General features: G+C 68.4%; 105 protein-coding genes and 1 pseudogene (2 of these 106 running past the window's edge). 48 read left to right on the forward strand and 58 right to left on the reverse strand.

What is annotated here, in order from left to right:
- A protein-coding gene (locus BJ964_RS45880; protein ID WP_188126531.1) for a type I restriction endonuclease subunit R crosses the window boundary here: on the forward strand, positions 1–2,643 show its 3' portion. The gene continues 396 nt to the left of window position 1, outside the view; 2,643 of the gene's 3,039 nt are visible here — the last part of the coding sequence; its start codon lies beyond the left edge, outside the window; its stop codon occupies positions 2,641–2,643.
- Between the two features lie 26 nt (positions 2,644–2,669).
- The gene (locus tag BJ964_RS45885) at positions 2,670–4,205 is read left to right on the forward strand and encodes a serine/threonine-protein kinase (RefSeq protein WP_188126532.1); all 1,536 of its coding nucleotides are present in this window, start codon (positions 2,670–2,672) and stop codon (positions 4,203–4,205) included.
- A gap of 31 nt (positions 4,206–4,236) precedes the next feature.
- On the opposite strand, the gene BJ964_RS45890 is transcribed toward BJ964_RS45885, so the two are convergent.
- The 3 genes from BJ964_RS45890 to BJ964_RS45900 are packed head-to-tail and all read right to left on the reverse strand — an operon-like array spanning position 4,237 to position 7,108.
- The gene (locus tag BJ964_RS45890; RefSeq protein WP_223150937.1) at positions 4,237–4,863 is read right to left on the reverse strand and encodes a GNAT family N-acetyltransferase; all 627 of its coding nucleotides are present in this window, start codon (positions 4,861–4,863) and stop codon (positions 4,237–4,239) included.
- A gap of 5 nt (positions 4,864–4,868) precedes the next feature.
- Positions 4,869–6,365 carry an APC family permease gene (locus tag BJ964_RS45895; RefSeq protein WP_188126534.1) on the reverse strand — a complete coding sequence of 499 codons (1,497 nt, stop codon included), beginning with the start codon at positions 6,363–6,365 and terminating at the stop codon, positions 4,869–4,871.
- Positions 6,366–6,397: 32 nt separating this feature from the next.
- Complete coding sequence (locus BJ964_RS45900; protein ID WP_188126535.1) at positions 6,398–7,108, reverse strand: GOLPH3/VPS74 family protein; 711 nt, start codon at positions 7,106–7,108, stop codon at positions 6,398–6,400.
- A 499-nt stretch (positions 7,109–7,607) separates the two neighbouring features.
- On the opposite strand from BJ964_RS45900, the gene BJ964_RS45905 reads away from it, so the two are divergent.
- Together BJ964_RS45905 and BJ964_RS45910 are read left to right on the forward strand one after the other, a co-directional pair.
- Positions 7,608–8,885, forward strand: a complete 1,278-nt coding sequence (locus BJ964_RS45905; protein WP_229807147.1) for a hypothetical protein — start codon at positions 7,608–7,610, stop codon at positions 8,883–8,885.
- A 39-nt stretch (positions 8,886–8,924) separates the two neighbouring features.
- Positions 8,925–9,800 (forward strand): phosphotransferase enzyme family protein, encoded by an 876-nt coding sequence (locus BJ964_RS45910; RefSeq protein WP_188126536.1) that lies wholly within the window; start codon positions 8,925–8,927, stop codon positions 9,798–9,800.
- A gap of 74 nt (positions 9,801–9,874) precedes the next feature.
- Here BJ964_RS45910 and BJ964_RS45915 read toward each other — a convergent pair whose 3' ends face one another.
- From BJ964_RS45915 to BJ964_RS45950, 8 genes are all read right to left on the reverse strand, one after another.
- On the reverse strand, positions 9,875–10,486 hold the full coding sequence (locus tag BJ964_RS45915; protein WP_188126537.1) for a hypothetical protein: 612 nt from the start codon (positions 10,484–10,486) through the stop codon (positions 9,875–9,877).
- Positions 10,483–11,142 carry a PD-(D/E)XK nuclease family protein gene (locus tag BJ964_RS45920; protein WP_188126538.1) on the reverse strand — a complete coding sequence of 220 codons (660 nt, stop codon included), beginning with the start codon at positions 11,140–11,142 and terminating at the stop codon, positions 10,483–10,485. The genes BJ964_RS45915 and BJ964_RS45920 overlap by 4 nt, the downstream gene beginning before the upstream one ends.
- 238 nt (positions 11,143–11,380) lie before the next feature.
- Positions 11,381–12,163, reverse strand: a complete 783-nt coding sequence (locus BJ964_RS45925; protein ID WP_188126539.1) for an aldo/keto reductase — start codon at positions 12,161–12,163, stop codon at positions 11,381–11,383.
- Between the two features lie 24 nt (positions 12,164–12,187).
- Complete coding sequence (locus tag BJ964_RS45930) at positions 12,188–12,823, reverse strand: 3'-5' exonuclease (RefSeq protein WP_188126540.1); 636 nt, start codon at positions 12,821–12,823, stop codon at positions 12,188–12,190.
- Between the two features lie 26 nt (positions 12,824–12,849).
- Positions 12,850–14,094 (reverse strand): radical SAM family protein, encoded by a 1,245-nt coding sequence (locus BJ964_RS45935; RefSeq protein WP_229807146.1) that lies wholly within the window; start codon positions 14,092–14,094, stop codon positions 12,850–12,852.
- Positions 14,091–14,606, reverse strand: coding sequence for a nucleoside-diphosphate kinase (locus tag BJ964_RS45940; RefSeq protein ID WP_229807145.1), 516 nt, complete (start codon positions 14,604–14,606; stop codon positions 14,091–14,093). The genes BJ964_RS45935 and BJ964_RS45940 overlap by 4 nt, the downstream gene beginning before the upstream one ends.
- A complete protein-coding gene (locus BJ964_RS45945; RefSeq protein ID WP_188126542.1) occupies positions 14,603–15,607 on the reverse strand; it encodes a thymidylate synthase in 1,005 nt (334 codons plus the stop codon). The genes BJ964_RS45940 and BJ964_RS45945 overlap by 4 nt, the downstream gene beginning before the upstream one ends.
- Positions 15,604–16,704, reverse strand: coding sequence for a CgeB family protein (locus BJ964_RS45950; protein WP_223149725.1), 1,101 nt, complete (start codon positions 16,702–16,704; stop codon positions 15,604–15,606). The genes BJ964_RS45945 and BJ964_RS45950 overlap by 4 nt, the downstream gene beginning before the upstream one ends.
- Before the next feature lie 185 nt (positions 16,705–16,889).
- Here BJ964_RS45950 and BJ964_RS48895 point away from each other — a divergent pair, with 185 nt between their 5' ends.
- The 4 genes from BJ964_RS48895 to BJ964_RS45965 are packed head-to-tail and all read left to right on the forward strand — an operon-like array spanning position 16,890 to position 18,120.
- A complete protein-coding gene (locus BJ964_RS48895; protein WP_229807144.1) occupies positions 16,890–17,108 on the forward strand; it encodes a hypothetical protein in 219 nt (72 codons plus the stop codon).
- Positions 17,109–17,110: 2 nt separating this feature from the next.
- The gene (locus tag BJ964_RS48900; protein WP_229807143.1) at positions 17,111–17,389 is read left to right on the forward strand and encodes a hypothetical protein; all 279 of its coding nucleotides are present in this window, start codon (positions 17,111–17,113) and stop codon (positions 17,387–17,389) included.
- Between the two features lie 44 nt (positions 17,390–17,433).
- Positions 17,434–17,607 carry a hypothetical protein gene (locus tag BJ964_RS45960; protein WP_188126543.1) on the forward strand — a complete coding sequence of 58 codons (174 nt, stop codon included), beginning with the start codon at positions 17,434–17,436 and terminating at the stop codon, positions 17,605–17,607.
- A 54-nt stretch (positions 17,608–17,661) separates the two neighbouring features.
- A complete protein-coding gene (locus BJ964_RS45965; RefSeq protein ID WP_188126544.1) occupies positions 17,662–18,120 on the forward strand; it encodes a hypothetical protein in 459 nt (152 codons plus the stop codon).
- Between the two features lie 124 nt (positions 18,121–18,244).
- Here the strand turns inward: BJ964_RS45965 and BJ964_RS45970 are convergent, their stop codons facing one another.
- Entirely contained in the window at positions 18,245–18,658 is a 414-nt protein-coding gene (locus BJ964_RS45970; RefSeq protein ID WP_188126545.1) for a hypothetical protein, read from the reverse strand.
- A 1,313-nt stretch (positions 18,659–19,971) separates the two neighbouring features.
- On the opposite strand from BJ964_RS45970, the gene BJ964_RS45975 reads away from it, so the two are divergent.
- Together BJ964_RS45975 and BJ964_RS47620 are read left to right on the forward strand one after the other, a co-directional pair.
- Positions 19,972–21,135, forward strand: a complete 1,164-nt coding sequence (locus BJ964_RS45975) for an IS110 family RNA-guided transposase (protein ID WP_188124140.1) — start codon at positions 19,972–19,974, stop codon at positions 21,133–21,135.
- A 308-nt stretch (positions 21,136–21,443) separates the two neighbouring features.
- A complete protein-coding gene (locus tag BJ964_RS47620) occupies positions 21,444–22,040 on the forward strand; it encodes a hypothetical protein (RefSeq protein WP_203832550.1) in 597 nt (198 codons plus the stop codon).
- Positions 22,041–22,448: 408 nt separating this feature from the next.
- Here the strand turns inward: BJ964_RS47620 and BJ964_RS45985 are convergent, their stop codons facing one another.
- On the reverse strand, positions 22,449–23,426 hold the full coding sequence (locus BJ964_RS45985) for an arabinan endo-1,5-alpha-L-arabinosidase (protein WP_188126546.1): 978 nt from the start codon (positions 23,424–23,426) through the stop codon (positions 22,449–22,451).
- A 95-nt stretch (positions 23,427–23,521) separates the two neighbouring features.
- Positions 23,522–24,514 (reverse strand): arabinan endo-1,5-alpha-L-arabinosidase, encoded by a 993-nt coding sequence (locus BJ964_RS45990; protein WP_188126547.1) that lies wholly within the window; start codon positions 24,512–24,514, stop codon positions 23,522–23,524.
- 210 nt (positions 24,515–24,724) lie between these two features.
- On the opposite strand from BJ964_RS45990, the gene BJ964_RS45995 reads away from it, so the two are divergent.
- Positions 24,725–24,946, forward strand: a complete 222-nt coding sequence (locus BJ964_RS45995) for a hypothetical protein (RefSeq protein ID WP_188126548.1) — start codon at positions 24,725–24,727, stop codon at positions 24,944–24,946.
- Between the two features lie 50 nt (positions 24,947–24,996).
- Here the strand turns inward: BJ964_RS45995 and BJ964_RS46000 are convergent, their stop codons facing one another.
- From BJ964_RS46000 to BJ964_RS46015, 4 genes are all read right to left on the reverse strand, one after another.
- On the reverse strand, positions 24,997–26,718 hold the full coding sequence (locus BJ964_RS46000; protein ID WP_188126549.1) for an AIPR family protein: 1,722 nt from the start codon (positions 26,716–26,718) through the stop codon (positions 24,997–24,999).
- Positions 26,719–26,728: 10 nt separating this feature from the next.
- Complete coding sequence (locus BJ964_RS49725; RefSeq protein ID WP_229807456.1) at positions 26,729–29,920, reverse strand: ATP-binding protein; 3,192 nt, start codon at positions 29,918–29,920, stop codon at positions 26,729–26,731.
- Entirely contained in the window at positions 29,917–30,549 is a 633-nt protein-coding gene (locus tag BJ964_RS46010; RefSeq protein ID WP_188126550.1) for a hypothetical protein, read from the reverse strand. The genes BJ964_RS49725 and BJ964_RS46010 overlap by 4 nt, the downstream gene beginning before the upstream one ends.
- Before the next feature lie 140 nt (positions 30,550–30,689).
- On the reverse strand, positions 30,690–31,937 hold the full coding sequence (locus tag BJ964_RS46015) for an alkaline phosphatase (protein WP_188126551.1): 1,248 nt from the start codon (positions 31,935–31,937) through the stop codon (positions 30,690–30,692).
- On the opposite strand from BJ964_RS46015, the gene BJ964_RS46020 reads away from it, so the two are divergent.
- Entirely contained in the window at positions 31,930–32,649 is a 720-nt protein-coding gene (locus BJ964_RS46020) for an AAA family ATPase (RefSeq protein ID WP_229807455.1), read from the forward strand. The genes BJ964_RS46015 and BJ964_RS46020 overlap by 8 nt on opposite strands.
- On the opposite strand, the gene BJ964_RS46025 is transcribed toward BJ964_RS46020, so the two are convergent.
- On the reverse strand, positions 32,639–35,470 hold the full coding sequence (locus BJ964_RS46025) for an FAD-binding and (Fe-S)-binding domain-containing protein (RefSeq protein WP_229807454.1): 2,832 nt from the start codon (positions 35,468–35,470) through the stop codon (positions 32,639–32,641). The two genes, BJ964_RS46020 and BJ964_RS46025, sit on opposite strands and share 11 nt — an antisense overlap.
- Positions 35,471–35,694: 224 nt before the next feature.
- On the opposite strand from BJ964_RS46025, the gene BJ964_RS46030 reads away from it, so the two are divergent.
- Complete coding sequence (locus tag BJ964_RS46030) at positions 35,695–36,228, forward strand: hypothetical protein (RefSeq protein WP_188126553.1); 534 nt, start codon at positions 35,695–35,697, stop codon at positions 36,226–36,228.
- Here the strand turns inward: BJ964_RS46030 and BJ964_RS46035 are convergent.
- The gene (locus BJ964_RS46035; protein WP_229807453.1) at positions 36,207–38,348 is read right to left on the reverse strand and encodes an ATP-binding protein; all 2,142 of its coding nucleotides are present in this window, start codon (positions 38,346–38,348) and stop codon (positions 36,207–36,209) included. The genes BJ964_RS46030 and BJ964_RS46035 overlap by 22 nt on opposite strands.
- Before the next feature lie 183 nt (positions 38,349–38,531).
- Between BJ964_RS46035 and BJ964_RS46040 the strand changes: the two genes are divergently transcribed.
- The 4 genes from BJ964_RS46040 (at position 38,532) to BJ964_RS46055 (ending at position 41,158) form a co-directional block, all read left to right on the forward strand.
- The gene (locus BJ964_RS46040; RefSeq protein ID WP_229807452.1) at positions 38,532–38,873 is read left to right on the forward strand and encodes a carboxymuconolactone decarboxylase family protein; all 342 of its coding nucleotides are present in this window, start codon (positions 38,532–38,534) and stop codon (positions 38,871–38,873) included.
- A gap of 1 nt (position 38,874) precedes the next feature.
- Positions 38,875–39,294 carry an iron chaperone gene (locus tag BJ964_RS46045; RefSeq protein ID WP_188126555.1) on the forward strand — a complete coding sequence of 140 codons (420 nt, stop codon included), beginning with the start codon at positions 38,875–38,877 and terminating at the stop codon, positions 39,292–39,294.
- A gap of 153 nt (positions 39,295–39,447) precedes the next feature.
- A complete protein-coding gene (locus tag BJ964_RS46050; RefSeq protein ID WP_188126556.1) occupies positions 39,448–40,710 on the forward strand; it encodes an ATP-binding protein in 1,263 nt (420 codons plus the stop codon).
- A 55-nt stretch (positions 40,711–40,765) separates the two neighbouring features.
- On the forward strand, positions 40,766–41,158 hold the full coding sequence (locus BJ964_RS46055; RefSeq protein ID WP_188126557.1) for a nucleoside triphosphate pyrophosphohydrolase family protein: 393 nt from the start codon (positions 40,766–40,768) through the stop codon (positions 41,156–41,158).
- A 4-nt stretch (positions 41,159–41,162) separates the two neighbouring features.
- On the opposite strand, the gene BJ964_RS46060 is transcribed toward BJ964_RS46055, so the two are convergent.
- The 3 genes from BJ964_RS46060 to BJ964_RS46070 all read right to left on the reverse strand — a co-directional run bounded on the left by BJ964_RS46060 (position 41,163) and on the right by BJ964_RS46070 (position 43,808).
- The gene (locus BJ964_RS46060) at positions 41,163–42,290 is read right to left on the reverse strand and encodes a cytochrome P450 family protein (RefSeq protein ID WP_188126558.1); all 1,128 of its coding nucleotides are present in this window, start codon (positions 42,288–42,290) and stop codon (positions 41,163–41,165) included.
- A 145-nt stretch (positions 42,291–42,435) separates the two neighbouring features.
- Complete coding sequence (locus BJ964_RS46065) at positions 42,436–43,056, reverse strand: vitamin K epoxide reductase family protein (RefSeq protein WP_203832548.1); 621 nt, start codon at positions 43,054–43,056, stop codon at positions 42,436–42,438.
- Positions 43,053–43,808, reverse strand: a complete 756-nt coding sequence (locus tag BJ964_RS46070) for a DsbA family protein (RefSeq protein ID WP_188126559.1) — start codon at positions 43,806–43,808, stop codon at positions 43,053–43,055. Before BJ964_RS46070 ends, BJ964_RS46065 begins: the two co-directional genes overlap by 4 nt.
- Positions 43,809–43,942: 134 nt before the next feature.
- Here BJ964_RS46070 and BJ964_RS46075 point away from each other — a divergent pair, with 134 nt between their 5' ends.
- Complete coding sequence (locus BJ964_RS46075) at positions 43,943–44,566, forward strand: hypothetical protein (protein ID WP_188126560.1); 624 nt, start codon at positions 43,943–43,945, stop codon at positions 44,564–44,566.
- 49 nt (positions 44,567–44,615) lie between these two features.
- Here BJ964_RS46075 and BJ964_RS46080 read toward each other — a convergent pair whose 3' ends face one another.
- Positions 44,616–45,758, reverse strand: coding sequence for a PQQ-binding-like beta-propeller repeat protein (locus BJ964_RS46080; RefSeq protein WP_188126561.1), 1,143 nt, complete (start codon positions 45,756–45,758; stop codon positions 44,616–44,618).
- A 169-nt stretch (positions 45,759–45,927) separates the two neighbouring features.
- Between BJ964_RS46080 and BJ964_RS46085 the strand changes: the two genes are divergently transcribed.
- Positions 45,928–47,724: a glycoside hydrolase family 5 protein gene (locus BJ964_RS46085; RefSeq protein ID WP_188126562.1), complete on the forward strand. Its 1,797-nt coding sequence runs from the start codon at positions 45,928–45,930 to the stop codon at positions 47,722–47,724.
- Between the two features lie 42 nt (positions 47,725–47,766).
- Here the strand turns inward: BJ964_RS46085 and BJ964_RS46090 are convergent, their stop codons facing one another.
- Positions 47,767–48,723 carry a TauD/TfdA dioxygenase family protein gene (locus tag BJ964_RS46090; protein ID WP_188126563.1) on the reverse strand — a complete coding sequence of 319 codons (957 nt, stop codon included), beginning with the start codon at positions 48,721–48,723 and terminating at the stop codon, positions 47,767–47,769.
- A gap of 477 nt (positions 48,724–49,200) precedes the next feature.
- Between BJ964_RS46090 and BJ964_RS46095 the strand changes: the two genes are divergently transcribed.
- A complete protein-coding gene (locus BJ964_RS46095; protein WP_239163857.1) occupies positions 49,201–50,814 on the forward strand; it encodes a methyl-accepting chemotaxis protein in 1,614 nt (537 codons plus the stop codon).
- A gap of 60 nt (positions 50,815–50,874) precedes the next feature.
- Here the strand turns inward: BJ964_RS46095 and BJ964_RS46100 are convergent, their stop codons facing one another.
- From BJ964_RS46100 to BJ964_RS46115, 4 genes are all read right to left on the reverse strand, one after another.
- Positions 50,875–51,651, reverse strand: coding sequence for an amino acid ABC transporter ATP-binding protein (locus tag BJ964_RS46100; protein ID WP_188126565.1), 777 nt, complete (start codon positions 51,649–51,651; stop codon positions 50,875–50,877).
- Positions 51,651–52,445, reverse strand: coding sequence for an amino acid ABC transporter permease (locus tag BJ964_RS46105; protein WP_188126566.1), 795 nt, complete (start codon positions 52,443–52,445; stop codon positions 51,651–51,653). Before BJ964_RS46105 ends, BJ964_RS46100 begins: the two co-directional genes overlap by 1 nt.
- Positions 52,442–53,257 (reverse strand): basic amino acid ABC transporter substrate-binding protein, encoded by an 816-nt coding sequence (locus BJ964_RS46110; RefSeq protein ID WP_188126567.1) that lies wholly within the window; start codon positions 53,255–53,257, stop codon positions 52,442–52,444. Before BJ964_RS46110 ends, BJ964_RS46105 begins: the two co-directional genes overlap by 4 nt.
- A 94-nt stretch (positions 53,258–53,351) precedes the next feature.
- Positions 53,352–54,140 (reverse strand): DUF2249 domain-containing protein, encoded by a 789-nt coding sequence (locus tag BJ964_RS46115; protein ID WP_188126568.1) that lies wholly within the window; start codon positions 54,138–54,140, stop codon positions 53,352–53,354.
- 56 nt (positions 54,141–54,196) lie between these two features.
- On the opposite strand from BJ964_RS46115, the gene BJ964_RS46120 reads away from it, so the two are divergent.
- From BJ964_RS46120 to BJ964_RS46140, 5 genes are all read left to right on the forward strand, one after another.
- Complete coding sequence (locus BJ964_RS46120) at positions 54,197–54,907, forward strand: helix-turn-helix transcriptional regulator (RefSeq protein ID WP_188126569.1); 711 nt, start codon at positions 54,197–54,199, stop codon at positions 54,905–54,907.
- 50 nt (positions 54,908–54,957) lie between these two features.
- Positions 54,958–55,113: a hypothetical protein gene (locus BJ964_RS46125; protein WP_188126570.1), complete on the forward strand. Its 156-nt coding sequence runs from the start codon at positions 54,958–54,960 to the stop codon at positions 55,111–55,113.
- On the forward strand, positions 55,077–55,694 hold the full coding sequence (locus tag BJ964_RS46130; protein ID WP_229807473.1) for an SbcC/MukB-like Walker B domain-containing protein: 618 nt from the start codon (positions 55,077–55,079) through the stop codon (positions 55,692–55,694). Before BJ964_RS46125 ends, BJ964_RS46130 begins: the two co-directional genes overlap by 37 nt.
- Positions 55,687–56,871: a TIGR02679 family protein gene (locus BJ964_RS46135; protein WP_188126571.1), complete on the forward strand. Its 1,185-nt coding sequence runs from the start codon at positions 55,687–55,689 to the stop codon at positions 56,869–56,871. The genes BJ964_RS46130 and BJ964_RS46135 overlap by 8 nt, the downstream gene beginning before the upstream one ends.
- A gap of 71 nt (positions 56,872–56,942) precedes the next feature.
- Positions 56,943–57,221, forward strand: coding sequence for a hypothetical protein (locus tag BJ964_RS46140; protein ID WP_188126572.1), 279 nt, complete (start codon positions 56,943–56,945; stop codon positions 57,219–57,221).
- Between the two features lie 264 nt (positions 57,222–57,485).
- Here the strand turns inward: BJ964_RS46140 and BJ964_RS46145 are convergent, their stop codons facing one another.
- A complete protein-coding gene (locus BJ964_RS46145; RefSeq protein ID WP_188126573.1) occupies positions 57,486–58,376 on the reverse strand; it encodes a replication-relaxation family protein in 891 nt (296 codons plus the stop codon).
- A 182-nt stretch (positions 58,377–58,558) separates the two neighbouring features.
- Positions 58,559–59,425, reverse strand: a complete 867-nt coding sequence (locus tag BJ964_RS46150; protein ID WP_188127553.1) for a DUF2637 domain-containing protein — start codon at positions 59,423–59,425, stop codon at positions 58,559–58,561.
- Positions 59,426–59,839: 414 nt separating this feature from the next.
- Here BJ964_RS46150 and BJ964_RS46155 point away from each other — a divergent pair, with 414 nt between their 5' ends.
- Positions 59,840–60,772: an RNA polymerase sigma factor gene (locus BJ964_RS46155; protein WP_188126574.1), complete on the forward strand. Its 933-nt coding sequence runs from the start codon at positions 59,840–59,842 to the stop codon at positions 60,770–60,772.
- 750 nt (positions 60,773–61,522) lie between these two features.
- On the opposite strand, the gene BJ964_RS46160 is transcribed toward BJ964_RS46155, so the two are convergent.
- The 5 genes from BJ964_RS46160 to BJ964_RS46180 all read right to left on the reverse strand — a co-directional run bounded on the left by BJ964_RS46160 (position 61,523) and on the right by BJ964_RS46180 (position 64,810).
- Positions 61,523–62,245 (reverse strand): LPXTG cell wall anchor domain-containing protein, encoded by a 723-nt coding sequence (locus tag BJ964_RS46160; RefSeq protein ID WP_188127554.1) that lies wholly within the window; start codon positions 62,243–62,245, stop codon positions 61,523–61,525.
- Between the two features lie 112 nt (positions 62,246–62,357).
- Entirely contained in the window at positions 62,358–62,846 is a 489-nt protein-coding gene (locus tag BJ964_RS46165; RefSeq protein WP_188126575.1) for an SRPBCC family protein, read from the reverse strand.
- 209 nt (positions 62,847–63,055) lie between these two features.
- Positions 63,056–63,649 (reverse strand): hypothetical protein, encoded by a 594-nt coding sequence (locus BJ964_RS46170; RefSeq protein WP_188126576.1) that lies wholly within the window; start codon positions 63,647–63,649, stop codon positions 63,056–63,058.
- Positions 63,650–63,774: 125 nt separating this feature from the next.
- Entirely contained in the window at positions 63,775–64,038 is a 264-nt protein-coding gene (locus tag BJ964_RS46175) for a hypothetical protein (protein WP_188126577.1), read from the reverse strand.
- Positions 64,031–64,810 (reverse strand): hypothetical protein, encoded by a 780-nt coding sequence (locus tag BJ964_RS46180; protein ID WP_188126578.1) that lies wholly within the window; start codon positions 64,808–64,810, stop codon positions 64,031–64,033. The genes BJ964_RS46175 and BJ964_RS46180 overlap by 8 nt, the downstream gene beginning before the upstream one ends.
- 1,328 nt (positions 64,811–66,138) lie before the next feature.
- Here BJ964_RS46180 and BJ964_RS46185 point away from each other — a divergent pair.
- From BJ964_RS46185 to BJ964_RS46195, 3 genes are all read left to right on the forward strand, one after another.
- Positions 66,139–66,984 carry a helix-turn-helix domain-containing protein gene (locus BJ964_RS46185; RefSeq protein WP_188126579.1) on the forward strand — a complete coding sequence of 282 codons (846 nt, stop codon included), beginning with the start codon at positions 66,139–66,141 and terminating at the stop codon, positions 66,982–66,984.
- A 93-nt stretch (positions 66,985–67,077) separates the two neighbouring features.
- On the forward strand, positions 67,078–68,289 hold the full coding sequence (locus BJ964_RS46190; RefSeq protein ID WP_407650867.1) for an ISAs1 family transposase: 1,212 nt from the start codon (positions 67,078–67,080) through the stop codon (positions 68,287–68,289).
- Positions 68,290–68,361: 72 nt separating this feature from the next.
- The gene (locus BJ964_RS46195; protein ID WP_188126580.1) at positions 68,362–68,577 is read left to right on the forward strand and encodes a DUF397 domain-containing protein; all 216 of its coding nucleotides are present in this window, start codon (positions 68,362–68,364) and stop codon (positions 68,575–68,577) included.
- A 32-nt stretch (positions 68,578–68,609) separates the two neighbouring features.
- Here the strand turns inward: BJ964_RS46195 and BJ964_RS46200 are convergent, their stop codons facing one another.
- On the reverse strand, positions 68,610–69,029 hold the full coding sequence (locus BJ964_RS46200) for a hypothetical protein (protein ID WP_188126581.1): 420 nt from the start codon (positions 69,027–69,029) through the stop codon (positions 68,610–68,612).
- A 380-nt stretch (positions 69,030–69,409) separates the two neighbouring features.
- On the opposite strand from BJ964_RS46200, the gene BJ964_RS46205 reads away from it, so the two are divergent.
- Genes BJ964_RS46205 through BJ964_RS46215 form a run of 3 tightly spaced genes read left to right on the forward strand, consistent with a single transcriptional unit; the run spans position 69,410 to position 72,744 of the window.
- Positions 69,410–69,694, forward strand: coding sequence for a hypothetical protein (locus BJ964_RS46205; protein WP_203832869.1), 285 nt, complete (start codon positions 69,410–69,412; stop codon positions 69,692–69,694).
- Positions 69,687–70,298 carry a DUF6879 family protein gene (locus tag BJ964_RS46210; RefSeq protein WP_188126582.1) on the forward strand — a complete coding sequence of 204 codons (612 nt, stop codon included), beginning with the start codon at positions 69,687–69,689 and terminating at the stop codon, positions 70,296–70,298. Before BJ964_RS46205 ends, BJ964_RS46210 begins: the two co-directional genes overlap by 8 nt.
- Positions 70,299–70,326: 28 nt before the next feature.
- A complete protein-coding gene (locus tag BJ964_RS46215; RefSeq protein WP_203832870.1) occupies positions 70,327–72,744 on the forward strand; it encodes an ATP-binding protein in 2,418 nt (805 codons plus the stop codon).
- On the opposite strand, the gene BJ964_RS46220 is transcribed toward BJ964_RS46215, so the two are convergent.
- Positions 72,731–73,597, reverse strand: a complete 867-nt coding sequence (locus tag BJ964_RS46220) for a methionyl-tRNA formyltransferase (protein WP_203832871.1) — start codon at positions 73,595–73,597, stop codon at positions 72,731–72,733. The genes BJ964_RS46215 and BJ964_RS46220 overlap by 14 nt on opposite strands.
- A gap of 463 nt (positions 73,598–74,060) precedes the next feature.
- On the opposite strand from BJ964_RS46220, the gene BJ964_RS46225 reads away from it, so the two are divergent.
- Positions 74,061–75,728 (forward strand): alpha/beta hydrolase, encoded by a 1,668-nt coding sequence (locus BJ964_RS46225; RefSeq protein WP_188126583.1) that lies wholly within the window; start codon positions 74,061–74,063, stop codon positions 75,726–75,728.
- A 337-nt stretch (positions 75,729–76,065) separates the two neighbouring features.
- Here BJ964_RS46225 and BJ964_RS46230 read toward each other — a convergent pair whose 3' ends face one another.
- Genes BJ964_RS46230 through BJ964_RS46240 form a run of 3 tightly spaced genes read right to left on the reverse strand, consistent with a single transcriptional unit; the run spans position 76,066 to position 79,618 of the window.
- Positions 76,066–76,815, reverse strand: coding sequence for a DUF7669 domain-containing protein (locus BJ964_RS46230; protein ID WP_188126584.1), 750 nt, complete (start codon positions 76,813–76,815; stop codon positions 76,066–76,068).
- Positions 76,812–77,189 (reverse strand): hypothetical protein, encoded by a 378-nt coding sequence (locus tag BJ964_RS46235; protein ID WP_229807423.1) that lies wholly within the window; start codon positions 77,187–77,189, stop codon positions 76,812–76,814. Before BJ964_RS46235 ends, BJ964_RS46230 begins: the two co-directional genes overlap by 4 nt.
- Positions 77,186–79,618: an ATP-binding protein gene (locus BJ964_RS46240; RefSeq protein ID WP_188126585.1), complete on the reverse strand. Its 2,433-nt coding sequence runs from the start codon at positions 79,616–79,618 to the stop codon at positions 77,186–77,188. The genes BJ964_RS46235 and BJ964_RS46240 overlap by 4 nt, the downstream gene beginning before the upstream one ends.
- A gap of 103 nt (positions 79,619–79,721) precedes the next feature.
- Between BJ964_RS46240 and BJ964_RS46245 the strand changes: the two genes are divergently transcribed.
- The 8 genes from BJ964_RS46245 (at position 79,722) to BJ964_RS46280 (ending at position 92,678) form a co-directional block, all read left to right on the forward strand.
- Positions 79,722–80,516, forward strand: coding sequence for a hypothetical protein (locus BJ964_RS46245; RefSeq protein WP_188126586.1), 795 nt, complete (start codon positions 79,722–79,724; stop codon positions 80,514–80,516).
- A gap of 47 nt (positions 80,517–80,563) precedes the next feature.
- Entirely contained in the window at positions 80,564–81,631 is a 1,068-nt protein-coding gene (locus BJ964_RS46250; protein ID WP_188126587.1) for a hypothetical protein, read from the forward strand.
- Positions 81,628–83,094, forward strand: a complete 1,467-nt coding sequence (locus tag BJ964_RS46255; protein WP_188126588.1) for a hypothetical protein — start codon at positions 81,628–81,630, stop codon at positions 83,092–83,094. The genes BJ964_RS46250 and BJ964_RS46255 overlap by 4 nt, the downstream gene beginning before the upstream one ends.
- Entirely contained in the window at positions 83,091–84,401 is a 1,311-nt protein-coding gene (locus BJ964_RS46260) for an AAA family ATPase (RefSeq protein WP_229807422.1), read from the forward strand. The genes BJ964_RS46255 and BJ964_RS46260 overlap by 4 nt, the downstream gene beginning before the upstream one ends.
- A gap of 61 nt (positions 84,402–84,462) precedes the next feature.
- Positions 84,463–86,427: a GmrSD restriction endonuclease domain-containing protein gene (locus BJ964_RS46265; protein ID WP_188126589.1), complete on the forward strand. Its 1,965-nt coding sequence runs from the start codon at positions 84,463–84,465 to the stop codon at positions 86,425–86,427.
- 154 nt (positions 86,428–86,581) lie between these two features.
- On the forward strand, positions 86,582–88,327 hold the full coding sequence (locus BJ964_RS46270; RefSeq protein WP_188126590.1) for a type I restriction-modification system subunit M: 1,746 nt from the start codon (positions 86,582–86,584) through the stop codon (positions 88,325–88,327).
- Positions 88,324–89,544: a restriction endonuclease subunit S gene (locus tag BJ964_RS49435; RefSeq protein WP_188126591.1), complete on the forward strand. Its 1,221-nt coding sequence runs from the start codon at positions 88,324–88,326 to the stop codon at positions 89,542–89,544. The genes BJ964_RS46270 and BJ964_RS49435 overlap by 4 nt, the downstream gene beginning before the upstream one ends.
- The gene (locus BJ964_RS46280; protein ID WP_188126592.1) at positions 89,544–92,678 is read left to right on the forward strand and encodes a type I restriction endonuclease subunit R; all 3,135 of its coding nucleotides are present in this window, start codon (positions 89,544–89,546) and stop codon (positions 92,676–92,678) included. Before BJ964_RS49435 ends, BJ964_RS46280 begins: the two co-directional genes overlap by 1 nt.
- Before the next feature lie 165 nt (positions 92,679–92,843).
- Here BJ964_RS46280 and BJ964_RS46285 read toward each other — a convergent pair whose 3' ends face one another.
- The 10 genes from BJ964_RS46285 to BJ964_RS46330 all read right to left on the reverse strand — a co-directional run bounded on the left by BJ964_RS46285 (position 92,844) and on the right by BJ964_RS46330 (position 104,023).
- Positions 92,844–93,281: a hypothetical protein gene (locus BJ964_RS46285; RefSeq protein WP_188126593.1), complete on the reverse strand. Its 438-nt coding sequence runs from the start codon at positions 93,279–93,281 to the stop codon at positions 92,844–92,846.
- Positions 93,278–93,991, reverse strand: a complete 714-nt coding sequence (locus tag BJ964_RS46290; RefSeq protein ID WP_188126594.1) for a WXG100 family type VII secretion target — start codon at positions 93,989–93,991, stop codon at positions 93,278–93,280. Before BJ964_RS46290 ends, BJ964_RS46285 begins: the two co-directional genes overlap by 4 nt.
- Positions 93,984–94,301 (reverse strand): hypothetical protein, encoded by a 318-nt coding sequence (locus tag BJ964_RS46295; protein WP_188126595.1) that lies wholly within the window; start codon positions 94,299–94,301, stop codon positions 93,984–93,986. Before BJ964_RS46295 ends, BJ964_RS46290 begins: the two co-directional genes overlap by 8 nt.
- Positions 94,298–95,035 (reverse strand): hypothetical protein, encoded by a 738-nt coding sequence (locus tag BJ964_RS46300; RefSeq protein WP_188126596.1) that lies wholly within the window; start codon positions 95,033–95,035, stop codon positions 94,298–94,300. The genes BJ964_RS46295 and BJ964_RS46300 overlap by 4 nt, the downstream gene beginning before the upstream one ends.
- A gap of 89 nt (positions 95,036–95,124) precedes the next feature.
- Positions 95,125–96,219: a hypothetical protein gene (locus BJ964_RS46305; RefSeq protein WP_188126597.1), complete on the reverse strand. Its 1,095-nt coding sequence runs from the start codon at positions 96,217–96,219 to the stop codon at positions 95,125–95,127.
- Between the two features lie 50 nt (positions 96,220–96,269).
- Positions 96,270–99,203 (reverse strand): DEAD/DEAH box helicase, encoded by a 2,934-nt coding sequence (locus tag BJ964_RS46310; RefSeq protein WP_188126598.1) that lies wholly within the window; start codon positions 99,201–99,203, stop codon positions 96,270–96,272.
- Entirely contained in the window at positions 99,197–100,759 is a 1,563-nt protein-coding gene (locus BJ964_RS46315; RefSeq protein ID WP_188126599.1) for a protein kinase family protein, read from the reverse strand. The genes BJ964_RS46310 and BJ964_RS46315 overlap by 7 nt, the downstream gene beginning before the upstream one ends.
- Positions 100,760–100,820: 61 nt before the next feature.
- Positions 100,821–101,672, reverse strand: a complete 852-nt coding sequence (gene pdxY, locus BJ964_RS46320) for a pyridoxal kinase PdxY (RefSeq protein ID WP_188126600.1) — start codon at positions 101,670–101,672, stop codon at positions 100,821–100,823.
- Between the two features lie 351 nt (positions 101,673–102,023).
- Positions 102,024–103,454, reverse strand: a complete 1,431-nt coding sequence (locus tag BJ964_RS46325; protein ID WP_188126601.1) for an MFS transporter — start codon at positions 103,452–103,454, stop codon at positions 102,024–102,026.
- Complete coding sequence (locus BJ964_RS46330) at positions 103,451–104,023, reverse strand: TetR/AcrR family transcriptional regulator (protein WP_188126602.1); 573 nt, start codon at positions 104,021–104,023, stop codon at positions 103,451–103,453. The genes BJ964_RS46325 and BJ964_RS46330 overlap by 4 nt, the downstream gene beginning before the upstream one ends.
- A 214-nt stretch (positions 104,024–104,237) precedes the next feature.
- Between BJ964_RS46330 and BJ964_RS46335 the strand changes: the two genes are divergently transcribed.
- Positions 104,238–105,281 carry a hypothetical protein gene (locus BJ964_RS46335; protein ID WP_188126603.1) on the forward strand — a complete coding sequence of 348 codons (1,044 nt, stop codon included), beginning with the start codon at positions 104,238–104,240 and terminating at the stop codon, positions 105,279–105,281.
- A 25-nt stretch (positions 105,282–105,306) separates the two neighbouring features.
- Entirely contained in the window at positions 105,307–107,085 is a 1,779-nt protein-coding gene (locus BJ964_RS46340) for an ABC transporter ATP-binding protein (protein ID WP_188126604.1), read from the forward strand.
- Between the two features lie 257 nt (positions 107,086–107,342).
- Here BJ964_RS46340 and BJ964_RS46345 read toward each other — a convergent pair whose 3' ends face one another.
- Positions 107,343–107,546, reverse strand: a complete 204-nt coding sequence (locus tag BJ964_RS46345; RefSeq protein ID WP_188126605.1) for a cold-shock protein — start codon at positions 107,544–107,546, stop codon at positions 107,343–107,345.
- Between the two features lie 271 nt (positions 107,547–107,817).
- Between BJ964_RS46345 and BJ964_RS49440 the strand changes: the two are divergent.
- The 4 genes and pseudogenes from BJ964_RS49440 to BJ964_RS46360 form a co-directional block, all read left to right on the forward strand.
- A pseudogene (locus tag BJ964_RS49440) lies at positions 107,818–108,207 on the forward strand (cation:proton antiporter domain-containing protein); the annotation flags it as partial.
- 14 nt (positions 108,208–108,221) lie between these two features.
- Complete coding sequence (locus tag BJ964_RS49445; RefSeq protein ID WP_229807424.1) at positions 108,222–108,359, forward strand: hypothetical protein; 138 nt, start codon at positions 108,222–108,224, stop codon at positions 108,357–108,359.
- Between the two features lie 632 nt (positions 108,360–108,991).
- Complete coding sequence (locus BJ964_RS46355; RefSeq protein ID WP_188126606.1) at positions 108,992–109,201, forward strand: cold-shock protein; 210 nt, start codon at positions 108,992–108,994, stop codon at positions 109,199–109,201.
- Positions 109,202–109,309: 108 nt separating this feature from the next.
- Positions 109,310–109,543, forward strand: a complete 234-nt coding sequence (locus BJ964_RS46360) for a hypothetical protein (protein WP_188126607.1) — start codon at positions 109,310–109,312, stop codon at positions 109,541–109,543.
- Between the two features lie 15 nt (positions 109,544–109,558).
- On the opposite strand, the gene BJ964_RS48920 is transcribed toward BJ964_RS46360, so the two are convergent.
- On the reverse strand, positions 109,559–109,681 hold the full coding sequence (locus BJ964_RS48920; RefSeq protein WP_262479442.1) for a hypothetical protein: 123 nt from the start codon (positions 109,679–109,681) through the stop codon (positions 109,559–109,561).
- Between the two features lie 96 nt (positions 109,682–109,777).
- Between BJ964_RS48920 and BJ964_RS49450 the strand changes: the two genes are divergently transcribed.
- Positions 109,778–110,161 carry a CsbD family protein gene (locus BJ964_RS49450; RefSeq protein ID WP_307838060.1) on the forward strand — a complete coding sequence of 128 codons (384 nt, stop codon included), beginning with the start codon at positions 109,778–109,780 and terminating at the stop codon, positions 110,159–110,161.
- Positions 110,162–110,374: 213 nt separating this feature from the next.
- On the opposite strand, the gene BJ964_RS46370 is transcribed toward BJ964_RS49450, so the two are convergent.
- The 5 genes from BJ964_RS46370 to BJ964_RS46390 all read right to left on the reverse strand — a co-directional run.
- Entirely contained in the window at positions 110,375–111,406 is a 1,032-nt protein-coding gene (locus BJ964_RS46370; RefSeq protein WP_188126608.1) for a YeiH family protein, read from the reverse strand.
- Positions 111,403–112,953, reverse strand: coding sequence for a long-chain-fatty-acid--CoA ligase (locus BJ964_RS46375; RefSeq protein ID WP_188127562.1), 1,551 nt, complete (start codon positions 112,951–112,953; stop codon positions 111,403–111,405). The genes BJ964_RS46370 and BJ964_RS46375 overlap by 4 nt, the downstream gene beginning before the upstream one ends.
- Positions 112,953–113,540, reverse strand: a complete 588-nt coding sequence (locus tag BJ964_RS46380; protein ID WP_188126609.1) for an RBBP9/YdeN family alpha/beta hydrolase — start codon at positions 113,538–113,540, stop codon at positions 112,953–112,955. The genes BJ964_RS46375 and BJ964_RS46380 overlap by 1 nt, the downstream gene beginning before the upstream one ends.
- Positions 113,537–114,871, reverse strand: coding sequence for an MFS transporter (locus BJ964_RS46385; RefSeq protein ID WP_188126610.1), 1,335 nt, complete (start codon positions 114,869–114,871; stop codon positions 113,537–113,539). Before BJ964_RS46385 ends, BJ964_RS46380 begins: the two co-directional genes overlap by 4 nt.
- 112 nt (positions 114,872–114,983) lie before the next feature.
- Positions 114,984–115,343, reverse strand: the 3' portion of a protein-coding gene (locus BJ964_RS46390) for a BKACE family enzyme (RefSeq protein ID WP_188126611.1). Its footprint extends 693 nt past the window's final position; only the last 360 of its 1,053 coding nucleotides appear in the window; its start codon lies off the right edge, out of view; it ends in the stop codon at positions 114,984–114,986.

A 115,343-nucleotide genomic window follows, 5' to 3' on the forward strand; every position in this document is an offset into this window, starting at 1 on the left:
GAGAGCGACGAGAAGAGCCTCGACCTCGCCCTCTTCGTGAACGGCATCCCCCTCGCCACCGCGGAACTCAAGAATCCGCTGACCGGCCAGACTGTCGAGGACGCCAAGAAGCAGTACCGCGAGAAGCGTGACCCGAAGGAACTGCTGTTCTCCCAGCGTACCCTCGTGCATTTTGCTGTTGATCCTGATCTGGCCTTTGTGACCACAAAGCTGGCTGGGGAGAAGACCCGGTTTCTGCCGTTCAACACCGGGTCGGACGGGCCTGGGGTGTCCGGCGGCGCGGGCAACGCGGCGGCCGAGGGGTACCGGACCGCCTATCTGTGGGAACAGATCTGGCATCCGGACACCTGGATGGACCTGATGCGGCGGTTCCTGCACACCGACAAGGAGTCGCGGGCGCTGATCTTCCCGCGCTACCACCAGTGGCACGCGGTCACCGCGCTCACCGACCATGCCGCCGCGCACGGGTCCGGCGACAACTACCTGGTCATGCACTCGGCCGGGTCGGGTAAGTCGAACACCATCGCTTGGCTGGCGCACCGGCTGTCCAGCCTGCACACCAGCCAGGCGATCCCGGAGAAGGACATCAAAGCCAACGAACCGGTGTTCGACAAGGTCATCATCATCACCGACCGAGTGGTGCTGGACCGGCAGTTGCAGGACACCGTGTTCCAGTTCGAGCACGTGCCGGGTGTGGTGCAGCGCATCGACAAGGACTCCAACCAGCTTGCCGCCGCGCTGACCGGGGAGACTGCCAAGGTCGTCATCAGCACGATGCAGAAGTTCGGCTTCATCCTGGACAAGGTGGAGGGACTGCGTGGCAAGCGGTTCGCGGTGATCGTCGACGAGGCGCACTCATCGCAGTCCGGGGACAACGCGGCCTCGATGAAGAAGGTGCTGCTGCGCAAGGGCAGCGACGACATCGACGACGACGGTGACCTGCTCACCGCGTCGGCGCTGGCCCGCGGCCGGCACGAGACGCTGTCCTACTTCGCGTTCACCGCGACGCCGAAGCCGAAGACCCTGGAACTGTTCGGGACACTGGGCGGCGACGGGAACATGCACCCGTTCCACACGTACTCGATGCGGCAGGCGATCGAGGAGGGATTCATCCTCGACGTGCTCCGGCAGTACATGGACTACGACGTGTACTGGAAGCTGGCCAACGCCAACCCGGAGGATCCCGAGGTCGACCCGAAGAAGGCGTCGTCGCAGCTGGCCCGGTTCGCGGTGCTGCACCCGACGATGATGGCGCAGAAGGCCGAGATCATCGTCGAGCACTTCCGCAAACACACCGCGCCGCTGCTGGGCGGCCGGGCCAAGGCGATGGTGGTGACCGGAGGCCGAGAGGCGGCGGTCAAGCTCTACACCGCGATCAAGAAGTACATCGAGACCAACGGGTACGTCGGCTCCACTCCCCTGGTCGCCTTCTCCGGTGAACTCAGGATCGGTGACGAGGCGGAGGTGACCGAGGCGCGGCTCAACGGCTTCGGCGAGAGCGAGTTGCCGGAACGGTTCGCCTACACCGCGGCCGACGACAAGCACGCCGGTACGCCGAAGGCCAAGCAGCCGGTCGAGTTCAAGATCCTGGTGGTGGCGGAGAAGTACCAGACCGGCTTCGACCAGCCGCTGCTCACCACGATGTACGTGGACAAGCCGCTCAAGGGCGTGGCCGCGGTGCAGACGCTGTCCCGGCTCAACCGGATCCACCCGCTCAAAGCGCAGGGTGACGTGTTCGTGCTGGACTTCGTCAACAAGGCCGACGACATTGCCGACCAGTTCAAGCCATACTTCGAAACCGCCGCGACGGTGCCGACCGACCCGAACCTGCTCTACCGGGCCGAGGGCGCGGTCATGTCGTACCCGTTGCTGGTGGAATCGGAGATGCAGGCATACGCCGATGCCCTGCTCGAAGCCGAAGGCAAGGCGAAGAACGACGCCGCGCTGGCGAAGGCGCATCAGGCGCTCTACCGCTTCACCGACCCGGCGCGGGACCGCTACATCGCGCTCGCCGCCGACGATCCGGAGGCCGCCGACGGTTTCCGCGCCGCGCTACGCGACTACGTCCGGATGTACGCGTTCCTCTCCCAGGTCGTGCCCTACCAGGACCAGGACCTCGAACGGCTCTATCTGTACGGCCGGGCGCTGCTGAACCGGCTGCCACGCCGGCAGGACCCTTCGGTCGACATCGGCGAGGTGCAGCTGACCCACCTGCGGCTGACCGCGGGCACCGCGCAGGACAAGGCGCTTGAGGCCGAAGGGGAGCAGATGCTGCCCGGCTTCACCGGTGGCGGCGCCGGGCCGCAGAACGACCCCGACAAGGTCGCCCTGTCCGAGCTGATCGACGAACTCAACGACCGGTTCGGGATGGGCCTCGGCGAAGGCGACAAGGTGTGGTTCGAACAGCAGGTCGTCGCGCTCGCCGACGACGGTGCCGTCGAAGCCGCCGCGCTCGTCAACGACGAAAGCAACTTCGGCGTGGTGTGCGAGAAACGCATCGAAGATGTGATCCTGTCTCGGCACGACGACAACGGGAAGCTGATGCAGCGTTACCTGGACGATCCGACGCTGCGCAGCCACATGAACGAGTTCGCGCGTAGCCAGGCGTACCGGCTGATCCGCCGGAGGCACGGCATCACGTGAGCTGACGGCCATCACGGGGGTTACCAGTGCGCACGGGAATGCGGATCGCCGACCGGTACGAGGTGACCGAGGCGATCGGCAGCGGCGGCATGGGTCAGGTCTGGGCCGGCTACGACGAGCGGCTCGACCGGCCCGTCGCCGTCAAGTTCCTCAAGCCCGGCCTGGCCGCCGACGCGGACAACCAGGCCGTGGTGGAACGGTTCAAACGCGAGGCCAAGGTCACCGCCCGCCTCGACCACCCGGGCGTCCCGGCCGTGTACGACGCCGGGATGATCGGTGAACACCTCTACATCGTCATGCAGCTGGTGCCCGGCACCGAACTGTCCGATCTGATCGCTGAGCAGGGGCCGCTGCCGGTCCCGTGGGTGGCTGCGATCGGGGCGCAGATCTGCTCGGTGCTCGCCGCCGCCCACGCCGCCTCACTCGTCCATCGTGACCTCAAGCCGGGCAACCTGATGCTCACTCCGACCGGGGTCGTGAAGGTTCTCGACTTCGGTGTCGCCGCGATTCTCGACGTCGACCTGCCGAGGCTGACGATCACCGGCGACTACCTCGGCACACCGACCTACATGGCACCGGAGCAGGCGCTCGGCCCCACCACGGTCGGGCCTCGCGCCGATCTCTACGCCCTCGGCTGTGTGCTGTTCGAACTGCTGGCAGGCCACCCGCCGTATCAGGCGGACAATCCGCTCGGGATGCTGCATCAGCACCTTGAGGCGGCGATTCCCGACGTCGGCGACTTCCGGGATGACGTACCGGCAGCCTTGAAGGACCTGATCGTCGCCCTGCTCGCAAAGGAACCACAGAACCGGCCCGAGTCGGCGGCGGCCGTCTACACCCGGCTGCTAGGACTGGCCACCACGGAACTGCCGGAGCTGCCGCGTACACCGCAGGACCGCAGCGCCGCCGACCCCACCTCGCCGTATCGTTTCCCGTTCGGCCCGCTGCCGCGGGACAGCGTCGCGGGGACACGCCTCGTGGCGGCGCAGGCGTCACCGAGGAGTATCCCCAGCTTCGATGAAGTGCAGGAGGTCCGTTCGAGGGCGATAGACCTGATCGAGGAACAGCGGTTCGGGCAGGCTGCCGACGCTCTCCAGAGCCTCATCCGACGTGCCGCGCCGATTTACGGATCCCGATCCCCGGAAATCCTGGAAACCCGCCTGGACTACGGTGCCGCTCTGATGCTGGCCGGTGACTACCGTGCCGCGCTCACGGTCTTCGAAGAACTCATCACCGATCTGACTGCCAAGTATGGGCCCGACCACGACTGGGTCCGGGAGTGCCGCCAGCAGGTGGCGACCTGTCAGGCGGAACTCGGTGAGGGAACCGAGGCGCTGCGGACGCTGCGTGACCTCCTCGATGCGGGCACGGGGCCGGAGCGGCTCGCTCTCCGGTACCAGATTGCGGTGATCACCGCCGGTATCGGACAGGTGGCCGACGCACTCGGCCACCTGGAGTCACTCTTGCCGGACATGCGATCGGTCCACGGCCCGGATTCCGCGCAGGTCGCGGAGATTCAGGCCCTGATCGAACACTTGCGACGGCTGTCGGGAGACAACTGAGCTTCCAGAAGATTCGGGCAGCGCAGCAACGTCAGCATCGGTGGCTATCTCCTCGTTCGCGCACCGATGGACGCCGCATCGGATACAACGGTGGTCCGTCGAGGACATGGAATGCTGGATGCGGCTGGTAGCCGGACCGCGCGTAGAGGCGTCGGTTTCGCGGTCCGGTGGCTTCGAGGTAGGCCGCCGTCGCGGTGGCGTCGAGTTGATCGTGACGATGACGCAGCAGGGTGCTGCCGACTCCACGTCGCTGTTGGTCCGGGTGTACGGCCAGGAGGGCCAGGTAGCAGTGTGGTTGGTCGTACGGGTGATGGTCGTGTATGGCCTGTTCAAGCGCGGAGAACCGAGGGTGGAATCGGCCGGTCATGTCTGTGAGTCGCTGCGGATAGTTGGCCAGGTCCGGGAGCGGCTCGCCGTCGATGGGGTACCAGATGGCTGCGGCTGCGGCGTCCGTGGTCATGTCGATTTGTCCGTGGGTGAGGGCGTGTTCGATGTGCAGGGCGAAGTAGTGCGGGTAGATGCGGGCGCGGGCGTCGAGGTGCGGGATGAGCCAGTCGGCGAGATCGCCGTGGAGGAATGCCTCGGCCAGCAGTTCGCTGATCGTCTGCTGGTGGGCAGGAGTCGCGGTGCGGATGGTCGGCTGCGATCGGATGGTCATGGCGGTCACCGCCTGGCCCGTGTCGGCGGCCGGAGGTCGAGGGTGGCGCTGTTGGCGCCGCGTCCAATCGCCGCGTACGCCTGTGGCCTGGTGTTCTTGAGGATGAGCGCCCACCCCATCCCGGCCGCTGCGGCGACGGCGTAGCTGGCAGGCAGTTGCCAGCGCAGGCTGGAGGTGGGGTCGACGCCGAGCAGGGTGGCGAACTCGTCGAGCGTCACGAGCAGCACCAGGGCGAGTCCGACGGCGGCGGTGAGGGGTGCGATCAGGGTGCGTCCGGCGCCGAGGTGGTTGCGGTTGCCGGGTGCGGTGAAGTAGGCGGCAACCGCGGCGGAGGTGGCGGTCATGAGGATTAGTACGCCCAGACCGCCGAGGACGGTGAGCCAGAAGAACAACCGGACGATCGGGTCCCAGCCGGCGATGGCGTAGACGGCGAGCACGATCGCCGCGAGGCCGGTCTGCACGAGTGAGCCGGTCAGCGGCGCCCGCGAGCGAGGGCTGGTGCGGCCGAGGATCGCGGGTAGGACGCCTTCGCGGCCGAGAGCGAAGAAGTAGCGGGCGGCGGTGTTGTGGAAAGCCAGCAGCGCGGCGAACAGGCTGGTCACGAACAGCAGATGCCCGAGATCCACGACCGTTTGCCCGAGGACAGGCCCCACGAGGGTGAAGATCAGTTCGGTGCCCTGGGCGCGGGCCTGGTCGACGATGTGGGTGGGTCCGGTGGCCACGGACATGGCCCAGGAGCAGAAGGCGTAGAGCAGGCCGATGATGGTCAGGGCCAGGTAGGTGGCGCGGGCGACGGTGGTGTGCGGGTCTTTGGATTCCTCGCTGAACACGGCGGTGCCTTCGAAGCCGACGAATCCCGCGATGGCCACCGCGAGGGCGGCACCGATCCCGGCGGTGAGCACGTTGCCCGGATCGAGGGTGGCGAACGAGATGCCTCCGGGTGCCGGGTGGGTGATGTGCACGGCGGCGAAGATGACCGCGACGGCGATCTCGGCGATCAGCAGGGTGGCCAGGATACGGCTGTTGAGGTCGATGCGGCGCACGCCGAGCAGCCCGACGATCGCCCACGCCGCGTAGGCGCATAGCCACCACGGCGGGTCCAGGCCAGCACGGTCGTCGAGGAACTGGGCGAGGACAGCACCGAAGCCGCCGTAGAGGCCGATCTGCATGGTGTTGTAGGCCAGCACGGCGACGAACGCGGCACCGACACCGGCGGGTTTGCCCAGGCCGTGGGTGATGTAGGTGTAGAATGCGCCGGCGTTGACCACGCGCCGGGACATGGTCACGTAGCCGATCGAGAAGACGGCGAGCAGCAGGGCGACGAGCACGTACGCGATCGGAATGCTGGTGATCCCGGTGACGGCAAAGCCGGTGGTGGCGCCGCCCGCGACGACGGTGAGCGGGGCGGCGGCCGCCATCACGGTGAACACCAGCGGCCACACGCCCAGGCGGCTACGCGCGAGGGTGGCGCTGACCGTGTCGGCGGAATGCTGAGCAGGCATGCAGAAACTCCCCTTCAAGCGGGTCGGCTGGGTCAGCGGCGGGTGATGATCGCGTCGCCGACGGCGGCCTCGGTGTGCGCCAGCAGCTCCCGGACCGGGGCCGGCGTGTTGACGACGGCGGCACGGAGCCCAGTCTCGAGGTCGGCGGCGTGACCGAGCAGCACCGTCCGGTACAGGTCGGTGGCCAGGATCAGGCCGCCGAGGACGGTGTCGAACCCGTCCAAGGTTTGGCCCTTCTGTAGGCAGCCGGAGAGGCGGGCCCAGGGCCAGGCAGCGGTGTTCATGTCGCTGGGCACATAGCGCACCCGCCGCCCGAGCAGTCGTCGCTCGGTCGTCTGGCGAAGATGTCCAGCCCGGGTCAGCCGGTCGGCGACATCGTGGTGAGCGTTCCGGGCGAAATAGGCCAGCCAGGTCCGGACCGGCAGGGCGACTCGTTCGGCGGCCAGCCGGTCCAGGGTTGAGTGCGCGAGCGCGTCGATCGGCGGCGCCGTGTCCACGATGATCACCTGGCCGCCCGGTAGCGCGAGCCGTCGTGCCAGCACCAGCTCGGCCAGCAAGGCGGCGGCCAGACCCAGACCAGTGACGTGCTCGTCGAGCAACGGCCGCCCGTCGTGGTCACGGTGAGCGAGGCGGAACAGGTCGTCAGCGACCAGAGGCCAGGTCGGCCGTCGCGGACCGGTTTGCCACGATGCGGCCACGGCATGCCGGCCTCGGGCCGTCGCGACATTGTCGATGTACGCCATGAGCGGATCCCGTCTACCGATGCGGGTGGCCGCTGGCGAGTTCCAGGTAGCTGGGTGTCGTGGTGTGCACGGTTGCCTCCTCGGGGGTCGCGATATCCGTGGGGTGCGGCCCCGAGACGCGTGGCGGGTAGCGGATGCCGGGCGTGGGCTGGGGGACCTACGCGGCATCGCCCGTCATGTGCGTCTCGGGGCCTTACCGGTGCGCCGCTGACCAGCCCGGACGTCTTCGGGTGACGTCGGCGATCACGGCGGCGCGCATCGACGATCCCGTGTCGTTGGTACGGCCGGAAGGACCATGCTGGGGGTGCACCGCGGACCCCACCACGCGGCCCTGGTCGGCGTCGGAACCGGTGGGTGCGGTGTCGCCCGATGGTGCGACCTCACCGTGGGTGCCCATGGTGGGTGAACCGCACCGGCATCGTTGAGATCACCAGATTTCGATGCCACGCTGGGTCGATGCCCTGGCCGTACAGGGCTGGTGGTGACGGGAGGTGTGCCGGTGCGCGTCGAGATCGACCCGAGCTGGTGGGTGTCGGGCTCCTGGGAAGGCCGGCCGATCCGCGACTTCCTGGAGCGCCGCGACGTCACGGCCATCTTCCGGTTCCTGCACGCCCGCGGCATCTCGTACGGCGCCATCGGCGGGCTGGTGGGTATCTCCCCGAACCGGGCCGCCGAGATCGCCAAGAACCGCCGGCAGGTCACCGCGTACGAGGTCCTCGAACGCGTCGCCGTCGGCCTGCGCATCCCCCGAGCCGTCATGGGGCTGGGATGTGAGCCCGCCCCGGCCGTTCCCGCCGAGCCTCACGCCTCTACCGTCGGCCTGGCAGCGCTGCGTGCCCAGCTGGACGAGGCGCTGGCATCCTCAACGGTGACCGCGAACCAGCTGGAGATGATCGAAGAGGCGACTCACGATCATGTCCGGAGCTATTTGTCCTCCCCACCGTTGACAGTGCTGCGGGACATTGCCACCGAGTGCGCTGAGGTGCTCACTCTGTCGCGGCGGCGGCAACCCGCCGCGGTCCAAGCCCGCCTGTCGGCCGCCGCAGCGTTGCTGGCCGCCCTGTCCGCCGACGCCCTGCTCCGGCTCGGCGACGCCACCCACGCCCGGCTCTGGTACCGCACGGCAGCCATGGCCTCCGACGACAGCGGCCGAACCCGGCTGCGCGTACTGGTCCGGGCGCATGCCGCGATGCTTCCCTACTACTTCGGCGACCCGCGGCAGACCGTTGCCCTGGCCGAACAGGCGCTCGCGCTGTCCACGACGCCATGCCCGCTGACTGCTCTGGCCGCGGCCTCCCGAGCCAGGGCGCTGGCCCGAATCGGCGCCACCGATCAGGCACGAACCGCGATGCTGCAGGCCCGCCATCTCTTCGACCAGGCGGGCGAGAGCGACACGAATGCGGCATTCGAGTTCCCGGAACGACGCCTGCTGTTCTACCTGTCCGGGACCGCCGCCTGGGCGGGCGACCTGCCCACCGCCTACCACCTGCAGGACGAGGCGCTCACGCTCTACCGGGCCAGCCCCGTGCCAGCGATCGATCCGGCACTTATCCAGATGGACCGATCGATGTGCCTGGCCCGTGAACACCGGACCAGCGAAGCCGCAGCGGTGGCCCGCGAGGCCGTCGCCTGCCTGCCCGAACCGCAACGGACCGAGATCGTCCTGTCCCGGGCACGAGACGTTGTCGCCACCGTCCCCGCCGACCAGCGGCAAGGCGCCGTTATCGAGTTGGACGACTACCTGCGCGAGTGCGGCCGGCGGGCAGCTCTAACCTGAGTCGGGTAAGGACACCGCACCCGGCCGTCAGGAGCGTCCATGTTCGTCGAGGAACGGACCCGACCGGTACTCGACGAGATCTGCCACCTCATCGACCGTTTCTCCCACGAGGCGGTTCTGCTCCGGCACCACACAAACGCGGTGTACGCCGTGGGCGACGTGGTGGTCAAGATCTCCCCGCAGGCAGTCCCGCTCGACCGGGTACACCGGGTCGTCGGTCTCGTGAGATGGCTGCAGGAGCAGGACTTTCCGACCGTCCCGCTGCACCCCGGAGTACCGCAACCGCTAGACGTCGACGGGCACGCCGTCACCGTGTGGCAGCGGCTCGACGCCTCCACCACACAGCCGATCACCACCGCCGAACTCGGTCACCTGCTTCGTCGCCTGCACGCCCTGCCCCTGCCCCCGACAGGGGTGCCCACCGTGCTCGACCCGATCACCGGGATCCGCCGCTCGATCGAGGCCTCCGCGATCCTTGCCGACGACGACCGTGAACTGCTCGCTCGCCGCCTTCACGATCTCGCACCGGTCTGGAACACGACCATGCCGTTCGGCAGCGGCCTCATCCAGTCCGACCCGCAGGTCCGCAACGCCCTGCGCCGCGACAACGGCACACCCGTGCTGGCCGACTGGGACAGCGCCTCCACCGGACCCCGCATGTGGGACATCGCCACCGTCGCCGTGCACTGCCGCCGCTTCGGAAGCCACGACTTCCCGGACTTCGTCACCGCATACGGACGCGACCCCCGAGACTGGGACCGCTTCGAGGACCTCTGCCTGCTCCGCGAACTCCAGATGATCGCCACCAACGCCCGCAAGTCAGCTCCCGGCAGTCCCGCTGCGGCCGAAGTTCACCACCGTATCGCCGGCCTCCGCGAAGACCTGCAGGAACTGACCGCCTGGAGCATCCTGTAGGACCGGTGACGGACGCCATTTAGTGAAGTCGGGCTCCGAGACCAACAGCGGCACCCGTGTGGTTACGTATCACCTCAGGCCCTGCCGAGCGCCTCGTCGATGTGATGCGAGGTGGCCTCCCAGCATGTCCAGGCCGCCCTTCGCGCTTCCTCGACGATGAACAACTCGTCGAGGCTGTCGCCCTGTGGCTGGATCCATCGCCAGACTGGAAACGCCTCGGCTTCCTTCTCCCACTCACTGCCCAGAGTCCGGCGCAGTGCGGGGGCCAAACTGCTCAAGTACTTCGCGACGCGGAGATCACGGCGACGGCGGTCTCCCATTCGGACACCGACATACATGTAAAGCTCGCCGCTCTTGTCAATGGGTGGCTGGTGCCACTCGATCGCCGTGGCGGCCGGAGTTACATCGTCAGAGCCGAACCAGTCGCGTTTCGCGATAAGAATTCGTGGCTTCTTAGGATTGGTGTCCTCGTCGACCCTTACGACGACGTCGTCGTAGCCACGGCTCTCCGCCTCAACGGTGAGCACCTCGGCCATGCCAAGGAACAGGTCGTGCAACTCTTGGTTCGCATCCGTCCGGACCCGCGCCCACTCCTCGATCATCTTGAAGTTTTCCAGGTAGAACCGGACGCGTTCGTCCTTGATACGGCCGATGGCCGGACCGCCTGATCGCTCCTGAATAGTCATTTCCATCTCCGTTTCGTCAGGCGGGACAGCGAACGGCGGTATTCCGCCACAGCGGTTACCTCCGGAGCCTCTTCCCCTGCGGCCTGCACTGCGTCATCGAGGACGCTCAGTACCCTCGACCACGACAAGCGGTGCCATGCAAGAGCAGCCTGCTCGGTAGTTGTTGTCACGGGCGCTCGGCCTGAGAGTGTGATGAAGAGCCATCGAACGCCGCGATCCATCCGCCAGTCTTCGTAGAGACGCTGACACTGCCGCTCTGACTCGATAGCGTCGATCTTCAACTCCATGACGAGCTTCCACCTGTCCCCGTAGACGACGAGGTCGGCGCGGGAGCGCTCGCGAGAGATCTCGGTTTCCGCAGTTGTGTCGCTGGAGACTTCGAGTGGTTCGCCGGTAGCCCTGATGAGGCCGACCAGGAAACGGTCGCCGAGGCCGTGGCTGCCCGTTGGATCGCAGAGCCAACGCAGCGCTGAGCCGTGCGCCAGTTCTTTGCGGTGAAATCCGCAGATACTCATCAAATCGGCGGGGCCATGGGTCCAGCGTCCTTGTAGTCGCAGTCGATCATGCTCGGCCTTCATCACCGCGAAGCGTGACCGCCACTCGACAACATCCACCGAACTCGTCGCTGGAAGGTTGCGCCACTTCTCGGCGAGCACGGAGAACGTCCTGGGCCAAGCGGCTGTCTCCAAAGCCATTTCTCCCTATTGCCGCCTCTGACGCACTTCAGCTGCCAGGTTGCGGCTTGAACTGGCGCGGTTACGTCATCGGCATGCTACGGGGCATCGACAGTTCCGTGTAGCCGGCAGTCTCGCCCTCGGGACAGGCATCGAAGCTGTCCTGAGTAGCCCGAAACGACGATGTCGCAAGGCACTTTATTGGTGCCGGCGCGCACGGTCATTCCGCAACCTCGACCTTGCTGTTCTCCTCCAGATGCAGGTAGGAAGAGGTGCCGGGGATGGTAAGCAATGCTGGAGACCGTCGAAGCAACAGGCGGAGAATGCTCTGGGCTCGTACGCCACGGTCGCGCGCTGAGGTTCGGACGAGTTCCGTACCGGACCGGAACGGTTGGTGGGCGACGTAGGAGAGTCCGTGCTGTTCGGCGTATCCGAGGACAGGGTCGTCGGTGTCGATGCTGTGCTGGTTCTGCACGGCCTCGATAGCCGTGTAGCCGCGGGCCTCTTCGATTTGGTCGATGGTGACCTTGGAGAGGCCGAGGTGGCGGATCTTGCCTTCTTTTCGGAGATCGTCGAGGGTGCCGAGCTGATCGGCCAGGGGGACGGCCGGGTCGATGCGGTGCAGGTAGTACAGGTCGATGCGGTCGACGGCGAGGCGGCGGAGGCTGAGTTCGACGCATTGGCGCAGGTATTCGGGCCGACCGCAGGGTGTCCATTGGTTGGGTCCGGGCCGCAGCATTCCGCCCTTGGTGGCGATGACGACGTGGTCCGGGTAGGGGTGCAGGGCTTGGCGGATGAGGTCTTCGACGGTGTGTGGTCCGTAGGCGTCGGCGGTGTCGAGGTGGTCGATGCCGAGGTCGTGGACGGCGTGGCGCAGGATCCGTATGGCGTTGCCGGTGTCGGTGGGTGGTCCCCAGTGTCCGGGGCCGGTGAGTTGCATGGTGCCGTAGCCGATGCGGCGTACGGGCATGTCGCCGCCGATGGTGACGGTGAGCGGTTCCATCGGGCGGTTTCCTCTCGGCGAGGTTCAGTCGAAGAGTGTCGCCTGCGCCGCCGGGGTGGTCTTCGGGCTGGGTGGGGCGGCGACAGCGAGCAGGTCGTCGAGGCTCGGATCGCCGGTCCAGTGCTGCTTGATGAGGGTGTCGAGCAGGAGGGCGGCGCCGATGGTGTCCCAGAGGGCGCGGTGTGGGCGGCTGGTTGGGGCGGCGGCGTTGACGGTGTCGGTGAGCCGGTGGCGGGTGAGCAGGTCGGTGAGGCTGTTCTTGCCGGTGGCGGGCAGGGTCTTGGCGAGGCGGTGGGTGTCGATGAGTCCGGCGATGCTGATCGAGGGGCAGCGGCGGTGCAGCAGTCGCCAGTCGACGCCGATGTTGTGTCCGATCAGGTAGGCGCCGTCGAGTCGGCGGGCCAGTTGCGGTTCGACGTCGTCGAGGGTGGGCGCACCGGACAGGGCGGTGCCGGCGAGGCCGGGTGAGATCCAGGGCCGTGCGGGGATGGGGCGGCCGGGATCGATGAGGGTGGCGTAGGCGGTGGCGACGTCGGGGCGGCCGGCGATGAGGCGGACGGCGGCGATCTCCAGGATGGCTTCGTGGTCGCCGTCCTGGGCGCCGCTGCCTTCGAGGTCGAGGGCGACCAGGTTGGTCGCCTCCCGCCAGGTCGTTGCCATGTCACCGCCTACGCCGTACGAATGGATCAGTCGTCGTTGAAACGGGCCGCATGCGCGAACCGTTCCCGCACCTGGTCGAACGCATCAGCCTGGCCGTCGGGTGTGCCGTGCCCGGTCAGTGATCGGCCGTGGGCGTGCAGGAAGTGCGGTTGGTCGAGTTCCCAGATCTGGAATTGCAGGGTGTGCTGCAGAGCGTAGCGGCGTTGTTCGCCGAGGCCGTGGGTCCAGACGTGGCCGTCCTCGATGAGGAAGTCGCTGTCGTACCCGAACCGGTCGAGGACCTCGCGCATGTCCTGCCCGGTCGGTGGGCGGTGGGCGTCGGCGCAGCGTTTCTGCTGGTCGAGGGGGCAGATGTCGCAGATTTCCCGTACGCCCCAGTGGCCGTTGTAGTCGGCGGTCTGGTGGGCGTAGGCGACGCCGCAGGAGGTCTTGCGGAACAGCGGGGTGGTGATGCCGGAGGCGCGCCAGGCGGCGACGACGTGGGCGTCCAAGCTGTACGGCATGGTCTTGCGGCGGTGGAACTCGTCCTCGCCGTATGGAACGGTGACGCCTTGTTCTTGCAGATATGCGGCGTTCTCTGCCTTGTGGTAAAGGCCGGTGAAGTCGATCGCATCAACGTCGCGGCCGATGTCGAGGACGTGGGCCATGGTCTGATCGCTGTCGTTCCAGCCGGGGGTAATCGGCCGCCAGTAGAGAATCACGCCGGTGCGCTCGCGGTGCTGGGCAGCGGTGCGGATCGAGGTGACGGTGGTGGCGGTCTTGGCGATCGGCTCGATCCGCGGGTCGGTGATCCCGGAGTACGTGAACAGCAGCGTGACCCGCAGATGGCCCAGTTGTTCGAGGGCAGCCATGTCGTCGGCAGTGACCTTGAACCGGGTAATGATCAGGACGTGATTGGTGTAGCCGCGCTCGTCGAGACTGCGCAGCACCTGGAACAGGTGTGGTTTGACGCCGGGCAGGAACGGGTCGGTGGCCTTGTTGAACAGCTGGATCGGGGTGACGTGCGGCTGGAACGCCTCGTGGCCGATCAGGTCTTCGATCGCCTGCTCGGTCGGGACGAGTAGCTGTGGTTGTTTGACGTCGAAGTTGCCCCAGAAGTGGCGTACGCAGTATCCGCAGTCCAGCGGGCAGCCGATGATGTGGTTGAGCGACAGGCCGCTCTTGCGGTAGCCGACGTACGCCGCCATGTAGGGATCCAGGCCGGCTTTCAGATCGTCCGGCATGAAGCGCAGTGTCCTCGGGCCGACGTCGAGGTCCGGGATGATGGTCATCGAGGGTCTCCGTTCGAGGGATGTGGGGCCCGGAGCAGGTGTTTCTTGGCCGGGCCGTACCAGATGCCGAAGTCACGGGGCACGACCTCGGTGCTGTCGGAGCTGTGGATGAGGTTGTCGACCAGGCGGCCTTCGGCCATCGCCTTGTCGAGGCTGTCAGCGGCGAACCGGCCGCGAATGGTGTCCAGCCCGGCGGCGGCCGGGTCGGTCGGGCCGAGCAGTCGCCTCAGCCGTGGCGCGGCGTCGGGGCCGTAGCCGAGGGCGACGGCGGCCTGCCGGCCGACATAGATACGGCGAAGTTCGGCGGGCACATCCCGGCCGAGTTGCGCGGACAGCGCCAAGATATCGGCGTAGTGCGTGAAGATCTGTTCCTCGGTGGGAAAGACGTAACAGACGTCGACCACCTGAAGTTCCTGCTCGACGGCGGTCAGGACCGGGCCGAGCAGGTCACGGGCGAGGCAGTCGGGTTTGAGCAGGATCACCGTCCACCAGCGCCAGCCGTCGAGGTTCACGGCATGCCGATCCGGTCGGGCCAGCGTGCGGCCATCAGCCACCGGTTGCCCGCGGTCAGGGCGGCCGTGATGTTGACGGTGACCGGGTCGCCGGTCTGCCGAATCTGCCGGTAGGCCTCGAACAGCAGCAGCACCTGCCGCCAGTAGCCGGACACCGGGATCCGGGCAACCGCATCGACGGTCAACGTGGTGCCGCCCAGACGGAGAGCCTGCTCCCACCACAACACGGTGTCCAACTCCTCCGGCGAGGTGTCCGGCATCTCCGAGCAGGGGAACATCGGAGCTGGTGCCCGGTCGGTTTCGGCCAGGATCGCCTCGACCTTGGCGACGTCGAGGACGTTGATGTGCATCGACCCGACGTGGTGGGTGTATGTGCCGACCTCAACGCTGAGACGACGGGCGGCCAGCTCCTGGATCATGGTGAACGAGAACGTGTCGCACAGCAGGCCGATGAATGCGTCGTTGCCACGCATGGATGCGGTCGCGTGCAACCGGCCGCCGCGCAGCAGGAACTGCAGCGCGAGAGTGCAGGCCACATCCGGGTTATCGGGATCGATCAGCTCATCGGGCCGCATGACGAGCATGGCGGCGCGCTTGCTGTCCGGGTCGTGCCGCAGCAGGTCGATGACCCGGTCGAACTGTGACCGGCCGTCGCTGTCGTCAACGGCGAACAGGCGCGGTCCGTAGGCAGTGCCGGTCAGCCGGATGCCGTCGGCGGAGAGCTTCTCCAGGCGCGGAGCGTAGTAGCCGATCATGGCGAGGTCGTCGCAGCCGGAGAGATACCACAGCGCCTCGGCGTGGTTGAAGACGATGTTCGCCCGCCGAGCTACCAGGTACGGCGACCGGCGGACCGGGTCGGTGAGCCGGAAGCTGACGTTCGGGACCTCCACGGCGCCCTTGCCGCGGCCCCGGGTGTCGTACTCCGGTTGATCGTGGATGCGTCGCAGCACCGCCACGTACGCGTCGCCGAAGGTGTCGAAGGTAGCCGGGGTGAGCGTCATCGCGGTCTCCCCGCCGTCGGCATGCCGAGTGTGTGCAAGGTGTCGAGCAGGACCGCGACCTGGGTGCTGAGCCGGTACGGCTCCAACAAGCGCAGGCACGTGCGGATCAGATCCCGGTGGGCCGGCGTCCCGGCGATCGACTGCAGCCGGCGCAGCTTCTCGATGACCTCGCGGCCGTCGCGGACGTGCAGCTCCGGTGGCGTGAACCGGTCGGCGGCCACGGTGTCGGCCGGGGTCAGCGGCAGGCATCCCTGGGTGACGGCCTCGAACAGCCGCGACGTCTGATGCCCGACCGTGCGGTAGCGCTCCGGCAACAGCAACACCGTCGCCAGCGCCTCGCGGTGGATGTCGGCGACCTCGTCGAAGCCGCAGCGGCCGGTGAAGTTCACGTGCGGCCACGGCTCGGTGTCGGTCCACTTCCCGGCCACTCGGTGAGTCACCTGGGCGGCGGCCGGCGCGAAGAACCTGTCGAACGCGTCGTCGCGGCCGTACTGGTTACCGACGTACACCAGCGGCATCGGCCGGTCCGCTGCCGCGAGCCGATACGGGTCGGCGTGGTCGAGCAGCGTGTCAGGGACCGGGCAGGCCAGCGTGAACGCGCCCGGCGTGGGATGCAGCGCGTACTCCCCGACGCGTACGTTCGCCCTCGCCCGCAGCGGGTCATCGGCTGGTAGCCGCCGGTCCATGTCCCAGATCACCGTCGGCGTGGCCAGGCCGATCGTGTAGTGCTCAATCAGCGCCTGCTGCCGGTGCAGGTCGCAGGTGTGACCCGGCGTCCCGCACACGGTGGTGTTGCGGCCCGGCAGCGGCCACCGCCATTCGAACACCACCGCGTCCAGCTCCGGCAACCCGGCAGCAAACCGGTACCGGTCGTCCAGATCGATGCCTGCCTCCAACCGGTCCCGGTCGGCCTGCATCAGCACGACCTCGTTCCCGGCGGCTTGGAGCGTGTCGATCACCGCGCGGCAGTAGGCGCGTGACCCATCGGGAGTGTCCAGGATCCCCGGAGTCAGGAAACCCCATGCGCTGTAGCCGATTCGCCTCCCGGCCGGAGGCGACACCACTTGTCGGCGAATCGTGGAAGAAGAGATGGTCATCGGCGCCTCCTGCCGGAGCGGGCGGTTACGTAGCCCGACAATCACGCGCCGCTCAACTCGGCCGAAAGAACGCGGTGAGGCCCCATCGGGTACCCCCACCGTGGGTGTGCTCCTCCGACAGCCGCCCCAGCAGCAGGTTCGGGTGAACGGGAGAAACTGTCGTAGTCGGCCCCTATCCTCCGGGCATGATCGAGAGACCCACCGTGGGCTGGCAGAACGAGGTCACCACGCAGGAAGCCGCCGTCGCTGCCGGCACCCTGGCGCGAGACGACGCGTACGCGATTCGCTTGTGGCCGGCGGCGTTCACCGCTGCGGTCGACATCGTCCTGTCCGCCTCCGAACGGGATGTCGCCGCTGTCGACACGGCGTCGGACGAGGTGTCTAGGCTGCGGTCGAGAGGGTAGTGGTGGGGCTCAACATCGCTGACGGGCCGTACGGTGCCATCGAAACCGGCGAGCGCAAGGAGCTCGCCGAGTACATCGACGCGGTCCTGACCACCGCCGGGGTGGACGTGGCGGCACTGACCGCCCGCCGCGGTCGTCATCGCGGCGAGTTGACCGACTCGTCGCGATGGCTGGTGACCGGCCGAGCACGGAACGGGACCAGCACACCTATCCTTTGCGGATCGCGGCTACTTGAGGGCGTCGTCGCTACACTAGGCAACCAGCATCGGCCGTTCGGTTAGTAGCACTTGCGCTGCCCCATTGTTTATAGACCATGCTCAAACACGTGATGGCTTATGAGCAGAGCGAGCGGCAGCTCCAGGAGATGATCGATCAGCTTCGCCGGATGCGTAACGAGTGCGAGCCCAAGTCGAACCAGAATCCTCGGTACCTGAGGTACTCCCACGCGGTCACTGCACTCCGCTGGATCATCGACGACCTGGCCAGAGAGCGGGGCTGAGCCTCTCGTCCTATCTGTGGCAAATGAGATCGTCGGAAGCGTGATCGTCACCAGATGCTGATTCGCGCGACCCGGGCGGTTCTGGCTTCGATGCTCGACGAGGCCGGGGTAAGCTCTCGTGCGATTTCCACGGCCGACGTTCGGACGACTGCCTCAACGTTTCGGCAGTTCGCCCCGCTCCCCACCGAGGACGCTGCGCCGCCCGAGGAAGACGGTGACGGGATCCTCGCCGAGTTCGGGAGCCACGACTTCCGTGGCGAGCGTGAATTCTCGACTAGTCTCACGCGGCAGTTCACCGAGATAGGTGACAAAGACGCGATGTGGCAGTTGGGCTGCGCTTTCTACTGGGCGCCGCAAGCGGCAACCGACGTTCTCGAGTCTGGACACATGTGGCCCCTCGGTAGGGCGCTCGACGAATTCTTCGACAAACTCGTCAGCCTTCCCGGCTGGGCTTGGGCGTTGGGCGACGTGCAGGTTCCCCATGGCCTCGTGATCACCCTCGACCGGACATGAGCAATGCGGCCGAGCACCGACAGATGACCTGACGTAGAGCTATGCAGCATGCCAGCGGTTCCCAGCCGATATGGACCTATCTGCGGCAGATGGGCGTATTGAAATTGAGCCGATTGTCCGAACATCAGGCGCCCCTGCGCCCGGCAGAGTAAAAGGCATACAGCGCGTTGAGCTGTCCGATCCAGAAAGCTTGCTTCGCCGTTGCTGATGACCGACGCGGCAGCATCCCCAACTCGACTGCCAACGCATAGAAGCCGGGACCGGCATCGTTGGTATTCAAATACTGAACCAGAGCCGATATCAGCAGGTTTGTCGTTGGACGATTGCGCTCCACGATCAAACCGAGCAAGTGACCCATCGCCGCACGTTCGCTGTCCTGATCGAAGTCGAATCCACGTAAGCCGGTCCGCCGACGTAGGGTGGCGTCGAGTTCCGTATATGTCGTGGTCTTCTCAAGGCGTGCCCGTTCGACGAGGAATGCCAAGCCGACGGAGGTCAACTGGCCCCACTCCTCGTCGCTGCGTCCGTAGCCAGCCATCGTTGTCCCCACTCAGTCGTGTCGAGTTGCTGCTTCAGACGAGAGCATCAGCGCCAAACCACTCTGACGCCCTGGAGCCAGGCACACCATCGCCAAACCAGACGTTACGGTCAGCGAACGCGGGGCCGCTCGGTCGACAGCCACCGGGTGCGGACATGCGCCAGGCTGAGATAGCGCGACCGTACGTCCGCTGTTTGTTCAGCTAGGGCACGGCTTGGTGCAATGCCACTTAGCCTAAGTTGATCAAGGTTTCGACCTGCAAGTATTCGGCGATCCCCGCCGATGTCCGGCGCGTCGGCAATTCGTCAGGCGGCCGCATACGGTGCAGGTCAGGCGACTGCGGCCCGATGTACTCGAAAAACAAGATCAACTTAAGCTGAGCGGCATTGCGGCTTGGTGTGCCACAGCACGTCCTGCCACCAGTGGACGTTGTCGCCGGGCTGAATTTCTTGTTTACAGTGCGGGCATACGGACGGCTCCGGGTTCTCGACCAACCACGGTTTCATATACTCGAAGCTACTGGGCGCCATTACTCTCTCCATGGTGTCCACGACTGTCAACGTCAGCGAACCTCTTTGGTGCGGCCAATTACTAGTCACCTAGGCCGTCTGTGTTCAGCAAGTGGAGGTTTTCCCTCAGAAACCTCCGCGTTCGATCCTCGTCCGCGACGGTACCAGTATCGTAGCGGCTGTCGGCCCACGAGGTTTTGCCGACCGAGCGAACGTGCAACTCGCCATTCACGATCTCATAGTAATTATCGTATGAGCTGTTTCTGCTCGTGAAAGACGTCGTATGCTTGAATCCTTCGTTTTGGTTAAGCAGTTGCTGGATTACTTGCTTTGTTAGACGCATATAGCACATCCCTTCGACGGTCGTGTCACTGACTTCCGGCGATGAGTGACTAGGGAGCGCCGGCCAGTGGTCGGAAGTATAGACGTGCCGCGCCATCAGTTCGGATGTGTAAACGCCTGCCGTGCACCCGGCGGACCAGTTCGGCCGTCCAGAGCCCGCCCATATGGGGGCAGAATGCTTCTAAACGACAATGCAGAGTCTAGGTGCCGGGCCGAGCCGGGAATGCACTCAACTCGGCTACTTATCTACTGGTGGCACGACCGCTGCCCGGCCAGGCATGGTCGAGGTGACCGGCGGAGACGCTCTCAATTCGGCTGTCCACCTGCATCTTGGGTGTGGCTCAGATTTGGCATGCGCCCTGCCGGTCACCGCGGCGCGGAGAGGCTCCAGAGGGGTTTGCCCAGCTCAAAGTAGCGCTGCCCTCCCGCCGACACCAGGTCGGAGCAGGGAGGACGAGACAGATGCCCAATGTCGTCATCGGAGTGGACCCGCACAAACGATCAGCCACCATCGAGGTCATCGACCCGCGCGAACGTGTCCTCGGCAAGGGCCGGTTCGGCACTGATCACGACGGCTACAAGGCGATGCTCGCCGCCGGCCGCAAACACGGCGAACGGATCTGGGCTGTCGAGGGCTGCAACGGCATCGGCCGGCATGTCGCCCAGCGCCTGGTCGCTGACGGTGAGACGGTCGTCGACGTGCCGACGAAGTTGTCGGCGCGAGCACGGGTGTTCGCTACCGGTCAGGGCCGTAAGACCGACCCGGTCGACGCTCACAGCGTCGCCGTGGCCGCGTTGCGCACGGCAGGTCTGCGGCAGGTGCAGGCCGATGACACCACGGTGGCGTTGCGACTGCTGGTCGACCGCCGTGACCAGCTCGGCCGGACCCGCACCGAAGTCGTGTCCCGGCTGCATCACCTGCTGCTCGAACTCATTCCAGGTGGGGCGAAGAAGTTCCTGTCCGCCCAGCAGGCCCGCGCCCTGCTCAATACCGTCCGGCCGCGAGACCTGGTCGGCAAGACCCGCCGCTGGCTGGCGTCCGAGTTGATCCACGAGCTCGTCACGATCGACAAGAAAATCAAGCTCGCCAACGCCGAACTCACCGACCTGGTCGCCTCCACCGGCAGCACCCTGCAGGAACTCACCGGGATCGGCCCGTCCGGTGCCGCCCGGCTGATCGGCGACATCGGTGACATCGCCCGGTTCGCCAGCCGCGGCCACTTCGCGTCCTGGAACGGCACCGCACCCATCGACGCGTCCTCCGGCGACCAGAACCGCCACCGTCTGTCGCGTGCCGGGAACCGGCGCATCAACCGGGCCCTGCACATCATGGCGGTGGTCCAGCTCCGTCGTGACACCGAAGGCCGCCGCTACTACCGGCGCAAACTCGCCGACGGCAAGACCCCGATGGAAGCGATGCGAGCGTTGAAACGTCGCCTGTCCGACATCGTCTACAAGCGGATGGTCGCCGACGCGAAACGGATCGAGACGGGCCCGGGAGGACATATGGGGGCGACTCTGCAATCCAGCGCGGCCGACCTCAACCCCATGATCGACACTTCGGAGAAGTCACTTCCCGGACCCGCCGAAACCCACCATAGAACAGACCTCGCAGCCGCCTCTTGACACAGAGGGGTGCCATGTCCGGACTCCGCGAGGCAACCCATCGTCACTCTATGTCACTAGAAGTACGATATGAAGTCCGCGCCGCATCTCTGGCGGACAGAATTCGATGGCAAGAACCTGGCCCGGAACATGATCCGATGACGCGGACAACTTCATTGGCAACGGACAACACCATCGGCGTCGAGGAACATGATCGGGCTGGTTCCGGTCGTGGGAATGGGCCTCTGGCGCTCAGAACCATCGGGCAGTCGGTCACGCGCATAGCCGATCGACGGTGGGCTGACACGGGCGTGGGACTCGGAAGAGCCGTGCCCGCCCGCAATGCGAATCGTGCGGACGCCCCCAACAATCGTGAAGCCATTCAGCGCGCGGTGATCCACGATGGGTGGATGGAACGCGATACCGCTCTCGTCCGGATGCAGGAGGCCGCCGCGCTGTGGAGCGTCGGCCAGGTCACCGCGGCCGACCTCGTCAGCCTTGCCTGCGAACTGCTGGTCACCGGCTTCGACGGGAAGAACCTTGCCATGCTCGCCGGTGTACACGCGCGCAACGCGGACGAGGAGGTTCCCGACCTGCTGCAAGCCGCGTTAGAAGGCCTGGGGCTCAGCTACTATCCAGCGGGCAGCAATGCCGGGCTCGAGGCCACCGTCAGGATCTTGGCCTCGCGTGTCTTGGCTGGCCGGATGTCACCGCTGGACCTCGCCACCTGGGCGCACTCGAATATCGGCCACGATCGGTTACCCATTGCCGAACGCCTCGTGGACCTCGATGACATGTACGACATTCTCGATTACATCGACATGACTGAACAGGACCTCGACAACGAGATCCGCGCGGAAGCCCGCCGGATCACTGCGACTACCGGAGACAGCGCCAGTTCCGTCCTCCCGCCCGCGAGTTCCTGATGCTGCAGCCAGTCAGCCGTCCCGCGGTCCGACCGCTACCCAGTTCGGGCGGATGCTGGCAGGCTTGGCAAGGTGAGCGCCACGCCAAACTCCGGCAGCGGGTCCCGTTCCGGGTGACGTCCCGGCAGACGCGGAAACCGCCACGTCCACCGGTGACGCCAGCGAACCGGATCCGGTTCGCACGATGCTTCACTTGGTGGGCCGCCAGGGACTCGAACCCTGAGCCTATGGAGAGCGGGCAACGGTTTCGCGTTCGACATGGCGGGCCTGCCGGGGGCACCACGTTCCCGGGCTCCCCGGGCCGGGGTCTACCGCTTCTTCCTGGTCACGGCCGCGCGGACGGCGTACCCCGGAAAAGGGAAGAAGGCGCCGCGGTGAGCCGGCGCCTTCTTCGTGAGGGTGACCGGGTCAGTAGACCGTGGGCCAGCCCGACGAGCTCCAGGAGAGCAGGTTGATGCCGAGCTTCGCGGCGCCCGACGAGTTGTAGTAGTGGTAGATCAGCACGTCGGCGTCCGAGTCGGTCATGACGGCCGGGTGGCCGGGGCCGTAGATGCTGTCGTGCGTGGCGAGGATCTCGGTGCCGCCGCCCGCTGTGGTCAGGGTGCCGGCACGGTCCTTGTACGGGCCGGTGATGCTGGTGGAGCGGGCCACCATGGTCCGGTAGGTGCTGGACGCGCCCTGGCAGCAGAAGTCGAACGACATGAACAGGTAGTAGTAGCCGTTGCGGTAGTGGATGAACGGCGCCTCGACCGACTTGCTGTTGGTGAACCGCTCGGCGATGTTGTACATGGTGCTGTCGGCGCGCAGGCCGGTGCTGGAGCTGAGTTTCACCATCTTGATGCCGGTCCAGAACGAGCCGAAGGTCAGGTACCACTCGCCGGACGTGGTGACGCTGAGGTTCGGGTCGATGGCGTTCCAGCCGCTGCTGGTGGTGGACTCGATGACCTTGCCGACGTGGGTCCAGCTGCCGGCCGCGCCGGTGGTGCTGGTGGCCAGGAAGATCGCCGACTTGCTGGAGCCGAACGTGGAGGCCGAGTAGTACAGCCAGTACTTGCCGTTGCGGTAGGACAGGTCGGGCGCCCACAGGTTGGCGCTGCCGCCGGTGTAGGTCGACGCCCAGGACGTGCCGTTGGGGAAGGCCTTGCCGGCGTCGGCGAACGCGGTCCGGTCGCTGGACGTCTTCAGGGTGATGCCGTCGCCTGTGGTGGCGAGCAGGTAGCCGCCGGTCGGTCGTTTGATCAGCGACGGGTCGTGGGCGCCGGTCGAGCCGGTCACCACGCCCGGGTTGGGGTAGGTGGCGGCGCTGGCCGACTGGATGCCGTAGAGGCCGGCGGCGGCGGCGAGCATGCCGGTCACGCCGGTGAGGAGCAGCTTGCGGATTCTCATGGGGATGTCACCTTCGGTTTCGCTTCGGGGAAAGCGGTTCGCAAAGGGGGTCGCCGCGCGCCGGCGCTGGGGGTGGGCCCCGCCGCGCGGGTGGTTCAGTGGACGAACGGCCAGCCGGCCGCGTCGTAGCCGATCGGGTTGATGCCGAGGTGTGGCGAGCCCGAGTCGGCGTAGTAGTGGTAGACGAGGTACTCGCCATCGGTGTCGGCGAGGACCGCCGGGTGGCCGGGACCGTGGACACTGCCGTGCCCGGCCAGGATCTCGGTTCCGCCGCCGGCCGTCATCGGGGTGCCGTTGACGTCGGCGAACGGACCGTCGGGGCTGGTGGAGCGGCCCACCATGGTCCGGTAGGTGCTGGCCGCTCCTTTGCAGCAGGCGTCGAACGACACCCACAGGTAGTAGTAGTCACCGTGTTTGACGAGGTAGGGGGCCTCGATCGCGGTGTCGCCCCGGGTGGCGAGGCCGGTCATGGTGTCGCCGCGGCGCAGGCCGGTGGTGGGGTCCAGCTCGATCTGCTTGATGCCGGTCCAGAACGACCCGAAGGTGAGCCGCCAATTTCCGGCGTCGTCGACGTACAGGTTGGGGTCGATGGCGTTGAAGTCGCCGCCGCTGCGACTCTCGACGACCAGGCCGCGGTGCTTCCAGCTGCCGGACGCGCCGGTCGGGCTGGTGGCCAGGAAGATCGCCGAGTGGTTGGAGCCGAAGGTGGAGGCCGAGTAGTACAGGTGGTACTCACCGTTGTGGAACGACAGGTCCGGCGCCCACAGGTCGGCGCTGCCCTTGGTGTAGGCGGTGGTCCAGGGTGCGCCGCCGGGGAAGACGGCGCCCGCCTGGGTGAAGGTGTTGCGGTCGGTGGAGGTGCGGAGCTGGAGGCCGGCCCCGGTGTGGGCGAGCAGGTAGCCGCCGTCCGGCTTCTTGACCAGGGTGGGGTCGTGCACACCGGCGTCGCCGAGAAGGAACGCCGGATCGGGTGGGGTGGCCGGGGCCGCCGGGGCGGCGGCGGGTTCGGCCGTGGCGCAGCCGCCGGCCGCCGCGAGGATCAGCGCGGCGGCGACCGCCACGGCGCGACGGGTGGTGCTCGGCGACATCCTGCTCCCTGCCATGACAGACTTTCATCGCAGTCAATTCGATTGCCGATATGTTAACGATCACAAGAATCCTGTCAAGTCCGGCTCATGATCAGCGGACCAGCCGGATGGCACGCTCACAGGCCCTACACAGCGCAGACGCCTCCCCAAGATCAGCTAAGCTTCCGCCCCGACCCGAAGATCTACTTCGGATCGACGTTTGGAGGAAGAGTGGCAGTCACCGCCGACCTGGAGAAGATCGTCGACAAGGCCTACCAGGACAAGTCCCTGCAGGAGATCCTCGACGCTCCGGTGGAAGCCCTGGCCGGCGTCAGCGAGAACGGCGCCAAGCTGATCCGCGAGGCCCTCGGCATCAAGACCATCGGTGAGCTGGGCCGCAACAAGTACTTCCGCGCCGCCCAGGCCCTCGCCGCACTGGCCGACGCCAACTGACAGCCGGCCCGGTGGGGTGTCACCCTGGGTGACGCCCCACCGGGCCGTCGTCACATCGGCAGAACAGCCGCGCGTACGGCGTCCGCGAACCGCCGGTTCCGCACCATCTCCCCCAGCGGCACCCCGGCGGCCTCCTCGCGCTCGATGATCCGGTTCAGATCCGGGACGATCTTGAGGACGGCCTGCTCCGCCTTCCCCGGCTCCCAGACCAGGTCGAGCAGCCGGCGGCACTGCTCCACGGCACGGCGCGGGTGACTCGCGACCGGGGCCGCGCCGAGCACCCGCCAGCGCAGCGCCGTCATCAGGTGGTAACGCACCGGGCGCAGCCGCGGCAGGAGGCGGCGGGTCCGCAACAGCCACTCGACGCGGTAGTGCATGGCAGCCGCGGCGTAGTACAGCTCCGGCAGCTGGTCCGGCTGGAACAGGTCGTCGTGTCGCCGGGTCGTCAGATCACGGTAGTGCCCGACGGCGGCCGGCTCGCCCAGGAACAGTGCGGCGTACGCGCGGGTCAGCTGGGTGCGGTTGACGACCCGGGTCTTCTCGACATCCGGGCGGGACGCGTACTGCTTGGACCGTCGCTCGTAGAAGAGGCGCCGCTCCGGCGCCTGGGCGGCGAAGAAGTCCTCGAGTTTGAGGTGGAAGTCCTCACGGGTCGACAGGTCCTCCTCGCTCACCGCGGTCTGCCGGTTCGTGGCCGCGATGATGCCCGCGATGACGCTCTCCTCCTCGCTGTGCACCACCCGCACACTGACCTGCACGTCGTCGGTCAGCCGGTCCCGCTCGTCGAACAGCACATGGCACGTCTGGCAGCCGTTGACCACCTGGAAGTCGCGGACGTGCACCTCGTCGCCGACGACGTCCAGGTTCCGGGTGACGATGGTGATGCCGTTGTTCAGCACCGCGAACCGGCGGTGGCCGTCGTCGTCGCGGACGGTGTCACGGATCTGCGAATTGACCGGGTTGTAGCCCTGGAAGTCGCGGACGTTCTCGTGGAACAGCGCCTTGCGGATGTGGCCGGTCGGATCGGTCAGCACCTTCGTCACGAGTTCCCGGGCCGGCATCACACCGAGCAGCGACTCCTTGACCCCCGGCATGCGCGACAGCGAGATCTTCTTCGGCATCTCGAAGACGACCGACACCGCCTGCGTCGCCCGCCGGTAGAGATCGCGGAGGTCGTCGCGGGTGACGCACCGGAACTCGGCGGCCTCGAAGAGGCCGGTCGCCATCAGCCGCTTCTCCGCGGACACCGCCTTGCGCCGGATCAGGTCGGCGACCTGGCCGCCGGTCGTGGCGTACGCGACGTGCAGTTTCGGGCTCCCACCGGAGAACTTGGCGATGTTGGCGTAGATCGCGTCCAGGCAGGCGCGCAGATTCTCCACATCCGGCGAAGCGGGGTACGGCAGCTTCTCCTTGGAGACGACGACGTGCGCCAGGTTGTCGGCGAGGTCGGAGAGCACCTTCGCCTCGAATTTGGGGCTGGTCTTGGCCTGGACCAGGATGATCCGCACGTCGAGTTGCCGGGCCTGCTCGGTCGCCGCCCGTACGTCGACCTCGTCGCGCAGGAGCACACCGTTCACCAGCAGGCCGCAGACGTCGATGCCGAGGTCGTTGCCGCCGCCCATCCGGAACGTGTCCGGGTTGAAGGCCTCCTCGTGGAACGAGCTCAGCACGCAGTAGCCGGCGAACGCCTCGAACGCCTCGTCCTCGGCCAGCGCCAACAGGTCATGATCCGCCTGGAACTTCTTGACCAGGCTGTCGACGACTATGTCCAACCGATGCTCCTCAGTCGCGGGCCCGCTGCAAGACCTCTTCGGTGGTCAGCGCGCTCGGCGGGTGGTAGGTCAGGCACATGGCGGTGGACACCTTGCGGAACGGGCGGCCTTCGGTGACCGCGTAGAACTGGCCGGTGCGCAGCCGGGAGATGTCCAGGACCGCGCTGCCCTTGGCCTGCGCCACCTCCTTGGCCGCGGCGATCTGGGTGGGGCTGTTCAGGAAGCCGAAGAACTGGGTGGCCGCGTTGCCGACGATGCGGTTGTGGATGCCCTTCGGCGCCTGGGTCGCGAAGATCAGGCCGAGGCCGTACTTGCGGGCCTGGCTGGCCAGCGCGAGGGTGCTCTCGGTGCAGGCGGTGGTGCCGCCGGAGGGGGCGAAGGTCTGCGCCTCGTCCATCACGAAGAGCCCGCCGAGCGGCCGGTCCCCGGCCGGGTGGCGTTTGACCCAGGAGAAGAGCGCCATCTGTAACTGGTTGACGAAGCTCTGCCGCTGTTCGTCACCGGGCAGTCCGATCAGGCTGATCACCGACACCCGGGCGCGGCGGCCGGGAGCCGGGGTGAACAGCGCGCCCGGGTCGAGCGGGGTTCCGGAGCCGCCGAGCAGCGGGTCGTTGACCATGGCGGCCTTCAGCGTCTCCGCCATGTCCGCGGCGAGTTCCCTGGCCCGGCCCAGGCTGGTCACCTCGTCCGGCAGATCGGTGAGCAGGTCCACGAAGTCGGCGAGCCGCCCGCCGCCGGTGCGGCCGAAGTGTTCCAGGGCCTTGCGCAGCACCGCCCTTCCCCGGTCCGCCTTGGCGGTGTTCGCCGCCATCCGCGCACGTGGGGCGAGGGTCGCGACGGCCGCGTCGAGGGCGAGCGCGAACTCGTCCGGCTCGTCGAGGACCGCCCCGAAGTCGGGCAGCGGCCGTAGGACCAGCGGCCGCCCGGATTCGCGGCGCGGGGTCCAGACCACCACGTCGGTGCCGTCGAGGTAGGCCCGGGCCCGTTCGGCGTCGCCGTCACGCCAGGACTCCGGCTGCTCGGGCCACGCGTCGCCGAGCCGGGCCAGGTCGTTGTTGGGGTCCAGCACGATCGCCGAGACGCCGTGCAGGGCGCACTCCTCGACGAGCCGCCGGATCAGCACGGTCTTGCCGGAGCCGGAACCCGCGAAGATCACCGAATGCTTGCGCAGCGACTCGAGCGTGAGGCTCACCGGGGAGCCGCTCTCGGCGACCGTCCCGACCTGGATGCCGGGCCCTCCCGCCGGCTCATCGACCGGCACGGCGGTGGTCGGCGCGGCAGTGGTCGGCGCGGCAGTGGTCGGCGCGGCAGTGGTCGGCGCGGCAGTGGTCGGCGCGGCAGTGGTCGGCGCGGCAGTGGTCGGCGCGGCAGTGGTCGGCGGTCCGGTCGGTGCGGGCCCGGGCCTTCCGGCGCCGTCACCGGAGGGCGGGCCGAAGATCTCGGTGAGCAGGGTGGTGTTCCCGGCGGGCCGGCCGGCCCGGAGGAACTCGGGGAGCGCCGGGTCGTTCTCCTCCAGCAGGACGGCCAGTGCCGCGAAGGTGCGCAGGTCGTCCGGGGACACCCCGGTGATGATCCCGCCGAGGTCGAGGAACTCCTTCCGGACCTTGGCGCTGACCGGGCCGGTCGGCCAGGGTCCGTTGCGGATCAGGACGGCACGCCGTTTGCTGACCGCGGGGTTGAGTTCGGCGAGGCCGCGCAGCCGGGCGAGCCGGGCCTGGACAGCCCGGTGATGGGTGTGCGAGAGGCCGCGAAGGTACCAGTGCGCCTCGTCTTCGATCTCGGCGTCGAGGGTCTCGCACAGCCAGGCGTGCGCGGACGGATTTCCCTGCTCGACCGGCTGCACCGTGAACCGGCCGGAGCCGTCGCCCTGTTCCACCGCCCAGGTGCGCAACCCGGCCTCCAGCAGGCGGGACATCTCCGCGTCCTCGGTCTGCGGGGCCAGGGCCGCCGCGACGTCGGCGCCGGCCCGCAGCTGTGCGAGGCGCTCGCCGAGCCGGGCGAGGTCCCCGGCCGCCACCGGCGGGGCGAAGGTCTCGTACCGCTCGTCGAGGTCCGCCAGTGGGATGACCTCATCCATCGCGAGGCAGTGGCGGACGTGCTCGTCGGCCCGTTGGATCAGCGACCGTGGGGTGTGGTCCCGGGCGCGGTCGAAGGCCTCCGGCAGGATCGGCCAGGTGTAGTACGGCGGCTTGAACTCGACCACGTCGAAGAACGGTGCGAACCGGGCCGCGATCAGGCTCTCGGCCGTCTCCCGGGACGGGAGCCGTTCCAGGCTGGTCTCCCGCCGGAATCGTCCGCTGACCGAGACCAGTGCCCGTTGGGTGATGCGCTCCCAGGATGTCGGAAGGCAGGCCACCACGGTCACCGTCCGGGCCAGCTTCTCGCGCAGGTCCATGAGCCCGTTGCCGAGGTCGGCGGCGAGATCGGAGGCGGCCCCGGAAGCGCTCTGGGCGAAGATCACGTCGATCTGGTCGACGGCGAGCATGCTCGGCCCGGTGAGGGCGATCAGGCGGGAGATCTCGACGGCGGTGTCCTGCGCCGATTTGCCGGTCCGCGGCAGGCCCCAGGCCGACAGTTCGGCCGGTTCCAGATCCGGGAGTCCCAGCAGCCATGCCTCGCCGAGGTCGGCCAGGTCCGCGTCGGTGGAGGCCAGCAGGACGAGGGCACGCAGTGTGTGCCGGCACTCCCGGCCGGTCTCCGGATCGGTGGTCCGCAGCTTGGCCACGAACGCGTCGAGGGTGTCCGGGGTCAGCGGTTTGCGGCCGCCGACCTGCTGCCGCAGCGCCATCGGGATCTCGGCCCGCTCGCTGAGGCGTTCCAGGAACACCGACAGCTGCGAGTGGCGGTAGGCACCCGAGCGGCGTAGCCCGCGCAGGTATGTCTGCACGATGGTGGGCCAGAAGGTTCGGCCGTCGGCCATGCCCATCAGGAAGAAGTACCCACGCCGGAACTGCACCTTCTCCCGTGCCCAGCGCAGCAGATGGGTCTTGCCGGTGCCGTGCCGGCCCTCGATCACCAGGCCCAGCGGACTCGTGAGACGGCTGCTGTCGGCGTCGTCGAAGGCCTGGAGAACGGCCGCGCCGGCTTCCCCGTTCAGTTCGTCGAGGTGGATCTCCAGGGCGGTCCAGACGTCTTCCGGCGTGGGTGCCCAGTCGAGACGGCGCAGCGCGGTCAGCGCTCTCCGCTGAGCCGGCTCGATCACGCCCGGCCGATCCGGATCAGATGCAGATCCTCGCCTCCGATCCGGATGGCCGCGTCGCGCGCCTCCGGGGGCAGTTCGTTGCGGGCCGGATCCGACTCCAGATAGATCTCCCGGCGCCGGTCCATCTCCAGCAGGACCCGGTCCTGCTCGGCACGCTCCACACCGGTCAGGCGGTCACGGACCAGCACGAGCCGGATCAGGTCGCCCGGCTTCTCGGCGAGGTCCGCGTAGGCCCCGCGGATCCGCTCCTCGACGGTGCCGGCCGGCGGTGGTCCCGGGTCCGGCTCGGCGTAGAGGTCGGCGATCTGCTGGTCGCCGCGTTGCAGCAGGCTGTCCAGGTGGCGCAGGGTGGCGTAGTGCAGCAGCCAGGCGGCGGAGACCTTCTCCGGCGGCGGCGACCGGAACTCCTGCCGGGCCCGCGCCCAGCCCAGGTCGGTCAGCTCGTAGAAGATCGCGCGCCGCGCGCCCGTCTCCCAGGTGATCAGCTTCTGTGCGGTGAGTTCCTCGCGGGCCGGCTTGGTGATCTCGACCCGGTAGCGCTGTTTGAGGTCGGGGTTCGAGGTCCGCTCCGCGCGCACCATCAGGGCGATGAGGGCCTGCCGGGCGGGGGTGCTGAGGTCAGCAGTCATGGATGCGATCTCCGGATCTGAGTCTCGAACCACGCGAACGCGCCGTCCGAAGCATCATTACCGGAGGTGGGCACGGCGTTACCGTTCCCGACCCTGTCCGCTATCCGATAGCGACACCCACCGATACACCCATTGACGGCTCAACTGGTCAGGATCGGCGCCAGCACGTCGTACACATGGGTGTTGGGGTGTTTGCCGGTGAATTTCCCGGCCTGTGGGCCGACCGCGGTGACCGGGACGTCCTCGCCGGTGTGGGCGGTGGTCGTCCAGTCCATGGTGAAGCGGAGCTTCGTGCCCTTGACCGCGAAGGGGCCGTCCTCGGCGGACTTACCGGTGCCGGATTCGTCCTTCGGGTCGACGGCCTCGACGGACAGGCCGCCGGTCTCGTGGTCGCCGGCCACCACGACGAGCGTGTCCGGGTGGGCGTCGGCGTAGGCGCGGGCCACCGCGACCGTACGGTCCAGCTGCCACATGGCCTGGAGGACGCGTGTGGCGTTGTTCTGGTGGGCGAACTCGTCGACGGCCTCCTCCTCGACGAACAGGAAGAAGCCGTCCGGGTCGGCGGAGAGGACGTCCAGTGCCTTGCTGGTCATCGTCGGCAGGCTGACCACCGGCTGGTAGGCGTCGCCCTTGCCCTCGGCGCGCTGCTGGAACATCTCCTCGTTGGCGAAGAGGCCGAGCAGTTTGCCGGGGCCGGCCGCGGCCAGTTGGGCGGGCGTGGAGACGTACTGGTAGCCGGCCGAGCGGGCCCGCGAGATCAGGTTGCCCTCGGTGCCGCGGCTGGCCTCGGTGGGGTCGGCGGCGGGCTTGTCGGGGTAGGCGCCGGGGTTGCCCTTCGGCAGCCACCAGTCCTCGCCGCCGCCCAGGATGACGTCCGGTTTCGACTTCTCCAGGTACTGCCGGGCGATGTCGTCCTGCGCGTCGCGGTCGACGGCGTTGGCGTAGAACGCGGCGGGGCTGGCGTCGGTCACCTGGGCGGTGGTGACCAGCCCGGTGGCCCGGCCGGCGGCCTTGGCCTGGGCCCCGAGGGTCGGCAGCGGCCTACGGGCGGTGTCGACGCTGATCGCGCCGTTGTAGGTGCGCTGGCCGGTGGCCCACGCGGTGGCCCCGGCCGCCGAGTCGGTGATCTCCGAGGCGGGGTCCTTCGGGCTGGTGGTGAGCTGCCCGGAGTACGGCAGCCGGTCCATGGCGAGCCGCCCACCCTGGCCGAGGTGGTAGAGGCGGGCGGCCTCGCGGTGGGCGGCGCCCATGCCGTCGCCGTTGATGAAGATGACGTTGCGCGCGGCCGGCTCCTCCGCGGCGACGCCGGCCGCCGGGGCGCAGGCGGCCAGGGTTCCCGCGACCAGCAGCGCGGCGAGCCGGTGTGGCAGTCTCGCGAGGGTGTTCATCAGGGAAATTCTCCTCGAGATGACCGGGGCCGGTGGCTATCCGTTCGATCTGCCCGCGGTGCGGGCGTTACGCGACCGTCGCGGGTTGCGGCTGCGCACGCCGGTCACCCTTCTGGCGGGTGACAACGGTACGGGCAAGTCGACGCTGATCGAGGCGATAGCGGTGGCGGCCGGGTTCAACCCGGAGGGTGGCAGCACGTCGTTCAACTTCGCGACGCGGTCCTCGGAGTCGAGCCTCGGTGAGCATCTGGTGCTGTCGCGGGTGCCGGGCCGGCGTCCCCGTACCGGATATTTCCTGCGGGCCGAGTCGTTCTACAACGTGGCCACCGAGATCGAGCGGCTCGGGGTGCTCGACGGGTACGGCGGTGTCTCCCCGCACCAGCGCTCGCACGGGGAGTCGTTCCTGGATCTGGCCACCCACCGGTTCGGGCCGGCCGGGCTCTACCTGCTGGACGAGCCGGAGGCGGCCCTGTCGGTGCAGGGCTGCCTCGCATTGCTCGTCCGGATCGCCGAACTGGTGGCGCTGGGCAGTCAGTTCATCGTGGCGACGCACTCGCCGGTCCTGCTGGCCTGCCGGGACGCGACGATCTTCGAGATCGCGGCGGACGGCGGGATCAGCGAGATCGACTACGACCAGGCGGACGCGGTCGTGCTGACCCGCGCCTTCCTGGCGGACCCGGACCGGTTCATGAACCGGCTTCTCACTGATTGAGCTGATCGACCTGCCGTTTGGGCAGCGCGTCGGCGAGCAGCTGCACCAGGTGGACACCGGTCACCCCGGCCAGGTCGTCGGCCTGGGTGCGGCAGGAGAAGCCGTCGGCCAGGAAGATGTCACCCTCCTCGGCCTGTTCCAGGGCGGGCAGCAGCTGCTGTTCGGCGACCTGCACGGACACCTCGTAGTGGCCGCGTTCGACACCGAAGTTGCCGGCCAGCCCGCAGCAGCCGCCGAGCCGCTTGACCGTGGCGCCGGCGCTCTTGAGCAGCTTGGCGTCGGCCCCCCAGCCCATGACGGCGTGGTGGTGGCAGTGCGGCTGGGCGATCACCCGTACCCCTTCCAGGGAGGGCGGCTCCCAGCCGGGGGTGGCGGCAAGCAGCTCGGCCACCGTCTTGGTCGCCGCGGCCACCTCCTTGGCCGCCTCGTTGTCGACGAGTTCGACCGCGTCCTGGCGCAGCACGCCGGTGCAGGACGGCTCCAGGCCGACGATGGGGATGCCCTGCTTGACCGCTTCGTGCAGTTCGGCGACGGTGTTGCCGAGGATGCGGCGGGCCGCGTCGAGCTGGCCGGTGGAGATCCAGGTGAGGCCGCAGCAGGCTTTGCGGCTGGCGATCTGTGGGGCGTAGCCGGCGTCGACGAGCAGGTCGACGGCGGCGCGGGCGATCTCCGGCGAGAAGTGGTCGGTGAAGCTGTCGACGAACAGCACGACCGGTTTGCCGGTCTTCACCGGGGTGAAGCTGCCTCGGAACGTCTTGTCGGCGAACGTGGGGATCGATCGCCGGGAGTCGACGCCCGCCAGGTAGAGGGCGAGCCCTCGGATGCCGGGCAGGCCGGTCATCAGGTTGGCCAGGCGGGGCATCCTCGACGCGAGCCGCGACCAGCGTGGCAGCCAGCCGAGCGAGTAGTGCGACCGCGGCCGCACCCGCCCCTTGTAGCTCTGGTGCAGGACCTCGGACTTGTAGGCCGCCATGTCGATCCCGGTCGGGCAGTCCGACGCACAGCCCTTGCAGGAAAGACAAAGATCGAGAGCATCGTGTACGGCCTCCGCGCGCCAGTCCGGCACCAGATCGCCGTCGAGCATCTCCTGGAGCACGCGCGCCCGTCCGCGGGTGGAGTCCTTCTCGTTCTTCGTGGCGAGGTAGGACGGGCACATCACGCCGCCGAGCACGGTGGTGTCGGCGCGGCACTTGCCGACGCCGGTGCACCGGTGCACGGCCTGGTTGAAGTCGCCGCCGTCGGAGTGGTAGGCCAGCGCCAGTTCGGTGCGCACCGGCCGGGCCTGGGAGACGCGGATGTTGGCGTCCACCGGGTCCGGGTCGACCAGGTTGCCCGGGTTGAGCAGGTTGTTCGGGTCGAAGGTGTGCTTGATCCGGCGGAACAGGTTCATGGCGTCCGGCGAGTACATCCGGGCCAGCAGTTCGCTGCGGGCGCGGCCGTCGCCGTGTTCGCCGGAGAGTGATCCGCCGTAGCTGACGACCAGGTCGGCGGCGTCCTCCAGGAAGGCGCGGAAGCGGGCCGGGCCGTCCGGCTTGTCCAGGGGGAAGTCGAGGCGGACGTGCACGCAGCCGTCGCCGAGGTGCCCGTACGGCATGACGCTGAGCCCGTGCCGGGCCGTGAGGGCGTCGAAGTCGCGCAGGTAGGCGCCGATGCGGGCGGGCGGGACGGCGGCGTCCTCCCAGCCGGCGTGTGCGGGCAGCCCGGACGGTGCGCGCCCGGCCAGGCCGGCGCCGTCCTCGCGGATCTTCCACAGCGGGGCGGCCTCGGCGGTGTCCTCCACGATCCGGGAGTCGACGGCCTCGGCGACGGCGATCAGCCGCCGGGTGCGGTCGCGGACGTCGTCGAGGTCGTCGCCGGCGATCTCCACCATCAGCCAGGCGGTGCCGCCGGGCAGCGGCGGGACGGCGTCCGGGCCGCGGCGGTTGCGGACCACGTCGCAGATGCGGTGGTCGAGGCCCTCGCAGGCGGTGGGCGCGAACTCCAGGATCTTCGGGATGACGTCGCCGGCCGTACCGAAATCGGGGTAGCCGAGCACGATGAGGGTGCGGTGGACCGGGTCGGCGACCAGTTTCACGGTCGCCTCGGTGATCACCGCGAGGGTGCCCTCGCTGCCGACCAAGAACTCGGTGAGGTTGAACCCGTTCTCCGGCAGCAGGTGCTCCACCGCGTAGCCGGAGACCTGGCGGCCGAAGCGGGCGAACTCGGTGCGGGCGACCGCGAGGTTGTCGCCGATGACGTCGCGCAGGGCGGCGGTGATCTTCTCGGCGCCGCTGAGCGGGTCGGTGATCAGCTCGTCGCCGTCGATCGTGTAGGCGCGCAGCCCGGCCACGTTGTCGGAGGTCCGGCCGTAGCCGAGGGTCCGTGACCCGCACGAGTTGTTGCCGATCATGCCGCCGATGGTGCAGCGGGTGTGGGTCGACGGGTCCGGCCCGAACCGCAGCCCGTGCGGTTTGGCCGCGGCCTGGAGGGTGGCCTGGATGGTGCCGGCCTGCACCCGGGCGGTCCGCGCCACCGGGTCGATGTCGAGCACCCGGTTCATGTGGCGGCTGAAGTCGAGGATCACGCCGGGGCCGATCGCGTTACCGGCGACCGAGGTGCCCGCGCCGCGCGCCGTGATCGGCACGCCCAGCGTGCGGCACACCTGGAGGGTGGCCAGGACGTCCTCGGCGGAGCGCGGCCGGACGATCGCCTGCGGCACGATCCGGTACAGCGAGGCGTCGGACGCGTACGCCGATCGGTGTGCCGCGTCGGTGAGGACGTCGGTCACGCCCGCCCGGCGGAGGTTCTCGACCAGCGGTGCGGCAATGGCTGCTTGTGTCACGGGATGTCCAGGCAATCTGTTTGTGGCCACGGGGTAACGCGGTTCGCACATTACCCAGGCGCCGACCGCCACGATCAGGCGCTCTCGCAGGCCGGGACACAGCTCACGGCCCCCGCCGTCGTCGCCGTTGCGCCGATTCCGGCGTGGCGGCCCACCTGGTGCAGGACACTTTCGTGGTGACGTGGCCGCGTCCGGCGCGGTCCGCGGGAGAAGGAGCAGACCCCGTGAGATCTCGCATGATCGTCCTTGCCGTGGTGCTCGCCCTCGCCGCCGGGCTGGCCGTGCCCGGGGCGGCTCACGCGGCCGCCGGGCGCGAACCCACCCGGTACGCGGCCGCGCAGTGGAAGGCCGTGGTCGTACCCCTGCTGGTCGCCAACCGGAAGGTGATCGCCCGCTGTTTCGCCAACGGGCTGCTGCTCACCTCCGGCGGGTTGCGGCTGCTGCGCCCGGGCGCCCTGCTGTCCAAGCTGCTCGGCATCGCGATGTTCGCGCAGGGTGCGACGAGCGCCTCCTGCCGGGCCACGCTCGCGGTGGCGCGGGCGGCTTACCGGGTCGGGCGGGCCGGCTGGTTCGACGGCACCGACTTCTACTTCGAGGACGCCAGTTACGTGGACGACATCCGGTGGGACCGCAACGTCTGCCACATCGACCTGGCGGTCGGCAGCCCGGGCGGGCGGATGCTGCACTACCGGGCGAGGTACCGGATCTGCCATCCGGCCACGTATTCGTCGACGAACTACCCCTCGCCCGCGGTCTGAGCCGCCAGCGTCGTCTCGTACGCCTCCCGGCACTCGACCTCGAGTTGCACCTCGTGGAGCGGCTCGAGCAGGGCGAGTGCCGTCCGGTGGTGTTCGAGGGCCCGCTCCACCGATCCGGTCCCCCGCAGGGCGACCCCCAGGTAGGTGTGGCACCAGGCCTGCTGATGCTGGAGCCGGTGGTGTTCGGCCAGGTCCAGGGCTTCGTGCAGGTGCTGTAGCGCCTCGTCGGTGTTGTCCTGGGCGAGGGCGACGCCGAGGGTGACCAGGCCGGTGATGCGGGCCGGCCCGTCGGCGCGCATCAGTGCGGCCCGGGCCAGGTCGGCGGCCTCGGCCGGCTGCCCGAGGCGCAGCGTCACGAAGGCGTCGAAGGCGAGCGCCTGCGCGTGCCCGGCCCGGTTGCCGGCCCGTTCGAACAGTTCGGCGGCCCGCCGGAACGACTGCCGGGCGGTTCGTGCCTCGCCGAGGTCGCGGTGGGCGAACCCGGTGCGCAGCGCCAGCGTGGCGGCGAGCCCGTCGCCGGGGCCGGACCGGTCGGCCTCCCGGTAGGCGGCGAGCGCCTCGTCGAGGCGGCCGGCGGCGGCCAGTGCGAAGCCGAGGTCGGCGAGCAGGGCGGCCCGTTCCCCGTCGCGGCCGAGCCGTCCGGCCGCGGCGGCCGCGCCGTCGAGCAGCCGCACCTGGTCGTCGGTGCCGCGGTGGCGGAAGAACCAGACCCGCAGCGCCTGCGGCAGTGCGGCCGTCGCCTCGTCGGCGCCGACGCGTACGGCCAGGTCGAAGGCGGCGATCAGGTTGACGTACTCCAGGTCGAACCAGGCCATGGCCCGCTGCGGATCGCCGGGCGCGGGGGCCGGGCGGTGCGGTGACGGCAGCATCCGGTCGTACGTCTCAGCCTGCTCCCGGTAGTGGTCGAGCACCCGGCGCAGTGCCGTCCCGGAGTCGGGTTCCTCCTCGGCGGCGAGGTCGGCCGCGTACTGCCGGATCAGGTCGTGCATCCGGAACCGGCCCGGCGACGACTCCAGCACCAGGTGGGCATCGACCAGTTCGTCGAGTGCGCCGGCGCAGCGGCCGGGTGGCAGGCCGGTGAGCGCGGCCGCGGCTTTCGTGTCGAAGTCGGCGCCCGGCAGCAGCCCGAGCAGCCGGAACACGCGCCGGTCCGGGTCGTCGAGTTGCCGCAGCGACATGCCGAACGCGGCGTCGAAGCGGGCCGGGCTGTCGCGCAGCCGTTCGGCCAGCACGCCGACCGTCCAGCCGGGCCGGTGCCGCAGCCGGGCGCCGGCCATCCGCAGTGCCAGCGGCAGCCCGCCGCACCGGTCGAGCACCTGGCCGACCGCGTCCTCGCCGGTGAGCGCGATCCCGGCGACCGAGCCGAAGAGGCGGGCCGCGTCGTCGTCGGCGAACGGGGTCAGCGACACCGGCGGCACCCCGTCCAGGCTGACCAGGCGGTTGCGGCTGGTCACCAGGACGGCCGACTTCCCGGCGCCGGGAAGCAGCGGGCGCACCCGGTCGGCGTCGGCGGCGTTGTCGAGCACCACGAGCGCCCGCCGCCGGGACAGTTCCGACCGCCACAGCGCCGCCCGCTCCTGCTCCCCGGCCGGTGGGTGGGTGATGTCCAGGACGCCGAGCAGCCGGCCCAGTGCGGTCGGCGGGTCCAGCGGCTCCTGGCCCGGGGTGAACCCCTGGAGGTCCAGGTAGAGGCCGCCGTCCGGGTAGGCGCCGGCCATCCGGTGCGCCACGTGCACGGCCAGGCTGGTCTTGCCCACCCCCGCCATGCCGTCGATCACCACGGCCCCGGCGGTGCGCAGCAGCTCCTCGACCCGGGCCGCCTCCCGCTCCCGGCCGGTGAAGTCGAACAGGTCGGCGGGCAGGTCGTTGCGGCGGGGCGCGGGCGCGGCGCCCGCCTTGTCGGCTTCGGCCCACACCGGGCGCAGCGGCCGGGGGTCGCGGTGCACCACCCGGCACAGGGCGACGACGGCCTCCCACGGCGGGACGAGGCGGCCGGTCAGGTAGCGGGACAGTGAGGAGCTGCTCAGCCCGGCGTCGCGGGCCAGGGCGCGCAGGCTGAGCCCGCTCAACTCCTTGATCTGGGCGAGCTGGGAGACCAGTCGCTCGTGCGGGCCGGACACGTGCAACACCCTAACGTCCCGTGCCACGCCAACGGATCACCGACATGTCGCCGCAGGTCAGGAGCGTTCCGGGTGTCCCACGGTGTCCCACGGACGGCGCGGGCCGCATCGCTGCGATGGTCGGATGAATCCCGTCAGCGAGGAACACCGAGAAACCTTGTGACGCCGAGGGAGGAGGTAGTGATGCCGATCGAACGGATGCCGGATCCGGCGGATCTCGTCCCCGGCGCGCGGGAGGCACTGACCGCCCTGCACCGGGCGATCGCCGGCGCCGGCCCCGGCGAACGGCTGCTGGCACTGACCCGCCCGGCCGGCGCGGCTGCCGGCGGGCAGACCGGCGAGGAACGCGCCGTCCTGGCGCTGACCGCGGCGGTCACCCGCCCCGGCCCGGTGCCCGACCGGGTCTGGGACCAGGCCGCCAAGCACTTCGACCAGCGGGAACTCGCGGCGCTGCTGCTCAGCATCGCGATCACCGCGGCCGTCCACCGCATCGACGTATCGACACACCGCCAGAGGGAGAACTGACATGACCAGCGCCAAGACGTACGACGGTTTCACCGAGGCCGAGCGCGGCGCCATGAAGGAGCGGGCCCGGGAGCTGAAGAAGAACGGCAAGGACCTGGAGCCCGAGGTCCTCGCGAAGATCGCCGAGATGGACGGCGACGACCGGGTGCTGGCCGAGCGGGTGCACGCCCTGATCCGGGCGGCCGCGCCCGGCCTGACCCCCAAGCTCTGGTACGGCATGCCCGCCTACGCCCGCAACGGCAAGGTGGTCTGCTTCTTCCAGGCGGCCGCCAAGTTCAAGTCCCGCTACGCGATGCTCGGTTTCAGCGACGAGGCCCACCTCGACGACGGCGACCTGTGGGCCACCTACTTCGCCGTGACCGCCCTGACCCCCACCACCGAGTCCCGCATCACCGACCTGGTCCAGCGAGCCGCCGCCTGAGCCACCCCGCCGGCGGCCGACGGGAGCGTTCCCGCCGGCCGCACCGCGGCCGTTGCAGATTGAACACCAGACCCCATGCAAACCGAATACCAGGAGCACTGCGAATCGAAACTCGAAGCCCGCGCAGATGGAACTCAACGGCTATCATGACGTGTGCCCGTACCCCGCATCGTTTCCCGCCGCGCGGCAGCACAGGTGCACGCCGCGCTAGCGGACACCCGGGTGGTGCTGGTCAGCGGCGCACGTCAAGCCGGCAAGAGCACCCTCGTCCGCATCGTTGCGGGCGACCAACGGGCCGAGCGCCGCGATCTCGACCGAACCCAGGACCGGGCTGCGGCACTCGCCGACCCGATCGGCTTCGTCGACTCTCCCGACCTGATGGTCATCGATGAGATTCAGCGCGATCCGGGGCTTCTCCTGGCCATCAAAGCAGCCGTTGACGACGATCCACGGCCCGGCCGGTTCCTGCTCACCGGATCATCCCGGCTGTTCGGCATGGCGGCCGCTCCGGACGCGCTGCCCGGCCGGATGGAGACGATCGAACTCTGGCCGTTCTCGCAGGGAGAACTCGACGGTGAACCGGACGGATTCATCGATGCCCTCTTCGCGGTGGGGCCCGACCTGCGGCACGAGTCGCGAGTCACCCGGGCCGACTACGCGGCCAGGATCGTGCGAGGCGGCCTGCCGGAGGCCACAACCCGCGAAGATCCCCGTCGCCGACAACGATTCTTCGACGCGTACGTCCAAGCGCTGATCGATCGTGACGTCCGGCAACTGTCCGACATCCAGCACAAGGGCGAGATGCGCAAGCTCGTACGCCTGCTCGCGGCGAGGTCCGCGACGATCATCGCCACCAACTCACTCGAATCCGCACTGGGGCTGAGCCGGCCGACGATCGCACGCTACCTCCAGGCTTTGGAGGAGATCTTCCTCGTCAAGCGAATCCCCGGCTGGTCCCGCAACCTCGGTACCAGGGCCACCGCTGCCTCGAAACTGGTCTTCGTCGACTCCGGTATCGCCGCGAACGAACTCGCGACCGACGCGCGGGCACTGCTGCGCCCCGGCGCACCGTTCGGCCCGCTGCTCGAATCATTCGTCCTGTCCGAGTTGTCCCGCCAACTCACCTGGTCCGAACAGTTGGTGGACCTGTCCCACTACCGAGACCAGGGCAGGTACGAGGTCGACGCGGTACTCGAAAACAGATCCGGTCACGTCGTGGGCATCGAGGTGAAAGCGGCCAGCACCGTCGGCCCCGACGATTTCCGCGGGCTGCGCCGCCTCGCCGACCGCCTGGGGGACGACTTCATTGCCGGCATCGTCCTCTACACCGGCACGTCCACACTGCCGTTCGGCGACCGGCTCCGCGCCATACCGGTCAGCGCCCTTTGGCAGGTTCCCGCCCCGGCAGAGGGCTGAATCCTGCCGGTTCGCCGGGCGCAACCGGCCCTACAACGAGATGGGTGGTGGCAGGGTGAGTGAGGCACTGCGGCACATCGAGGCGCTGGCGGCGTTGTTGCCGGCGGCTCAGCGCAGCGCGCACGCGTACGCCAAAGGGATTGATCTTTTCTCGGGGGCCGGCGAGGTCGAGGCCGCGCACGGCAGTGGCCGCGCCTATCTGGCCGCGACCCGGCTGGCGCTGTTGCAGAGTGAGGCGGCCGAGGCGTTGCAGGAGATCCGGAACCGGGCGGTCGACCTGGATCCGGCCGCGCGCCGGCCCGATGACGGGCTCAGCCTGGAGCTGGCCGACATTCTGATCCGGCTGCTGGAGTTGTCCGAGTATCTGGGTGTGGACCTGGGTGCCGCGCTGGTCGCGAAGACGGCTGACACGCTGGGCGGGTACCGGCACGGCGGGGTCCGCTTCTGACGGCTCAGCCGAGCAGCACCGGCAGCGCGACCAGCCCGCGGGTGCGGAAGGACGGGCGCCAGCGCAGTTCGCCGGCCGGGACGGCGAGCCGCAGTGACGGGAAGCGGCGCAGCACCGTGCCGATGGCGATCTCCAGTTCGAGCCGGGCGAGCGGCGCTCCGACGCAGTAGTGGATGCCGTGGCCGAAGGTCAGGTGGCCTCCGGCCCGGCCGGGGACGACCGTGTCGGGGTCGGGGAAGGCGCCGGGGTCACGGTTCGCGGCGCCGACCACCAGCAGTACGGTCGCCCCGCGCGGCACCACGGCCCCGGCGACCTCGATGTCCTCGGTCGGGAAGCGGCGCAGCAGGACGGGGGCGGGTGGCTCGTATCGCAGCAGTTCCTCGACGTCGACCGGCAGCCCGGGGTTGCCGAGCAGGGTGAGCAGTCCGGTGCCGATGGCGTGGACGGTGTTCTCGTACCCGGCGACCAGCAGCAGGAAGGCCAGTGACGTCAGTTCGTCCTCGCTGAGCCGGTCGTTCTCCTCGCGGGCGGCGATCAGGGCGGACAGCAGGTCGTCGGCGGGTTCGGCGCGTTTCGCGGCGATCAGGCCGGACAGGTAGGCGTGGATGGCGCCGATGGCCCGGGCTCCGGCGGCCGGGTCGTCGCGTGGCGGGACCAGCATGACGTCGGTCCAGGAGCGGAAGCGGTCGCGGTCGCCGTCGGGTACGCCGAGCAGGTCGCAGATGACCGCCACCGGCAGCGGGCCGGCGTAGTCGCGGATCAGGTCGGCCTGGTCGTCGAGGCGGTCGAGCAGGTCGTCGGCGGTTTTCTGGATGGCGGGGCGCAGTGCGTCGACGCGGCGTGGGGTGAACGCCTGGGACACCAGCCGGCGGATGCGGGTGTGGTTCGGCGGGTCCATGTTGAGCAGGTTGGCGTCGAGGGCGGGCGGTAGTGAGAATCCGCGCCAGCTGCCGTCGCCGTTGGCCTTGTCGACCGACATGCGGGGGTCGGCGAGCAGGGCGCGGACGTCGGAGTACCGGGTCACGAGCCAGACCGGGGAGCCGTCCGGTAGTTCGACCCGGGTGGCCGGGGTGTGGTCGCGGAGCCGGCGGTAGACGGTGTGTGGGTCGGTGTGGAACTCCGCCGAGATCATGTCCTGCGCCTCGCTCTCACCCGGGCAAAAGGAAGGCCGGGCATCCACGGGGGAAGATGCCCGGCCTTTCGCTTCAAATCGAACCACATCCATCACCCGTTCCGCTACCCCGGGGTGGGCCGAATGGTCATCGGGGTGGCGGGAGTCAGGCGAAGAGGGCGGATCCGTAGTGGGTGACGATGATGAGTGCCAGTACCAGCAGCCAGGCGATGACCACCATCACGTCGATGTCGTTGGCGATCGCCTCGCGCGCCTGATGCCGCCACGCGCGGGGCATCGGCAGGTAGTCGTCGCGGATGTTGACGTGGGTCAGCGACGACCACACGACCGTGGTGGAGACGGTGACCAGCAGGCACCAGGGGCAGAGCGCGCCGATGTTGACGATGGCCTGGTAGAACAGCCAGTAGGCGAAGATCAGCCCGATGGTGTAGACGGTCTGTGCCGCGATCATGAACCAGCGAGGGAACCGCACCCCGCCGAGGGCCGCGACCGCGATGGTGATCACGACCGGTTCGGCGATGAGCCCGAGGAACGCGTTGGGGAAGCCGAGCAGCTGCGCCTGCCAGGACGCTCCGACGGTGCCGCAGCTGATCACCGAGTTGATGTTGCAGGAGAGGTCGGCGGTGGGGTCGCGGGCCAGTTCCACCGCGTCGATCGAGAGCACCAGCGACGCGGTGAGGCTGAGCAGCGCGGAGAACAGCATGGTGCTGTAGATCCAGGTGTTGCTGTGCCGGATCGCGCGGGCCCGGGTGAGAAGGGTGGTCACTTGGTCGTGCCCGCGGCGGCGGTGACAGCGTCGTACAGCGGTCCGGCGGTGTACAGGTCGACGTCGGTCACCACGCCATTGATCTTGACGGTGGGTGTGCCGGTGATGCCGTTGGCGAAGGCGGCGTCGTTCGACTGGGCGACCCAGGGGACGAAGGTGCGGTCCGCGAAGGTGCCGGTCACGTTCTGCGGCACCCCGACCGAGCCGGCCACTTCGGCGATCTTGGCGTCGTCGAGTCCTTCCGAGCCCTCCTCGGGCTGGTTCTCGAACAGTGCCGTGTTGAGGTCCAGCACGTGCTCGGGGTCCTTGTCGGCGACGGTCGCGACGGCGTTCGCCGCCCGGGTCGAGTACTCGGTGCCCTGCGAGAACTTGTCGAGGAAGGCCAGCGGGTGCAGGTTCACCGTGGCGGTGCCGTCGTCGACCAGCTTCTGGATGTCGGCGTGGTTGGCGGCCTCGAACTTTCCGCAGTACGGGCACATGTAGTCCAGGTAGATGTCCACGGCGACCGGGCCGTTGCCGACCTTGAGGCCGCCGTCGGCGGTGGCCGTCGCCGGCACGACCAGCGGCCCGTCGGCGCCGGATTTGTCACCCTTGTTTATGGCGGTGACCACCGAGATGGCGATGGCCGCGATCAGCGCGACGATGATCGTCCCGCCGATGATCATGATGGTCCGGTGCCCGCGCTGTCCGGCGCGTGCGGAGGCGACCGCCTTCTGCGCCGCGGTGTGCCGGTTACCGGTCTTAGTGCCCATGATGTTGGCCCCCTAGTACGAACTGTCCGCCTTCACGGTGGCGCAGATCGGTTCGCCGCGTTATCACCCGGGGCCGAGTCGGGACCATCGGCGGCGCTGGTCAGGACCAAGGTCCCCCGCCGTACGCTGGCCGGATGGAACCACTCGACGTGATCGGCTGGGCCGGATCGGCCCTGCTGGTCTGGTCTCTCCTGCAGAGTCGCCTGCTGCGACTGCGGGCGCTCAACCTGCTCGGCTGTCTGGTGCTGCTGGGGTTCAACGCCGCGATCGGCGTCTGGCCCATGGTGGGTCTGAACGTGGTGCTCGCGGTGATCAACCTCTGGTATCTGTGGCGGATGCTGGCGACCCGGCACGACGACAAGGCGTACCAGGTGGTGGAGGTCCGCACCGGCGACGATCTGCTGGCGCACATTCTGCGGACCCATCACGACGACATCGTCCGGTTCAACCCGGATCTGACCCTGGACGGCCTGACGCGCCGGGACGCCGCCGCCTTCCTGATCCTGAACGCGGACGAGGTGGCCGGTGTGGTGGTCTTCCACGCGGCGGGCGACGGGGTCGCCCAGGTGGAGTTGGACTACGTCACCGAACGATACCGGGATCTGACGCCGGGTGAGTTCGTCTTCCGCCGTAGCAGCTACTTCATCAACCGCGGGTGCCGCACGGTGATCACCCCGGCCGGCATGCGGTCGCCCTACTACGACCGGCTCGGATTCCAACCCCGAGGCGATTCGTACGTGCTGGAGCTCGCGTCCTGAGCCGGTGAGGGTCGCCCGGCCCGGCGCACCGTGCCGGGCGACCGGGTGGTCATCGTGTGGGGCAGCCGTAGCGGCAGATCAGGAACCGGGCGAAACGCTTCTGGTCCTGTGTTCCGAAGGCGGTGAAGTCGCCGCCCACGGTGAGGCCCTGCCTCATGTCGGCTTTCATGGTGAGCACGCCCCATTTGCCGTTGCTGCGCGGATCCCAGCCGAGCAGCTTGCCGGTCGCGGCGTCCCAGGCGGCCATCTTCGACTGTTTGCGCTGCATGGCCTTCTTGCACCACGAGGTGGCGATCTGGGACGGCTGCGTGCAGGCGGTGGTGAAGTGGCCGCCCGCGTAGATGGTCCCGTCCAGCTGGGTGATCGCCTGTACGTCGCCGTCGGTGACGCTGGTCCAGGCGAGCCCGCCGTCGGGGCGGTAGGCCGCGACCCGGCCGCCGGCGCCGGCGAGGGCGGCGAACACCCGGTCCTTGGTGGCGGTGAGGCCGAAGGTGGGGTACGGCGTGCCCGGTTTGAAGGTGGTGTCCACCTTCCCGTCGGCCAGTTTCAGCGCGCCGAGCCGGGCCGTGCCGTCCGCGCCGGCGAGCTTCTTGAAGGCGCCGCCGACGTAGAGCCGGTTGCCGGCGGCGGCGAGGGCCAGCACCTTGCCGTCGGTGCCGGCCGTGAAGCCGGTGTCCACGGTGCCGTCGGCGAGGCGGATGGCGGCCAGGCTGCGGGCGGCGCGGCCGTTCACGGCGGTGAACCGGCCGCCCACGTAGAGGCGCCCGCCGGACACCTCGACGGCGTGGCCGAAGCCGTTGAGCGCGGGCTTCAGCGATCCGACCGCGCCGGTGGACAGGTCGACGGCGGCGAGCCGGGCCCGCGGCTGTTCGTTGACCTTCGTGAACTCGCCGGTCACGTACAGGTTCTTGCCGTTGGCGGTCACGGCCAGGACGGTCCCGTCCAGGGCCGGCGCCCAGGGCAGCAGTTTGCCGGTGCGGGCGTCGACCGCGGCGAGCCGTTTGCGTTTCACGGTCTGGCCGTCGGCGAACGCGTGGGTGAAGTTGCCGCCGAGGTAGACCGTGTCGCCGACGTGCACGCTGGTGTACACCAGGCCGTCGAAGCCGACGGTGCGCTCGGGGGTGGTGGACAGCGGTGGGGCGCCGTCCGCTGAGGCGGGTGCGGCGGGCAGGACGAACAACATCGCGAGCACGGCTATTCGCCGTGAAACACCAGCTAGAGACATGAACGCGACAATATGTCCTTTTTGCCGGACAGGTCGGTCGCATTGATCAAATAGTCGGACTGAACCTTCATGGGAGCGCTCCCGTATCCATCGCTGTAGCGATGTGATCTCGACTCCGAAGGCGAAGGTCCCCCCAATGTACAGAGCCCGAGGCAAAATCCGCCGCTGGCAGATCGGCGCGGTCGCCGGGGTCGCCGTCCTCACGGTCGGCGTCGGACTGGGCGTCGCCTCCGCAGGCGAGTCCACACCCACCGTGAGCTGCCCGCAGGTCGCCGTCGGAACGGTGCCCGCCCAGCAGCAGGCCGAGGTACAGCGCAACCTGGAGCTGCTGAACACGCAGATCGCCGAGGCGAACAAGCGGATCGCCGACACCGCCGGCCAGGGCGGCGCCAACTTCATCCAGAACGCCATCCTCGGCCCGCTGAAGGACAAGCGGTTCGCCACCATCAACCGCATCGAGACCGCCATCGCCCGCAACGCGGCCCGCCCGAACCTCAACGCCGAGGGCCTGTCCGCCTGCACCCTCAACTCCGACGGCGGCGGCTCGCCGCAGCAGGACACCGCGCTGCCGTCGGCGCCGGCCGGTGGCGCGGCCGCCGCGACCCCCACGGTGAACTGCCCCGACGTGCCGATCACGGTGGCCGTCCCGGCGCAGCAGAAGGCGGACGTGGACCGCAACCTCGCGCTGCTGGACAAGCAGATCGCCGAGGCGGACAAGCGGATCGCCGACACCGCCGGCCAGGGCGGCGCCAACTTCATCCAGAACGCCATCCTCGGCCCGCTGAAGAGCAAGCGGTTCGCCACCATCAACCGCATCGAGACCGCCATCGCCCGCAACGCGGCCCGCCCGAACCTCAACGCCGAGGGCCTGTCCGTCTGCACGCTGAACGAGGCCGGCGGCGGCGCGGCGCAACCGACCGTGGCGCCCACGACGGTCGCGCCGACGACGGCGGCGCCGACCACCGCACCGCCCGCCGAGGAGCCCGAGGATGCTCCGACCGGCACGCCGGTGGCGTTGAACGGGCAGCTCAAGGTGTGTGGGGTGCACCTGTGCAACGCGGCCGGCAAGCAGATCCAGCTGCGCGGCATGAGCAGCCACGGCATCCAGTTCTTCCCGAACTGTGTCAACCGGGACTCGCTGGACGCGCTGCGCAACGACTGGAACGCCGACTTCATCCGGCTGTCGATGTACGCCCAGGAGGGCGGCCTGGAGACCGACCCGGCCGGGTTCACCGCCAAGGTCAACGGGCTGGTGGAGACGGCCAGCGCACTCGGCCTCTACGTGATCGTCGACTTCCACGTGCTCACCCCGGGCGACCCGAACGCGAACACCGCCCTGGCCAAGAAGTTCTTCGCCGACGTGTCGGCCGCGCACGCGAACAAGGACAACGTGATCTACGAGATCGCCAACGAGCCCAACGGCGTCAGCTGGGACGGCATCCTCAACTACGCGAACCAGGTCATCCCGGTGATCCGGAAGAACTCCCCGGACAGTGTCGTGCTGGTCGGCACCCGCGGCTTCTCCTCGCTGGGCCTGACCGACGGCAGCGACGAGACCGAGATCGTCAACGACCCGGTCGAGTTCGCGAACATCATGTACACGTTCCACTTCTACGCGGCATCGCACGGCGCGGACCGGCGGGCCGTGGTGGCCCGGGCGGCCACGAAGCTGCCGCTGTTCGTCAGCGAGTTCGGCACCCAGACCTTCACCGGTGACGGCGGCAACGACTTCAACAGCACCGACGCCTGGCTGGACCTGCTGAAGGCCAACAAGATCGGGTACGGCATGTGGAGCCTGTCGGACGGCCGGGAGACCAACTCCGCGTTCCGTCAGGGCACCTGCGCGGGCACGAACTACGAGGGCAACGGGGTGCTGACCGACTCCGGCCGCTACATCCGGTCGCGGATCCTGACCGGCGTCGGCGCGCGCTGACCTGCTGCCCGGCCGCCTTGACGAGGCGGCCGGGCAACATCCTCAGCTCTCCCGCTGGGCGGTGAACTCGGTGCCGGAGACCAACTCCGAGGTGAAGCCGTCCGGGCCGACCGGCCGGTCCCCGATCAGGGTGACCCGGTGCAGCGTACGGCGTACGTCGAGGTGTTCGAGGTCTTCCGGGGCGAGGTGGGCGGTGGCCCGGTTGTCCCAGAAGGCGATGTCACCGGCGTTCCACCGGAACCGGACCGTGTAAGCGGCGCGGGCGATCTGCCCGAACAGCAGGTCCAGGATCTGGCGGCTCTCGGCGGCGGACAGCCCGACGATCTTCTTGGTGAAGCCCGGGTTGACGAAGAGCGCCCGCTCCCCGGTCTCCGGGTGCACCCGGACCACCGGGTGCACCGCCACCAGCAGGTTCTTGTTGATCCGGTCCTGGTAGCGCTCGTTGTCGGAGGCGTCGATGCCGGACAGGAACCGGTGTTCGGCGCGCAGCCCGTCGGCCAGTTCGCGCAGGGGCCCGGAGAGGCCCTCGTAGGCGGCGACCAGGTTGCTCCAGGTGGTGTCGCCACCGAAGGAGGGCACCACCTCGGCGCGCAGGATCGACGCGGACGGCGGGTTCACCGCGGCGGTCACGTCGGTGTGCCAGCCCGAGTAGTAGCTGTACTGGCGGCGGCTCTGCTGTTTGCGGTCGAGGCCGTACAGCTCCTCGTAGCGCTGCGGGTCGATGGTGAGGATCTCCGGGAAGTCCTGCGGCGGGGTGTCCTCGTGCGGGTGGGCGTGGGTGAGCTGACCGAACTGGCGGGCGAAGGCGATCTGCTGGGCGTGGTCGAGGTTCGCGCCACGGAAGAAGATCACCTTGTGGGCGAGCAGCGCGGCGCGGATCTCCGCGACGGTCTCGGCGGGAAGCGGAGCCGTCAGGTCGGCGCCGGAGATCTCGGCGCCGATGTGCCCGGCGATGCGCTCGACGGTGATCCGGCTGGTGGGGGCGAGGGTGTCGGTCACGGTGCTACCTCCGTTGGTGGGACGGTGTGGCGTCGTTACCCTCGATACAATCCCTCTCAATCCTATGTGTCAAGTAGGGATTGTGTTGTCAACTGTTAAGGCCGGGCATGCCGAGGGGTCATGCCGATCTCGCTTCGACATGACCCCTCATGGAAGGCCGCTGACGACCTCCGAACCGGACCCAACCGGTTGCTCTGTACCTTCTTCATTTAGCCCCATTAACCGATCTCTTATTTGAGAAAAGCACATATCGTACGCCCGTCGCACAGTCGATGCGTGTCCCGCATCACCCGGTCACGACAGCGTGGTGCAACCCAGGTGCGGCATCGGTGTACTCGGTGGCGCCCTTAAGTGCGCGGACTCCCGTACCGATCACCTAGACGAACGGTCGTGGCGGTATGCCCGCCCCGATCGCTCACGCCTGAGGAATCTTGACGGGGATATGAGGAGGCCGCCTTGAACGCGCCCGGTAGTGCTGTGAAACCGTCCGCTTCGACAACGCGACGGCGCTCGTTCAACGATCTCAGCGTCAACGTCAAGATCGTCAGCGCGGTGGCGGTGTCGTCCCTGGTCGCGCTGACCGTCAGCGTCATGGGCTGGCAGGGGCTGGGCGAGACCAACGGATACGCCGACAAGCTCTACAACAGCAACGTCGCCAGCGTGACCGCACTGGGGGACATGAAGGCGGCGTTCTTCAAGACCCGAGGCGATCTGAACGGCCACGCGGCCGTACGGACCGAGGCGGGCAAGGCTCAATACCGCGAGGCGCTCGCCGCCGACCAGAAGGCGGCGGCAACGGCCTTCGCCGAATATCGGGCCAGCACCCCGGCCAACGATGTCGCGACCATCGACAGGCTGGAGAAGGGTTACCAGGCGTACGTGCAGGTCGCCGAGGAGAAACTCTTCCCGGCGAGCGATCGCAACGACATGGCCACCTGGGGGAAGATCCACGAGGCCGCGAGCATGCCGTTGGCCCAGAGCGCGGCGAAGATCCTCGTGGACATGCAGGTCGTCGAGGAAGCCGACGCCAAGAAGAACGCCGACGCGGCCCAGGAGTCCTACGACTCGAATCTCGCCATCTCGATCGTCCTGCTCGTGGTGGGGCTGACCGCCGCTCTCGGCCTGGGTGTGTTCGTCGCCCGGCAGATCGTCCGGTCGCTGCGCAGGGTCCATGCCGTCTGTGACAGCCTGGCCGCGGGCGATCTCACGCAGACCGCGGGTCTGACCTCGCTCGACGAGCCCGGCCGGATGGGCCAGGCGCTGGACACCGCGGTGAACCGGCTACGTGAGACGGTCAACACGATCGGCGGGTCGGCGGTCACGCTGGCCAGCGCGTCGAGCCAGCTGTCCGCGGTCAGTTCGCAGCTCCACTCCGGCGCCGCGGAGGCCGCCGCGCAGGTCGGTGCGGCGTCGCAGGCCACCGAGGACGTCAATGCCGGCGTGCAGACCATCGCCGCGGGCGCGGAGCAGATGAGCGCGTCGATCGCCGAGATCGCCAGCAACGCCGGGCAGGCCGCCCAGGTCGCCAACCAGGCGATGAGCGTCGCCGAGCGCACCACCGCGCAGGTCGCCGAGCTGGGCACGGCCAGCGCCGAGATCGGTGACGTGGTCAAGCTGATCACCGTCATCGCCGAGCAGACCAACCTGCTGGCGCTCAACGCCACCATCGAGGCCGCCCGGGCGGGCGAGCTCGGCAAGGGCTTCGCGGTCGTGGCCGGCGAGGTCAAGGACCTGGCACAGCAGACCGCCAAGGCCACCGAGGAGATCACCACCCGGATCGCGGCCATCCAGTCCTCCAGCACCACGGCCACCGAGGCGATCAGCGAGATCACCCAGGTCATCCAGCAGATCAGCGACTACACCACCACGATCGCCTCGGCCGTGGAGGAGCAGACCGCCACCACCTCGGAGATGAGCCGGTCGGTGTCCGACGTCGCGACGAACAGCGGCGGCCTGGCCGGCACCATGTCCCACGTCGCCCAGGGCGCCACCGCCACCGCCGACGGCGCCAGCTCCACCCAGCAGGCCGCCGCCGATCTCACCAGGCTCTCCGGCGAGCTCACCGCCATCGTCAACGGTTTCCGCCACTAGGCGGAGCCACGGGCCTCACCCCCAGCCGGGGGTGAGGCCCTTCGTCATTTCACCGGTGGTTCAGTCCACCGGGCGAACACCGATCCCGGTCTCGCTGATCCGGGTCGGCTCCAGCACCCGGTGCAGGAACTCGCGGGTGCGTTCCTCGCGCGGCCGGCCGAACACCCCGGCGGGCGGACCCTGCTCGACGATCACACCCGCGTCCATGAACACCACCCGGTTGGCGACCTCCCGGGCGAACGCCATCTCGTGCGTCACCACCAGCATCGTCATGCCCTCGCCGGCCAGCGCGCGCATCACCGCCAGCACCTCCCCGACCAGCTCCGGGTCCAGCGCGCTGGTCGGCTCGTCGAACAGCATCAGCCGCGGGTCCATCGCCAGCGACCGGGCGATCGCGGCCCGCTGCTGCTGGCCGCCGGACAGCTGCGCCGGGTAGGCGCCGGCCTTCTCGGCCAGGCCCACCCGCCGCAGGTTCTCGGCGGCGATCCGGTCGGCCTCGGCCCGGCCGCGTCTGAGGACCCGCCGCTGGGCGATCGTCACGTTCTCCCGGACGGTCAGGTGCCCGAACAGGTTGAACTGCTGGAACACCATGCCGATGCCGCGCCGGACCGCGTCGATGTCACAGTCCGGGTCGGTCACCTCCACCCCGGCCACCCGGATCGTCCCGGCGGTCGGCTGTTCGAGCAGGTTCACACAGCGCAGCAGCGTCGACTTGCCCGACCCGGACGGCCCGATCACGCAGACCACCTCGCCCGGCTCCACCGCCAGGTCGATGCCGCGCAGCACCTCCAGGGCGCCGAACGACTTGTGCAGGCCCTCGATCTCGATGGTGGACATCAGCGTTCCCTTCCGGCGCGGCGCTCCAGCCCGCGGACCAGCTGCGACATCGGCAGCGTGATCAGCAGGTAGAGCAGGCCGGCCACCACCAGCGGCGTCGGGTTGACCCGGGTGTTCAGCGTGTCGCCGGCGAACTTGGTCAGCTCGATGGTGGTCGCCGTGACGCCCAGGACGTACACCAGGGAGGTGTCCTTGGTCAGCAGGATGATCTCGTTGGTCAGCGGCGGGATGACGATCCGGAACGCCTGCGGCAGCACGATCGAGATCATCGCGCGGGTGTGCGACATGCCGAGCGTGCGGGCCGCCTCCAGCTGCCCTTTCGGGACGGCCTGGATGCCGGCGCGGATGGTCTCGGCCATGTAGGCGGCGGCGGTCAGCCCGAGACCGACCGCCACCGACCCGTACAGGCCGCCCGGGATCTCCCGGTCCGGGAACGCGAGCGGCACGCCGTACCCGACCATGAACAGCACCAACAGCGCCGGCAAACCCCGAAACAATTCGATGTACGCGGTCGCGAACCACCGGTACGGCGGAATCGACGACAACCGCATCAGCGCCAGGATCAGCCCCAATGTCAGCCCGAACACGAACGCCAGCAGTGTGTAGACGATCGTGTTGCGCAACGCCACGGTGATCGCCCCGGGGAACATGCTGCGGGCGATGTCGAGCCGGAAGAACGCCTCGGACAGGCGCCCCCAGTCGGCGGCGGCCACCACGACGGCGATCACCAGGGCGAACACGAGATAGCCGGCGACCTGTGCGATCCGTCGCCGGCGGCGGGGACTCAACCTCATGTGGTGGGCTTGTCCCCGATCCAGGTGGCGTAGATCTTGTCGTACGTGCCGTCGGTCCGTGCCGCCGCGAGCACCTCGTTGACGGTCTTGAGCAGCGCGGTGTTGCCCTTCTTGACGGCGAAGCCGTACTGCTCTCCGGTGTCGAACCCGGCGGCGACGGTGACCTTGCCGGGGTTGGCCTTGATGTACTCGTTCCAGACCGGCAGGTCGTTGACCGCCGCCACGACCTGGTTGGTGGCGAGCGCCTGCTGGAGGGCGGCGAGGTCCTTGTAGGAGACGACCTCGATGTCGAGCTTCTTCTCCGCCACCTGCTTCTTGATGTAGTCCTCGCCGGTGGTGCCGCCCTGCACGCCGAGCCGCTTGCCGACCAGTTCCTCCAGGGTCTTGACCGGGCTGCCGGTGAGCACGGCGAGCGCTTGGGTGGCGTCGAAGTAGGGATCGGAGAAGTCGAGCACCTTCTTGCGCTCGTCAGTGATGGTCATCCCGGCCGCGGCCACGTCGCACTTGCCGGAGTTGAGGTCCGAGCCGGACTTGATGCCCTCGAACGGCGTGTCGACGATCTCCTGGGTGACGCCGAGTTTCGTGGCGACCAGGTCGATGAGCGCCACGTCGAAGCCGACGACCTTGCCGCTGGAGTCCTTGGACTGGAACGGCGCGTAGGGAAGGTGGGTGCAGGTGGTCAGCGCACCCGTCTTGATCAGTGGGACGCCGCTCTCGCTGGTCCCGCCGGTGTCCTCCTTGGCACACCCCGCGACCAGCACCGCGGCGGCCGCCACAACGACGATTTTCTGGAAGTATCCCTGCCTGTTCACTGGATCAGATTAATCCAATGTGGCCGATCTGGGAGGTTCCTGATCCGCCGACGCTCGCCGGGCCGGCGCGGAGTCCGCGCCGGCCCCTCGGGTGTCAGACCGGGACGGTCACCCGCTGGAGGCGGATCTGCCACACGTCCGGACCGTCCTGGAGCCATTCGGTGGCCACCTGGCCGTGGTAGCGGGCGTCGATCTCGGCGAGCAGCGGCATCGGGGCGTGCGGCGCCACCAGTACCAGCGCCCCGTCGGCGGGGAGCGCGTCGATCGCTGCCAGCACCCGGGCGTGCCGCTGCCCGTGCGGCAGGTCGCGGACGTCCAGGCGCGGGTCGATGCTCAGCACCGCGGCCGGTCCCTCGCTGGGCGCGTCGCCGCCGCAGCCGCAGTGACCGCCGCAGCCCTCCTGCCCGCCGCCGCCGATCAGGTCGTGCATGCCGTCGAGCAGGTCGGCCAGGCTGACGTCGGCGGCGGCCACCAGCAGGGGTACGACCAGGTCGTTCTCCTTGGCCAGATGCGTCGTGAAGACGGCCTGCAGGGCGCGGGCCGCGGCCGCCGCGGCGACCGGCGCGCTGGTCTCCTCCAGTTCGGCGACCAGGGCCGCGATGGTCCGGTGCTCGTCGAGCATGCCGTCGACCAGCAGCCTGCCTTCGGGCCGGGCGGCGGCCGCCGGATACATGGCGTTCTCCTCGGCGTACGCGTGGGGCAGCAGTTCGGTGTGCAGCCAGCCGAGGAGGGCGTCGCGGTGGTGCCAGACCTGCCGCAGGCCGCCCATCTCCGCGGCCGTAACGAGGTCGGTGACGTGCCCGGTCAGCGCGGCGGCCAGTTGCCGGTGGTGGGTCACCACGGCCTGGGCGGCGCGGGCGTCGGCATCGGTGTTGTGGGACATGAGCCCTCCTGGTTTCAACGCTGTTCTACGTTATAACGTTATTGACCGTGGAAACCATGCGAGTAGGGCCGAACGGCGGGACTACGGAAACTCCCCGGCACCGGGCCCTGGGGTCGGACAGCCGGGTGACGATCCTGGGATTGATCCGTGCGGCGGCCGGCGGGCTGACCGCGGCCGACATCGCCGAGCGGACCGGTCAGCATCTGTCGACGACCCGCGCCCACCTGGAGCGGCTGGTCGACGCCGGTCTGCTGGTCAAGGCGCGGGCCAGCGGCGGTCTGCCCGGCCGTCCGGCGTGGCGGTACCGTGCCACCGCGGCCGATCCGGTGCCCGCTCCGTACCGGGCGCTGGCCGCCGCCCTGCTGGACCATGTCACCGGCGAGGGCGCGGACGTGCGCGCGACCGCCGGCCGGGTGGGCCGCGACTGGGGTAGGCAGTTGGCCGCGGCCGCTCCCGGAACCGGCGATCCGGTCGAGGCCGTCACCACGGTTCTCGACGGGCTGGGCTTCGCCCCGTCGGTCCAGCCGCCCACCGAGACCGGCCAGATCCCGGTGCATCTGCACACGTGCCCGTTCCTGGACCTGGTCGGCAAGAACCCGGACGCGATGTGCGCCCTGCACGCCGGAGTGATCCGCGGCATCCTCGAAAAGCACGGCGCCCCCACCGACGGCGCCACCCTGGAGCCGTTCGGCGCCCCCGCCGCATGTGTCGTCCGCTTGCCCCGGCCTGATGCAATGGCGCGCGTTGAAGATCACCTAGACGGGTAGGGGCCCTGACGTCGACCACGGCGAACGCGCACGGCGACTTCCGCAAAAGCGTGACGGCCACGACGACCGGCACGTACAAGGCCGTTTACCGGGGCAACACCAAGCGCAAGCGGGCCACCGCCGCCGACACCCTCACCGTCTCCGACGACCTGGATCCGAGCAGCGCGAGGTGTGCAAGCTGCTGGAACGCGACCCGGCCCGGCTAGGCCCCGCCCAGCTCACCACGCTGCGGCGGCATTTCGCGTCCCGGATCAAGACGGCCCGGGCGCAGGCGCCGGAGAAGCCGTACCGGGAGTTGCTGGCCGAGGTCCTGGACTACCGGCAGTGGCGGGTGTTCGCCTTCACCCTGCACCGGCCGGGATCCAGCGCCGAGCCGTTGACCCGGGCCCGGCACAGCCAGCTGTCCGGCGGCGAGCAGTCGGTGTCGCTGCATCTGCCGTTGTTCGCGGCGGCGAACGCGCTGTTCGGTTCGGCCCGCCCGGACGCGCCCCGGCTGTTGGGCCTGGACGAGGCGTTCGCCGGGGTCGACGACAACGGCCGCGGCGAGTTGATGTCGCTGGCCAAGCAGTTCGACCTGGACCTGTTCATGACCGGCTACGACCTGTGGGCCACCCATCCGGCGGTCACCGGTTGCGCCCACTACGACCTGTCCCACTCCACGGTGGACCACGCGGTGTCGACGGTCCTGCTGGTCTGGGACGGCACGATGAACGTGGCCGACTTCGACGGCACCCTCGCCCGTGCCCTCGGCTCCCCCGAAACCCGCAAGGCCCCCGCCGATGCCTGACGTGCCCGCCGGTCCGGGCTGGGGCCGGCTGCTGGCGGCCGCGCGGCGCAGCCTGGAACGTACCGGTGGGAGTCTCGCCGGGTCGGTGTCGCTGTCGGCGCCGGACGAGGCGGAACGGCACGTCGTCATCGGGGTGACCGGGGTGCACCGGCCCGCCGGCGTCGCCCGGGTGTCGGTGCGGCTCGCCGAGCTGGACGCCTACCTGCGCGACGCCCACGGCCTCGATCTGGCGTCGGCGGTGGGCCCGTTCCGTGACCGTCCCGGCGAGCGTGCCGCCCTCTCGGTCGCCCGCGGCACCGTCCTGGCCCAAGCGACGTCGAGCCGGCACGCCGGGCAACCGTGGTTCGACCGCTGGCTCGATACGCTCCGCCGTGACGGGACACTCACCCGGATCACCCGCAGTGGCTTGCCGTTTCCGCAGGTGCTGGCGGTGCTGGATGCTCTCCCGGCCGCTACGGAGCCGATGCCGGTCTTCGCCGAACGGGTCCTCGGCGACACCAAGGCCCTGGCCGACGGCCCGCTACGCGGCCTGATCCAGCGGGCGCTCGCGGCATGGCACGAGGTCCCGGCTCCGACCGGCGCCGAGCAGGAGCGGGCGGTGTGGGAGCTGGCCGGGGTGGTCCCGGACGACCTGGCCAGCCAGGTGCTGGTGCTGAACCTCCCGGCGTCCGGCGGCCTGCTCGGCGACTGGCTGTCGTCGGCCGCCGCCGCGCACGTCCCGCTCCGGGTCACCCTGCACCAGTTGCGGCTGGCCCCGCTCGTACTCGATGTCCCGGAGATCTTCGTGTGCGAGAACCCGGCCGTGCTGCGCGCCGCCGCCGGCACGGCCACCGCCCCGCTGATCTGCACCGAAGGCGTCCCGTCCACGGCGGTCCACACCCTGCTGTCCCACCGTCGTCCCGGCACGGTGATCCACTGGCGCAACGACTTCGACTGGACCGGGGTGCGCCTGACCGCCGCCGCCCTGACCCGCTACCCCAGCGTATTCCCGTGGCGCATGTCGAGCACCGACTACGCGGCAGCCGACGGCCCCGGAATCCCGCTGACCGGCACCCCGGCCCCAACCGCATGGGATCCCGCGCTGTCCCGGCTCATGGCCGGCACGGGACGCGCGGTGATGGAGGAGCGGCTCCTCGACATCCTTCTGTCCGACCTTCGCGACTCGCCCGGACCGTAGTCACGCGATTCCGCGGTGTCCAGGTCACTCCGGAGTGACGCCCGCTGGGGAGCCGGTTACGGTTGGCAACTATGACGACCTACTCCGGGCCGGCGAGGCTGATCCTTGCCGGCGGCACACAGGTGTCCGGCATGGCTTCGCTGAGTACCAACCAGCGAGGAGGCATCAACGGCTGGAGCGGCACCTTCCGTCCGGATCAGATCAGCGCGGAGATCCGGGACGCGAGTGACGGGCTGTATCTGGAGTTGCCCTACGATCAGGTCGGGGCTGTGGCCGTCACCGGTGTCCGGAAACTGCTCGCGACGCAGATTCTGATGACGCTCACCGGTAGTGGCCCTGCGCCGTTCTGATCCGTGAAACCAGCCTGATACCCGCCGCTGGCGGGTATCAGGGCGACGTCGGCACCATATTCCATCCGCATCCGCCGCCGGTCGTGCGCGAAAGGGTGACAGCCGTACGAGCCCGGGATGTGGTTGGTCGGTCGGGTTGGTGTCTAGGTCTTGGTAGGTGGCACGGTCCTGAGGACCGTGCGCGGCGGACTGGCGTGTCCGATTCTGCAGGGTCCTCAGGACCTTGCGCCTCCGGAAACCGCCCATTTTAAATGGGCGGTTTCCCTATTCGGATGGCTCCGGTATTTCATGGCACGGAAGGTCGATCAATCGAATACGCGAGCCCTTCCGGCCGTGCAGCCACCACACCGGATCCGCCGGGGAGAGCCCCGTAGCGATGGCGTGGTCGCCCGCAGCGGTGGCCACCAGTCCGGGAGCGTCCATGTCCGCCAGGAGACGGTGCAGGTTGAGTTCCCGGTGGGCGGACGGCAGCCAGAACAACACCGGCCACCGCCAGCGGGTCAGTTCGGCGAGACGGGCGTAGTTGTCCACCTTCCCGGTGAGGACGGACAGAGATTCGGTGCCGCGGTCCATCTCGAGCAGGAACGGCACCTGACGGTCGCCGTCGGCCCAGACGCCGTGCCCGTCGGGGCGGGGCACGGTGGTGAGCAGCATCAGGGTCGGGTCGTCGCCCGTACGGAAGAAGGCTCCTCTCTGTTGAAAGGCCGAAGCAGGGCGCCAGGCGACGAGGCGGGTGCCGGGGTGGGTCCGCTCGTGCGCGGCGAGGTCGGCGAAGAACTGGTTGGTGGCCAGCAGGTGCGGCAGGTTCGCCCGGGAGGTGAGGTGCTGGCGGCGTTGCCGGGCCTGGTCCCGGCGTGGCAGCGGGTCACCGCGCTGGGCCGCGACGATGTCGGTGCCGAGCTGGTCGAGCAGGTAGTGGTAGGGGTAGGAGCCGCCTTCCCAGCGTTGCGGCCGGAATCGGGTCAGCACGCCGAGGTCGACGAGCCTGAGCAGCCGCCGCTGACAGAACGTGAGCGAGCCGAACAGGGCGGCGTCGATCTGTTCGGTGGTCAGGACGCCGTGGTCGTAGAGCCAGTCGAGCAGCCGCAGATCGCGGTGGGTCAGGGCTGCCTGCGCCTTCAACAGGCGCTGTTCATTGCTGGTGCGCATAGCCATCACCCCCCTGGGGAGACCCGGACAGAGGTCTGTCGGAGCAAACCTCTGATGTTCGGAAGTGGCGGTTGACCTGCACTGACAGGCCGGTAGAGGGGGTCGGTCCGGGGGTAGGTCTCCAGACCCACCCCCGGACCGACTCCCGGACGAACACCGGAATCGACGCCCGGACGCCGATGAACCGGTCACGTCCGTGACGCAACGGGCTCCTCCGCCGCCGTTTCAGCCGTGCCGGGCTGCTCGCGGATCAGCTTGACGAGCGCGGATACGCGTGCGTTCGACATGGCGTGACCCTGTCCACGTAGGACCTCGGCCAGCGCCTCCCGGGACAGCGGACGGCCCTGCCGAGCGAGGCTGTCCGCGGCTTCCCGGGCCACCGGCAGCAGTTCGCGGACGTCAGGGCCGTCCGCCCCGGGAGTGGAAGGTGCCCCCGGTTGTCCGGGACCGTCCCGGACGACGCTGTCCGTAGTGCTCGATCCGTCCCGGACGGTGGGGACGACGCTGTCCGCAGATTCCCATCCGTCCGGGACGGTGGGGAACGCACTGTCCGCGGCCCTCGGCCTGTCCGGGACGGTGCGGACGACGCTGCCCGTAATCCCCGATCCGTCCGGGACAGCGGGGACCACACCCTCCGTGGCCCCTGATCCGTCTCGGACGGATTTGTCCGCGGCACCGGGACCGTCCCGGATCGCTGGGACACCGATTTCCCCAGCTTGGGGGTCGGTTCCGGCTCGTCCGAGCGCGATCTTCACCATCGCCAGGAACCCGACCGCGGGCAGCGCCGCCGCGATCCACCCGATGATCGACGGCTCCGCTTCCACGACCTGTGCGCCCAGGGACAGCACGACCGCCACTACCAGCACCACCGCCGGGAACCACAGCCGCGCGGCGACGCGTTTGCGGCGCCGCAGTTCCAGGCCGCCGGCGACCGACATCAATTCCAGGACCACGGCGTCGGCCCAGGCCAGCCACCCTGGCTGACCATGTGCCGCCGCGACGTCGTGCACGTGGGTGAACGACGCCGCCGCGGCGGCCGCTCCGATCGCCAGCATGATGACGATCTGAACGGCGCCCTCGGTACGCGCGGCACGGTCCGCACGCGTCGAGGATGGTGTGCGAACTCGGCTCATTCGCGCCACCGGCATGGCGGGGAGGCCCGGTCGTGCCGGGCGGCGAGGGCTGTTCCGTTCGCTGTGACAGACCGTGTCAGACGGCGAACGGGCTCGGACCGGCCTGTGTGACAGGTCCGGCGGGTAGCATGCCCTCCCCAAACGAAGTGACGTTGATCGATAATCATGGCGGCGCCCTCCAGACATGACGACGAACCCGTACCGCGACTGCGGCCGGTACAGGAGAAGGGGAATGCCGGGCGCCGGTTTGGACACGACCCGTACAAGATCTTTTGAGCGATCACACCGCGACGGGGGTTGGTGGTGCAGCCGAACGAATTGACGGCTCTCTCCCCGATGGCGCTTCCAGGATGCTGGGACGGACCCCTGTTCGACTGGTTCCTGGACCGCTTCGCCATGCTCGACTGGACCATCCCGGCCGGCCACTTCGCCCCGGGGCTGCCGCCACGGGACATGCGTCCCCGTACGCTGCTGCGTTTCCTGCTCGAAGACGCCGACTACGCACAGCGCGACGAGATCTGGGCCGCCGTCATCACCGGGGCGCGGCGGCCGGGCACCGCGGAGGCGTACCGGATTCTCTCGATCGGTCTGGCCGCCCGCGGCCTGCGCGGTTCCCGCAAGCGTGTCCCCGTAGCCCACCGTGACGAAGCCGAGGACGTCGACCACGATCTGGTCCTGGGTTTCCTGCGCCGCCTGGAGACCATCGACGTCGGCGTCACCAACCTCGGCCTCAGGCTCATCGACAGCGGCGTCACCCACGCCAAGAGCCGGCAGCGCTCACGGCTAAGGCCGACCGCGTCCGAGCTCGATCCCGCCGGCTCGGACGTTCCGGAGGACGACATCGCGACCATGTTCAACGCGGTCCTGACCGAACTCGCGACCGCCGGCAGGCCGCTGGCCGAGCAGGACGTCAAACTGCTCACTCTCACCGGCTTCGACGGGCTGAGCATCAAGGACGCGGCCCAGCGACTCGGCATCGGCGTGCAGGCCGCCTACAAGCGCCACCAGCGCGCCCACGCACGGATCCGCGAACACCTGGCGGCCCGCGACCAGGAACCGGCTACCGCCGTTCGCGATGCCAGGGCATCGGTGGCGGCGGAGGGATCGTCGACTCGTCGAACGGTTCCGATCCCTGACCGACCGCGATCAACTCGGAGATCAACGCCGAGAGCTCGGACTGCCACCCCGGATCACGATCAACCCGCAGCACACCCCGAATCCGGTCCGACAACACGAGCACCGGGCCACCCGAGCGACCGGCAACGCTGAAATCCGGACCGTGCACCAGCACCACAGATCCCGCGACCCCGCCCCGTACCGAAACCCCGTCGGGGGACGATCCGGACCGCGCGATATCCCATAGCGTGACCACAATGTCCGCGAGCTCAGGCTCATCCTCGATGAACGCGACGTAGGAGCTGGTCGCCCCACGGGACCGATCGGCCCACACCGAGGCCGTCATGTCCCGCAACTCAGCGGCCAACATGCCAGCCAGCGCTGTACGCCCGGACGCGGAGCCGCTAGGTGACGCTGGTGTCCCCTCGTCGGATTGGTCCCGCATTCCGGTCACGCCGATTAGCCTGCCATCAATCACCCCACGCCGATAGCCGGGCGGGCGGCAAGGCACGCGTACGATTCACGAGATCAAGGCCCGGGGCAATACGCTTGCTCCGGGCCTTGATCTCGACCACTGGCAAGCCATTACCGTTGCCGCGCATCCATCTCATCGTCGCCTTCCGGAGCAACCAGCCCGGACCATAGCTAGAAGCGGTCGAGGCAGATGCCGGAAAGCGTCACTTCGTCCGCACATGGCTGCCGCGCCGCTTCGCGGCTTGCCACCGAGAGAGGTGGTCACCGCGGGCGGGATGCCGGCGGACCGCCGAGCGGAACCGGATCATCAGACCCGTCGACTCGCCCGTCGGCTGGAAGAACCGTAACGGAAGATTCCTGTTGCGCAGCAGGCACACCGCTGATCGCGCCCGGCTCGACGGAGCATTCAGCCGGGCGCGATCAGGCCGGCTATGCCACGAAGCGGGAACGGCGGCGGCGTCCGATCAGGTAGCCGGCACCGCCGAGGAGCAGGAGCGCACCGCCGACGCCGGCCACAGTCCCGGTGTCTGCACCGGTCAGGGGTAGCCCACCACCCTCGCCGTCGGGGGTGTCCGCGCTGGCGGAGGAGCTGGGAACAGGTGTGGCGGTCGTCGTGGCGCTGGGCGTGGCGCTCGGTGTCGCGCTGGGTGTGGCGCTCGGTGTGGGCTGAGACGCGCAGTCAAGCGCACGCGCGGCGTACAGACCCTCGTTCAGGTAAGCCAGGGAAGCATCGATGGTCCCGTTGTCGAGCACCTTCTGCGCGGCCGCCTGCACGTTGGCGCCGGCGCCGGTCAGCGTTCGGGTGACCGAGATCCGCAGATCCGCCGTCCAGGCGGTATTCATGCCCTTCTTGAGGAAGGCCCGCAGGTCCTCCGCGGTGCCCTCCAGCCGCTCCTGCATCGCGCGAGGCAGGACGGGCAACGAGTCGGCTTTCGCCGCAGCCAGGATCTGTTTGGCAACAACCAGGATCTCCGCATCGGCGGCGGTGTCCGGGTCGATGGTGACCAACTCGCGGATGTCCGTGTAGAGCTTGCGTTCGACCGTTTGGCAGGCCGTGTCGAGCCCGGACGTTTCGGCTTGTGCTGCCGCTGGTGCCGCGGGGATCAGTAGAACCAGCGCCATCAGGACACCGGCCGAAAGCTTTCGTCGCATGTGGGTCTTCCCCCCGTTGAAGGCCAAAGCCCGGAGATACTACCGTCGATGGCCTGATAGGCAAGACGGGGGATCTCGTCAATGCTCATCTCCGGCGGGCGGTGGGGGCAGATCAGCCCTTTGCTTCGCGGACGTCCGTTCCCTGCTCGGCGAACGCCTTGAAGTCTTGCATGTGCTGCTGTGACTGTTTACGGAAGGCGCTGGGCATCAACAGCCCCACCAGCCGCATCAACAAGCCGCTGAACCGGTATTCGTTCTCGCTCACCCAGAGCGTCGTCTCCGGGCCGGCTTCGGTAAACCGGTCACGCACGGCGCTCCAAATGCCCTTGGCGACGATTTCGCGGTCGAAGTGAACGACGCTTTCTTTCGGGATCCCGTGTAGGTCTGTCGGCTCCCGGCGCGTGATGGTCTCGGTGCACTCCATCGCCTGCTGCCCCATCTGCATCACGACGCGTGACTCGGTACCAACGTACCCGTGCATCCCATTCAGCGGCTCGTGCACCAGGCCTCGCAGCCAGTTCGGCATGTGTGCCGGGTCGGCGAGCATCTGGACCACCCTCTCCCGCGGCAGGGCGATCTCGATCGAGACGGTGTACTTCATGGTGGAGCGCTCCAGGTTCCTGAGTGAAAGGCAGGCACACACCAATAGCCTCGCCCTAAATTAGTCCAGTCATGTTCTACAGGCTCCCCGATCGGCGCACGCTATGGCCGATTCGTGCTCGCACGTCGCCCAGCGCGGTCACGCTCGGTAGGTGGCGCGCTTCCATCTAGCATCCGAACCTGCCAATGTGGACGCACGGCCCGGCCCGGTTAGTTGAGTTGTGAGTCCCACCAACGCGGCAAGTCGTCGTTCGGCTCCTCCGGACTGGCGAAGTGGAACGGCACACCGACATGCTGAGCAACGGCCCGTCCCTGCTCAATCGCCTGCTGCGCTTCCGGCCAGGGCGGCACCTGTCCCGTAAACAGGCGGAGATCGCCGCCGAACTGCAGCACCGTCAACAACACTTCATCGAAGCAATCGTGGCGCCCGCCCGGCCGTCGCACAATTGCGACAAGGACGACGAACCAGCCCTCTGTGTCGCCGTCCCAAAAGGCTTCGACGGCGAGGACCGGCGCGGTGGCGGCTTCCACCTTCTCGATCAGCTGTGCTGTCGTCGGTGGTGGCGTTGGCGGAAGGAGTCCCTGCCGGTCGAGTTCGGCGCGTCGCTCGATCAACAGATCCTGCGCCTCGTATAGGCCGGGCTGCGGTTGCTGTCCGCCTTCATCGCGCAGGAGTTTGACCGCCGGGATCAACCGACCCTTGCACAGCAACTCGTCTAAACGCTCAAGCAGCCCGGGATCGATCGTCTTCCACCAGGTGCCTGGATGCATGCCGCCATTATCGCCGACCGCGTTCAGCGCCACGACCTAGCCATGATCCGATGCACCTCAATCGACGGGTGCCGTCACCAACAGTGGCGCTCCTCCGTCGACGATTACCCGCTGCGGCCACGATCACCTCGACCACGCCACTGACAAGCAGACGACCACTACGAATCAGACGTTACTCGGAGCGCCCAGCCCAGGAACCGGTTGTAGAGATCGGGCACGGTTCCCACGCCGTGCCGGGCGAAGTCGTCGATCGCCTCGGTCAGGAACCCGGACAGGAACAGCAGTAACGCCAGCCGGTCGAACGGACGCTCGCTCAGCAGTCTGGCCTTGCGCTCCGGACACGGCCATGGCTCGGCGCAATCCTCGCAGTCCCAGCTCGGCCGGACCGCCCGGTGCGCTCCCGCTGAGGTCGCGCTATCCATGACCGACCTCGAACCGCGGCACCTGCTGAGACGCTCCCTTCGTCACACGGCGGCGATAGGCGCAGACCATTTCATGGGTACGGGCATCGGCCTTGTTCAGCACCCGGTTCGCCGGACTCCGCAGGTCGTTGAGCGCCTGTCTACGCAGCGTCGGCGTCGTACTCATCTCCATTGCCGACCACAGCGCTGCCGCGTCGTCCTGGCGGCCGCACCGTCCCAGCAGCCTGAGGCACAGGATCTGCGCCACGACAACGTCGCCATGCTGTCCTCCGCCGGCCCGGCGCAGCACCGCTACCGCGTCGCCACAGGAGCCCAAGCTGTGCAGGCACTGCGCCCAATACAGCCTGGCCCAATTCGCGAGGTCCCGCTGTTGCCGCTGTTCCGCTCCGAGCACCGCGACCTCCCACGCCGCCGCGGCCTCCCGAACGCGACCCAGATGCAGACACAGCCGCCCCAACTCGGTGTTCGCCGCGCAGGACCGCTCCGACAACGGACACGCCAGGACGGTCGTGGCCCGTTGGGCGTATCGCAGCCACGCCAACGCCTGATCGTCCGGGCCCTCGCCCGCCTCACCGAATCGCAGGATCGCCGCCTCGGCCAGGTCCAGGATCCAGCCGGTCACCGTCGGATCGACGGACTCGAGCAGGCCCTCCAACTCGCCCATCCTTTGGGTGTCGAAGTCATCGGACCCTGCCGGAGTCTTCATCACCGCATCCGGGGTCGGCCACTGCTCGCCGACGACCGCCGTCGAGTCATTCACCAGGTCGGTCATCGCCGCCCGCTCCGTCCTCGCCGGGTCCGGCGCTCAACGGCCCCGACAACGCGTCGGTGCCGTCCGGAAGGGGCAGTAGCCCCGCCACCTGTACGAAAACCGATCGCCGCTCGATCGCCGAGCCGTCCGGGCCGAGAACGTAGCCGTCGATCCACCGCCATCCGACGTAGGTCGGCCGCGGATCCACCCGTATCACCCGCAGCACAAGTGCCCGGTCCCCCGCGAACTGCACGCTCGCCGCCGGCCCCACATAGAACACGTCTCCGGGGCGGGGCCCATCGCGATGCACCGCTAACCAGCCAGCAGAGCCAGAGCACCGACACGCACCGCACCGACCAACCCCGGAAGACTCGTCCCCGGACGCTGGACCAGCAGCCGCAGCGTCCGAGAGAAGACCACCACCGCGTTCTCCCGACGCCAACACGGCCCCATGGAACCGCAGGCCAGACACCGACCCGTCGCGCTCGACGTCACATGCTCGTCGAGGAGCGCCTGGGTTTTCCTCAGCTGATCCGCCGACTTCGCGTAGTTCGCAGTCGTCCAGTCTGAGCTTGACGTAGGAGCGGAGAAACGCCTCCCCGTCGGCGCCGGCTCCTGGCAGCATTACCCCATAGGCAAGGCTGAGTGTCGCCCGATGCAGGTAGGCAGCCCAGCCAGCCGGGGCGGCCTCGGTGGAAACGTCGATCGCCAGTCTTACAAGCAACTCGGCCATGTCCCGAATCTCAGGGTCGACGGCGGTCAAGTAGGGGTTTCGTCGCTGCAGGAATCCTCGAAGCAGGGCGATCGCTGCGGGTACGTCAACGGAGCTCACACGACGAGCGCGGTCCAGGTGTGCAGTAGCGTTGCTCATCTCCGCCTCATCACGGGCAAATAGGGCGCAGTGACGCAGCGCGCGTTGATCAACTCCGGGTTGCTGGCTCCGGGCCGACGCTCGGGAAGGCGCAGACTTCGCGAGAAGATCGCAACGGCGCTCTCCCGCCTCCAGCACGGGCCCGGCGTCCCACAAGCCAGGCACCGGCCCGTGGCACTGGACGTGACATGCGTATCGAGGATCCCTTGAGCCTCGCTCAGTTGCCTCTCGGCCGAAGCCGCATAGTAGGTGTTTTCATCCATTTCCCGCCTCCCGTTTGGTGAGTGAGCGGTTGTCGTGACCCCTCGCCAGCGCGCCAGGTCGAAAACCTAAGTTGGACTCCTAATATTTGCCCTCGCGTGTGACGCTACCGTCGAGTCTGAAAAATAGGAACCCAAGTCGCACTATCAAGCAAGGAAGGGGATGATGGCTCCGGACGTGGACGTCCGCACCTCGGCTCAATGAAGGAGCAGTCGCTTTGGTCAACCCGACCATCCAAAGACGACGCCTCGGCATCGCACTCAAACACGCTCGTGAGCAGGCCGGCATGACGCAGGACGAGGCTGCCGCGGCCATCGAGTCCGCGGCCAGCAAGATCAGCCGCATCGAGCTCGGTCAGAGCGGCGTGCGTCCGACAGACCTCACGCTGCTGATCAACGCCTACGGGGTGCCGGAAGCCGTGGCCACATCGATGCGCGAGCTGGCGAAAGCCGGACGGCAACGCGGCCGTTGGAGCAGCTATCGCGAGCAGTTGCCCGCCTGGTTCCGCACCTTCGTCGACCTGGAGGGTGACGCTTCGGAGATCCGCTCCTACCAGGCCGAGATCATCCCCGGCACGCTGCAGACCGAGGCATACATCCGAGCCATCCTCACCAGTCCGGGCACGCCCGACGAGGAAGCGCTCAACCAGCAGGTGAAAATCAGGCTGGCAAGGCAGTCGATCATCGATGAGCACACCGAACTCGCCTACGTTCTGAGCGAGTCAGCGGTACGGCGCATGGTCGGCGGCCCGGACACGATGCGTGATCAACTGGCCCATCTGGTCGCGCTGAGCCAGCGGCCCCACGTGACCATCCAGGTTTTGCCCTTCGCTGCGCAGACCTACGCCGTCTCCTCGTTCAGCTTCGTCATCCTGCGGTTCGACCAAGACTCGGCATCGGACGTGATCTACACCGAGACTTTCACGGACGCCGACTACCTCGACCGGCCCGATCTGGTCCGGGCCTACACTAAATTGTGGGATGACCTGCGAGCTGCGGCCCTCGGGCCCAGGGCTGTTGCATTCTCGGAGCGTGATGCGCTGACCAGGTATTTTGTGGAGTGAGTGGCCTCTGTGGAGGCAGTTGGGGTGGGTGAAGCCCTCAAGGTGATCATGGAGTTCTTCACGCTGCACGACCACCGAGGACTCCACCCGCCGATGGCATCATCTCTGATCTCCGCACTGACCGTGACTACCCCTGGGCCGGACACGCCTACAAGGCCGGTCACCGACAGTGAACGCCGAGGACTCCTCGACGCCGTAAGCCTGGTCCCGGACCCGCGGAACCCTCGTGGCATCCGGTATCCCCTGGCAGCGTTGCTGACCGTCGCGGTCTGCGCGGTCCTGGCCGGCGCCTCATCGTTCACTGCGATCACCGACTGGCTGTACGACCTCGACGAACCTGCGCAGGCCCGACTCGGGTTCACCCGTGGAATACCGGCCGGAACAACGGTGTGGCGACTGTTGACCCGCCTCGATGACGCCCTGGTCAGCGCGGTCCTGGCCGGCTGGCTTCGCGCTCGGGCGCAGCCGGCGCCCGAACGGCCGCACCGCTACCGGACGGTGATCGCCGTCGACGGCAAAACACTCAGGGGCGCCCGGCTGGCTGAGGGGCGTCAGGTGCATCTGCTGTCCGCGCTGGACACCAGCACCGGCATCGTTCTGGCCCAAGTCACCGTCGACACCAAGTCGAACGAAATCCCAGCATTCACCCCGCTACTCAACGCCGTCGAGAAAATCCTCGGCGACCTGGCCGGGGTGCTGTTCGTCGCCGACGCACTGCATACCCAGACCGATCACGCCCGGCAGATCACCGCCCGCGGAGCCCACCTGCTCCTGCAGGCAAAAGGCAACCAGCCCACCCTGTTCGCCCAGCTCAAGGCCGTTCCCTGGGCACAAATCCCGGTCGGTGACCGGACCCGCGATCGTGGCCACGGCCGCAAAGAGACCCGCACCGTCAAAGCCGTCACTGTGCACATCCCGGGCGGTATCGCGTTTCCGCACGCCCAGCAGGCCGTCCGGATCACCCGTACCCGCACCGTCGACGGCAAGACCAGCCGCGAGACCGCCTACCTGATCACCTCCCTGCCCGCCGCCCACGCCCAACCCGCCGACCTGCAGAAATGGGCGAGAGCAGAATGGCTGATCGAAAACCAGGTACACAACGTCCGAGATGTCACGTTCCGTGAAGACCAACATCAAGCCCGGACCGGCACCGGACCCGCCATCATGGCCACCCTGCGTAACACCGCCATCGGCTGGCACCGCATCAACGGCGCAACCAACATCGCCCGCGCCAACCGACGCGCTGACCGCCGCTCAAACGACCTCATACAGGCCGTGACCAGCATCTATCCCAACACGCAATGACCCTGCCCTCGGGCCCGTAGAGTCGCGGCTCCTCATCGAGCAGCTTGGCGATCCATCCTGAAAGAGTTGGCCATGAGCACCGCAGACCTCAGTCGCGCAGTCTGGAACAAGAGCACCCGATCCGACGGCAACGGCGGCAACTGCGTCGAGGTCGCCCGCAACCTTCCCGACATCGTCGCGGTCCGCGACTCCAAAGACCGGAGAGGCCCCGCGCTGATCTTCACCTCCGACGAATGGATCGCCTTCCTCGCCGGAGTCAAGACCGGCGAGTTTGACCTGCCAAGCTGACCGGAAGCACGTACTTATCTGTTCGGCGAGGGTCAGGCCCCGGCCTCGGGTGCACGTGAGTTGACATTTCCGAACGAGATGCCGCCTTGCACGTCGCGGGCCTGCACGACGTTGCCTCCGACCGAACCGGAGAGGTTGTTGACGACCCCGTCGCTGCCGGCCTGTAGGTAAGGGGTGAGATCTTGCCAGAGTCGGCGGAGTTCATGGTCAAAGGCGGGGTCCTCGGCGGCAGCCTGTGCGAGTTCCTCGCGAAGTGACTCAATGCGGGTGTCGTCCGATGGGTCGACCTCAGCCTCGGCGAGGGCCGTCTGCGCCGCATCGTCGCCCTGGAAACGGCGCTTGACCAGGCGGGCGAGCGCGGCGAACACGGCCCTGCCGCCCTCCGCCAGCGCTTCGGATGATTTGGTCGCCAACGTCAGCGCGACCGCGGCCAAAATCTCCTCGCCTGCCATCGTGACTCCCCGTTTCCCTCGCTCGGAGGCTACGCCGATCAGATAGCCTTCTCGCTCCGCGAGACCATCGACGTACGTGAGCGTAGATGCATGTGTCGCCGTAGTCGAAGGCTCCAGTCAACATCCTGACGCCGGAGACATGCCCTACTGACCTCAGGCGGTCCGCATCGATGTGCGGCAATCCGTTCGCGACGTGTCCCGTCGGCGACCGTCAAGATCGAAGTCCTGCCTCCGCCGTGCCCACTATGGATTACCCTGTGTGCGTGAATGGCCTGGTCGGCCCATGAACGCCTATTTGCGGAGCCATGCCGTCTGCCAGCATGTTTGACCCCCATTCGGCCGTCATGATAGCGTCACCCAGAGTAATAGAATCGCTCGGGATGATATGGGGAAGCATGGCTGAAAAATGGGAGGCTGATTCCTCGGCGTCATTCTTGCGGCGACTGGGGAAGTCGTCGCATGAGCTTGGGCAAACCTCCGGTGATGGAAGCTGCCCGGATATCTGGGAACTTGATAACGGTGACGTCGTCGTCATTGGTGCGGACCTGACCACGTCGTATGAATCCAGGCTGCCGGACGGTGTCAGTATTGACCCCGGAGAGCGTTTGGTCGTGATTCCTCGCGCGACGATCCTCGCCGCCAAGGCGGACATTCCGGATGCATGATCTCTTCGGTGGCGCCGCAGGCGAGCGGCTGGAGCTGGCTACCTACTACGCTGACTTTGAAACAGATCTGTGGTCGACTTCTGCGCCCGGCTTCTGGAAGCTGGAGCGTCAGCAGTTCTTCAAAGAGCCCGGAAATGCAAGCTGGGAAGCCTTCGATAAAGGCGACTGGCAGGAGTCGATGCGCATCATCGAGGCTGGGCGCTCTGACATGAGCGAGTATTATCGGAAGATTGATGAATACGGTTTCATCAATCGGCGAGTCCGTGTGGTCGAGCAGCCCATCATTCCCTATCTCCAATGGGAGCTTCATATTCTACGGATGCGCGACCAGTACGGCGGAAAGGTACGGGTCGTCACCGCGGAGCAAATCGCGGACTTTGAACGAAAGACCCCACTACCGGAGATCTACACCCACGGAACGACGGTCATGTACCAGGCCGTCTACGACGACGATGGAGTCCTGGAGTCCGCACGCAGGTTCACCGACAGTGACCTTGTAGCGCGCTGCCAGCGGTTCATCCAGGACCTGTACGAGATCGGCCAGCCGCTGGAGTCGTTCTTCGCCGAAAACGTCGCGGTTCTTCCCCCTCCGCGCATGCCGTAGCCGTCCTTTCACCTGACCGGACACAGCGATGCCTACCGAAGAGCCCGCCGACCGGGAGGAGACGGTGTGGCACGGCAACCGCATGGCAGCGGGCGGTACCGGCGATATCGTGCAGGCCCGCGATGTACATGGCGGTGTGCACTTCTACCGGTCCGAACCCGTAGCAGAAGCGACGTTCGCGATAACACCGTCGCAGCTGCCCGGTGACGTACGCGGATTCGTCAACCGGCACGCCGAGATGGCCTACCTCACCAACGCCCTGGCTGTGGACCCCGAGGAGCCCTCGGCTGCCGCCCTGATGGTCCTCACCGGAACGGCCGGGGTGGGAAAGACCTCCCTGGCACTGCACTGGGCCCACGGTGTCCGCCACCAGTTCCCCGATGGACAGCTCTACGTCAACCTGCGCGGCTACGACCCCGGTACGCCGGCCACACCCGAGCAGGTGCTCGACCGGTTCCTCCGCGATCTCGGAGTACCGGTGACCGCCATCCCGGTTCATCTGGACGACCGCGCGTCGCTGTACCGCTCGCTGCTGGCTGATCGCCGGATCCTGGTGATCCTCGACAATGCCGCTACCGTCGGGCAAGTTCGGCCACTCCTGCCCGGAACGGCCAGTTGCCTTGCCCTGGTGACCAGCCGCAGCCGGCTCTCCGGCCTGATCGCCCGGCACGGTGCTCTGCGGGTCGGCGTTGACATCCTGCAGGAGGACGACGCCGTTGCTTTACTGGGAAATGTGACGGCACGATACCGAGTCGACGACCAGCGACACGAGCTGGTGGAGCTGGCCCGGCTCTGTGCTCGGCTGCCGTTGGCCTTGCGGATCGCCGCCGAACGCGCCGCCAGCCGACCCATGATGCGACTCGACGAACTCATCGCCGACCTGCGCGACGAGTCGGGGCTCTGGGACGCGCTGACCGCCGACAGCGAGGACGACACCGACGCCGTCCGCACGGTGTTCGCCTGGTCGTACCGGGCACTGCCGGAACCCGCGGCGCGACTGTTCCGCCTTCTCGGCCTCCATCCTGGCAACGAGTTCGGCCTACCCGCCGCGGCGGCCCTCGCCGGTACCGACACCAGGTCCGTACGCCGGCACCTGGACGTACTGGTCGGTGCGCACCTACTCGAACAACCGGCCCCCGGTCGGTATCAGTTCCACGACCTGCTCCGCGCGTACGCGCTCGATCAGGTCCGCCTCCTCGAACCCGCCGACATCCACGCCGAGGTGCTGCATCGCGTTCTCGGCTGGTATCTGCACACCGCCGACGCCGCCCAGTCCCGTATCTCTCCCTTCGACCGATACCACCTGACCGAACCCGTCCCGCCCGACGTGCACCCGCTCGCCTTCGACGACTACACCACCGCACTGCGGTGGTACCAGACCGAGGCCGCCAACCTCGTCGGCGCGACCCGGGCCGCCGCCGAGGCGGAGTTGCACACCCTCGCCTGGCAACTCGCCGCTGTGCTGCGCGCCATCTACATCCACCAGAACGCCTTCGACGACTGGCTGACCACCAGCCGCATCGGCGTCGACTCCGCCACCCGGTCCGGTGACCGCACCGGACAGGCCGAAGCATGGGAAAACGTCGGCAAGGCATGCTTCCAGTCCCGTCGGCTCGACGAGGCCGAGACCAGCCACCGCGCTGCGCTGAGCATCCGCCAGAGCCTGGGCGACCGGTTCGGGGAAGCCAAGTCCACCAACGCACTGGGCCTGATCGGTCTGCGGCGCCGACGACTCACCGACGCCCGGTCATTCTTCGACCAGAGCCGGGCGATCTTCCACGACCTCGGTGAGCGCCGCTGGGAAGCACTCATGCAGAGCAACCTGGCCGAGACGCTGTGCGAACTTCATGATCCGCAGGCCGCCGCCGAGATCCTCCATGAGGCGCTGACGGTGTTCCGGGATCTCGGTGACCGATTCGGCGAAGGCAACGCGCTGTTCCTGCTCAGCTGGGTCCAGCGCGGACTCGGCGACATCACCCGCGCTCGCGCCGCCATCGACACGGCCCTCACCATCGCCGAGGATGACGAGAACCAGGTGTGGCAGGCGCACTGGCTGGTCGAACTGGGTGAAGTCCAGCGCGCCGCCGAGCAGCCCGCCGACGCGCTGATCTCCTATCAACGGGCAGCATCGATCCAGCGGCAACTCAGCGACCGCAGCCGCGAAGCCTTCGCGATCGAGGGCGCCGGCCGGGCCTATCAGCAGCTCGGCCGCCTCTCCGAGGCAACTGACTTCTATCGGGTAGCCGCCGAGACCCATCGCACGCTCGGCGACCGGTGGCGGCAGGCACTGTGCCTGCACCGCCTCGCGAACGTCCTCGAACAGCAGAATTCCCGAGACGAGGCCAGGTCCTGTCGGGGGCAGGCACTCCCCTTGCTCGCAGACTTCGATGACCCCGAGGCCAGCTCACTACGCCAGCGCATCACCCAAGCGCTCAGCGACGGATAGCGGGCGGCTCCGTGGATGCCGACTCGACAATCCAGATTGGCCCGTCGGCACACTCGGCTCGGGTCCCGTCCGCCGGATCCAGCCGTGTCCGGAGCACCTTCAGCCACTGGTCACCGACTTTGGCGACCGGAGCATGTTCCGGTCCCATGAAGCCGAACATCCGTACCTGGTTGTGCACCTGCGCCGAGGTCCGCGACCAGTCCACCACGGAGAACTCAGGCTCCACGAACCCCGCGTACGACGTACCCGCCTCATCCTGAGGAATCCCGGGAAACCCCCGCTCCACCTTGTCCAACGCGACCGTGAGCACCTCGTCGAGAACCGGGCTGACCCGCTGCCACAACGTGTGCCGGCTGACGTCTTCCTCCAAGGGGATCCCACCCCGCTGAGCGAGAATCGGACCGGTGTCGAACTGTTCATCCATCCGATGGACCGTCAACCCAATCTCCGGATCGCCGTTCCGGATCGCCCACAGCACCGGTGCCGGCCCCCGGTACCGGGGCAACAACGACGAGTGAACATTGATGACGCCTGCTCGGGGTACGCGTAACGCGGACGCGGGTAGCTTCCAGTTGAAGCCGTAGACCACCAGGAGATCAAGCCGGTATCCGCCCAAAGAGTCGGCCAGACCTTCGGCAGTACCGGGCAGCAAGAGATCCATACCGGCTGGCATCGCCTCAAGCACGCGGCCGACGGCCACTGCCGTACGAGCGTCCGTACGGCCCCTCGGCTTCATCGAACGGCAATACACATACGCGACGGGCTCGTGGCCCGCCGCAACGCAGGTTGTGTAGAGGGCTGCGAACTCCTCGACTCCGAACGTCGCAAGGCCAACGCGCATCGAAGCGGCCACGACGCTGACACTACCCGGCCGAGGCCCTGAACATCCTCAGCTCCTACCGGCTGGCGGCAGAGCGGACCGACGAACCCGCCGCCGCCAGTCAGCGAATCACCGTGAAGGCGGCGACCCGTCCAGGACCGCCTGCTCGACATCGGACAGTACACACCGCTGACCAGCGTGCATCGCACGTCATTCGACAGCACCGGCACCACCGTCGAGCACTCCGACAACCCGTATCGGGCCGACCCCTACGCCATCAAGGTGACGGTCTTCAATCACTGACCTACCGACCGTTCACACATTTTCCAACACCAGGTTCTCGGTGTCCGCCCCTGTTGACACGGAAGGTGAATATTGCGAGTGTTCGTCCAGCATGTTTCCTGTTTGAGTCTGTGGACTTGTCTCTCCGGGAGCACACCTCATGTCACTGAAAACCCGTGCACTGCTGGGCACCATACTCCTTTCGCTTGCATGTGTGAACGTTCCCACATCGGCTTCAGCCGGGCCTTCGCCGACCGCGTGCGCCACCACCGGGTCGGTCGACTTCGGCGTGGATCTGGCCGGCGACGGCTGGAAGTTCACCACCGGCGACGATCCGGCCTGGTCGGACCCGTCCTTCGCCGACACGGCCTGGCGGGACTGGAGCGTTCCCGACAACTGGGGCGCGCACAGCGACCTCACCTCGTACGACGGCTTCGCCTGGTATCGCAAGACGTTCACCCTGCCGGCGCGACCGGACGGGGTCACCGACGCGGCCGTCGTCGCCGCACTCGGCAAGATCGACGACGCGGATCAGGCGTTCCTCAACGGGCAGGAGATCGGGCGGACCGGGGGCTTCCCGCCCACCTTCGACTCCACCTGGGAGGTGCCGCGCGAGTACTACCCGGCGGACGGCCTGCTGAAATGGGGCGCCACCAACGTCCTCGCCGTGCGGGCCTACGACGGCACCGGTGGCGGGGGCTTCTACCAGGGACCGGTCGGGCTCTACTCGAAGGCGCGGCTACGGGCCCTTGCCGGCAACACGGGGACGGCTGCCACCCGTACCCAATTGGCTCATGCCTGTGCCGTGCTGGACCGGCAGCATCGCGCCGTCGCCGCCGGGGACGTCCGCGGCTATGCCGCGACGCTGGCCGACGGGTTCTTCCACCAGGGCGACACCGCCCTGCGCCGCGTCGCTGAGCTGCGGGAGCTACTGAAGGCCGGAAAGGTGACACTGACCGACGCGCAGGCCGAGGTGTTCGTGGACGGCCAGGGCCGGCTCGTCGTCGACACCATCCGCAGCTGGACCGGGCTGCCGCCGACCCGGGAGCTGCTCTACCTCGACCCGCGCAGACCGGTCGAGCTGGGTGACCACTCCCGGTTCTTCCGCGACGACTACCCGTCGGCGGCGATGGGCCGGCGTGCGCAGTTCAACGTGTACCTGCCGCCGGGCTACACCCGCACCAGCGCCAAGCGGTTCCCGGTCGTCTACATGTTGAACGGGTTCAACGGCAGCAACATTGAGTGGGAAGCCCGCAATATTGACAGTGTCCTGGACAAGCTCGGCGTCGAGGCGATCGTGGTGTTCCCGGACGGTGGCAGCGGCTGGTATGTCGACACGTCCGCCGGCAGATACCGGACGATGATCGTGGACGAGATCGTGCCGCTGGTGGACCGGGCGTACCGGACCGTCGCCGACCGGGAGCATCGCGGGATCAGCGGCGTGTCGATGGGCGGGCAGGGGGCGTTCACGCTCGGGCTGCTAAACCCGGCGGTGTTCAGCTCGATCGCCAGTCACATGGGCGCGCTGAGCCTGCCGCCGCTGGTCGGGACGTCCGCCGAGCAGGCCGCCAACGCCGGGCTGCGGCCGCTCACACTGGTCGCCGGGATGCCGGTGGCCGACCTCGACCGGCACCGGTACTACTTCGACGGCGGCGACTCCGACGAGTACCGGTTCGGGGCGGCGGCGCAGCAGATGAGCACGGCGTTGGCCGCTAAGGGCGTGCGGCACGACTATCAGCTGGGTGCCGGGCGGCACGATGACGCGTACTGGATGCCGAAGCTGGACCGGTCCTTCGGGCTGCACGCCGAGCAGTTCGCGGCCCATCCGGTGAAGCAGCCGCACGAGCCGAAGCCGGTCCGGTCGCCGTACGTCTGGCCGTGATCGTGGTCGCCGGGCCGCCCACCCCGGCCCGGCGACCATCCCCGCCGCCGCGTCCAATCACCGCGGCTGCCTCCACCCCGGATTTCGAAGCCCGCGCAAACCGTTTGCCCCTCCGGTCAAGGCCGGACACCATGGCCGTCATGCCGCCGCCTGAACTCAGCGTGAACGAGGCCGCTTCCTGAACGACCCGATCGACGAGTGGCCCGACAACCTCCAAATCGCGTTGGACAGGTACGGCGAGCCGCTGCCGCGTTGATCGGGCCTGCGCCTCGCCGTGATCCACAACCCGCGCACACGTCGTCGCCGAATGGCACGGGTGGCACCAGCGGGTCAGCGGTCACGGTGTCCAGGACTCGCTGGTGAAGGAACCGTCCGGGGAGACGAGAACGACGTGGATTCCCGCCAGGCCGCGCCCGGTTCGGGTCCGTTCGGTGAGATCCCGGTATCGGCGGTAATCCGGCAGGACCATCAACGTCTCGTGGCCGGGATGGCTGTCCAGCAGCATCATCGCCTTGAACAGGGCCTGGCTGAACCAGTGACCGGCCTGGGTGCTCGGCTGGGTCCGTTTCGTCTCCGCCGCTCGCCGGGGATCGGCGTACCCGTCGGACGGCCAGCCCTTGACCTCCGCCCCGAGTCTCCGGCCGCTTCTGGTCGCGAGCACGTCGACACCTCGCGCCTTCGTCGCGGTGTCGGCTTCCGAATCGATCGCCCATCCGTGACGCCGCAGAACATCGACGAAGACGGCCTGGACACTGCCCTCCCAGGGCCATCGCGACGACGTGCCGACACCAACCTCCACGTTCACCACAGCAGGTGGCGCCAGCCGGGTTGCCGGTACGCGGAGCCGGTATGTGCCCCGGTCAAGGCGTTCCAGGTCAGCGAAGGTGGTGCCGTGGTGGTCCGGCGCATTAGCACACATTCGGGAGACGACGTGGGTACGAATCGTCGACTCGGCGTACCGGCTGCCGCGGCGGCGCATCTCCGTCAGCACGTCCTGCAACGTGAAGTCGTCTCGACCGGACCGTCGGAGCAGATCCGCGATCGCGGCAAGGATCTCCTCCCGGCAGGTGAACGGCACAACGGTCACTTCCTTTCCGTGCTGTCGGTGTGCAGGGCCTCCACCAGGCCCTGAACTTCGGATTGCAGGTGGCGCAACTCCGCCGCGGTGGGCGCGAGTTCGTAGCCGTGGTGATGGCCGGCCCTGGACAACGCCCACCACAGGTAGGCGGCCCGGCTGGCGGTTTCCGCGCCGGCATACCGCCGGAGGGCGAGCAGTTGGGCGCGCCGACTGCGGCACTGGCCGACTGGCGGGGCGACCTCCTGCCAGTACCGGTCGAGGGCCGCCTCCAGGGCAAGTCGGAGCAACCAGACGCTGGCCCGCGGCCACAGACCGCGGGTTCCAGTGACCGGCTTCGTCATCAGGCCGGCGGCGTTGATCAAGTAGTTCTCGACGGTGATCACTTGAGCCTCGCTACAAGCCGGGCCACGTCGGTGACGAGCTGTTCGGGGTCGGCGACGGCGGCGCCGTGAGCGCCTTCCTTGCAGGCACGCAGGGCATCCGCGGCCCACGGACCGTGCGCGTTGTTGAGCCTGCCGAGAACCTGGCCGCCGGCGGTGACGTCGTCGAAGAGTGCCAGGGCCGCGACCTGGGTGGTGGTGCGGGCGGTGGCGAGCAGGGCGTCGACGTCACGATGGTTCTCGCCGCGCCCGATGCGGCGGGCGCGGATGATCTGGTGACACCGCGCTTCCAGCGCGGACCGGCAATAGGTGACGACCACGGGCGTACGGATGGGCATCGGCATGTCCTCGGTCCTGGCGAGGGCCTTGGCGTCGTCGAGGTAGCGCTCGACCGGGTCGATGTTCTTGCGGATCTCCACGGTGGAGTTCTCCCGGCGGGTGACCTCCCAGATGGTGGCGTCGAGTTCGAGACGGCGGACGGCCTCGGGGAGCCGGTCATCGTGGGTGAAGACGACGATCTGGCGGGTGGCGGCGAGGTCGGCGAGCACGCGGGCCAGGCCGTCGACCTTGGCCGGGTCCATGCTCTGCACCGGGTCGTCGATGATCAGGAACCGGAACGGGCTGGCGTCGGCGCTGGCCCGGGGCAGGAAGACGGCGAGTCCGAGCGCCTGCATCTCGCCCTGGCTCATGACGGACATGGCGCTGGTGGCGGTGCCGTCGACGGTGGCCGGGAAGGCGACGCGGCGGCGGGTGCTGGTGCCGTCGAGTTTCATGCCGGCGAGTTCGACGTTGCTCTCCTGGCGCAGTTCCTCCCAGATCTGCTGCGATCGGGCGGCGAACGGTGCGAGTTGCTGAGCCCGCAGGTTCTCGATGACCGGCTTGTACCAGTCGATGGCCTCTTTCAACCAGGCGAGTGGCGCCTCGTGCACGCGGGCCTCGTGGGCTTCGACAAGCCACTGCTGCAGTTGTGCGGCGACGTCGCGCCACTGATCGTGCCGGTTCCGCAGCCAGTCGACGGCGGCCTCGCGAACGGCGGCAACTGCTGCGATCAGGTTGGGGTAGGTACTGGTGAGGTGGACGGCGACGGCGTCGGGGTCGGCGTCCGCGATGAGACCGGCCCAGGCGGTCCAGGTGGCGTGGAGCCGTTCGCGCGGTTCCGCCGGGAAGCTGCCGGGCAGGTTGGTGGGTACGGCCGGCCCGACGGGGAGTGCGGTGACGGCCCGACGGGCGGTGGTCAGCGCGCGGCCGGCTTCGTCGCGGGCGGCGGCATCGCGACGGACGGCGGCGAGTCGCTCGGCGGTATCGGTACGCCAGGACTCGTCCAGTGTGCCGCGATGGCACAGCGGGCAGGGGCCGTCGCCGTGGGTGTCGTAGTGGTCGGCGGCCGCTTCGAGCAGCCGGGCAAGCGCTTCGGCCGTACCGGTGGCGGGTGTTTCGCGCAGTTGCCGGGCTGCTGCGGTGAGCCGGTCGGCGGCTTCGGTGACCTCGGCGAGGGCCGGCAGTTCCGGCAGCGCGGTGAGCCGCCGGTACGCCGTCGTCTCCGGATCGGAGTCATCGATACCGGCGAGCAGATCGTCGACGGCGTCGAGGTCCGGGCGGGTGGAGGCGAGCAGTTTCGCGGCGATGCGGGCGCGGTCGTCGTCGATGCCGTTGAGGAGCTGGCGGAGGTTCTTGCGCCGGTCGGAAACGGCGCGGACCTGGGTGTCGAGTTCGCGGCGGAGGCGTTTGAGCAGGTTGTCGGCGTCCGTGACGGGTTCGATGGCGAGCAGCGGGGCGAGCGCGTCGAACAGGTCGCTGGGGCGTGAGGAGATGAGCCGGCCCAGGTCGTTGGCGGTCAGCAGGGGACGGTAGGCCTCCAACGGCTGGCGCCAGCCGAGTTCGTCGATGTCGGCGTACCGATGGTTGCCGTGCCGGATCTCGACGTTCGCCTGGCCCGGTTCGGTGTCGTCGTCGCGCCAGTGGCGCCGTAGCCGTACCGGTTCCGGGTCGCCGTCGAACCGGGCGGTGAGTTCGATGGCGGCCTGGGACGGGCTGTGCAGGTTGCGCCAGCCTTCCCGGAAGATCCGGTTGTTCTCGGCCCAGCGCTTGCTGTCGCCGGTGAGCGACAGCTCGACGGCTTCGGCGAAGCTGGACTTGCCGGAGCCGTTGCGGCCGATGACCAAGGTCAGGCCGGGCTGCGCCGTGAGGTGGAGGGTGGCTTTGGCGCCGATGCCGCGGAATCCGGCCACGGTGATCCGGTCGAGGTAGACGTGCCGCTGCTCGGCTACCGGGCTGTCACGTTCGGGAAGGTCAGCGGGCGCGCCCTCGAGGACGGCGCGAAGCTGTCGCTCTCCGGCGTAGGCGCCGAGGACGGTCTCGGCGGCCTGGTCGGGGGTGTGCTGCTCGGCCAAACGGTCGAAAAGATGCTCCAGGAGTGCGTGTTTCGTGCTCACCGTCTGCTCCTATGCCGACGTTACGGTGGGCAGCCCTGGGGGTGGCGGCCGACAGAAAGACTGGGGATTGCTGGAACTTGCTGGAAGACTGTACGGTACGGGCATGGAACAAGTCGAGGCCCTCGATCGACGGATCCAGGCACTGCGCACCGAGGTACGCAGAGCACTGACCGGCGGCGACCGCGAGCGCGTCACCAGCCTGCGCAAGCAACTACGGCAGGCGGAGCGCGAGTGGGACGCCCTCCTCGATGAGGAACTGGCGGACCAGACCCCGCCAGTCACGGTTCCGCGCCCGGCGCCCGGCCCGCTTCTTCCGGTACGCGAACAGGTGCACCAGGCACTGACCCTGCTCGGCGCACCGGCCGCCCCGAAACTGGTGGTGGCCGTCCACGAGGCGTTCGCCACCGGCGAGCTGACCCCCACCAAACTCACCAGCCTGCGGCGCGACGAGGAACGTTCCTTCCACTCCTCGCCGTACGCCCGCCCGTACTATCTCTGCGCCGCCTTGACCGCCGACCACCTCGCGCCGGCCCGCGGCCTGATCGCTGTCTCGTCATGGCCGATGGCCACCCGGATCATCGGCCCGCTCAGCCCGCGCGTCGATTTCCTGACCGCCGCCATCCGCCTCGCCGAGCACCTCGACCGCCTACCGGAAACCGGCCCGAACGCACAACGGCTGCTGTGGCGCTTCGCCGCCACCATCCCCGGGGCCGCGGCCAGCGCGAACGCCATGACACCGGGTGCGGTCGCCGAGGCCGGCCGCGCGGAGCTGTCCATCCACCTCGACGCCGACCGGTCGCACCGCGAAGCGGCCGCGAAACGCGCCATCGACCAACTCAACCCCGCGCAGCAACTATTTGGCGCCCGCTTGGGCGATGCCGCCGCCACCGGCAGCTGATTCCCTATCCAGACCAGCAACGACGTTCTCCCGCGAAGGAACGAACGATGCACCACGACACCCAGGAGCGTCTGCGCCAGCTACGCGGTGCCACACCCGCGAAAAGCCACAACGCGCGTACGGTCGCCGCCCTCACCGGCAACCCGGGCTGCGTCCGCCGCGCCCTGCTCGACGCCGCCGGCATCGACAAGGACACCCTCGCCGCCCGGTTCGGTCAGTCGCCGTTCGCGATCACCCGCGGAAACGCCTTCGAAGCGCAGGTGAAGGCGAACGGTTTCGCCCAGCTGCTCACCCTGCTCCGGGAGACCCTCGGCCTGGAACTGGCCGAGGTCGGCGCCCAGGACCTTGAGGAGGTGGGCGGCAACAAGAACTCGGAACTGCGCTACACCCGTTCCCGCCAGGCGCTGAAGGCGGCGGTCGACGGCAGGGATGCGCCGACGTTCTTCGACCACCCGCTGCTCCGCCTCGACGTCGGCGGCAACGACGTCTACCTGGAGCCCGACCTGGTGGCGTTCCACCACGACGGCGTCCTCCACGTCGTGGAGATCAAGTCGTTCGCCATCATCGACAACCAGGCCGACGGTACGAAGGTGGCCGCCGCCGCCCGCCAGTCCGCCGTCTACGTACTGGCGCTGCGCCGCCTACTCGGTGACGACAAGGTGTCGCACGAGGTCGTACTGGTGTGCCCCAAGGACTTCTCCAACCAGCCCACCGCCGTGAAGATCGACGTCCGCAAGCAGCTGATCAACCTGGAACACCAGCTGACCCGGCTCGCCCGCATCGAAACCCTCGCCGGCCAGCTCCCGGACGGCCTGAGCCTCGATCCTGGTACGCACTCCCCCGCCGAACTGCTGGAGAACCTGTCCACCCTGGAGGCCAGGTATGCGCCGGCCTGCCTCGCCAGCTGCGAGATGGCGTTCCTCTGCCGGCACGAGGCCACCGGCTGCACCGACACCCTCGGCGCCACCGTCCGCGAGGAACTCGGCGGCGTCGAAACCGTGACGGAGGCACTCGGCCTGGCCCACGGCACCCGGGTGCCCGCCGACGACCAGCAGGAGGCGGCCACCATGCTGCGCAACACGGCCCGCATCTACGGCTCGGCGGCCGCCGCATGAGCGCGATCACCTCGTACGCCCGCGCACTCGCCGTCGACGCCGGCCGCGCCTTCCCGATCGCCGCCCGCCGCCACCTGCACCTGGCCGACCGACCACTGGTGTTCCTGCCGCTCACCCTGGCCGGCGAGGCCAACGCACCACTGGCCGCGATGCTCGGCACCGATCCAGCCAATCCACGCATCCTCGTGGTGCCGCAGCCCCGCAACCGCGACCTGCGGTTCGCGTTCGCCGCCGAGCTGGCCGACATCGTCGTGCCGTACATCGAAGGCCGCGCCCGCCAGGTGGAGACCTACGGCAGGCAGGGCCGCCTCCGGCATCTCGACGCCCCTCAGGTGCTGGTGCCCAACCCCGCCGGGCTCGCGTTCGTCCGCCTCTTCGGCCGCTCCACCCGGTTCCGCCGCACCACCGGCGAGTACGCCGTACCGATGCGCGTCCCGCTGCTCGGCCGCTGGCTCACCCACCTCGCCGAACGCGCCGAACACCCCGGGTCGTCGACGCTCGTCGCCATGACCAGCGCCCTGGGCCTGCACTGGGCCACCGGCCAGAGCGCCCTCGAGGACGCCAACCTCGCCACCCAACTCGCCTGGATCGACCCGCCCGCCGGCCTCACCGGCCCGGAAGCCGCCGCCCGCGCCGAAGACCCGATCGCGTTCCCACCCGCCGGCCCCACCACCGACCCGACCTTCGACTCCGAAGTGCTGGAACGCCTGATCCGCGCCTACCACGAAGGCGACCAGGACCGCGCCGTCGAACGCCTGACCGCGGCCCTGCGCACCCAGCTCGAGCCGACCTGGAACCTGATGTGGCAGGCCATCGACCTGCTGCGCGCCCTGCCAGCCGGCGACACCGTCGAGGACAGGTGGGCCACCGACCGCACCGAGTTCACCAACTTCCGCGAATACCTCAACCAGCCCGGCAGCCTGCCCCAGGCCCGGCGCGACGGCGCGGTCGCCGCAGCACGACGCTTGCAGCGTCTGGAGAAAGAGCAGTCGGCGTACGATGCCACGCGCGCCCTGGACGACCCCCTGGTGATGGCCGCCCACCGGGTCACCGGAGAAGCCTTCGCCGGCACGGTCGTGCAGACCGAACCCGCCCGCAAGATCGTCAGCGACAAGGGCCGCCGGGTGAACCGCCCGCTCATCGTGGTCCACACCACCGACCCGGTCCTACTCGTCCCGAACACCACCGTCCGCGCACCGAGCCGCCTCAAGCAGGACGCCACCGTGCTCGCCGTCGACGGCGACCGGATCACCCTGCAGATCGAGAACGGCATGGGCCGCGGTGCCACACCCGCTCCCGGCAGCGTGCCGGAGGTGGGCGAGGAGATCACCTACACCAGCGTCTTCCCCGACGACATCCGCTCCCCCGACCTGCCATCCGCGGACGACACGCCCTGGACACACGGCGGGCCTCCCCGCCCCTACCAGCCCACCGACGACGACGCCCGGGAGGTGTGGGAGTGACCATCTTTGATCCCGCCGCCGCGGCTGAGGCCGCCACCCAGGCGATCCTCACTGATTTCCGCTCCGGCCCGCATCGTGGCGTGGTGGTCAACTCGCCGCCCGGCGCCGGCAAATCCACGCTGGTCGTGCGTGCTGCCGCCGAGTTGGTGGAGTCCGGCGAGCAGCTGATGATCGTCGCCCAGACGAACGAGCAGGTCGACGACCTGACCCTCAAACTGTCGCAACGGCTGCCAGGCGCGCTGATCGGCCGGCTCAGCAGTGCAGGCTATGTGCCCGCCGCCCGCATCGCCGGCCTGGCCAACGTCGCCTGCGACAAGGACGTCGCAGCCCTGTCCGGTTGCGCCGTCACCATCGCGACCGCCGCGAAGTGGGCGTACGTCAAGGACCGGTCGTGGCAGTGGGCGATCATCGACGAGGCGTACCAGATGCGCTCGGATGCCCTGCTGGCCATCGCGGCCCTGTTCGAGCGTGCCCTGTTCGTCGGTGACCCCGGCCAGCTCGACCCGTTCTCGGTGGTGGAAAACGACCGCTGGCGGGGTTTGACCTGGGACCCGATGCAGTCCGCGGTGGCCGGCCTGCTCCGTAACAACCCCGGCCTCCCCGAACACCAGCTCCCGGTGTCATGGCGCCTCCCGGTCTCCGCCGAGCCGGTGATCGCGCCCGCCTTCTATCCGTTCACCGGTTTCCGCACCGGTACCGGCCCCGGCGACCGCGAACTGACGTTCTCTACGCGCGCCTTCGGCCGTACCCCGGTGGACGCCGTCCTGGAGGAAGCCGCCACGAGTGGCTGGGGCTACTTGGAACTCCCGGCCCGCCACACTATGCGCACCGACGCCGAAGCCGTCGCGGCGGTCGCTGCCGTCGCCCGCCGTTTCGTGGAGCGAGGCGCGGTCGCCCGATCGGGTTCTTCCTCGGGCCCGGTGACACCGGAGCGGATCGCCGTAGGCGCAGCCCACCGCGACCAGGTGGCAGCCCTGCAGGCCGCGCTCACCGACGTTCCCGGCATCACGGTCGACACCGCCAACCGCCTCCAGGGCCGCGAGTATGAGGTAACGGTGGTGCTGCATCCGCTGTCCGGTCGCCGTGACGCCACCGCCTTCCACCTGGAAGCCGGCCGCCTGTGTGTGCTGGCCTCCCGCCATCGCCAGGCATGCGTACTGGTAGGCCGAGCTGGCATCCACGAACTCCTGGACGCCCACCCTTCGGCCGAACCCGTCCACCTCTACGAGCCGGTCAAGTTCCCAGACGGCTGGGCCGCCAACCAAAGCGTGATGACGTACCTCGAGAAACATCGCATCCCGATGTAATCACCGAGTTCGCTACGACTACGGTTCCTCTACCGACGACGCGACCCCCGAGCGGAGAGAGATGAGCAAGCTCACCACCATTCTGGATCAGATCGACAGCGGCACGATGCTGCTCCCCGAGTTCCAGCGAGGATATGTCTGGAATCGTGATCAGGTACGTGGATTGATGCGGTCGCTCTATCTCGGCTATCCAGTAGGTGCGCTGCTCGTATGGGAGACCGAGGCGGACCCCGGATCGGTTCGCGGTACGGGCCAAGTCGCTGCCGGCGTCAAGTTGCTGCTGCTCGACGGCCAGCAGCGCATCACGTCCCTCTACGGGGTGGTTCGGGGTCGCCCTCCGGCATTCTTCGAGGGTGACGCAGCGGCGTTCACCGGTCTCCGATTCAACGTCGAAGAACAGACATTCGAGTTCTACGCTCCGGCGAAGATGCGCGATGACCCGCGCTGGGTGGATGTAACTGCGCTCTTCCTCCACGGGCTCGCGCCGCAGATCACTGCCTTGAACTCCGATCCGGCACTGATGCCACACCTAGCCGAATATCTGACAAGACTCACCAAATTGCACAGCATCCTCGAACGCGACTTTCACCAGGAGAAGATCACTGGCCCGGGGATGGGCGTCGAGGCTGTCGTAGACATCTTCAACCGGGTCAACTCCGGCGGTACGAAGCTCTCCAAGGGTGACCTCGCCCTGGCCAAGATCTGCGCAGACTGGCCCGAAGCTCGCGGCGCCATGCGGGAGTCGCTGGGCACCTGGAAGAAGGCCGGCTACGACTTCAACCTCGACTGGCTGTTGCGCAACATCAACGCGGTGGCAACAGGCCGGGCCACATTCGACGCCCTGGAGAACGTCCCCTCTGCGGACTTCGAATCTGCCCTCACCTCATCAACTCGATACATCAGCGGCTTTCTCGACACGCTCTCGGGCAGGCTCGGGTTGGATCACAACCGAGTGCTGATGGGGCGCGGCGCCTTTCCCGTAGTCTCCCGGTTCCTGCACCTCAACGGTGGCAACTTCACCGACGGTGCTGAACGCGACAGGATGCTCTTCTGGTACATCCACTCAGCGCTGTGGGGCCGGTATGCCAGCGCTACCGAGACCGCACTGACCCAGGACTACGAGACGCTCAACGGCAACGGCATCGATGGGCTTATCAACAGTCTGATCCGCCGGCGCGGCGGCAACCTCACGATCGATGGTCAGGATTTCGAGGGCTTCGGCCGCGGGTCTCGCTTCTATCCACTGCTGTACCTGCTGACCCGCGTCCTCGGCGCCCGTGATCTCGGGACCGGTCTTCCGCTCAAGAGCGAGATGCTTGGTCACCTCACCTCCTTGCAGGTGCATCACATCTTCCCGAAGGCGCTCCTGTACAAATACGACTACCGGCGCGCCGACGTCAACGCCGTCGCCAACTTCTGCTTCCTGACCCAGCAGACCAACCTGAAGATCGGGAAGCGTTCGCCGAAGGAGTACTTCGTCGAGGTCGAGCAGAAGCATCCGGGCGCCCTGGCATCGCAGTGGATTCCTCTCGACCCCGATCTCTGGAAGCCGGAGAACTACCTGAGTTTCCTGGCCGCTCGCCGAAAGCTACTCGCAACCGCGGCGAACACCTTCCTTGCCGAACTGCGTGACGGAGCCACGGCCGCGGTCGAACCGCTTGGAAGGCTGGCCCTCCTTGGAGAGGAGGACTTCGATGATCAGGAACGCCAGGTGGAACAGCTGGTAGCCGAACTCACCGGTCTCGGGTGTGCTACGCCCGAGCTGGACTCCGAGATCGTCGATCCCGAAACCGGCCGAGCGCTGATCACGGCTGAGGCACTGTGGCCGGAGGGCCTACAGCCCGGCTTGGGAGATCCCGTCGTTCTCGAACTCGATGCTGGCAGCGAGCTGAGCCGGCTCAATGAACTCGGCTACCAGATCTTCACCTCCATTGACGCGTTGCGGCAGTTCGTCATCCGCCGCAACGCCCAAAGCGCAGGCACACCCCTCGACGTGATCACTCCGGAGCCGACATTCGTGGGATAGGACCTCATGACACGCGGGTGTGGACAGTCGCGATGATGTTCTCGTGGACCCACCGGCTGCTAGACACTATGCGTCGCCACCTGCTCGGACGGCACGTATAGGCCCGCGCTGAATATCCAGCATCTGTCGTCGAACGATCCTCGTAAGGAGTCTTGTGAGCGCCCTCGGTAGTTTCATCTGGTCGATCGCCGACCAGCTTCGGGGCCCCTACCGCCCCAACCAGTACGGCAACGTGATCCTCCCGCTCACAATCCTGCGACGCCTCGACTGCATCCTTGAGCCCGACCGGGAGACGGTGCGGGCGCTAGCGGCGAAGTACGACAACCCCAACCGGCTCAAGCTCGAGGTCAAGAAGGCGACCGGCCGGCCGTTCTACAACACCTCGAACTACTCCTTCGCCAACCTGCTGCAAGACGCCGATGGGCTGGCGGACAACCTGGCCGACTACATCGACCGGTTCTCGCCCGATGTCGACGTGTTCCAGAACTTCGAGTTCAAGAAGGAGATTCTCGCTCTGGAGAAGGCGGAACTGCTTCGCGAGGTCATCACGTCCTTCAAGGCCGTCGACCTGCATCCGGACGTCGTCTCCAACGCCGACATGGGTGACGCGTTCGAGTACATCATCCGTAAGTTCAACGAGGCCGCGAACGAGACCTCCGGTGACCACTACACCCCGCGGGACGCGATCCGGCTGCTGGTTGACCTTCTCTTCGCCGAGAGGGACGCCGATCTCACCGAGGCCAACATCGTCCGCTCGCTGTACGACCCCACCGCGGGCACCGGCGGCATGCTCTCCCTGGCCGAAGAACACCTGCTTGCGCAGAACCCCGAGGCGAAACTGAGCCTGTACGGCCAGGAGTACAACCCACAGTCGTACGCGATCTGCAAGTCCGACCTACTGGCCAAGGGCCACGACGCGACCAACATCGCCTCCGGCAACACCCTCACCGACGACGCGTTCAAGGGCCGCCAGTTCGACTTCTGCATGTCCAACCCGCCGTATGGCGTCGACTGGAAGCAGTACGCCAAGAAGGTCACCGCCGAACGCGACTCCGCCGGCCCCTACGGCCGGTTCGCCCCCGGCCTCCCGTCGACCTCAGATGGACAGATGCTCTTTCTGCTCCACCTGGCCCACAAGATGCGGGCGCCGGAGGACGGTGGCGGCCGAGTCGGCATCGTGATGAACGGCTCGCCGCTCTTCAATGGCGCCGCCGAGTCCGGCCCCTCCAATATTCGCAAGTGGTTGCTTGAAAACGACCTGGTCGATGCGATCGTCGCATTGCCGACCAATATGTTCTTCAACACGAGCATCGCCACCTACATCTGGATTCTCGACAACACCAAGCACCCCGACCGCAAGGGCCTAGTCCAGCTCATCGATGGCACGTCATTCTGGACCAGGATGCGGAAGAACCTCGGCTCCAAGGGCCGCGAAATCAGCGACGCCGACCGCGCCAAGGTGGTTAAGTTGTACTCCGACTTCACCGACGCCGACCCGGATTGCTCCAAGGTTCTCCGCGACGACGAGTTCGGCTACTGGACCATCACCGTCGAGCGTCCGCTGCTGGACGAGGCCGGGAAGCCGGTGCTCGACCGCAAGGGCAAACCCAAGCCGGACCCGAAGAAGCGCGACACCGAAAACGTCCCGTTCACCTATGGCGGCTCGACGATCGGTAGGGAAAGCAAGGTCGAGGTCATCCAGGCATACTTCGATGCCGAGGTGAAGCCGCACGTCCCCGACGCTTGGATTGACTGGACAAAGGTCAAAACCGGCTACGAGATCCCCTTCACCCGCCACTTCTACAAGTACGTCCCGCCCCGCCCCCTCGCCGAGATTGACGCCGACTTGGACAAACAGGCCGCCAAGATTCTCGACTTGCTGCGGGAGGTCGAGAAGTGAGTAGAACGGCTCTGTCTGAACCGTGGACGCCAACCCGTATCGGCTGGCTGTTCCAGCCGGTCTCCGATCGCGGCCACGAAAAGGCGATGGTCCTCAGCGTGTACCGCGACCACGGCGTTATCCCAAAGGACAGCCGCACTGATAACTTTAATCGCACACCCGAGAATCTGAGCAACTACCAGCTCGTGCAGCCCGGCGACCTCGTCGTAAATCGGATGAAGGCATGGCAGGGCTCGCTCGGGATCTCTGAGCATCAGGGCATCGTCAGCCCTGACTATGAGGTACTTCGGCCAACTACCCTCGAGTATGATCGCCGGTTCCTCCACAGTCTGCTCCGCTCACGTGCCCTGATCGACCAGTACGCCCTCCGTTCCACGGGCATCCGCCCGTCCCAGTGGCGCTTGTATTGGGACGAGATGAAGACGATCGAGATTTCCCTGCCCGCAGCCGAGCAGCAGCGCACCATCGCTGACTACCTCGACCGCGAGACCGCCCGCATCGACACGCTCATCGATGAGCAGCAGCGCCTGATCGATATGCTCCGCGAACGCCGTCAGGCACTTGTGACCCGCGCTGTCTGCTTCGGTGTGGACGGGGCCGTCGAACTCCGCGACAGTGGTGACGATCTAGTCGGTCTGGTCCCGCAGCATTGGACCGTCAAGTCCGTCCGACACTGGATGGAGAGTCTCGACGGTCAGCGCATCCCGCTGAGCGGCGAGGAGCGTGCCGACCGTCGCGGTGACTTCGACTACTACGGAGCGTCCGGAGTGATCGACCATGTCGACGGCTACTTGTTCGATGAACCGCTCGTGTTGGTCTCTGAGGACGGCGCCAATCTCCTGATGCGCTCTACACCTATATCCTTCGCTGCCAAAGGGCGCTATTGGGTAAACAACCACGCCCACGTCCTTCGCCCTCGGGGCGAAGGCGACGTCGACTTCTGGGCCCAAAGACTGGAGGCTCTCGACGTCACCACCGTCGTTTCTGGGGCGACGCAGCCCAAGTTGACCGCTGGAGCCCTGATGGGACTCCGGGTTTCTGCACCCGACGATATCGACGAACAGCGACAGATCGCTGCGTACCTGGCCGAACAGACCTCGAAGATTGACCTGCTGATCGCAGAGTCGGAGCGGTTCGTTGAACTATCGCGTGAGCGGCGAGCTGCACTGATCACGGCGGCGGTGACGGGGCAGATCGATGTACAGGAGATGGCTTGATGGCCGATCACAACGAAGTCGTCTTTGAGTCCGAGATCTGCGCGTACCTGGAGTCCCACGGGTGGCTCTATTCGGCGAGTGACACCGGCTACGACCGCGAGCGAGCGCTCTTCCCCGAGGACCTGTTCGCCTGGCTGGAGGAGACCCAGAAGCCGGCGTACGAGAAGGCATTGAGGGCCGCGGGGTCGCAGGCGAAGTTCCTCGACGTGTTGACCACAGCGCTCGACAAGCCTCTCGAGCATGGTGGCGGGACGCTGAACATCCTGCGTAACGGGGTGCAGTACATCGGTGGTGGCCGGTTGAAGATGGCGCAGTTCCGGCCTGAGACCAGTCTGAACGCGACCACCAACGAGCAGTACGCCGCGATGCGGGTGCGGGTGATGCGGCAGGTTCATTTCTCCACCGCCGACCAGCGCAGCATCGATCTCGTGTTCTTCGTCAACGGGCTCCCGGTCGCCACCGTCGAGTTGAAGACCGATTTCACCCAGTCTCTCGATGAGGCGATCAACCAGTACCGCAAGAACCGGCATCCGCTGACCAACGGGCGGCCGGAGCCGCTGTTGTCGTTTGGGCACCGGGCACTGGTGCACTTCGCGGTCTCCAACGACCTGGCCGCGATGACCACCAAGTTGGAGGGCGAGAAGACGCACTTCCTGCCGTTCAACATGGGCCACGAGAAGGGCGCGGGGAATCCTCCCGGTGAGGACGGCCGGTCGGCGACGGCGTACCTGTGGGAACGGGTTTGGGAGAAGGACGCCTGGCTCAACATCATCGGCCGGCTGATGATCGTGGAGACCAAGGAGGAGTGGGACGTCGCCACCGGTACCTCGGTGCGGCGTACAAGCATGCTCTTCCCTCGGTTCCATCAGTGGGAGGCCCTGACGAACATCGTGGCCGCAGTGCGCGAGGAGGGGGTGGGCTATCGCTACCTGATCGAGCACTCGGCTGGGTCGGGAAAGACGAACACCATCGCCTGGACCGCACACCGGCTGGCGCGGCTGCATGTGAACAACGAGAAGGTCTTCGACTCGGTGATTGTTGTCGTGGACCGCACCGTCCTTGACGGGCAGCTCCAGGAGGCAATCCGGCAAATCGACGGGTCAGGGAAGATCGTAACCACGATCAGCCCGGAGGACGTTCGCAAAGCGGGAGCGAAGTCGAAGTCCGGGCTGCTGGCGACCGCGCTGAAGAACGGGGAGCTGATCATCGCGGTGACGGTGCAGACCTTCCCGTTCGCCCTTGACGAGATCCGGGCGGACAAGGGTCTGAAGGGCAAGCGGTTCGCGGTGATCGCCGACGAGGCGCATTCCTCACAGTCCGGCCAGATCTCCTCCAAACTCAAGGCTGTACTCACCGCGGAGGAGATCAAAGAGATCGAGGAGGGCGGCGAGGTCGACGTCGAGGCGATTCTGGCCTCGGAGATGACCGAGCGCGCCGAGTCCAAGAACATCTCCTACTTCGCGTTCACTGCAACACCGAAGAACAAGACCCTGGATCTCTTCGGCCGCAAGGGTCCGGACGGGAAGCCGGTCGAGTTCCACCTCTATTCGATGCGGCAGGCGATCGAAGAGGGCTACATCCTCGACGTGCTCAGGGGCTACCAGTCCTACGACACCGCGCTGAAGATCGCCGGCAAGGCTGAGAGCGGCGACGGTGGCGAGGTGGAGGAGTCTGCAGCGCGCAAAGGGCTGATGCGGTGGGTGAAGCTGCACCCGACCAACATCAGCCAGAAGGTGCAGATCATCGTTGAGCACTTCCACGCCAACGTCGCCTACCTGCTGGAGGGTAAGGCGAAGGCGATGGTGGTAACCGATTCACGCAAGGCCGCAGTGAAGTACAAGAAGGCGATAGATGCCTATATCGCCAAGCGGGCCACCATTGACCCCTCGTACAACTACCGCACTCTGGTCGCCTTCTCCGGCTCGGTGACCATGGCCGAGGACGAGAAGTGGGCTTCGGACTGGGGGCCGCAGCCGAGTAAGGACGACGAGTTCACCGAGGCCAACCTGAACCCCGGTGCCGGCTCGGACCTGGCCGCCGCGTTCAAGGGCACGACGTACCAAATCATGCTGGTCGCCAACAAGTTCCAGACAGGGTTCGACCAGCCGCTGCTCTCGGCCATGTACGTCGACAAGAAGCTCTCCGGGGTGGCTGCCGTTCAGACGCTTTCCCGGCTCAATCGCACCCACCGCACTGCGGGCGGGGAGCAGAAACGTAAGACATTCGTCATCGACTTCGTGAACAAGCCGGAGGACGTCCGGTCTGCGTTCGAGCCGTACTTCACCAATGCCACCCTGGAGACCGAGACCGACCTCTACATCGTCGCCCACCTCGCCAACAAGCTCGCCCAGGCCGCGATCTACACGCCGGAGCAGGTGCGCAAGGTCGCCGAACTGTGGGTCACCAGGAAGGGCAACAACGCGCTCTCGGCTGCGATCAGCCCGGCCAAGAACGAGTTCGGCCGCCGCTACGCGGGGGCGATCGAGGCCGACGACAAGGTCACCCTCAACACCCTCGACCTGTTCCGCAAAGACGTCTCCACCTACGTCCGGCTCTACGACTTCATGAGCCAGATCGTCGACTACGGCGACCCGTACATGGAGGAGTTGTCGATCTTCCTCCGACTCCTGGAGAAGGTCATCGCAGACTCCTCCTGGGCTGCGGAGGTCGACCTCTCCGACGTGGTCCTGGTCGGGGTCAAGCACCACAAGGGCGTGGCGGTCGACATCTCGCTGACCGGCGATGGCGAACTCAAGGGTATCGGCGCCGCAGGCACCGGTGCCCGAAAGGAGCCGAAGTACGTCGCACTACAGGTCGTCATCGACAAGATGAACGACCTCTTCGGTGCCGAGTCGTTCTCCGCGTCTCAGATCCGCGAGTTCGTGCAGGGACTGGTGCTGCGGCTGCTCGCCTACCCGGACCTGGTCAACCAGGCCAAGGTGAACTCGAAGAAGCAGTTCATGGAATCGCAGGACTTCCAAGCGGCTGTCACCGAGGCGGTCGTCGACAACCAGGGGGCCCACAACACCATGGCCGACTACTTCTTCAGCGACGGCCCTAGTATCAGCGCCGTCATCATGGCGCTCGCGGACGCCTTCTACGAGGCGGCGATCGACCAGCAGGCCGACACGTAAGCATTCCTGGCCCTGGGGCCAGGTCCCCGAGACCAACCATGCATGGAGATCATCCTCGGCGTACCTCTACCGCAGGGGCGGCGCGGACGGCTCCTCCGCACCGCACGGTGACAAGGTTCGTACGGCATACGTTTCAGGATGGTGCCGGCCGCGGCGATGATCGGATCATCTATCGCGGGTCCGGCGTAGCGCCGCACCGGTGACAATGAGCCCGCCGACGGCGTCGCCCACGGCCACGGCGATGCCGAACATCGAGAACACGGCGACCGTTGCGGCGCTGTGGGTAAGCGCGACTACTGCCAACGCGATGACCACCGCTCCCAGCCGCAACCACGCGAGATTGACCAAGGCACGAGCAAGACCCTGGCCGCGCCGACCGCGCAGAAACGCGATCATCGCGAGCAGTGCGAGCACACCGCCGACCGCGGCCGACACGCCCATCACGATGAACGGCGCGGCCTCCGCACCGCTGAACCCACCGTCCCGGTAGCCCAGCCACGCCGTGGCGCCGAGTACTGCGAGCACGCCGTCAGCGAATGCCACCACCGCGCTCATGACGGCGAGCAGCACGTTGCTGGGCCGCTCGGTCCGTGCGGCCGTCACGCCGTGCCCGCCGGCGGCCAGTGCCCCCGAAAGAAGCCGGTGTCGTCGAATTTCTGCCGCAGCGTGGTGTTGGCCGACGTACAGGTCCGCTTGAGCGTCTCGCCGCCGATGATCAACGCCACCGAGGCGGTCACCGCCGCACCGGCCGCAATGAACGGCGCCGCGGGCACCCCGAAGATCGTGGCGCTGGAGGCGAGCGCACCGACGATGCCGACCGCCAGGGCGACCAGCGCCCCGGCCAACCCGGTCCAGAACAGAAAGACCCCGTTGTGCACCAGGTCCAACGCGGTTGCAAGGCCATCGGTGAGGACCGTCTTGACCTTCTCCAGCGCCGCTTTCTGCGACGGCAGCATCTGCCGGTACGCGTCCGCGGCATCCCCGTCCCAGTTGTCGTCGACGGTGAGCAACCCGGCGTCGGCGGCCTGCACCTGACCACTGACCGGCACCCCCACCCGGTCGCTCCAGGCTTGCGCGGTCGTCGACAATGCCGACAGCGAACCCATGTTGGACAGCATCGCAACCAGGTTGTCCCAGATGCGCCCCATAAACGCGCAGAACTCGTCCCAGCCCTGCCGAACCCGGGCCTGCACGGGTGCGGGAAGGAAGCCCATCTTGTCGTTGATCGAGTTCTGCAGCTCGACAGTCTTGCCGTCGATGCGACTGATGGTCGAGTTGATGCGTTCGAGCAGGACGGCTTCGGTGCTACTCACGGACTTCCCACGCTCCCTCAAGTCGTCGTGCGGCGCGTTCGTCGTTCGTCTCGTACTCGTAGGCGACCTTGTCGAGCTTCGCGCTCAACCCGCTGTACACCTCGCTCGCCTCCTCCAGCAACGCCACGACCTTCATCTGAAGTTCGGTGTAGGTGTCCAGCAGGCCGGTCGGCAGCGACGCCCAGGACAGCTCCCCCGCTCCCAGGTTCAACCGGCTCGCCTCGTCCGCGGCCTGCCGGGTCACCGACGCGACCTGCTCCCACGAGGCCGCGTCCCGGTGCAGCGCGTCCAGCGCGGCCCGCAGCGTCATCGGCCGACCATCCCGAACCGGCGGGCGAGCCCGAACGGATCCTGCAACGCCCGCTGCGCCTCGCCCAACGGACCGTCGGCGATCAACCGCTGCACCCCATGCAAGGAAACCATTTCGTACGCCGCCCGAAAGGCCGCGGTCAGCTGCCGGGCGAGGTTCGCCTCATGGGCGTCACGCAGCCACACCCGGTTGCACCACACGGTGGTGACGTCGCCACCACCGGTCACTTCCACGGCCACCTCGCGGTATGGGCTGTGCCCCACGTGAGTCGCGCCCAAAGTCTGATCGAGTTTGCCGAAGACCTCGTCGAGGCCCCGCTCCATCGACTCGACCACCTCGAGCAGTGCCACCAGAGCGGCCTCCCGTTCGGCATCGGACAGCCGCGCGGAGCTGATCGAGTCCAGCCGCTGACGGAACGCACTCGTCGAGGTCACCGATGCGGGTGTGGCAGGCTCGGCGTACGCGTCACCCCATGCGATAAGGCGCCGCTCCGAGGCGTCGCGGACTGCTTCGACGACAGCCTCGCCCAACTGTCCGTCCGCCAGTTCCGCTCGCCAGCGGCTCGCCACGTGCACCGTCGCGACACGGCCGTACTCGTCCAACGTCACCGTCACCGAGCCGGTTGCATCCGCTCCCGGTACGCCGGGCGCTGCCACAGCGGCCTGCGCCCGTCGCAGCAGCGCCTCACCGTCGTCTCTCAGGCTGGCAAGAGCCTCCAAGCGGTCATCGAACATCGGTCATCCCCGTCTCGGCGACCCACACCACTTCGAACTGTCTCAATCCTGAGTACCCCGGGCGCCGACGACGGGTTCAACTCCACCGGTCATCCAGGGGCGAGGACATCGAGGCGGTCGAGCAGGGCACGATCGTCCATCTTCTCCGCGTACCGGTACAGGTCGTCCCACCCGGGAACCGTCACCTCCAGCTGCCCCGCCAGGTCGGCCAGCCGTTGTTCCACCTCGGCACGACGGCGCACGCCGCCGGCCCCGGCGATCGCCGCCGCCCGCACCAGCACGGCGTGCTGCCGTGCCGCCGCGTCCGCACACCAGAGCTGCATGAACGTCTGCTGCCGAACCTCGAAGGACCCAAGCTGCGCCCACCGCATCGCCTGACCGAAGGCAGCCGCCGGCAGCCCGGCCCGCAGCACCCGGTTGGGCATCCGCCGGATCCGGGCGTCCGGGAAGCCCTTGGCCTCCAGCCAGTTCCGCCACACCTCCACGTCATCGACCCGCGGCTCGGCGGCCAGAACCTCGGTCAGGTACGGCGTCACGATCGTCCCGAGGTGACGGTCCGGCCCGTCGACGGCTTTGATGAAGACCAGAAGCCCGGACACACATTCGACGATGTAGGCCGGCAACCAGGCCTGGCGCACCTCGAGCGGTTCCACCTCGGTGAGCGCCCCGGGCAGGTTGAACCGCTCCCGGTCGGGCCGGTCCGCCAGCTCCTGAATCGCACCGACCCGGAAGGCCGGCGACGCCGTCACCGGATGGAACGAGGTCCGGTCGGCCAGCCGCAGCGAAGGCTCGTCACACCATTCCGTCCCCGCGTAATGGCTCTTCGGCAGCGGCGCACAGGTGAACCCGTCCAGGTAGACGACCTGCCGATCCTCCTTGAGGACGTACCGGCACCCGTCCGCGACCGACCGCCGGCCGAGTTCGGTGAGCACCACCCCGGCACCGTCGCCGCGCAGGTGACCGACGGACTCCAGGTATCGCACGGCCCGCTCGATCAGGCCGACCTCGACGCCGAAGAACGCGGCGAGGCGCGCCGGTTCCCGAAGTCCCGCTCCCGCGACGGCACGCGAGACATACTGGTCGAACACCTCGTAGGGCTGTGCGTCGAGGACCACGGTCCGGATCTCCACGGCCCACATCGGCAGCAGAACCGGGAAGACGCGCAGAGGCTGGACATCGGACATACCGGCCACACGCTCCAGCACTCTCCGAACGGGAACGTGTGCGGGCCCGCTCACCGCGCCGCCGTCAAACGGTCCCGCAGCTCCTCGGCCGGCAGGACGTCGCCGTGCTGATCCGCGTACCGGAAGAGCTCACGGGCCAGATGGCGGAAGCCGGCGTCCCTGGCCCGGGTCAGCGTGCCGCGGTCTCCCACCAGGACGAGCTGGTCCCGCGCCCGGGTGATCGCGACGTTGAGTCTGCGCAGTTCACTGAGGAAGCCGACCGATCCACCCGCGTTGCTGCGGGTGAAGCTGAAGATCACGATGTCACGCTCCTGACCTTGGAAGGTGTCGACCGTGCCGACCCGCTCCCGGGTCGCCTCGTCGCCCAGCAGCGTCCGCAACCGGATGTCGATCAGCTGAACCTGGGCCTTGTACGGCGCGATCACCGCCCAGTCCCATCCGTGCGCGGCGTACCACTGCACCAGACGGACGACGAGCCCCGCCTCGGTGCGGTTGTCGCAGCCGGCGGCCTGCCAGGTCTCGGTGCGTTCCCGGCGCCGCTCGGACCGTTGCGGCTCGGGCAGCCCGGAGGTGTCGACGATCGCGAGCGGGCTGCGGAAGAGCGGTGACGGCGGCCGGTCCCCGTTCGCGGTCTTCAGCAGGCCGCGGTAGAACTGCCCGGAGACGAAGTCGGCCAGCACCGCCGGCATCCGGCGCTGCCGGTCGAGCAGGACCTGGTTGTCGTCCGGCGCCCGGAGCAGGAGCCGCTCGAAGGCGCTGTGCGTGAGCAGCTCCCGTACCAGATTCTCGTCCACGCCGGTCTTGTCCCGCTGCGCCAGCCATTCCCGGACGTCGTCGTCGACATAGGGCGGCAGCTGGTGATGGTCGCCGACGAGCACGGCACGGCGGGCCCGGGTCAGCGGAACGAGGGTGGACGGCAGGGGGATCTGCCCCGCCTCGTCGACGACGGCCAGGTCGAAGTCGAGGTCGGCGAGCCGGTTGCGCTGGACCCCGACCCCGATGCAGGTGGCGCCGATGACATCGGCGTAGCGGATCAGTTCGGCGTGCAACTGTTCGCTCGGCTGTTCCAGCCTGGCCCGCCAGTCGGCGAGGAGTTGCGCCCGTTCCCGCAGCAGTGGCGCCTGCGCTCGGCACCAGGTGGCGAAGGCGGCGACGTCGGGTTCCGGTGGCGGTGCCGGTTCCAGCCCGGCCACCAGGCGGGCCAACCGCCGCGCCGCCTGGCGGGCCGCTTCCCGCGACCGTTGTGCGGCCGTCTCCGCCTGCGTCGCGCGGTCCCTCGCCGCACACACCGAAAGATCATCTTTGATCGTACGATCGAGGCCCGCGCGCAGCGTCTCGTACTCCTGCCGTGCGGATCGGCCGGCGGCGTCGGCGGCGACGGCCCGGGGCGCGGCCCCGGCGAGCCGGTCGCGGTGCCGGCGAGCCGCCGAGCGGTACCAGAATCCCAGGATCCCCCCGGTACGGGACTCCGCCCGCCGCAGCCTCGTCTCCAGCCGGTGCACCGCCTCCGACGCCGACGCCGCGGCACGCTCAGCGGCCCGCAGTCCGGCCAGGCTCGCCCGCACCGGATCACCGTGCCGGGCCTCGACGGCCGCCTCGGCCGATCGCTGATCGGCCAGTGCGGCGTCATGCGCCACCATCGACGCGTCAGCCGAGGCGAGTTCCCCGGTGAGCCGATCGAGCCAGCGTACGGCGAGCGGCGCGTCGCCCAGCCAGGGTTCCAGCCGCTGCGCGGTCGCGTCGGTCCGGTCCGCGATACGGCGCTGCAACTCCCCGGCGGCCTGGGCGAGAGTGCGGCGCCGGGCCGCCTCGCTCATCCGGTCCTCGTTGCCCACCCGGATGGCGGTCAGTTCGGGCGGAAGCCGTTCGATGACGTTGTCCACGGCGGTGTTGGTCTGCGAGGCGATCAGCACTCGCTCACCCCGGGCCGCCGCCGCGCGGGCGATCTCGACGATCGTTCGGGTCTTGCCGGTTCCGGGCGGTCCGACCACACACAGCAGATCCGGTACGGCCAGGGCTCGCCGCAATGCGACAGCCTGGTTGTCGTCGAGGGGTTCGGCGGGTTCGACCGGCCGCTCGCGGTATCCGGCGAACGCCCCGTCGATGAGAACCGCGGCCAGGCTCGCGTTCAGCGCGGACCCGTTGCGCAGCTTGGCGACCGCATCGCCCTGTACCCGCGGCACGACATCGTTCGCGGCCGTGATGAGCTCGCCGCGTTCCGGGATCCTGCGCCGGTCGACCGGGCTGTCGAAGGCGACGGTCACCCGTTCCCCGTCGACCTCGCGCACCCGGCCCCGCAGGTCGGGTTGGCCCTGGATCTCCACCATCGAACCCGGCTGCGCCGGTCCGGGCCGGGAGAGCAGGAAGTCGTAGATCCCGGCGGCCGACTGCCGCGGCTGTGCCACGCTGCGCACCTCGTAGTAGGGCAGGATCCGTTCGGCCGGGTCCTTCGCCGCCTCGATCTGCCGACCACCCTCGATGACCAGGTCCAGCGCGTCGCAGAAGGCGTCGTAGCGGGCGGGCCGCGTCGGCGCCACCGGCACCTCGCGGGGTGTCCGCGCCTTCTGCCAGGCGGCGCGGATCTGTGCGTCCGGCGCCCGATAGCCGGACGGCACGTCCCGTAGCTGCGCCACGTAGTACCAGCCCGGACCGGTCAGCCGGAGCCTGCTGCGCGCCAGCCGGCCGTGATTGCGCAGTGTCATGGGTTCGACGAACTCGATCGAGTAGGCGTCGCCCTGTTTGGTCGGCCGCACGGCCACCGAGCCGCGTCGCGCGTAGAGGCGAAGCCACCGGTTCTTGTCGTCGAACGCGACCGGGAATCCGCCCTGCCCGCTGAGCCGGTGCAGGTCCGCCACGAGCGACGCGGGATCGGCGAGGTGGGGATACTCGCGGCGCGCGGCCGCGTACGACTGAGGAAGAGAGAGACCCGGCACCAGCGCGACCGGACCGCTCAGCCTGAGCAGCGACGGAGCGTCGATCAGCACCGGACCGTCCCACCCCGCCGCAGCGTCGCGCCGAGAGCGTGCACGAACTCCCCCAGGGCCGGCCGCCGATCCATCTCGTCCGCGAGCGCCCGCAGCAGCGGTTCCTCCAGCTCCGGCGCCAGCTCCGGCCGCAGCAGCCCGGGAGGCGGCGGGTCACCTCCCGGCGGCTCCCCGGTGGCCAGGTGGTAGACGATCGCGGCGAGCTGATAGACGTCGCTGGCCGGACCGGGCGGCGTGAGTATCGGCCGGTTCTGCTCGGGTGCCCGGTATTCGGCCGGCCCCTCACCCGCGACCGCCGGCATCGCGGCCAGACCGGCGTCACGCAGCCACAACCGATCACGCGACGCGATCAGTGCCTCGGGCCGCAGCGCGCGATGCGCCCGTCCGGACGCATGCAAGCCTTCGAGGGTACGGGCGACCTGCGGCAACCCGCGCACCAGCGTGTCCAGGGCGATCCTGGGATAGGGCGGCCGACCGTAGGCGCTGGGCAGCGGCTCCCCCGGCGGCGACGCGGTGACGAAGGCGAACGAGTTCGGCGTCTCGGCTCTGATCAGCACCCTCGGCAGGCCGGCGACCGTGTCGTGGAGCTTCGCCTCCTGCCGCAACTCCGCGATCTTCCGGGTCTCGGCCAGGATCTCCAGCCGGGTCACCCGAACCTCACGGGACGGCGCCGTGACATATCGGGCGCCCGACCGCAGCAGCCGGTAGGACCCGTCCGGCGCCTCCCGTTCCTCCGGCTCCCCGGTAAGCCGAAAACGAGAGCCGCCGATCTCGATCTCCCGATCGCCCCGATCCCGCACCACGACCGCCGACCGGATCGGCGCCGGCGTACGACGTGCCGCGGTGGCCTCGGTGGCGAGGACCAGCTCCCGCAGGTCGTCGATGCGCAAGGTCTGTGCTTCCTGACTCGGCCCCCGCCGCTCACGCACCGATCGCAGCGATCCGGTCAGCCGCGCAATCCGTTCCACGGGATCGATCGGTTCCTCGACGGCGGCCCGCTCGATGCGGCGCAGAAGCGCGGAGTAGCACTCGGCGGCATACTGCTCCTCCCGGCCCATCAGGGTGAGCGCTGCGGCCATGTTGCTGATGCCGATCGTGGTCATCTCCGGCCGCCGGGGCAGTGGCGGATCCGGCAGCGAGAGCGCACGCAGAAACCGCTCCCGCTCCGCGGCACCCACCCCGTCGAGGTCGATGTCCGAAAGTTTCCCCAGCGCATTCGTGGTGACACCGGAACTCGACACGAATGCACAGGTGCAGCGTTCGTCCATCGTCCGCCAGACCATGTGCAGGCCGCGAAGCGGTTCACCCAGCCTGCTCAGGGTCCAGTCACCGGTGCCGGGATCACGGTGCTTGACCGAGACCAGTTCCGGATCCCGGTCGTCGAAGGTCGCGATGTAGTCGGTGGACCATTCGACGACGACCGAGGTCAGACCACCGGACGCGAGGTTGGCGATGCAGCGCAGGGCAACACATTCGTCCTGATAGCGAAAGCGCCCCCGGGTGGCCCGGGCGGTATTGCGATCATCGAAATACATATCGACGTCAGCCGAATTCACCCGGCCACCATAGGGGCACGCTCCGCATCGAAGCAACGACACGCCGCGACCGCGGCGTACCTCAGCGCACCTGTTTGGCGCTGAACTGCATGCGCGGTGTGGCGTAGAAGTCCTGGGCCTGCACCAGACGGAGTTCGCGTTCGCCGGATCGGTAGGTCATGTCGATCAGGTCGAAAACGCTGGAAGCGGTACGTTCCAGCGCCACCGCCGCGTCCTTGGTCGCCACGTAGTGGGCGGTGAACAGCGCGGCCGTGACGTCGCCGGATCCGTTCGCCTTGAACGGCAGGTGTGGGGTGGTGACCAGCCAGGCGCCGGCGGCGTCCACGACGAGCATCTCGATCGTGCCCGCCTCCCGGTCCGGGCGCTCCACGCTGGTGACCAGCACGGTCGACGGCCCCATGGCACGGGCCAGGTCGGCCGACTCGATGGTCGACTCGATGCTTGCCGGCTCGGTGCCGGTCAGGAAGCCCAGCTCGAACTGGTTCGGGGTGATGATGTCGGCCACCGGCACGACCCGGTCGCGCAGCAGCACCGGGATCTCGGGCGCGACGAAGCATCCGGACTTGGCGTTGCCCATGACCGGGTCGCAGGCGTAGACGGCCGACGGGTTCGCGGCCTTCACCCGGCGCACCGCGTCGATGATGACGTCGGCGATGCCGGCCCCGCCCTGGTAGCCGGACAGCACGGCGTCGACCTGTGGAAAGATTCCGCGTTCCTCCACGCCGAGGATGATCTCGGCGACGTCCGACGGGGGAAGCAGCGGACCGCGCCAGGCCCCGTACCCGGTGTGGTTGGAGAAGTTGACCGTGGGAACCGGGACGACCTCGACACCGATGCGCTGGAGCGGGAACACGGCCGCGGAGTTTCCGACGTGGCCGTGGGCCACCGCCGACTGGATGGACAGAACCTTCATTCCCCCAGCCTAGAGATCCGCCTCCGGACGCACGTCAGGGTCTCGGGTGTGATGGTCGAGGGTCACCAGCGAGAGGATGGTGTCCGCGGGGGTGCCGGCCGGCGCGTACAGGCGCAGGTGGGTGTCGTTGTCGCGGTGCGGTGCGCGGTGGCGGATACAATTTCGGCCGGGAGTCCCTCTACGTCGGGACAGTCGCATGAACCTCGTTCCTGCCCCGAACGATCTGGATATCGACCGCATCGCCACCTCGCCCGAGCAGCAGGTGCGGCTGCGCGTTCGCGGTGACCTGGACAGGCACACCGCACACCTGCTGATGGCCGCTGTCGCCGACCCGCTCAGAGGATTTGATCTTCAGGGTCTTCGCGCCGGAACGCGCGCGCCGACCTGGCGCGGGCACTCGCCCGGGGTGCGGCGTGGGATCAGCAGGGTGGCCCCGAGTGCCGTGGCAGCGGTGAGAGCGGCGACGGCGAAGACGACGAGGTAGGCGTTCAGTGACGGCGCGGTGCCGCCGCCGGGGACGGTCATGGTCAGGTTGGCCAGGATCGTGGCGACCACAGCGCTGCAGACGGCCTGGCCGATCGATCGCATGAGGGTGTTGATGCCGTTGGCGGCGGCGGTCTCGTGGACCGGCACCGCCATCATGATCAGGCTCGGCAGCGCGGAGTAGGCCAGGGCGGTACCGGCGCCGACGAACAGGGTGCCCGCCACGATCGTCCACAGGGTCTCGCTGGTGAAGATCCGTACCGTGTATCCGGCGGCCATCACCACACAGGCCAGCATCAGCGTGAACCGTGGCCCACGGTGGGTGGAGATACGGCCGGAAACCGGTGACAGCAGCGCCATCGCCAAACCGCCGGGGATCAGGCACAGGCCGCTGACGATCACCGACAGGCCGAGCCCGTACCCGGTGGACTCCGGCTCCTGCACCAACTGCGCGGTCGACAGCGTGTTGGCATAGAAGGCGAAGCCGATGAGCAGGCTGGCCATGTTGGTGAACAGCACCGCGGGCCGGACCGTCGTACGCAGATCGACCAGGGGCTGCCGGGTGCGCAGTTCGAACCAGCCCCACAACGGGGCGATCAGGACGGCGGCGGCGAACAGTCCCCAGGTGCGCGGGGCGGACCAGCCCCACGCCGCGCCCTTCGACACCGCGGTCAGCAGGAAGACCAGGACCATGGTGAGGCCGAGAGCGCCGGGGATGTCGAAGCGGCCGGGCGTGCGCACCGACGATTCCGGCACGATCAGCCGGATCAGGACGATGAACAACAGGCTCAGGCCGGCGGCCACCCAGAACATGGTGTGCCAGTCGGCGAAGTGGACGACGGCTGCGGCGATCGGGATGCCGAAAGCGGCGCCGATACCCATGGTCGAACTCATGATCGCGGCCGCGGAGATCATCCGGTCCGGTGGCAGCTCGTCACGCAGGATGCTCATGCCCAACGGCACCACGGCCAGGGCGGCGCCCTGCAACGCCCGGCCGGTGATGAGGACGGCAAGGTGGGAGCTGACGGCACAGAGCAGGGAGCCGGCGACCAGCAGGCCGAGGACGCCGAGCAGGACGCGGCGTTTGCCGTACATGTCACCGGCCCGGCCGAGCAGCGGGGTGAAGACCGCGCCGGTGAGCAGGGTGACGGTGACCATCCAGCTGACGTCGGCGGGTGCGCTGTTCGTGAGCTTCGGCAGGGTCGGCAGCAGGGGAACGACGATGGTCTGCAGGATCGCCACGATGATGGCGGACGCGGCGAGCACGGCCAGGGTGAGCCGGGGACGCAAGGAGGTCATGCCTGGTGGGGTCCTTCGGTGACGAGCCCGGCACCGAGCAGGTCGAAGCCCTCACGGACGAGGACGCTCAGCCGGTCGTACTCCTGATCGGGCTGCCAGGTGGCGAAAGCGCTGCGCATCACGGTCATGGCCGAGCCGGTGAGCAGCCGGGCGTGCAGGCCCTCGCCGGGATGCCGGGCGGCGGCGCAGGCGGTCAGCGCCTTCTCGAGCACGCCACTGGGAGTGACGTTGCGGAACTGTTTGTGCAGGCGGAGTTTCGCCTCGTGAGTGGCGACGAAGCCGAGGACGATCTCGCGCATGCAGATCCAGACAGGAGCGTCGGGTGGCAGGGCGCGAACGATTGCGGCCAGGCGTTCCGGCTCTTCCGGGTCGGGGCCGAACAGCAGGTCTTCCTTGGTGTCGAAGTAGTTGAACAGCGTTCGTTTGGACACGCCGGCCGCGGCGGCGATCTCTTCGACGCTGACGTTCTCGACACCGCGTTCTGCGGCCAGCCGGAGCCCGGCCTCACGCAGCGCGGCCCAGGTCTGTCGCTTCTTGCGTTCCCGGAGGCCGCCGTCGGTTTCGGTCACACCGCCGAGACTAGACAAAAGATTTTACCGAGTGCAAGTTTTTACCTGGTGCAGGTGCGGCCCAAGACCAGGCAGGTCTGCCTAAAACCGGCTAAACAGGCGTAATAGCCGCATAAGATCAACATCCGGATCAGCGCTGGCCACGACCTCGTTGGACGACAGGCGCCGTGCCCGCCGAGACGGGGCGCACGGCGGGTGCAGAGAAAGGGCAGACATGGACTTCGCGCCCACCAAGACGGCCTGGATGACCCGCCGGCTACCGGCAGGGCTGGACGTGACCTGGTCGCCGGTCGGGTCTCCGACCGTCGGCGACGTACTGGCCTGTGAGGTGATCACCCTGTCCCTGCTACGACACCTCGACACCGCCGACGGCCGGCGCACCATGCTCTACCCCGGGGACCGGATCATGTGTGTGGTGGGCAACCGGTACTCGACGTCAGCATTGCAAGGACGCGGCCGCGTCACCGGGGACGTCACCGAAATGCTCAGTGCGTCCGGCCTCTGCGGTGAGGTGGTGGGGCGCAGCGCCGAGGTGGCCCCGCCGACGACGCTTCGGGTGCTCGCTCAGGCCCACCACGCGGACCGCCCGCTCAACGTTCGGTCGTTCCTCCTGCCGCCCGCCCAGCCGATCGGCCCGAAGCCGACCTGGATCGTGGTCGCCGGCTCGGCGATGGACGCCGGCAAGACAACCGCCTGCGCGTCGATCATCCACGGTCTCACCTGCGCCGGTTACCGCGTCGGCGCCGCCAAACTCACCGGTACGGCGAGCCCGCGCGACCTGTCGTCGTTCCGCGACGCCGGCGCCGACCCGGTCCTCGAATTCCTGGACATGGGCTGGCCGTCGACCGACGGCTGCGACCGGGCGGACCTCGCGGCGATCGTCGCCGGGCTGACCGGCCACCTTCAGGCCGCGGCAGTCCAGGTCGGGGTGCTGGAGATCGCCGATGGGCTGCTGCAACGCGAGACCGAGATGATCCTGCGAGCACTTTCCGGCTGGCTGGGACCGGCGCACATCGTGCTCGCGACCCGGGAAAGCCTCGCGGCCGTCGCCGGAGCCAGGCAGTTGCGCCAGATGGGCCACGACGTTCTCGCGGTCACCGGGGTCGTGACCAACAGTCCACTCGCCTGCCAGGAGGTCGAGCTGGCCGGGGCCGGGCCGTGCATTCCTACCGCGGGTCTCGGCACCGCCGTCGCATCGTTGGTCGAGCAACGGGGTGACCGGCACATCGGGCAGCCCGCACCGGTCGCCGTCGGGTGACCGCCGGCCGGCCCGGGGCCCGCGAATGTTGAAGGCGGCGTGGCGGTTCCGGCGGTTCCTGCTCCCGCACGCGCCGGCCCTCGGCGCCGGCGCGCTGCTGGTGGTGCTGGGAACACTGCTCGCCCTGGCGCAGCCGTGGCCACTGCAGGTGATCGTCGACGGGGTCGTCGGCGGCCAGGCCCAGGACGGCTGGCTTCCCACCCTGATCGCCGGATCGAGCGGCAACCGGTCCGTCGTCCTCATCCGGGCGCTGGCGGCGACCGTGCTCCTGGTCGGCCTGTCCGCGCTGATCGGCTACATCAGCGACCTGCTCATGAACCGGGCCGGGGCACGGACAATCGTCACCATCCGCGGCGCGCTGTTCGCCCACGTCCAGCGACTCTCGCTGTCGTTCCACCTCGACCAGCGGGTCGGCGACCTGGTCGCCCGGCTCACCACCGACATCGACCGCTCGCAGAACATGCTGGTGGCGATCTTCGACACGCTGATCCCGAACGCGGTGATGCTGGCCGGACTCGCCGCGGTGATGGTGCTGGTAGAACCGTCCTTCGGCCTGCTGGCGCTGAGCATCGCGCCGCCGCTGTTCCTGGTGACCTACCACTTCACCCGCAAAATCAGGCGCGCGTCCCGGTCGGCCAGGGAAGCCGATGCCGGCCTGGCGGCAATGACCAACGAGACGCTGGGCGCGATCCGGGTGGTGCAGGCGTTCGGCCGGGAACGGCTCGAGGACGACCGGTTCGCCGGCCACAGCCGGGAGAGCCTGACGGCCAGCCTCCGCGCGATCAAGCTCCGGGCCGGCCTGCCGCCACTGATCGAGCTGATATCACTCGCCGGCACCCTGCTGGTCACCTACGTCGGGGTCCAGCGCGTGCTCGACGGCCGGATGAGCCTGGGCGTGCTGCTGGTGTTCCTCAGCTACCTCCGGTCGCTGTACCGGCCGATGCGGGCACTGTCGAAGATGTCCTACGTCGTGAGTCAAGGCGTGGCCAGCGCGGAACGGGTCGATGCCATGCTGGGCACCGACGACACGATCCCCCAGGCCCGCGACGCCCGGCCGGTCCGCCGCCTGCGCGGGCGGGTGGAGTTGCGCAACGTCACCTTCGCCTACGACCCGGCGAAACCGCGAGTGCTGAACGCGGCCAGCCTGGCCGTCGAACCGGGCGAGCACGTCGGCATCGTGGGCCGCACCGGTGCCGGCAAGTCCACCCTGATCAGCCTGATCCCCCGGTTCTACGACCCGCAGGCCGGCAGCATCCTGCTCGACGGCATCGACATCCGGGACCTGCACCTGGCCGACCTGCGCCGGCAGATAAGCCTGGTGCTGCAGGAACCGTTCCTGTTCTACGGCACGATCCTGGACAACATCCGGTACGGCGATCCCGCGGCGTCGCTCGACCAGGTGTGGGAGGCGGCCACCAGGGCCCACGTGACCGAGTTCCTCGACCGGCTCCCCCAGGGACTCGACACCAGGATCGGCGAACGCGGCGGCACCCTGTCCGGCGGGCAGCGGCAGCGCATCGCCGTCGCCCGCGCCATGCTGCACGACGCCCCGATCCTCATCCTCGACGAGCCCACCACCGGCCTGGACCGCGACTCCGAGGCGCTGGTGCTCGACGGCCTGCACCGGCTCACCCGCGACCGCACCACGTTCGTCATCTCGCACCACCCCGCCGCACTGGCCCGGGTCGACCGGATCATCGAGGTCCGCGACGGGCACCTACTGCCGTCGGCACCGGCACCGCATCACCACTCGGCCGGTCTTCGCCTCACCCCGCAGGTGACCCGGCACCGGGCGGACACATGACCGCGGGACGGCCTTCGTCGGCGACACCCTGCTCGGCGGGGGAGAGTGAGCCGCACGGGCCTGACCCGCGTGTTGAAATAGAGCCCGGACAATCGGCGATTCCGATCTGCCCAGAACCATTCAACCGTGCGCGGAGGGAACCGTGTCGGCGGATCGAGGTTGAGGCCACCTCAGGGAATAGTCTCGGAGGATTGCCATTTAGGAAAAACCGACGGCGGCTCGCTGAACCAGTCGAGCCGCCGCCGGCAGTGGTGGGATCAGAGAGCCCGAATGTTCTCGGCCTGCGGGCCCTTCTGACCCTGGGTGATGTCGAACTCCACCCGCTGGTTCTCGTCAAGGCTGCGGAAGCCGCTCGCCGAGATCGCCGAGAAGTGGGCGAACACGTCGGGGCCGCCACCGTCCTGGCTGATGAAGCCGAAGCCCTTGTCGCCGTTGAACCACTTCACGGTACCTGTAGCCATGTCATTTCCTTAACAGCTGTCGGAGTCCGCACTGTGCGGACTCTCACGCCGCCGTGTTGATCACCCACGTCGAATCGACGCGGAAAACGAAAAAGCGCCTGGACGGGCTTCAGATAACCCATCAGGCGCCGAAAACGTCTACGGAAATCAAAACTGCAACGGGGCAACCGTAGCACAGAAATCCGCTGCCGGCCCCGGATCTTGCAACCAGTTTCCGGCTCGGCGATTTCCGGCGGTCCGGCCGGCGCTCCGAAGTCGCTCCGGAGGGTCCGTGAGGATAGGGCGGTGGACGTCGTGTCGATCCTGGCTTTTGTCCTCGCGACCGTCGCCGTCGTCGCGGTGGTGCGGTGGGTCGCCGGCCGGGCCGGTCTACGGGCTTCCTCCCCGGATCCTCACCGTGATTCAGGGTGAAGGCCTTTTGAACGACGCCACCGCGCTCACCATCCTGAGCGTCGCGGTCGCCGCGGCCATCGGTGACGGATTCTCGGCGCCGGCCGCGCTCGGCCAGTTCCTCATCGCCGCCGCGGGTGGCGTGGCCGTGGGCGTACTCGTCACTTTCGCTGCCCGCCTGCTGTCCCAGCCGCTCAGCGGCGATCCGATGCCGGCGAATGCCGTATCGCTGGCCACACCGTTCGGCGCCTGTCTTCTCGGTGAGGTGATATACGTCTCCGCCGGGTGGCCATCGATGCCCAACGGGAGGAGTTCCTGCGCTGGCGCGATGCCTGGCGGCTGCCCGACGAGGGTCCGCGTGTACCGGAACGCGAACTGGATCTTGAGGAGCGGCTGCCGCCGGACCGGCCGGCACGCCGGTGAACCCCGGCACACGCCTTCACGCATTCACGCAGGCCGGCACGGCCGGCACCCGACGGTTGTCATCGTCGGAGGGAGACGTGTCGAGCCACGAAGGCGGAACAGTGGACATTTCAAACGCGGAAATCGATGGTGCGATGCCGCCCGGAGACCGACAAAGTAAAGAATTCGCAATGGAGGAGAAGAGCACCGGAATTCGGATCTCTCTGGCCACCGGCCAGGACGCCGATACGACCGGCCGGCAATGAGCCGCCAGGTCACCCTGGGATCGCGCGGCACCGAAGCCTCACGCCTCGTGCGCCGACCCGCCCGCGTTCGCCGTGGCGCCACCTCGAATGGGTGGCGCGTCACCGACCGGGTCGCCCCGCCTGGCGGCGTGCTCGCCCCTCACACTACCCGCGCGGCACTGGATCGACCCTGATCAGAATTCGCGTCATCCTGTCCACCATATCTGGCACCTGAGGGATGTTCCGCCCGTGCTACGTTTGCGCTGCTGCAATTTTATTCTCCTTTCGCCGAACATCCGACAGGAATGTGATCCGTCAGATGTTCAGTCTTGATCTCCTGGACGCGGCCCCTCAGCTCGGCGGCACGCAAGAACGCCCGGCGCAGTCTCTGAAATTCAAGGGGTAATCATGATCTCCGGAACCATGAAATGGCTCAGCGCCGACAGGGGGTTTGGATTGATCACCCGCGATGACGGCGACACGGACGTTTTCGTACATTTCTCCGCCATCGCGGGATCCGGCGCCCAGGGCATCGAGAACAACCAGCGGGTCGAATTCGACATCGCGCAGAGCCGCAGAGAAATCCACGCGGTCAATATCCGCCCCATCCGGCCGTGACCTTCCGGGAGCATCGTGAGCAGCCGGCAAGATGGCGACGTGCCGTACATAGATCACTTTCGCAGAACGGAAGAACGGGCCGGCCTCCGCCGCCTGTAGGGTCGCCGCATGATGGTTCAACAGCACTGGTGGAACGGCAGCAGCACCGCTCGCTTCCGGCGCGATGTCTACATCCGCAGTGACGGCTCTCAGTGGGACGTCCTGGTCCAGATCGGCGGGACGGCGGGCAGCTATCGCGTGCAGCAGTGCCCGGGACGCGGAACGGCGCAGATCGTCGCCGACGCGTGGCGCGGCTCGAACGAGGCCTGGCAGGAGCTGAAACCGCAGGCCACCGCGGACTGAGAACGGCGAACCGAGTCACGGCGGGTATTCCGCCACCGGTACCACCGCACCCACGCCATCGTCGACCTCAGCGAACGTGGTGAGCAAGCCGGCAAGGGCGTCGAGGGCCGCGGCGCCGGTCAGGCCCAGATCGTGCACGAACTCGAGCAGCCCCTGGTCTCCGCAATGTCCGCCGGCCCGGTCCGAACCTCCGCCAATCCGCCGCGGTATCCCCGCCAGGCGAGCAGGGTGGCGATGATCTCGCACGGAAAACCGCTCGTCACCTGCTCGATGCGGTCGGCCGGCACCCCGTTCCAACGGCGCCCCGCCGGCCATGCAGCCGATCGAAGGCCGTCGAAGGGTTTCGTAACGCCGAACCGGGGCATCCCAGTCGCAGCACCGTTGCTCAGCGAGATGTCGTCAACCGACGAGGTCCGTGCGCGAGCGCGGGAGAGGAACGTCATGGGGCTCGACGACAAGATCGAGAACAAGGCGCAGGAAGCCACGGGCGAGGCGAAACAGACCATCGGCGAGGCCACCGACGACAAGGAACTCCAGGCCGAGGGCAAGGCGGACCAGAGGTCCGCAAATCTCAAGCAGGCCGGTCAGAAGATCAAGGACGCCTTCCGAAGGAAGTGACAGCCGTACGCCTCGACGGGGCCGGCTCCGGCTGCTGACCTCGTCGAGGGTGCGGGGCCGCTGGAAGCCGATCAACTCGGTTCCGGCCAGCGACACGAGACCTGTGGGCCGAGTGTCCATATTAGTCCAAAACATCCCGCTCGTACGGGCTTCGGACCAACCGCCTGATCGGAGCACGCCGGCCAGGGCCGCCATCGTGCGGCCACGAGGCGTTCACCGGTGTACGACCAGCAGGGTGGCGCCGAGCGCGCCGACCGTGATGAAGAGCGTGGCCGCCGCCGCGAGCAGGACCGAGCCCTTGCTGCGGCGTACCAGTGAGGCGAGGTGGACACTGGTGCCCATCCCGAATAGGGCGACGCCGAGCGCGATCGTCTGCAGCGTACCGATCCAGCCGAGCGCCGCCTGCGGCACGACGCCCGTGCTGCGCAATCCCGCGCAGGCGAGAAAGCCGAGGACGAACAGCGGGATCAGCGGAGGGCGTGCGGTCTCGCCGCCGGTACGGGATGACCGGATCCGCCGCAGCGCGCTCACACCGGCGACGACCGGGGCGAGAAGCAGTACCCGGGTGAGTTTCACGACGACCGCCACGGTGACGACGGCCGCACCGGCCGGACTGGCAGCGGCCACGACCTGACCGACCTCGTGCACCGACGCGCCGGTCCACACGCCGTACTGCACGTCGTCGAGACCGAACGGCGAGCGCAGCAGCGGAAACGCTGTCAGCGCGATCGTGCCGAACAGAGTGATCATCGCGATGGCGGTGGTGACGTCCTCCTCGTCGGCTTCGGCGGCGTCCTCCATGGCGGCGATGGCCGCCGCGCCGCAGATCGCCACACCGGTGCCGATGAGCAGGCTGCGCGGCCCGCCCAGGCGCATCCGCGTACCCAGCCAGGTGGTGCCCACGAGCGTGGCGAGCAGCATGCCGGCGACCGCGGCGATGACGGGTACGCCGAGCGCGGCTATCGCATCGATCGACACCGAGAACCCCAGCAATATCACGCCTGCTCGCAGCAGCCGCTTGGTCAGCCGGGTGAGAACGGCTCGGCCCCGCTGGGGCAGCAGGTTGAGGTTGGCGGCCGCGACGCCGAGGGCGACCGCCCAGGTGAGCACGCCGATCTGGGGAACGATCCGGTGGCCGAGCAGCGCCCCGCCGAGGCCGGCCGCGGCCATCAGCAGGCCGGGCGCGAGACCCGGCTGCTGGTGGCGGCCGGCCGGGGCCTGGGCGGCGACGTCCGTCGCGGTCAACGACCGGCCAGTTCGCGCTTGAGGATCTTGCCGGTCGCCGTCATCGGCAGCTCGTCGACGAACTCGACGATGCGGGGGTATTTGTAGGACGCCATGGTCTCGCGGCACCAGGCGATCAGTTCGCCTTCGGTGACCGCACCGGTACGGATCACGAAGGCCTTGACCTCCTCGCCGTAGCAGGCGTGCGGCACCCCGACGACGGCGGCGAGGGACACCGCCGGGTGGGTCAGCAGCACCTCCTCGATCTCACGGGGGTACACGTTGAAGCCACCCCGGATGATCATGTCTTTGGCGCGGTCGACGATGTAGTAGAAGCCGTCCTCGTCCCGCCGGGCCAGGTCCCCGGTGCGGAACCAGCCGTCCCGCATCACCTCGGCGGTCGCCTCCGGCCGCCGGTGGTAACCCTTCATGATGTTGTGGCCGCGGATGGCGATCTCGCCGATCTGGTCCGCGCCCTCGACGGTCTTCCATTCGGCGTCGATCAGTTTCACCTCGACACCCCAGATCGGTACGCCGATGGAGCCGGGCCGGGGCTCGCGCTCCGGGTCGCTGAAGGTGGCCACGGGCGAGGTCTCCGACAGCCCGTACCCTTCCAGGATCTGCACCCCGAACCGCTCCCGGACCTGGTTGATGATCTCCACCGGGAGCGACGCCCCGCCCGAGACGGCCACCCGCATGTTGCGGGCGATCTCCGCCACGTCAACGCCCTCGTGCAGCGCACCGAGCAGGCCCCAGTACATCGTCGGCACCCCGGCAAAGAAGGTGATCTTCTCCCGTTGCAGCAGCTCCACCGCCTGCTCCGCCTGGAAGCGGGGCAGCAGCACGAGCGTGGAGGCGACCGCGAACCCGGCGTTCATCTGCACGGTCGAACCGAACGAGTGGAACAGCGGCAGCGTGATCAGATGCCGCTCGTGGTCGGTGGCGAGGTTGCCGAACAGGCGGTTGCAGGTGAGCGCGTTGAACACCAGGTTGCCGTGCGACAGTTCGGCGCCTTTGGGCTGCCCGGTCGTTCCGCTGGTGTAGAGGATGACCGCGGTGTCGGTCTCGTTCGTGGCCGCCGTCTCGAAGGCGCCGGACCTGCCGGCGAGCGCCTGGCCGAGTGTCCGCGCGCCCTCGATCGGCGAGGCCGCCGCCGGGTCGGCCGTAATGAGCAGGAACTGCTCGCACCCGGGCGTCTGCTGGAAGCCGGCGAACCCCTCGGCGCCCATCGCCAGCTCGGCGGTGCCCTCGAAGCACAGGTACGCCGCGGCCTGCGAGTCCGCCAGGTGATAGGCGATTTCGCGGCCTTTGAGAAGCACATTCAACGGTACGACGACCGCGCCCGCTTTGAGGATGCCGTAGTAGGCGATCGGGAAGTACGGCAGGTTCGGGCAGGACAGGGCGACCCGGTCGCCCGGCTGGACTCCCAGGTCCACCAGCAGACCGGCCACCTGATCAGCGGCCCGGTCGACATCGGCGTACGACAGCCGGGTGTCGCCGAGCACGACCGCGTCGCGGTCCGGGTGCCGTCGGGCGCTGTCTTCCAGCAGGGTGGCGAGATTGAGGATCATGGCAGTGCCTTCACGTGGTCGAGTTCGTTGATCAGCGGTTCGGCGCCGGGCCACGCGCCGTAACCGGATGCCGGGTTGAGATGGCCCACGGCGCCGAGCTCGTGGTAGCGGCTGCCCCAGGCGCCGGCGAGGGCGCGGACCCGTGCCGGGTCGCCGAGTGAGTCGTCGGAGCTGGCCGCCACGATGCTGGGGAACGGCAATGGCAGCCGGGGTATCGGCAGCCAGCCCTGGTCGGCCAGGGTGGACAGCGAGGGGTAGACCGCGGGTAGTGGCGCCGCCAGGTCCGGTGGAGTGGCCAGTAGCGCGCCCCGCACCTGCCGGGCGGTTGCGGGATGGCGGGCGGCCCAGTGGACGGTGACGATCACGCCGGCGCTGTGCGCCACGATCACGACCGGTTCGCCGGCCGCCTCGACCGCGATGTGCAGTGCCGTCACCCGCTCGTCCAGGCTCGGATTCTCCCGTCCGAGCGGCATGACGGGCCGAACGTTCGCCAGGCCGTCGGCGAGCCTGGTCTGCCAGTGGTCGGGTACGTGCCCGCGGAGCCCGGGCACTGTAATGATCACCGTGCCCGGGCCGGGGGTCACGCGGTGTCCCCGTCCTGAGCGTCGGTGGCTGCCGCGGGTTCGAGTCGGCGGATGCTGGACGGGTAGGCCTGGCGTCCGGCGATCAGCAGGATGACGGCGCCGACCGCGGCGAGTGGGACGTATCGCATGGCGGTTTCCAGGCCAAACCGGTCGGCGAGGATGCCCGTCACGAGCGAGCCGGCGGCCAGGCCGAGCACGTTGTTGAAGAAGGTGAGGGTGCCGAACGCGGTGGCCCGGATCGACTCGTGGGTCAGCCGCGCCACCATCGCGCCCGTCGGTCCGGTGGTACCGGCGGCGAAGAAGCAGCCGACCGCGAGTAGCAGCTTCTGCGGTCCGCCCGGTTGCATCGCGAAGCCCGCGCCGAGGAAGACCAGGGTCAGGGCGGCGAAGACGATGGCGACGGTCCACTTGCCGAGTGGCTGGACCCGCCCGACACGGTCGGTGACCATGCCGCAGACGACCATGCCGGCCCCGATGACCAGGATGTACAGCGCGGCAACCTTCGCCGCCCGGTCCGGTGCCAGGTCGTACGCCCGGTTGAAGTAGCTGGGCAGCCAGGCGAACAGCGAGCCGGTGATGAACAGTTGCAGCCCGCCACCGAGGTAGGCGAAGACCACCGCCGGGGTGGAGAAGAGCGTGGCCAGGCGGGCGCGCTGCTCTCCGGCGGCCAGCGACGGCCCGGTCTCAGCGTCATCGTCGATCTTGTGGGCGGTCAGTTTCCGCTCGGTGATCAGGGCCCGGTACAGGACGGCGAGGACGAGGCCGAAGATGCCCATGGCGGCGAAGGCCCAGCGCCAGCCGAAGTGGACGGCGAGGACGCCGCCGAGGGCGACGCCGAGCACTGATCCGAAGGAGCCGGCGGCCATGAACGCGCCGGTGAGTGAGGCGCGCCGCTTCGCGGAGAAGACGGCGAGGACGACGGCGAGGCCGACGCTGCCGTACGCGGCCTCGCCCACGCCGATGAGCAGGCGGGCCGCGAGTAGATGTCCGTATCCGGCGGCGAGGGCGCAGCCGAGGGTGGCGAGGCTCCAGACGACGGCCATGACGACGATCGCCCGCACCCGTCCCCATCGGTCGCCGACCAGTGACAGCGGGACCGCGAGAACGCCGACGGTGAGGGCGACGATGCTGGTCAGGCTGCCCAGCTGGGTGTCGGTGAGCCCCCATTCCTCCTTCAGGAAGGGAAAGACCGCCGACAGGACCTGCCGGGACATGTAGTCCGACAGCAGCAGCCCGAAGGTGAGCGTGAAGACGACCCAGGGGAAGACCCGGGAGACCCGGGAGAGGGGGGAGGCCGGGGCCACGACGCCCGCACTGACTGGCAAGGCCATGCTCGCTCCAAGAATGAGCCGGGAGGGGAAGGTGCTATGAGAGACCAGAAGGGGGTGAAGGCGTGGGGTACGACACGGCGCACCCCACGCGAGCGAACAGGGGGATCCGGGCTCAGGCGTGGAAGGTGAAGCCGACCTGGCCGGGTTTGCGGTTGGGGGCGTAGCCGAGCTTGGCGAGGGCTTCGTCGGCGCTGTCCCAGTACTCGCCGATCTTGTAGATGTCGCGGGCTTCCTTGCCGTCGGCGATCTTGCGGCCGAGTTCGCCGGCGATCCGGACGAGTTGTTCGACCTGCCGGACGGAGGTCATCTTCTCGCCCTTGGCGTACCAGAGGTTGTCCTCGTTGCCGCAGCGGGTGTGCAGGCCCATGGCGATGCCCATGGTGTTGATCGGCAGCACCGCGCGCATGATCGATTCCATGGTCAGGCTCGCGCCGTCGGGCACCCGGCGGATGAAATCCATCATGGTGTACGG

Origin of the sequence: Actinoplanes lobatus (assembly GCF_014205215.1) — a bacterium.
Taxonomy (GTDB): Bacteria; Actinomycetota; Actinomycetes; order Mycobacteriales; family Micromonosporaceae; genus Actinoplanes; species Actinoplanes lobatus.

Bases quoted from the DNA above. Each gene is read 5' to 3' on its own strand.
- BJ964_RS46135 (WP_188126571.1), top strand. From the start codon at position 55,687: ATGCCTGACGTGCCCGCCGGTCCGGGCTGGGGCCGGCTGCTGGCGGCC.
- BJ964_RS46335 (WP_188126603.1), top strand. From the start codon at position 104,238: ATGGACTTCGCGCCCACCAAGACGGCCTGGATGACCCGCCGGCTACCG.
- BJ964_RS46280 (WP_188126592.1), top strand. From the start codon at position 89,544: ATGGCCGATCACAACGAAGTCGTCTTTGAGTCCGAGATCTGCGCGTAC.
- BJ964_RS46210 (WP_188126582.1), top strand. From the start codon at position 69,687: ATGCATGATCTCTTCGGTGGCGCCGCAGGCGAGCGGCTGGAGCTGGCT.
- BJ964_RS46155 (WP_188126574.1), top strand. From the start codon at position 59,840: ATGGCGCTTCCAGGATGCTGGGACGGACCCCTGTTCGACTGGTTCCTG.
- BJ964_RS45950 (WP_223149725.1), bottom strand. From the start codon at position 16,704: ATGACCATCTCTTCTTCCACGATTCGCCGACAAGTGGTGTCGCCTCCG.
- BJ964_RS46045 (WP_188126555.1), top strand. From the start codon at position 38,875: ATGACCAGCGCCAAGACGTACGACGGTTTCACCGAGGCCGAGCGCGGC.
- BJ964_RS46295 (WP_188126595.1), bottom strand. From the start codon at position 94,301: ATGACGCTGCGGGCCGCGCTGGACGCGCTGCACCGGGACGCGGCCTCG.
- BJ964_RS46385 (WP_188126610.1), bottom strand. From the start codon at position 114,871: ATGGCCTTGCCAGTCAGTGCGGGCGTCGTGGCCCCGGCCTCCCCCCTC.
- BJ964_RS46115 (WP_188126568.1), bottom strand. From the start codon at position 54,140: ATGTCCCACAACACCGATGCCGACGCCCGCGCCGCCCAGGCCGTGGTG.
- BJ964_RS46060 (WP_188126558.1), bottom strand. From the start codon at position 42,290: ATGATCTCGGCGGAGTTCCACACCGACCCACACACCGTCTACCGCCGG.
- BJ964_RS46100 (WP_188126565.1), bottom strand. From the start codon at position 51,651: ATGTCCACCATCGAGATCGAGGGCCTGCACAAGTCGTTCGGCGCCCTG.
- BJ964_RS46325 (WP_188126601.1), bottom strand. From the start codon at position 103,454: ATGACCTCCTTGCGTCCCCGGCTCACCCTGGCCGTGCTCGCCGCGTCC.
- BJ964_RS46205 (WP_203832869.1), top strand. From the start codon at position 69,410: ATGATATGGGGAAGCATGGCTGAAAAATGGGAGGCTGATTCCTCGGCG.
- BJ964_RS46040 (WP_229807452.1), top strand. From the start codon at position 38,532: ATGCCGATCGAACGGATGCCGGATCCGGCGGATCTCGTCCCCGGCGCG.
- BJ964_RS45915 (WP_188126537.1), bottom strand. From the start codon at position 10,486: ATGACTATTCAGGAGCGATCAGGCGGTCCGGCCATCGGCCGTATCAAG.
- BJ964_RS45965 (WP_188126544.1), top strand. From the start codon at position 17,662: ATGCTGATTCGCGCGACCCGGGCGGTTCTGGCTTCGATGCTCGACGAG.
- BJ964_RS46195 (WP_188126580.1), top strand. From the start codon at position 68,362: ATGAGCACCGCAGACCTCAGTCGCGCAGTCTGGAACAAGAGCACCCGA.
- BJ964_RS46160 (WP_188127554.1), bottom strand. From the start codon at position 62,245: ATGCGACGAAAGCTTTCGGCCGGTGTCCTGATGGCGCTGGTTCTACTG.
- pdxY (WP_188126600.1), bottom strand. From the start codon at position 101,672: ATGAAGGTTCTGTCCATCCAGTCGGCGGTGGCCCACGGCCACGTCGGA.
- BJ964_RS46105 (WP_188126566.1), bottom strand. From the start codon at position 52,445: ATGAGGTTGAGTCCCCGCCGCCGGCGACGGATCGCACAGGTCGCCGGC.
- BJ964_RS46015 (WP_188126551.1), bottom strand. From the start codon at position 31,937: ATGAACACCCTCGCGAGACTGCCACACCGGCTCGCCGCGCTGCTGGTC.
- BJ964_RS46265 (WP_188126589.1), top strand. From the start codon at position 84,463: ATGAGCAAGCTCACCACCATTCTGGATCAGATCGACAGCGGCACGATG.
- BJ964_RS46250 (WP_188126587.1), top strand. From the start codon at position 80,564: ATGCACCACGACACCCAGGAGCGTCTGCGCCAGCTACGCGGTGCCACA.
- BJ964_RS46180 (WP_188126578.1), bottom strand. From the start codon at position 64,810: ATGACCGACCTGGTGAATGACTCGACGGCGGTCGTCGGCGAGCAGTGG.
- BJ964_RS46215 (WP_203832870.1), top strand. From the start codon at position 70,327: ATGCCTACCGAAGAGCCCGCCGACCGGGAGGAGACGGTGTGGCACGGC.
- BJ964_RS46165 (WP_188126575.1), bottom strand. From the start codon at position 62,846: ATGAAGTACACCGTCTCGATCGAGATCGCCCTGCCGCGGGAGAGGGTG.
- BJ964_RS46355 (WP_188126606.1), top strand. From the start codon at position 108,992: ATGATCTCCGGAACCATGAAATGGCTCAGCGCCGACAGGGGGTTTGGA.
- BJ964_RS49450 (WP_307838060.1), top strand. From the start codon at position 109,778: ATGATCTCGCACGGAAAACCGCTCGTCACCTGCTCGATGCGGTCGGCC.
- BJ964_RS46245 (WP_188126586.1), top strand. From the start codon at position 79,722: ATGGAACAAGTCGAGGCCCTCGATCGACGGATCCAGGCACTGCGCACC.
- BJ964_RS46360 (WP_188126607.1), top strand. From the start codon at position 109,310: ATGATGGTTCAACAGCACTGGTGGAACGGCAGCAGCACCGCTCGCTTC.
- BJ964_RS46190 (WP_407650867.1), top strand. From the start codon at position 67,078: ATGGCATCATCTCTGATCTCCGCACTGACCGTGACTACCCCTGGGCCG.
- BJ964_RS45895 (WP_188126534.1), bottom strand. From the start codon at position 6,365: ATGCCTGCTCAGCATTCCGCCGACACGGTCAGCGCCACCCTCGCGCGT.
- BJ964_RS45890 (WP_223150937.1), bottom strand. From the start codon at position 4,863: ATGACCATCCGATCGCAGCCGACCATCCGCACCGCGACTCCTGCCCAC.
- BJ964_RS45925 (WP_188126539.1), bottom strand. From the start codon at position 12,163: ATGGAACCGCTCACCGTCACCATCGGCGGCGACATGCCCGTACGCCGC.
- BJ964_RS46145 (WP_188126573.1), bottom strand. From the start codon at position 58,376: ATGGCTATGCGCACCAGCAATGAACAGCGCCTGTTGAAGGCGCAGGCA.
- BJ964_RS45970 (WP_188126545.1), bottom strand. From the start codon at position 18,658: ATGGCTGGCTACGGACGCAGCGACGAGGAGTGGGGCCAGTTGACCTCC.
- BJ964_RS46305 (WP_188126597.1), bottom strand. From the start codon at position 96,219: ATGTCCGATGTCCAGCCTCTGCGCGTCTTCCCGGTTCTGCTGCCGATG.
- BJ964_RS45975 (WP_188124140.1), top strand. From the start codon at position 19,972: ATGCCCAATGTCGTCATCGGAGTGGACCCGCACAAACGATCAGCCACC.
- BJ964_RS46140 (WP_188126572.1), top strand. From the start codon at position 56,943: ATGACGACCTACTCCGGGCCGGCGAGGCTGATCCTTGCCGGCGGCACA.
- BJ964_RS45930 (WP_188126540.1), bottom strand. From the start codon at position 12,823: ATGGCAACGACCTGGCGGGAGGCGACCAACCTGGTCGCCCTCGACCTC.
- BJ964_RS46340 (WP_188126604.1), top strand. From the start codon at position 105,307: ATGTTGAAGGCGGCGTGGCGGTTCCGGCGGTTCCTGCTCCCGCACGCG.
- BJ964_RS46300 (WP_188126596.1), bottom strand. From the start codon at position 95,035: ATGTTCGATGACCGCTTGGAGGCTCTTGCCAGCCTGAGAGACGACGGT.
- BJ964_RS45985 (WP_188126546.1), bottom strand. From the start codon at position 23,426: ATGAGAATCCGCAAGCTGCTCCTCACCGGCGTGACCGGCATGCTCGCC.
- BJ964_RS48895 (WP_229807144.1), top strand. From the start codon at position 16,890: ATGATCGAGAGACCCACCGTGGGCTGGCAGAACGAGGTCACCACGCAG.
- BJ964_RS46085 (WP_188126562.1), top strand. From the start codon at position 45,928: ATGTACAGAGCCCGAGGCAAAATCCGCCGCTGGCAGATCGGCGCGGTC.
- BJ964_RS46070 (WP_188126559.1), bottom strand. From the start codon at position 43,808: ATGGGCACTAAGACCGGTAACCGGCACACCGCGGCGCAGAAGGCGGTC.
- BJ964_RS46200 (WP_188126581.1), bottom strand. From the start codon at position 69,029: ATGGCAGGCGAGGAGATTTTGGCCGCGGTCGCGCTGACGTTGGCGACC.
- BJ964_RS45990 (WP_188126547.1), bottom strand. From the start codon at position 24,514: ATGTCGCCGAGCACCACCCGTCGCGCCGTGGCGGTCGCCGCCGCGCTG.
- BJ964_RS46175 (WP_188126577.1), bottom strand. From the start codon at position 64,038: ATGGATAGCGCGACCTCAGCGGGAGCGCACCGGGCGGTCCGGCCGAGC.
- BJ964_RS46010 (WP_188126550.1), bottom strand. From the start codon at position 30,549: ATGACTGCTGACCTCAGCACCCCCGCCCGGCAGGCCCTCATCGCCCTG.
- BJ964_RS46150 (WP_188127553.1), bottom strand. From the start codon at position 59,425: ATGCTGGCGATCGGAGCGGCCGCCGCGGCGGCGTCGTTCACCCACGTG.
- BJ964_RS46345 (WP_188126605.1), bottom strand. From the start codon at position 107,546: ATGGCTACAGGTACCGTGAAGTGGTTCAACGGCGACAAGGGCTTCGGC.
- BJ964_RS46075 (WP_188126560.1), top strand. From the start codon at position 43,943: ATGGAACCACTCGACGTGATCGGCTGGGCCGGATCGGCCCTGCTGGTC.
- BJ964_RS46255 (WP_188126588.1), top strand. From the start codon at position 81,628: ATGAGCGCGATCACCTCGTACGCCCGCGCACTCGCCGTCGACGCCGGC.
- BJ964_RS45910 (WP_188126536.1), top strand. From the start codon at position 8,925: ATGTTCGTCGAGGAACGGACCCGACCGGTACTCGACGAGATCTGCCAC.
- BJ964_RS45935 (WP_229807146.1), bottom strand. From the start codon at position 14,094: ATGACCATCATCCCGGACCTCGACGTCGGCCCGAGGACACTGCGCTTC.
- BJ964_RS46120 (WP_188126569.1), top strand. From the start codon at position 54,197: ATGCGAGTAGGGCCGAACGGCGGGACTACGGAAACTCCCCGGCACCGG.
- BJ964_RS45945 (WP_188126542.1), bottom strand. From the start codon at position 15,607: ATGACGCTCACCCCGGCTACCTTCGACACCTTCGGCGACGCGTACGTG.
- BJ964_RS45900 (WP_188126535.1), bottom strand. From the start codon at position 7,108: ATGGCGTACATCGACAATGTCGCGACGGCCCGAGGCCGGCATGCCGTG.